This window comes from Myxococcus guangdongensis, from assembly GCF_024198255.1.
Taxonomy (GTDB): domain Bacteria; phylum Myxococcota; class Myxococcia; order Myxococcales; family Myxococcaceae; genus Myxococcus; species Myxococcus guangdongensis.
This window is the reverse complement of the sequence record NZ_JAJVKW010000010.1, coordinates 286,750-401,815: the sequence shown is the minus strand read 5'-3', so window position 1 is coordinate 401,815 and position 115,066 is coordinate 286,750. Positions and strand designations below refer to the sequence as shown.

Annotated in this window: 99 protein-coding genes (2 of these 99 running past the window's edge); 44 read left to right on the top strand and 55 right to left on the bottom strand. The window is 70.4% G+C overall.

Going from position 1 to position 115,066, the window contains the following annotated elements; genetic code table 11:
- Together LXT21_RS29340 and LXT21_RS29335 are read left to right on the top strand one after the other, a co-directional pair.
- Positions 1–1,229, top strand: partial view of an RCC1 domain-containing protein gene (locus LXT21_RS29340; protein WP_254041503.1) — the 3' portion only. It extends 1,015 nt beyond the left edge of the window; only the last 1,229 of its 2,244 coding nucleotides appear in the window; its start codon lies beyond the left edge, outside the window; it ends in the stop codon at positions 1,227–1,229.
- A gap of 42 nt (positions 1,230–1,271) precedes the next feature.
- Positions 1,272–1,943: a hypothetical protein gene (locus tag LXT21_RS29335; protein ID WP_254041502.1), complete on the top strand. Its 672-nt coding sequence runs from the start codon at positions 1,272–1,274 to the stop codon at positions 1,941–1,943.
- Positions 1,944–1,945: 2 nt separating this feature from the next.
- Here LXT21_RS29335 and LXT21_RS29330 read toward each other — a convergent pair whose 3' ends face one another.
- The gene (locus LXT21_RS29330; protein ID WP_254041501.1) at positions 1,946–3,382 is read right to left on the bottom strand and encodes an aminotransferase-like domain-containing protein; all 1,437 of its coding nucleotides are present in this window, start codon (positions 3,380–3,382) and stop codon (positions 1,946–1,948) included.
- Positions 3,383–3,582: 200 nt separating this feature from the next.
- Between LXT21_RS29330 and LXT21_RS29325 the strand changes: the two genes are divergently transcribed.
- Positions 3,583–3,939 carry a DUF2917 domain-containing protein gene (locus LXT21_RS29325; RefSeq protein WP_254041500.1) on the top strand — a complete coding sequence of 119 codons (357 nt, stop codon included), beginning with the start codon at positions 3,583–3,585 and terminating at the stop codon, positions 3,937–3,939.
- On the opposite strand, the gene LXT21_RS29320 is transcribed toward LXT21_RS29325, so the two are convergent.
- The 3 genes from LXT21_RS29320 to LXT21_RS29310 all read right to left on the bottom strand — a co-directional run bounded on the left by LXT21_RS29320 (position 3,917) and on the right by LXT21_RS29310 (position 5,714).
- Positions 3,917–4,327 carry a hypothetical protein gene (locus tag LXT21_RS29320; RefSeq protein ID WP_254041499.1) on the bottom strand — a complete coding sequence of 137 codons (411 nt, stop codon included), beginning with the start codon at positions 4,325–4,327 and terminating at the stop codon, positions 3,917–3,919. The genes LXT21_RS29325 and LXT21_RS29320 overlap by 23 nt on opposite strands.
- Positions 4,328–4,500: 173 nt before the next feature.
- The gene (gene map / locus LXT21_RS29315; RefSeq protein ID WP_254041498.1) at positions 4,501–5,496 is read right to left on the bottom strand and encodes a type I methionyl aminopeptidase; all 996 of its coding nucleotides are present in this window, start codon (positions 5,494–5,496) and stop codon (positions 4,501–4,503) included.
- The gene (locus LXT21_RS29310) at positions 5,496–5,714 is read right to left on the bottom strand and encodes a hypothetical protein (protein WP_254041497.1); all 219 of its coding nucleotides are present in this window, start codon (positions 5,712–5,714) and stop codon (positions 5,496–5,498) included. The genes map and LXT21_RS29310 overlap by 1 nt, the downstream gene beginning before the upstream one ends.
- Positions 5,715–6,020: 306 nt before the next feature.
- Here LXT21_RS29310 and LXT21_RS29305 point away from each other — a divergent pair, with 306 nt between their 5' ends.
- The 4 genes from LXT21_RS29305 to LXT21_RS29290 all read left to right on the top strand — a co-directional run bounded on the left by LXT21_RS29305 (position 6,021) and on the right by LXT21_RS29290 (position 9,859).
- A complete protein-coding gene (locus tag LXT21_RS29305; protein ID WP_254041496.1) occupies positions 6,021–6,401 on the top strand; it encodes a hypothetical protein in 381 nt (126 codons plus the stop codon).
- 174 nt (positions 6,402–6,575) lie between these two features.
- The gene (locus tag LXT21_RS29300; RefSeq protein WP_254041495.1) at positions 6,576–7,388 is read left to right on the top strand and encodes a GNAT family N-acetyltransferase; all 813 of its coding nucleotides are present in this window, start codon (positions 6,576–6,578) and stop codon (positions 7,386–7,388) included.
- A gap of 127 nt (positions 7,389–7,515) precedes the next feature.
- Positions 7,516–9,279 (top strand): serine/threonine protein kinase, encoded by a 1,764-nt coding sequence (locus tag LXT21_RS29295; protein WP_254041494.1) that lies wholly within the window; start codon positions 7,516–7,518, stop codon positions 9,277–9,279.
- Positions 9,280–9,313: 34 nt separating this feature from the next.
- Positions 9,314–9,859: a DUF2381 family protein gene (locus LXT21_RS29290; protein ID WP_254041493.1), complete on the top strand. Its 546-nt coding sequence runs from the start codon at positions 9,314–9,316 to the stop codon at positions 9,857–9,859.
- 10 nt (positions 9,860–9,869) lie between these two features.
- Here the strand turns inward: LXT21_RS29290 and LXT21_RS29285 are convergent, their stop codons facing one another.
- The 3 genes from LXT21_RS29285 to LXT21_RS29275 form a co-directional block, all read right to left on the bottom strand.
- The gene (locus tag LXT21_RS29285; RefSeq protein ID WP_254041492.1) at positions 9,870–10,067 is read right to left on the bottom strand and encodes a TraR/DksA family transcriptional regulator; all 198 of its coding nucleotides are present in this window, start codon (positions 10,065–10,067) and stop codon (positions 9,870–9,872) included.
- Between the two features lie 314 nt (positions 10,068–10,381).
- Positions 10,382–10,624 (bottom strand): hypothetical protein, encoded by a 243-nt coding sequence (locus LXT21_RS29280; protein WP_254041491.1) that lies wholly within the window; start codon positions 10,622–10,624, stop codon positions 10,382–10,384.
- Positions 10,621–11,244 (bottom strand): hypothetical protein, encoded by a 624-nt coding sequence (locus tag LXT21_RS29275; RefSeq protein WP_254041490.1) that lies wholly within the window; start codon positions 11,242–11,244, stop codon positions 10,621–10,623. Before LXT21_RS29275 ends, LXT21_RS29280 begins: the two co-directional genes overlap by 4 nt.
- A 201-nt stretch (positions 11,245–11,445) precedes the next feature.
- Between LXT21_RS29275 and LXT21_RS29270 the strand changes: the two genes are divergently transcribed.
- The 3 genes from LXT21_RS29270 to LXT21_RS29260 all read left to right on the top strand — a co-directional run bounded on the left by LXT21_RS29270 (position 11,446) and on the right by LXT21_RS29260 (position 14,063).
- Complete coding sequence (locus tag LXT21_RS29270) at positions 11,446–12,945, top strand: HAD-IG family 5'-nucleotidase (protein ID WP_254041489.1); 1,500 nt, start codon at positions 11,446–11,448, stop codon at positions 12,943–12,945.
- Between the two features lie 161 nt (positions 12,946–13,106).
- Positions 13,107–13,565: a hypothetical protein gene (locus tag LXT21_RS29265; RefSeq protein WP_223751222.1), complete on the top strand. Its 459-nt coding sequence runs from the start codon at positions 13,107–13,109 to the stop codon at positions 13,563–13,565.
- A 198-nt stretch (positions 13,566–13,763) separates the two neighbouring features.
- Positions 13,764–14,063: a hypothetical protein gene (locus LXT21_RS29260; RefSeq protein WP_254041488.1), complete on the top strand. Its 300-nt coding sequence runs from the start codon at positions 13,764–13,766 to the stop codon at positions 14,061–14,063.
- Between the two features lie 76 nt (positions 14,064–14,139).
- Here the strand turns inward: LXT21_RS29260 and LXT21_RS29255 are convergent, their stop codons facing one another.
- Entirely contained in the window at positions 14,140–14,820 is a 681-nt protein-coding gene (locus LXT21_RS29255; protein WP_254041487.1) for a DUF1361 domain-containing protein, read from the bottom strand.
- Between the two features lie 217 nt (positions 14,821–15,037).
- On the opposite strand from LXT21_RS29255, the gene LXT21_RS29250 reads away from it, so the two are divergent.
- Entirely contained in the window at positions 15,038–15,340 is a 303-nt protein-coding gene (locus tag LXT21_RS29250) for a hypothetical protein (protein ID WP_254041486.1), read from the top strand.
- A gap of 240 nt (positions 15,341–15,580) precedes the next feature.
- Here LXT21_RS29250 and LXT21_RS29245 read toward each other — a convergent pair whose 3' ends face one another.
- The 11 genes from LXT21_RS29245 to LXT21_RS29195 form a co-directional block, all read right to left on the bottom strand.
- On the bottom strand, positions 15,581–16,165 hold the full coding sequence (locus LXT21_RS29245) for a TopoII/MutL transducer domain-containing protein (RefSeq protein ID WP_254041485.1): 585 nt from the start codon (positions 16,163–16,165) through the stop codon (positions 15,581–15,583).
- Positions 16,158–16,613: a hypothetical protein gene (locus LXT21_RS29240; RefSeq protein WP_254041484.1), complete on the bottom strand. Its 456-nt coding sequence runs from the start codon at positions 16,611–16,613 to the stop codon at positions 16,158–16,160. The genes LXT21_RS29245 and LXT21_RS29240 overlap by 8 nt, the downstream gene beginning before the upstream one ends.
- On the bottom strand, positions 16,610–17,725 hold the full coding sequence (locus LXT21_RS29235; RefSeq protein WP_254041483.1) for a DNA topoisomerase subunit B: 1,116 nt from the start codon (positions 17,723–17,725) through the stop codon (positions 16,610–16,612). Before LXT21_RS29235 ends, LXT21_RS29240 begins: the two co-directional genes overlap by 4 nt.
- Positions 17,726–17,842: 117 nt before the next feature.
- Positions 17,843–18,919, bottom strand: coding sequence for a DNA topoisomerase subunit B (locus LXT21_RS29230; protein WP_254041482.1), 1,077 nt, complete (start codon positions 18,917–18,919; stop codon positions 17,843–17,845).
- Positions 18,903–19,982, bottom strand: coding sequence for a DNA topoisomerase subunit B (locus LXT21_RS29225; protein WP_254041481.1), 1,080 nt, complete (start codon positions 19,980–19,982; stop codon positions 18,903–18,905). Before LXT21_RS29225 ends, LXT21_RS29230 begins: the two co-directional genes overlap by 17 nt.
- 190 nt (positions 19,983–20,172) lie before the next feature.
- On the bottom strand, positions 20,173–21,348 hold the full coding sequence (locus LXT21_RS29220; RefSeq protein ID WP_254041480.1) for a Fic family protein: 1,176 nt from the start codon (positions 21,346–21,348) through the stop codon (positions 20,173–20,175).
- Positions 21,349–21,457: 109 nt separating this feature from the next.
- Positions 21,458–22,606 carry a S1 family peptidase gene (locus LXT21_RS29215; RefSeq protein WP_254041479.1) on the bottom strand — a complete coding sequence of 383 codons (1,149 nt, stop codon included), beginning with the start codon at positions 22,604–22,606 and terminating at the stop codon, positions 21,458–21,460.
- 28 nt (positions 22,607–22,634) lie between these two features.
- The gene (locus LXT21_RS29210; protein ID WP_254041478.1) at positions 22,635–23,174 is read right to left on the bottom strand and encodes a hypothetical protein; all 540 of its coding nucleotides are present in this window, start codon (positions 23,172–23,174) and stop codon (positions 22,635–22,637) included.
- A 12-nt stretch (positions 23,175–23,186) separates the two neighbouring features.
- Positions 23,187–23,564 (bottom strand): type I phosphoribosyltransferase, encoded by a 378-nt coding sequence (locus LXT21_RS45245; RefSeq protein ID WP_267145426.1) that lies wholly within the window; start codon positions 23,562–23,564, stop codon positions 23,187–23,189.
- A 3-nt stretch (positions 23,565–23,567) separates the two neighbouring features.
- Positions 23,568–24,455, bottom strand: a complete 888-nt coding sequence (locus LXT21_RS29200) for a hypothetical protein (RefSeq protein WP_254041477.1) — start codon at positions 24,453–24,455, stop codon at positions 23,568–23,570.
- Positions 24,456–24,602: 147 nt separating this feature from the next.
- On the bottom strand, positions 24,603–25,409 hold the full coding sequence (locus LXT21_RS29195) for a CheR family methyltransferase (RefSeq protein WP_254041476.1): 807 nt from the start codon (positions 25,407–25,409) through the stop codon (positions 24,603–24,605).
- Between the two features lie 339 nt (positions 25,410–25,748).
- On the opposite strand from LXT21_RS29195, the gene LXT21_RS29190 reads away from it, so the two are divergent.
- Together LXT21_RS29190 and LXT21_RS29185 are read left to right on the top strand one after the other, a co-directional pair.
- Positions 25,749–27,830, top strand: coding sequence for a M3 family metallopeptidase (locus LXT21_RS29190; RefSeq protein ID WP_254041475.1), 2,082 nt, complete (start codon positions 25,749–25,751; stop codon positions 27,828–27,830).
- A gap of 184 nt (positions 27,831–28,014) precedes the next feature.
- Entirely contained in the window at positions 28,015–29,193 is a 1,179-nt protein-coding gene (locus LXT21_RS29185) for a serine hydrolase domain-containing protein (protein ID WP_254041474.1), read from the top strand.
- A gap of 4 nt (positions 29,194–29,197) precedes the next feature.
- Here the strand turns inward: LXT21_RS29185 and LXT21_RS29180 are convergent, their stop codons facing one another.
- The gene (locus LXT21_RS29180; RefSeq protein WP_256572065.1) at positions 29,198–30,979 is read right to left on the bottom strand and encodes a R3H domain-containing nucleic acid-binding protein; all 1,782 of its coding nucleotides are present in this window, start codon (positions 30,977–30,979) and stop codon (positions 29,198–29,200) included.
- A gap of 271 nt (positions 30,980–31,250) precedes the next feature.
- Here LXT21_RS29180 and LXT21_RS29175 point away from each other — a divergent pair, with 271 nt between their 5' ends.
- The 4 genes from LXT21_RS29175 to LXT21_RS29160 all read left to right on the top strand — a co-directional run bounded on the left by LXT21_RS29175 (position 31,251) and on the right by LXT21_RS29160 (position 35,722).
- Positions 31,251–32,933: a DUF1592 domain-containing protein gene (locus tag LXT21_RS29175; RefSeq protein ID WP_254041473.1), complete on the top strand. Its 1,683-nt coding sequence runs from the start codon at positions 31,251–31,253 to the stop codon at positions 32,931–32,933.
- On the top strand, positions 32,930–34,276 hold the full coding sequence (locus tag LXT21_RS29170) for a DUF1552 domain-containing protein (protein ID WP_254041472.1): 1,347 nt from the start codon (positions 32,930–32,932) through the stop codon (positions 34,274–34,276). Before LXT21_RS29175 ends, LXT21_RS29170 begins: the two co-directional genes overlap by 4 nt.
- Before the next feature lie 71 nt (positions 34,277–34,347).
- A complete protein-coding gene (locus LXT21_RS29165) occupies positions 34,348–34,986 on the top strand; it encodes a CAP domain-containing protein (RefSeq protein ID WP_254041471.1) in 639 nt (212 codons plus the stop codon).
- A gap of 76 nt (positions 34,987–35,062) precedes the next feature.
- Positions 35,063–35,722 carry a CAP domain-containing protein gene (locus tag LXT21_RS29160; RefSeq protein ID WP_254041470.1) on the top strand — a complete coding sequence of 220 codons (660 nt, stop codon included), beginning with the start codon at positions 35,063–35,065 and terminating at the stop codon, positions 35,720–35,722.
- On the opposite strand, the gene LXT21_RS29155 is transcribed toward LXT21_RS29160, so the two are convergent.
- The 4 genes from LXT21_RS29155 to LXT21_RS29140 all read right to left on the bottom strand — a co-directional run bounded on the left by LXT21_RS29155 (position 35,716) and on the right by LXT21_RS29140 (position 39,958).
- A complete protein-coding gene (locus LXT21_RS29155; protein ID WP_254041469.1) occupies positions 35,716–36,972 on the bottom strand; it encodes a dienelactone hydrolase family protein in 1,257 nt (418 codons plus the stop codon). The genes LXT21_RS29160 and LXT21_RS29155 overlap by 7 nt on opposite strands.
- Before the next feature lie 109 nt (positions 36,973–37,081).
- On the bottom strand, positions 37,082–37,912 hold the full coding sequence (locus tag LXT21_RS29150; RefSeq protein WP_254041468.1) for a dienelactone hydrolase family protein: 831 nt from the start codon (positions 37,910–37,912) through the stop codon (positions 37,082–37,084).
- Between the two features lie 168 nt (positions 37,913–38,080).
- Entirely contained in the window at positions 38,081–38,857 is a 777-nt protein-coding gene (locus tag LXT21_RS29145) for an FKBP-type peptidyl-prolyl cis-trans isomerase (RefSeq protein ID WP_254041467.1), read from the bottom strand.
- A gap of 210 nt (positions 38,858–39,067) precedes the next feature.
- Entirely contained in the window at positions 39,068–39,958 is an 891-nt protein-coding gene (locus tag LXT21_RS29140) for a heme-dependent oxidative N-demethylase family protein (protein WP_254041541.1), read from the bottom strand.
- Between the two features lie 248 nt (positions 39,959–40,206).
- Between LXT21_RS29140 and LXT21_RS29135 the strand changes: the two genes are divergently transcribed.
- Both LXT21_RS29135 and LXT21_RS29130 read left to right on the top strand, forming a co-directional pair.
- On the top strand, positions 40,207–41,718 hold the full coding sequence (locus LXT21_RS29135) for a parallel beta-helix domain-containing protein (RefSeq protein WP_254041466.1): 1,512 nt from the start codon (positions 40,207–40,209) through the stop codon (positions 41,716–41,718).
- Between the two features lie 28 nt (positions 41,719–41,746).
- Positions 41,747–43,006: an SO2930 family diheme c-type cytochrome gene (locus LXT21_RS29130; RefSeq protein ID WP_254041465.1), complete on the top strand. Its 1,260-nt coding sequence runs from the start codon at positions 41,747–41,749 to the stop codon at positions 43,004–43,006.
- Between the two features lie 84 nt (positions 43,007–43,090).
- On the opposite strand, the gene LXT21_RS29125 is transcribed toward LXT21_RS29130, so the two are convergent.
- The gene (locus LXT21_RS29125; protein ID WP_254041464.1) at positions 43,091–43,564 is read right to left on the bottom strand and encodes a MarR family winged helix-turn-helix transcriptional regulator; all 474 of its coding nucleotides are present in this window, start codon (positions 43,562–43,564) and stop codon (positions 43,091–43,093) included.
- A 162-nt stretch (positions 43,565–43,726) separates the two neighbouring features.
- Between LXT21_RS29125 and LXT21_RS29120 the strand changes: the two genes are divergently transcribed.
- The 5 genes from LXT21_RS29120 (at position 43,727) to LXT21_RS29100 (ending at position 48,445) form a co-directional block, all read left to right on the top strand.
- Complete coding sequence (locus LXT21_RS29120; RefSeq protein WP_254041463.1) at positions 43,727–44,773, top strand: ABC transporter substrate-binding protein; 1,047 nt, start codon at positions 43,727–43,729, stop codon at positions 44,771–44,773.
- Positions 44,770–46,434 (top strand): ABC transporter permease, encoded by a 1,665-nt coding sequence (locus tag LXT21_RS29115; protein ID WP_254041462.1) that lies wholly within the window; start codon positions 44,770–44,772, stop codon positions 46,432–46,434. Before LXT21_RS29120 ends, LXT21_RS29115 begins: the two co-directional genes overlap by 4 nt.
- Positions 46,434–47,468 carry an ABC transporter ATP-binding protein gene (locus LXT21_RS29110; protein WP_254041461.1) on the top strand — a complete coding sequence of 345 codons (1,035 nt, stop codon included), beginning with the start codon at positions 46,434–46,436 and terminating at the stop codon, positions 47,466–47,468. Before LXT21_RS29115 ends, LXT21_RS29110 begins: the two co-directional genes overlap by 1 nt.
- Before the next feature lie 98 nt (positions 47,469–47,566).
- The gene (locus tag LXT21_RS29105) at positions 47,567–47,980 is read left to right on the top strand and encodes a hypothetical protein (protein ID WP_254041460.1); all 414 of its coding nucleotides are present in this window, start codon (positions 47,567–47,569) and stop codon (positions 47,978–47,980) included.
- A gap of 45 nt (positions 47,981–48,025) precedes the next feature.
- On the top strand, positions 48,026–48,445 hold the full coding sequence (locus LXT21_RS29100) for a VOC family protein (RefSeq protein ID WP_254041459.1): 420 nt from the start codon (positions 48,026–48,028) through the stop codon (positions 48,443–48,445).
- A gap of 21 nt (positions 48,446–48,466) precedes the next feature.
- On the opposite strand, the gene LXT21_RS29095 is transcribed toward LXT21_RS29100, so the two are convergent.
- Positions 48,467–49,783: a metal-dependent hydrolase family protein gene (locus tag LXT21_RS29095; RefSeq protein WP_254041458.1), complete on the bottom strand. Its 1,317-nt coding sequence runs from the start codon at positions 49,781–49,783 to the stop codon at positions 48,467–48,469.
- Between the two features lie 66 nt (positions 49,784–49,849).
- Positions 49,850–51,268, bottom strand: coding sequence for an MATE family efflux transporter (locus LXT21_RS29090; protein ID WP_254041457.1), 1,419 nt, complete (start codon positions 51,266–51,268; stop codon positions 49,850–49,852).
- 288 nt (positions 51,269–51,556) lie between these two features.
- Here LXT21_RS29090 and LXT21_RS29085 point away from each other — a divergent pair, with 288 nt between their 5' ends.
- The gene (locus LXT21_RS29085) at positions 51,557–52,618 is read left to right on the top strand and encodes a gamma carbonic anhydrase family protein (protein ID WP_254041456.1); all 1,062 of its coding nucleotides are present in this window, start codon (positions 51,557–51,559) and stop codon (positions 52,616–52,618) included.
- Positions 52,619–52,779: 161 nt separating this feature from the next.
- The gene (locus LXT21_RS29080; RefSeq protein WP_256572064.1) at positions 52,780–58,485 is read left to right on the top strand and encodes an AAA family ATPase; all 5,706 of its coding nucleotides are present in this window, start codon (positions 52,780–52,782) and stop codon (positions 58,483–58,485) included.
- Here the strand turns inward: LXT21_RS29080 and LXT21_RS29075 are convergent.
- The 5 genes from LXT21_RS29075 to LXT21_RS29055 form a co-directional block, all read right to left on the bottom strand.
- A complete protein-coding gene (locus LXT21_RS29075; protein WP_254041454.1) occupies positions 58,452–58,865 on the bottom strand; it encodes a hypothetical protein in 414 nt (137 codons plus the stop codon). The two genes, LXT21_RS29080 and LXT21_RS29075, sit on opposite strands and share 34 nt — an antisense overlap.
- A gap of 102 nt (positions 58,866–58,967) precedes the next feature.
- Entirely contained in the window at positions 58,968–61,175 is a 2,208-nt protein-coding gene (locus tag LXT21_RS29070) for a M4 family metallopeptidase (RefSeq protein ID WP_254041453.1), read from the bottom strand.
- 304 nt (positions 61,176–61,479) lie between these two features.
- Positions 61,480–61,878 (bottom strand): STAS/SEC14 domain-containing protein, encoded by a 399-nt coding sequence (locus LXT21_RS29065; RefSeq protein WP_254041452.1) that lies wholly within the window; start codon positions 61,876–61,878, stop codon positions 61,480–61,482.
- Positions 61,879–61,980: 102 nt separating this feature from the next.
- The gene (locus LXT21_RS29060) at positions 61,981–62,502 is read right to left on the bottom strand and encodes a CinA family protein (protein ID WP_254041451.1); all 522 of its coding nucleotides are present in this window, start codon (positions 62,500–62,502) and stop codon (positions 61,981–61,983) included.
- Positions 62,503–62,533: 31 nt separating this feature from the next.
- Positions 62,534–63,637, bottom strand: coding sequence for a GRAS family protein (locus tag LXT21_RS29055; protein ID WP_254041450.1), 1,104 nt, complete (start codon positions 63,635–63,637; stop codon positions 62,534–62,536).
- 336 nt (positions 63,638–63,973) lie between these two features.
- On the opposite strand from LXT21_RS29055, the gene LXT21_RS29050 reads away from it, so the two are divergent.
- From LXT21_RS29050 to LXT21_RS29035, 4 genes are all read left to right on the top strand, one after another.
- Complete coding sequence (locus LXT21_RS29050; RefSeq protein WP_254041449.1) at positions 63,974–66,733, top strand: TonB-dependent receptor domain-containing protein; 2,760 nt, start codon at positions 63,974–63,976, stop codon at positions 66,731–66,733.
- Position 66,734: 1 nt separating this feature from the next.
- A complete protein-coding gene (locus tag LXT21_RS29045) occupies positions 66,735–68,018 on the top strand; it encodes a hypothetical protein (RefSeq protein ID WP_254041448.1) in 1,284 nt (427 codons plus the stop codon).
- Between the two features lie 90 nt (positions 68,019–68,108).
- Positions 68,109–68,795 (top strand): hypothetical protein, encoded by a 687-nt coding sequence (locus LXT21_RS29040; protein WP_254041447.1) that lies wholly within the window; start codon positions 68,109–68,111, stop codon positions 68,793–68,795.
- Positions 68,796–69,198: 403 nt separating this feature from the next.
- Entirely contained in the window at positions 69,199–71,442 is a 2,244-nt protein-coding gene (locus tag LXT21_RS29035) for a zinc-dependent metalloprotease (protein WP_254041446.1), read from the top strand.
- 82 nt (positions 71,443–71,524) lie between these two features.
- Here the strand turns inward: LXT21_RS29035 and LXT21_RS29030 are convergent, their stop codons facing one another.
- Positions 71,525–74,098, bottom strand: a complete 2,574-nt coding sequence (locus LXT21_RS29030) for a glycoside hydrolase family 15 protein (RefSeq protein WP_254041445.1) — start codon at positions 74,096–74,098, stop codon at positions 71,525–71,527.
- Positions 74,099–74,268: 170 nt separating this feature from the next.
- Here LXT21_RS29030 and LXT21_RS29025 point away from each other — a divergent pair, with 170 nt between their 5' ends.
- From LXT21_RS29025 to LXT21_RS29005, 5 genes are all read left to right on the top strand, one after another.
- Positions 74,269–75,207, top strand: a complete 939-nt coding sequence (locus LXT21_RS29025) for a restriction endonuclease (RefSeq protein WP_254041444.1) — start codon at positions 74,269–74,271, stop codon at positions 75,205–75,207.
- Positions 75,208–75,515: 308 nt separating this feature from the next.
- Positions 75,516–76,040, top strand: coding sequence for a hypothetical protein (locus tag LXT21_RS29020; RefSeq protein ID WP_254041443.1), 525 nt, complete (start codon positions 75,516–75,518; stop codon positions 76,038–76,040).
- 129 nt (positions 76,041–76,169) lie between these two features.
- Positions 76,170–76,445, top strand: coding sequence for a hypothetical protein (locus LXT21_RS29015; protein ID WP_254041442.1), 276 nt, complete (start codon positions 76,170–76,172; stop codon positions 76,443–76,445).
- A gap of 237 nt (positions 76,446–76,682) precedes the next feature.
- The gene (locus tag LXT21_RS29010) at positions 76,683–76,955 is read left to right on the top strand and encodes a hypothetical protein (RefSeq protein WP_254041441.1); all 273 of its coding nucleotides are present in this window, start codon (positions 76,683–76,685) and stop codon (positions 76,953–76,955) included.
- Positions 76,956–77,734: 779 nt separating this feature from the next.
- Positions 77,735–78,175 carry a VOC family protein gene (locus LXT21_RS29005; RefSeq protein WP_254041440.1) on the top strand — a complete coding sequence of 147 codons (441 nt, stop codon included), beginning with the start codon at positions 77,735–77,737 and terminating at the stop codon, positions 78,173–78,175.
- A 9-nt stretch (positions 78,176–78,184) separates the two neighbouring features.
- Here LXT21_RS29005 and LXT21_RS45240 read toward each other — a convergent pair whose 3' ends face one another.
- Genes LXT21_RS45240 through LXT21_RS28960 form a run of 7 tightly spaced genes read right to left on the bottom strand, consistent with a single transcriptional unit; the run spans position 78,185 to position 88,608 of the window.
- The gene (locus LXT21_RS45240; protein ID WP_323395094.1) at positions 78,185–79,543 is read right to left on the bottom strand and encodes a sensor histidine kinase; all 1,359 of its coding nucleotides are present in this window, start codon (positions 79,541–79,543) and stop codon (positions 78,185–78,187) included.
- Positions 79,544–80,986, bottom strand: coding sequence for a sigma-54-dependent transcriptional regulator (locus LXT21_RS28985; RefSeq protein ID WP_407667067.1), 1,443 nt, complete (start codon positions 80,984–80,986; stop codon positions 79,544–79,546).
- A gap of 42 nt (positions 80,987–81,028) precedes the next feature.
- Positions 81,029–83,431: an ABC transporter permease gene (locus LXT21_RS28980; RefSeq protein WP_254041438.1), complete on the bottom strand. Its 2,403-nt coding sequence runs from the start codon at positions 83,429–83,431 to the stop codon at positions 81,029–81,031.
- A gap of 19 nt (positions 83,432–83,450) precedes the next feature.
- Entirely contained in the window at positions 83,451–84,128 is a 678-nt protein-coding gene (locus LXT21_RS28975) for an ABC transporter ATP-binding protein (RefSeq protein WP_254041437.1), read from the bottom strand.
- 20 nt (positions 84,129–84,148) lie between these two features.
- Positions 84,149–86,566, bottom strand: coding sequence for an ABC transporter permease (locus LXT21_RS28970; RefSeq protein ID WP_254041436.1), 2,418 nt, complete (start codon positions 86,564–86,566; stop codon positions 84,149–84,151).
- Positions 86,567–86,599: 33 nt separating this feature from the next.
- On the bottom strand, positions 86,600–87,367 hold the full coding sequence (locus LXT21_RS28965; protein WP_254041435.1) for an ABC transporter ATP-binding protein: 768 nt from the start codon (positions 87,365–87,367) through the stop codon (positions 86,600–86,602).
- Complete coding sequence (locus tag LXT21_RS28960; RefSeq protein ID WP_254041434.1) at positions 87,364–88,608, bottom strand: efflux RND transporter periplasmic adaptor subunit; 1,245 nt, start codon at positions 88,606–88,608, stop codon at positions 87,364–87,366. The genes LXT21_RS28965 and LXT21_RS28960 overlap by 4 nt, the downstream gene beginning before the upstream one ends.
- A gap of 300 nt (positions 88,609–88,908) precedes the next feature.
- Between LXT21_RS28960 and LXT21_RS28955 the strand changes: the two genes are divergently transcribed.
- A complete protein-coding gene (locus LXT21_RS28955; RefSeq protein WP_254041433.1) occupies positions 88,909–90,453 on the top strand; it encodes an AMP-binding protein in 1,545 nt (514 codons plus the stop codon).
- A gap of 163 nt (positions 90,454–90,616) precedes the next feature.
- Positions 90,617–91,012 carry a response regulator gene (locus LXT21_RS28950; protein WP_254041432.1) on the top strand — a complete coding sequence of 132 codons (396 nt, stop codon included), beginning with the start codon at positions 90,617–90,619 and terminating at the stop codon, positions 91,010–91,012.
- Positions 91,013–91,034: 22 nt separating this feature from the next.
- On the opposite strand, the gene orn is transcribed toward LXT21_RS28950, so the two are convergent.
- The 3 genes from orn to LXT21_RS28935 form a co-directional block, all read right to left on the bottom strand.
- Entirely contained in the window at positions 91,035–91,586 is a 552-nt protein-coding gene (orn, locus tag LXT21_RS28945) for an oligoribonuclease (protein WP_046716931.1), read from the bottom strand.
- 120 nt (positions 91,587–91,706) lie between these two features.
- Positions 91,707–92,399, bottom strand: a complete 693-nt coding sequence (locus LXT21_RS28940) for a dienelactone hydrolase family protein (RefSeq protein WP_254041431.1) — start codon at positions 92,397–92,399, stop codon at positions 91,707–91,709.
- Positions 92,400–92,460: 61 nt separating this feature from the next.
- Complete coding sequence (locus LXT21_RS28935) at positions 92,461–93,147, bottom strand: phosphoribosyltransferase (protein ID WP_254041430.1); 687 nt, start codon at positions 93,145–93,147, stop codon at positions 92,461–92,463.
- A 136-nt stretch (positions 93,148–93,283) separates the two neighbouring features.
- On the opposite strand from LXT21_RS28935, the gene LXT21_RS28930 reads away from it, so the two are divergent.
- The gene (locus tag LXT21_RS28930) at positions 93,284–94,189 is read left to right on the top strand and encodes a ribose-phosphate diphosphokinase (protein WP_254041429.1); all 906 of its coding nucleotides are present in this window, start codon (positions 93,284–93,286) and stop codon (positions 94,187–94,189) included.
- A gap of 89 nt (positions 94,190–94,278) precedes the next feature.
- Entirely contained in the window at positions 94,279–95,031 is a 753-nt protein-coding gene (locus LXT21_RS28925) for an enoyl-CoA hydratase (RefSeq protein WP_254041428.1), read from the top strand.
- Positions 95,032–95,085: 54 nt separating this feature from the next.
- On the opposite strand, the gene LXT21_RS28920 is transcribed toward LXT21_RS28925, so the two are convergent.
- Positions 95,086–97,836 carry a M1 family metallopeptidase gene (locus LXT21_RS28920; protein WP_254041427.1) on the bottom strand — a complete coding sequence of 917 codons (2,751 nt, stop codon included), beginning with the start codon at positions 97,834–97,836 and terminating at the stop codon, positions 95,086–95,088.
- 92 nt (positions 97,837–97,928) lie between these two features.
- Between LXT21_RS28920 and LXT21_RS28915 the strand changes: the two genes are divergently transcribed.
- Positions 97,929–98,927 carry a lysophospholipid acyltransferase family protein gene (locus tag LXT21_RS28915; protein ID WP_254041426.1) on the top strand — a complete coding sequence of 333 codons (999 nt, stop codon included), beginning with the start codon at positions 97,929–97,931 and terminating at the stop codon, positions 98,925–98,927.
- 114 nt (positions 98,928–99,041) lie between these two features.
- Here LXT21_RS28915 and alr read toward each other — a convergent pair whose 3' ends face one another.
- Positions 99,042–100,247, bottom strand: a complete 1,206-nt coding sequence (gene alr / locus LXT21_RS28910; protein ID WP_254041425.1) for an alanine racemase — start codon at positions 100,245–100,247, stop codon at positions 99,042–99,044.
- A gap of 202 nt (positions 100,248–100,449) precedes the next feature.
- Between alr and LXT21_RS28905 the strand changes: the two genes are divergently transcribed.
- Together LXT21_RS28905 and LXT21_RS28900 are read left to right on the top strand one after the other, a co-directional pair.
- Positions 100,450–101,364, top strand: coding sequence for a transcriptional regulator (locus LXT21_RS28905; RefSeq protein ID WP_254041424.1), 915 nt, complete (start codon positions 100,450–100,452; stop codon positions 101,362–101,364).
- 3 nt (positions 101,365–101,367) lie between these two features.
- Positions 101,368–102,036: a metallophosphoesterase gene (locus LXT21_RS28900; protein ID WP_254041423.1), complete on the top strand. Its 669-nt coding sequence runs from the start codon at positions 101,368–101,370 to the stop codon at positions 102,034–102,036.
- Between the two features lie 13 nt (positions 102,037–102,049).
- On the opposite strand, the gene LXT21_RS28895 is transcribed toward LXT21_RS28900, so the two are convergent.
- The 6 genes from LXT21_RS28895 to LXT21_RS28870 all read right to left on the bottom strand — a co-directional run bounded on the left by LXT21_RS28895 (position 102,050) and on the right by LXT21_RS28870 (position 108,312).
- Positions 102,050–102,790: an SDR family oxidoreductase gene (locus tag LXT21_RS28895; protein WP_254041422.1), complete on the bottom strand. Its 741-nt coding sequence runs from the start codon at positions 102,788–102,790 to the stop codon at positions 102,050–102,052.
- 101 nt (positions 102,791–102,891) lie between these two features.
- A complete protein-coding gene (locus LXT21_RS28890; RefSeq protein ID WP_254041421.1) occupies positions 102,892–103,971 on the bottom strand; it encodes a brain acid soluble protein 1 in 1,080 nt (359 codons plus the stop codon).
- Between the two features lie 156 nt (positions 103,972–104,127).
- A complete protein-coding gene (locus tag LXT21_RS28885; protein WP_254041420.1) occupies positions 104,128–105,735 on the bottom strand; it encodes an LVIVD repeat-containing protein in 1,608 nt (535 codons plus the stop codon).
- A gap of 103 nt (positions 105,736–105,838) precedes the next feature.
- A complete protein-coding gene (locus LXT21_RS28880; RefSeq protein WP_254041419.1) occupies positions 105,839–106,471 on the bottom strand; it encodes a CHRD domain-containing protein in 633 nt (210 codons plus the stop codon).
- Between the two features lie 98 nt (positions 106,472–106,569).
- Positions 106,570–107,451 (bottom strand): LysR family transcriptional regulator, encoded by an 882-nt coding sequence (locus tag LXT21_RS28875; protein ID WP_254041418.1) that lies wholly within the window; start codon positions 107,449–107,451, stop codon positions 106,570–106,572.
- Positions 107,452–107,559: 108 nt separating this feature from the next.
- Positions 107,560–108,312 (bottom strand): hypothetical protein, encoded by a 753-nt coding sequence (locus LXT21_RS28870; RefSeq protein ID WP_254041417.1) that lies wholly within the window; start codon positions 108,310–108,312, stop codon positions 107,560–107,562.
- Positions 108,313–108,436: 124 nt separating this feature from the next.
- On the opposite strand from LXT21_RS28870, the gene LXT21_RS28865 reads away from it, so the two are divergent.
- Positions 108,437–109,498: a strictosidine synthase family protein gene (locus LXT21_RS28865; protein WP_254041416.1), complete on the top strand. Its 1,062-nt coding sequence runs from the start codon at positions 108,437–108,439 to the stop codon at positions 109,496–109,498.
- A 121-nt stretch (positions 109,499–109,619) separates the two neighbouring features.
- The gene (locus LXT21_RS28860; protein WP_254041415.1) at positions 109,620–110,282 is read left to right on the top strand and encodes a hypothetical protein; all 663 of its coding nucleotides are present in this window, start codon (positions 109,620–109,622) and stop codon (positions 110,280–110,282) included.
- 7 nt (positions 110,283–110,289) lie between these two features.
- Here LXT21_RS28860 and LXT21_RS28855 read toward each other — a convergent pair whose 3' ends face one another.
- From LXT21_RS28855 to LXT21_RS28840, 4 genes are all read right to left on the bottom strand, one after another.
- Positions 110,290–111,969 (bottom strand): ankyrin repeat domain-containing protein, encoded by a 1,680-nt coding sequence (locus LXT21_RS28855; RefSeq protein ID WP_254041414.1) that lies wholly within the window; start codon positions 111,967–111,969, stop codon positions 110,290–110,292.
- Positions 111,970–112,026: 57 nt separating this feature from the next.
- Entirely contained in the window at positions 112,027–112,614 is a 588-nt protein-coding gene (locus LXT21_RS28850) for a superoxide dismutase (RefSeq protein WP_254041413.1), read from the bottom strand.
- 192 nt (positions 112,615–112,806) lie between these two features.
- Complete coding sequence (locus LXT21_RS28845) at positions 112,807–114,096, bottom strand: universal stress protein (RefSeq protein WP_254041412.1); 1,290 nt, start codon at positions 114,094–114,096, stop codon at positions 112,807–112,809.
- Positions 114,097–114,132: 36 nt separating this feature from the next.
- Positions 114,133–115,066, bottom strand: the 3' portion of a protein-coding gene (locus LXT21_RS28840) for a 2-hydroxyacid dehydrogenase (protein ID WP_254041411.1). It continues 80 nt past the right edge of the window; the window shows 934 of its 1,014 coding nt (coding positions 81–1,014); the start codon falls outside the window, past its right edge; the stop codon is at positions 114,133–114,135.

The following is a 115,066-nucleotide window of genomic DNA, read 5'->3' as shown; positions in this document are numbered from 1 at the left end:
GCCTCACGCCCCTCCACGCGGGGATGATGGGCGGCGTCACGCTGGTCGCGGGCTACAAGCACTCCGTGGTGCTGTGCGCCGATGGCACGGTGTGGTCCTGGGGGGACAACCTCTTCGGCCAGCTGGGAGACACCACCTTCGAGGCCCGCATGGCGCCCGTGCAGGTGCGCGGGCTCTCGCTGGGAAACTCAGACCTGACGACGGGGCAATTGCATTCATTGTTCCTCGGCCCCTCCGGTCAGCTCTGGGCCTGGGGTGACAACGAGAACGGGCAGCTGGGCAATGGCAGTCAGCAGCCCAGCGGCACGCCCCTGCCAGTGAGCCTGTCGGGCGTGAGGGCCGTCTCCTCCGGGGCCCGGCACGTGGTGGCCCTCAAGTCGGATGGCACCGTGTGGGCGTGGGGCACCAACTTCGACGGACAGCTCGGCGACGGCACCACCACGGACCGCTCGACGCCCGTCCAGGTGTCGGGGCTCTCCTCCATCGTCGCCATCGCCGCGGGGAACGCCTACTCCTTCGCGCTGCGCTCGGATGGCACCGTGTGGGGCTGGGGCTTCAACCGCTACGGGCAGCTCGGTGACGGCACCACCACCGACCAACCGCTGCCGGTCCAGGTCTCCGGGCTGTCGCAGGTGGTGGCCATCGCCGCGGGAGGAGGACACACGCTCGCGCTGCGCTCGGACGGCACCGTGTGGTCCTGGGGCTACAACTTCGATGGGCAGATTGGCAATGGCACCCGGGCCTGGACGCTCCTCCCCGTCCAGGTGAGCGGGCTGGACAACGTCGTCTCCGTCTCGGCGGGGATGTTCTTCTCGCTCGCGCTGCGCGCCGACGGCACCGTGTGGGCCTGGGGCTACAACGCCTCGGGACAGCTCGGGAACGGCACGACGGGGCTGAGCGCGGTTCCGGTCCGCGTCGTCGGATTGAATGGCGTGAGCCGCATCGCCACCGGGAGCTACCACACGCTCGCGCTGCGCTCGGACGGCACGGTGTGGTCCTGGGGCTTCAACTACGACGGCCGGCTCGGCAATGGCACCCAGGACAACCGCCTGCTGCCCGGGCTGGTCATCGGCCTCACCGGAGCCACCGACATCGTCGCGGGGGACTATCACTCGTTCGCCACGCGCTCGGACGGCTCGCTCTGGGCGTGGGGTTACAACGGCCTGGGACAGCTGGGGGACGGCTCCACCGACAATGCCTTGGTGCCCGTGCGGGTGCAGGGGCTGTAGCCGGTGTGGGCCGAGGCCCGCGGGACGGTGTAGACAGGGGCGATGAGCACCCCTGTCTCCGTCTTCCTGATTCCCGCCGAAGGTCTCGCCGGTGTGCTGACGCCGGCCCGGCTCGCGTCCCTGCGCGCCGCGGTGGTGCGCGAGGACCCCGACGCGATGGAGGACGAGGAGGTGCTGCTCGCGCTCATGGACCACCTCTCCCAGCACGGCGGCGCCGCGCTGACGCGGTTGCCCGAGCCGCTCGGTGACGAGCTGCTGGAGCTGTTCGACGTGCTCGCCGAGGACCTGGTCCACGCCGACAAGGAGCCCCGGAGCGAGCGATTGGAGCTGGCCTCCTCGCAGCGCCCCGACGCCGACGACCTCCAGGCCGCCGAGGCCGTCATCCGCGCGGCCTGCCCAGACACCCTCCATCGACTCTGGCGCTACACCGTCTGGGGCCGCGTCCCTCCGCAGGAAGGCGCCGCCGAGGACCTCCAGCGCATCAACCCGAACCTCGGCTATTGGACGCACGCCGAGGTGCGCCAGCTGCGCGAGGGCCTGCGCGAGCACCTCGACGGCGCGCCGACCTATCAGCCCGTCAGCGGCTGGGCCCGCTTCACCTCCCGCCTCCGCCGCATCGGCCAGCGCGGAGACCCCGCGCGCGCGTTCGACGCCGTGACACAGGCCCTGGACAAGGCCTCACGCCAGGGCGCGGGCCTGCTCTTCGCGCGCTGAGCTCACATCAGCGTGCGCACCAGCCGGCCCACCGTGGCCATCGCGCCTTCGATGCGCGGCGTCCACGGCTGGCCACACGACAGGCGGATGAAGTTCCGGTACGAGTCCGGCCGGGGCGAGAAGATGGGCCCCGGCGCGATGCTCACGCCCGCCTCCAGCGCGCGCCCATGCAGCACCAGCGAGTCCACCGTGGACGGCAGCTCCACCCACAACAGCGAGCCCCCCGCCGGACGCGCCACGCGAGTGCCCTCCGGGAAGTGCTCGGCCACGCCCTCCGCCATGCGCGCCACCTGCTCCGTCAACCGGCGCCGCAGCGTGCGCAGGTGCCGGTCATACCCGCCCTCCTCCAGGAAGCGGGCAATCGCCAGCGGCAGCAGCGTGGGCGAGGCCACCGTGTGCGAGAACTTCAAGAGCTCCACCCGCTCCCGGAACCGACCCGGCGCCACGTAGCCCACGCGGAACCCCGGCGCGAGCGTCTTCGAGAACGAGCCACACAGCATCACGTTGCCCGTCTTGTCGAACGACTTGCACGTGCGCGGCCTGCGCTCGTCGAAGTGGAGGTCACCGTACAGGTCATCCTCGATGAGCGGCACCCCACGCTCCTCGAGCATGGACACCAGGCGCTGGCGGTTCGCCGTGGGCATGCAGCTGCCCACCGGGTTGCTGTAGCTGGGCACCACCAGCACCGCCGCCACGCGCCGCCGCTCCAGCGCCGCCTGGAGCGCATCCAGCTCCATGCCATGGCGCGGTGAGCACGGAATCTCCAACGCGCGCAGCCCGAGCGACTCGATGGCCTGGAGCGTGCCGTAGTACGCGGGCGACTCGATGGCGATGGTGTCCCCCGGCCGCGCCACGGCGAGCAGGCACAGGTGGATGGCCTCCGCCGCCCCCACGGTGATGATGAAGTCCTCGGGCGACAGCGCCGCGCCCCAGTCCAGCGAGCGCCGCGCCAGCTGTCGCCGCAGCTCCGGGCACCCCGGGGGCACGTCGTACAGCATCCCCGCATCGCCCATCTCGCGGGTGAGCGCGTTGAGCTCCCGATACAGCCGACGCGTGGGGAGCAGCTCCGTGGACGGCCACGCGCCGCCCATCTGCACGACGTTCGGGTCGCGCATCGACTGGTACACGCGCGACACCAGCGCGCTCACCGTGACGGGCGTGGCGCTCGTCGCGGGGCGGGACACCTGCGGCTCCGCGAGCCGGGGACGCTCGCGCCGGCGCACGTAGTGGCCCGACTGCGGCCGCGTCTCGATGAGGCCCACCGACTCCAGGTGCAGATACGCCTGGAGCACCGTGGAGATGCTCACCTGCTCGCGCAGGCTGAGCTGACGCACGGAGGGCAGCCTGTCTCCCGCGCGCAACGTGCCCGCGTTGATGGCGTCCTCCAGCCGCTCCGCCACCTGCTCGTACAACTTCGGTTTGTGTGCCAGCGCGCCCATACCACCCCCGCTACGAGGTCCGTCTCCCGCCAACCCGTATCGGTAACGGGCTCGGGCTCCGCTGCCCAGACACACCTGCCCACCGGACGGACCGGTACAGTTCCTTGGACTTCAACTGTACTGGTCACAATGTCGGATTTCTGCCTCTGTTCTGTTTCCCTGACGGAGCGCATGGTGAGACATGAGGAGGTCGTGGTGCCATGGAGTCGAAGCTCATGTCGTCGCGGCGAGGCTTCTGGAGCTCGCTGTGGAATCACCTGAAGCCCGAGGCTCGTCCCAGCGTGGAGCCGGGCGGCCAGGGGCTGCGCGAGGGCGCGCTCTGGAGCCAGCGCATCCAGGGGGACGAGGGCCTGCTGCTCACGTGTACCGAAGGCCAGCTCTGGCTCACCTTCGAGTCGGACCCTCGGGACTACGTGCTGGAGCGCGGCGGCAGCGTGCCCCTGGACCAGGGAGGCCAGGTGGTGGTGCAGGCGCTGAGGTCCGCGCGCTTCTGCCTGGGGACGACGCTCTCACCCTGTACCGGCGGGGGAGCGCTCACTCCGAGGGAGGCGTCGTGAGCGCGCTCCGGGTGGCGCGTCGCAGGTAGAGCGCGAACGGCACGTGGGTGATGGCCTCGTGGGTGAGGGGGACCTCCAGCGTGCCGTCGTAGCGCGCCTCGCGACGGCCGCGCACGGCGACCTCCGGCTGGATGGTGATGCACATCCCCACCTTGAGGAATGGGGAGCGGGAGCTCGCCTCGGGGCCCTTCAGCCCGAAGTAGACGTCCAGCTCGTAGCGCCGCGCGAGGGTGTTCGTCCGGAACGCCGCGCGCTCGACGAGGAGCTTCTCGTCCAGCTTCTTGAGGATGCCTGGGATGAAGTCGACCTGGAAGGAGTCCTCCAGCAGTTGGATGACGTCCTGGACGCTCTTGAGACGGTCGGCGTCGACGGCGATGTCGAGGGACACGGCGTACCTCTCGGGACCTCGGGCCTGGAACGCGTGGATAGCGTCAGACGCGCGCGGCGAGCCGAGCGGTTTCGAGGGGACGTCCTGCCTGTGACGCCCACCGTGGAGGACTGTCGCCCGTCACACGGTGGCTTCGCCCCACGGTCTCATCACCGTGGGGCGCTGACGCGACTTCAGGCCACCGTGAGGATGTCGGGGCCTTGCTCGGTGACGAGCAGCGTGTGCTCGAACTGCGCGCTGCGGCTGCCGTCGGCGGTGACGGCGGTCCACCCGTCGTCCCACGTGCGGTGGCCCCAGCCGCCCAGGTTGATCATCGGCTCGACGGTGAAGATCATGCCCGGCTCCATGAGGGTGTCGGCCTCGGGCTCGTAGTAGTGCGGAATCTGGAGGGACGTGTGGAACGTCTCGCCGATGCCGTGGCCGCAGTAGGCGCGCACCACGCTCACGCCGTTCTTGGTGGCGTGGTCTTCGATGGCGCGGCCGATGTCGCTGATGGGCCGGCCGGGCTTCACCGCGGCGATGCCCACGTCCATGCACTCGCGGGTGACGCGCACCAGTCGCTCGCTCTCCGGGTCCACCTTGCCCACGAAGTGCGTGGCCGAGCAGTCGCCGTGGACGCCATCCAGGTAGATGGTGATGTCCAGGTTGACGATGTCGCCGTCTTCCAGCGCGCGGTTGTCGGGGATGCCGTGGCAGATGACCTCGTTGACCGAGGTGCACAGGGACTTGGGGAAGCCGTGGTAGTTGAGCGTGCTCGGGTAGCCGCCCCGGCGGATGTAGGCCTCGTGGGTGATGGCATCCAGTTCGTCGGTGGTGATGCCCGGGCGCACGTGGGAGGCGACCTCCTGGAGCACCTCCGCGGCGGCCTTGCAGGCCCTGCGCATGCGCGCGATGACATCCGGCGAGCGGATTTCGGAGTCGCTCGGGCGGCGCTGGGGGCGGCCGGACACGGCGTAGTCGGGGCGGGGGATGTGCAGGGGGACGTCGCGGCGGGGGCTGATGATGCCCGGGCGGATGCCCTTGCGCGCGACGTCGGGGCCCTTCTTGCGCGCCTCGACGGCGTCGGCGCCACGGTGGCACTTCTTGTACTTGGTGCCGCTGCCGCACCAACAGGTGTCATTGGGGCCGGGCAGGACAGCGGGAGGGGTACGGGGAATGGCGGTGGTCATCACTCAACTCCGATGGAAGTCGTGTCGGACCTGCGGGCACGAAGCCAGCGCAGCACCTGGGGACGCAGCCACAAGCGTGGGCGTCCGGTGCCCAGGTCCAGGATGGGGCGGGGCATGTCCGGGTAGCGGCGCAGATAGGTGCTGACGCTGTTGGTGTGGCGCAGTTGCAGCAGGCCGGCCACTCCCTGGGCGTCGATGAGGTCTTCCGTCTTCACCATGGGACACATGAGGGGTTGTCTATACCCGTAGACATGCCTGGGTGCACGGGTTCTTTCCGCCCACCCGGCGGGTGGCCTGCCGGGCGGCCTCTGGACGACAGGGTGGGTGCGGGGTGCCACCAGGGGGGCTCTCGCTCGCCTGGGCCACGGCCGCGTCAGCGGATGACGACTCCGTGCGCGATGGGGTCGAAACCTGGGGGCCACTTCATCGGATGTCCGGTGAATCGCCCCGACGAAACAGGGCAGACTCCAGGGCGCCTCTCCTCCGTTGGCCGGTCGCCCCGAGGGGCTGATAACGGTGGTCCCATGAAGGGCGCCACCCTGCATGACCTTCCCGCAGTGAGGTGCATGATGGAACCGAAACAGGTCACGGTGCGACGCTGGTCCGAACTCTCCAGCAAACCCCTCTCGGAAGAGAGTGTGCGTGCGCTGCACGTGCCTGCGAAGAAGTATCGGGTGAGCGTTAATCGGTATTGGCCAGGGGCTGATATCGGTGGCGAAATGCGGGCCGGTACGGTCTACGTGTTGGCGGGGCACTGCCAGATGGAATTCGGCACGCAGGTCGCCCAGCTCGCCGCTGGGGATGTCGCAGAGTTTCCTGAAGGCAGCTTTCGCGTGGTGGCGGGGCGCGAAGCAGAGTGTGTGGTTGTTTTTGCCTGGGAGCTTCCTGCGGAGTTTGTGCGATAGGTGAAGGTCGAACTCTGCATTGCGGAGTCATTCCAACGACTGGCTTGTAGCCGTGGTGCGATTCCGAACGCAGGCCGTCCAGCAGAGGTGCCGGACTCGACGAATCGCACGAGCCCGATAGTCGGAGCAGGAACCTGATGGACGCCCTGGCGCGACGTGAGCAAGGGTGCCCCCATGTCCCTCCCCTCCTCTCGCCCCACCGTGGACGCCGCGCTGGTCCGCCGCGTGGAGCTGGCCCAGGCCGCGCAGAACCGAGCCGCCACGCCCACGCACGGCATCCTCGAGGTCGCGGGCGGCCTCGCGCTTTTCAACGGCGCCAACTCACCGCTCACCCAGGCACTCGCGCTCGGCCTCGCGGGCCCCGTCAGCGCCGAGTCCCTCGACCAGGTGGAAGCCCACCTGGGACAACAGGGCGGGCTCCTCCAGGTCGACCTGCCCCCCTTCGCCGACCCGTCGTTCGCCCAGGAGCTGGCTCGTCGCGGCTACCGCGTGGGTGAGTTCCAGCAGGTCTTCGTGCGCGCCCTGCCCGCGAGCCCTCTTCTCCCCACCGCGCCCGGCATCGAGCTTCGTCCGCTCCACCCCGGTGAGGCCCAGGTCTTCGCGCGCACCGTGGCCCAAGGCTTCATGGGACGTGACGAGGTCTCCGACGAGGAGTCCTCGCTCATGCTGGGCACGGCGACCATGCCCGGCACCACGTGCTTCCTCGCGCTCGTGGACGGTGAGCCCGCGGGAGGCGGCACCGTGTCCGTGCACGACGGCGTGGCGACCCTGTCCGGCACCGGCGTGCGCGAGCGCTTCCGGGGCCGAGGACTCCAGCAGGCCCTCATCTCCATCCGCCTCGATTGGGCCACCCGCCAGGGCTGCACCCTCGCGTCGAGCAGCACCCTGCCCGCGAGCCCCTCGCAGCGGAACATGGAGCGCATGGGGTTCTTCGTCGCCTACCCCAAGGTCGTGATGATGCGCGAGCTCACATCGAGCCCCCGCTGACACACGTCCCCCAGGAGCGCCCCGCGCCCGGCCCCCTGGGTGACCCGTGGGATGGCCAGGGCGGCAGGCCACCCGAGGGGTATTCAACCTGCTAGATTCGTCAGAGTCCAGGAGACCTCTGACGTCCATGAGCCCGCATCCATCGTCGATGCCCCCGGAAGCCCTGCCCCCGGGCTTCGTCCTGACGGGAGGCTGGCGCATCCTCGAGAGACTCGGCGTGGGCGGCTACGGCGTCGTCTACCGCGTGGAGCCGGTGGACTCGCCAGGCCGCTACTTCGCCCTCAAGCTCACTCGCCACACCACCGAGGGCCGCGCCCTGCGCGAGCTCACGCTCCTGTTGGACCGGGCGGTCCATCCCAATGTGGTCGCGGTCCACGCCTGTGGCCGCTGGCCGGACATCGTCACCGGTCACTTCTACTTCGTCATGGACTGGGTATCCGGGCCACCGCTCCACGTCTGGGCGGACCAGCACAACCCTTCCTTCCGACGGTTGGCGGAGACCTTCCGCCGAGTGGCCCTGGCACTGGACACCCTGCACGCCGGGGACGTGCTGCACCGGGACCTCAAGCCGGAGCACATCCTCCTGCGAGACACGGAGGGAGACCCGGTGCTCATCGACCTGGGCGCGAGCGCGTACACCGGAGCGCCCACGCTGACCACGGGGCCCCTGCCTCCGGGCACCCGACACCTGCGCAGCCCCGAGGCCATCCGCTTCCATCAGCGTCACTGGCGCCACCCGGACGCCCGCTACCAGTCCGTCGCCACCGATGACCTCTACGCCCTGGGCGTGTGCCTCTACCGCGCGGCCACGGGCCACTACCCGTTCCCTCCGGACTGGCCCGCCGACGTGCTGTGCGCCGCCATCACCTCGCAACCACCCGTCGCCCCATCGGAGCTGAACCCGCGCGTCCCGCCCGAGTTCGACGCCATCATCCTGCGGCTCCTCGAGAAGCTCCCGGAGCAACGCTTCCAGAGCGGCGCGGAGCTCGCCTCCACCCTCGCTCCGGGCCGCTTCACCTCCGAGCACTGGGACGCGCCACTCTTCGGCACGGACACACCCGCGCCTCCGCGCAAACCTCCGGCCCGGGCCCCGAACCCGGGGACCCGGCTCTCGCGCCCCTTGTTGCTCGCCGTGTCCACGGTGCTCCTGCTCCTGGCCGGCGGGGGGTTCTTCCAGACCTGGAGACAGACAACTCCACGAGTCACCCATCAAATCGACCCCCTGGAAGGTCATAAAATAGCCAGACACGCGAACTCGCATCACAGTGAGGCCGTCACGGATTCGCCCCGAGCGAATCCCATCCCCGTGACCGTCGCCCCCGTGGCGCCGCCACTCCAGGACCCCACTCCCGTGATGAAGCCCCCCGCTCCACCCGCGAAGCCTCGCGCGCCCTCACTCGCCCGTCTGTCCAAGGTGGCCCTGGCCTGCACCGGGCTCGCCTGCTCCAGCAGCACGCCCTACGTGCAGCATCGGCCCATTCCTCCCGAGACCCCGTGTCCCGCCGGCGCGAAGGAGACCGCCGAGCGCTTCGGGTTCGAGCAGGAGGACCAGTTCAAGGGCTCCATCGGCGAGAACTTCGGAACGCCCTACCGGAACATCACCATTCGCGAGGGACACCTGATGACGAACGTGCATCACACCATCGGGAAGGTCCCTCGCGGCTCACAACTCGTCACCGAAATCATCTTCACGAACGAGCGCGTCTACGGCCGCATCCGCGAGCTCCGCGTCAAAGACGAGGTGTATCCGGTGTGCATGGTGTTCCACACGTTCAGCGATGTCGGATTGAAGAAACTGCCTGGTGGAGATGAGGACCACGCGGTCATCTTCAATCTCATCGACGTGCGTGTCGTGGACCGCTTCCGGGAGATTCGTGGGCACGACTGGTAATGAGGCGTGGCGCCTCCCGGTCGCAGCCTGGCTCATGTGGGCTCACGTCTCCGACACCTCCGCGTTGGCCCATCCCTCGAACCCCACCGTGCACGAGGCCGGGATGCATGGACAGGTGGAGACCGCCTCCAGCACCCATGAGCCGCCCGCTCAGCCCCTCACCCCGTCCGGGGCATTCAGCAGGCTGTACGCCGTCGGCGCCATGAATGAGCGAGGGCTCTCCACACAGGTCCTCGGTCCCATCGTCGCGCCCGCCACGCCCGTGCTGTCGACCTTGACCTCCGCGCACGGACACCGCACGACCTCACGGGTCGCCCTGGTGCTGAAGCTCTTCTCGGCCGGAGGGCATCCTCCCTGGACCGCTCGCGAAGCCGTCCTGGTGACGCCCTCGGGGCGTCGTGTCCGACAGCTGCTCGTCTGGCAGTCACGTCCGCTCGGAGACAAGGACACAGAGGTGATGCTCGTCCTGGAGACCGAGGCCAAACCCCAGGAGCTCCGAGGCCACTACCTCCTCGAGTTGCGCGAGGACACCACCTCGCCTCCGTTGCACCTGGGCCCGGTGAGCTTCCCCCAGCTTTGACGGGGTGGGCTCACCGGTACAGGGCCGAGCACGTCATGCAGAAGCGGGCCTCCGGGATGGCGCGCAGGCGGTGGCGTCCCATGGCGCCTCCGCACTGCTCGCAGCGCCCGAACTGTCCCACCGCGATGCGGGTGAGCGCCGCCTCGATGTCGAGCAGTTCCTTCCGCTCCGCCTCGGACAGCGGCCCGTCCGCTTCCCTGACCGCCACGGGACGCGTCCGTGACCGAAGCCGCTCGCCGCGCTGCACCAGGGCGTCACGCGCCTCTCGAGCCAGACTGTCCATCTTCGCCTCCCGCGACTCCCCGCCAGGCGCAGCGGTCGCGCTCACCGCGACACACTCCCCAGTAGGAAGATTATGGGGAACGAATAGTTCAGGAACCATGCCACGGGGGCTCCACGCCCGACGCCTCGGATCCGCCGCAAGCCTTGCGCGTGCCCCGAAAGGCTCCGCAGCCCTTGCGGCGCACCCCACCTCGGAACGCCCGCACGCTCGGTCAGGAGGCTCGGGCCCACGTGTGCCGCTCACCCGCGCGCATCGTAAGCTCGCCCCCCGAACGAGGGCCGCGCCATGATGTCCCGGGCCAGCCTGTCACTGTACGAGGGGCCCTCACGGCCGAAGTCCTCCGCTTCCTCGGTCGTCAGGCGAACGCGCACCGCCGTCATCGAGACGCCACCCACGACGACCTCGATGACCAGCCCCCCGCCCTCCTCGCGCAGCACGCGGTAGAGCAAGGGGCTCTGGTGGAGGACGTGCTCCGTGCTCACGGAATCTCAGTCACCACGGCCTGGGATACCGGCGCGTTGATGATCATGACCTCCGGCAACCCGCCCGACGTGTAGCCCCCGAACTTGAAGCAGTCCTTGTCCTGCTCGGACTGGCACTTCCAGGCACCCGGGTCGCTGTCCATCGGCAGCCGCACGCACGGCGACGCCGCGCGCAAGTCCAACGTCATCATCCGCAGCGGCCCCTCGAAGTTCTTCGCCGGCAGCCCCAGCGCCTGCCCGAGCACCGCCGGGTCATGCGTCCCGCCCGACGTCGCCTTCTTCACCGCGTCACGGATGACCGAGGAGGGCGCCGCGAACAGGTAGCAGCCGCTGTCGTCACAGCGCCCGAAGTTCGTCGCCCCCGGCTGCACCACGTACTGCTGATACTGCGCATCCTTCATCAGCCACGACACCGAGCCCTCCGGGAAGTTCTTCTCCAGGTGCTGCTCGATGCCGTACGGCGAGGCCCGCTGGTCCGCCTCCCGCGAGAGCTCCGACTGCTTCTCGTCACAGCTCTGCGCCACCGGCGTCGACGGCTCCGTCGTGACGGACGGCGCCGCGTGCTGACAGCCCACCATGAACAGCGCGCTCACCAACAGACCGCGAATCGTCCAGGACATGCACGAACCTCGCTTCAGGGGGTTGAGGGGTCGCGCAAACTAGTCAAGGAAGTCACGCTTCATCCCTCGCACCCCGGGGCGAGTGCCGTGCACCCGACACGCCTGGGAATGGGGCCACCGCCCCCCGGTGGTGCGCGGCAGCGGACGAGCCCGCACAGAGGCATCGACTTTTGCCTCCGGACGGGGCAATCCAAGCCTCCTATGCGCTCGCAACCTGCTGGTCCCCCGCCCGAGCGGGGCCTGTTCTGCAACCGCACCCTCAACCTGCGCGCCATCAAGGCCGTGGGCTACGACATGGACTACACGCTCATCCACTACCGGGTGGAGGCGTGGGAGCGCCGCGCGTACGAGCACATCCGGGACAGGCTCGTCGCGCAGGGCTGGCCCGTGGGGGACCTCCAGTTCGACCCGGCGCTCGCCATCCGCGGCCTCATCATCGACACGGAGAAGGGCAACCTGCTCAAGGCCAACCGCTTCGGGTTCGTGAAGAAGGCGCTGCACGGCACGCGCACCCTGGACTTCATCACCCAGCGCGACGAGTACTCGCACGTCGTCATCGACCTGCACGAGCGCCGGTGGGTGTTCCTCAACACGCTCTTCTCCCTGTCGGAGGCGTGCCTCTACGCGCAGCTGGTGGACCGGCTGGACGCGGGGCAGCTGCCCGGCCCCATGGGCTACGCGGACCTCTACGAGCACGTGCGCAAGAACCTGGACGCCACGCACATGCAGGGCCGGCTCAAGGCGGAGATCATCGCGGACCCGGAGCGCTACGTCATCGACGACCCGGAGACGCCGCTGGCGCTGCTGGACCAGCGCAACGCGGGCAAGAAGCTGCTGCTCATCACCAACAGCGAGTGGGCCTACACCGAGCCCATGATGCACTTCGCCTTCGACAAGCACCTGCCCCCAGGCATGACGTGGCGGCAGCTGTTCGACGTGGTGATTGTGTCCGCGCGCAAGCCGGAGTTCTTCACCACGCGCTCGGCGCTGTTCGAGGTGGTGGAGACCAACGGCGAGGCGCTCCTGCGTCCGCACTCGGGGCCCTTCAAGGAGGGCAAGCCGTACTTCGGCGGCAGCGCCGTGGAGCTCGAGCGCCACCTGGGCATCAGCGGCGACGAGGTCCTCTACGTGGGCGACCACATGTTCGGCGACGTGCACGTGTCCAAGAGCGCGCTGCGCTGGCGCACGGCGCTCATCCTGCGCGAGCTGGAGGACGAGGTGCGCGCGATTGCGTCGTTCCGCCCCACCGAGGCCCGGCTCGCCGAGCGCATGGTCCTCAAGGAGCGGCTGGAGTGGGACAGCTGCCAGCTGAGGCTGGAGCTGCAGCGCCGCCGCGCCGACTACGGCCCGCGCACGGACTCGCCCACCGAGCAGGAGCTGGTGGCGAAGCTGGGCACGCTGCGCGAGGAGCTGGAGGCGCTGGACGCGGAGCTGGGCCCCATGGCCCGCGCCGCCACCGAGCTGTCCAACCCCATCTGGGGCCTGCTCACCCGCGCCGGCAACGACAAGAGCCACCTGGCCCGCCAGGTGGAGCGCTACGCGGACATCTACACGTCGCGCGTCTCCAACTTCCTGTTCGCCACGCCCTTCGTCTACCTGCGCAGCCCCCGAGGCAGCCTGCCGCACGACCCGAGCCTCCCCGGCGGCACCCCCGTCTTCCCCGCCACCGACAGCGGCGGGGGCATGGCCGACGCCGAGTAGCCCCGCGGCCCTCCAGGCCTCCCCGAGCTCGCCTGGCTGCTCTCGGGGAGGCCCAAGTGCGCGGACTCACTGGATTTTCGTTCAGTAGGGGTTACATGAAGGGCAGGCAGGCATCTCCCCTCTGAAAGGGCGTGTCAGACCCCTCCGCTATGAGTTGTCGGGTGAGCCGATCAACCCAGGACAGCTCTTCGTCGTCGCGTGTGCTCGAGCAGCGCAACCTGCTCGGGGGGATGGACCTCATGCCCGTACTCGGCCGGGGTGGGCGCAAGCGCGCCCGTCGTTTCCACGTCGCCTCCGAGAAGCGGTTGGGCTTCGCCGCGGCGCTGGCGCTGGTGGTGGAGCATGGCCGCCAGAAGGCCAAGGAGATTGGCGTCACGTCGCTGAGCCGCTGCCCGCGCTGCGACCACGTGGGCCCCACCGAGCAGGACTTCGGCTTCCGCGTGATGCGCGGCGAGCGCCGTCCCCAGTCCTGGTGCCGCGGCTGCCGGGGCCAGCACCTGGAGCCCAGCGAGTCGACCCAGACGAACACCGCCTCCCACAGTGAGGAGGGCTGGCTGTTCCCGCCCGAGACGACCACCAGCACGCGGCCTCCCCGGCGCGGCAAGCGCTCGTCGACGTAAGGGCGCATCGTCTTTTCGCCGAGGGCAGCGGGCCTCACGGCTCCGGGTCGACCCCGTGGCCGGGCCCACTCCCTCGGGGAAGCCCACACGGGCTGCCAGGCGGACGTTGAGCGTGGGGCGTCGAGCCCCTGGCTCCGCCCCTGGAGGGGTTGGACAAGCCATGGAGCCGTCCTTACCTCTCCAGGGAAGGAGGGCGACATGGCGGTCCGGACGAAAATGGCGGGAGTGAAGAACAAGCGGCGGGTGGCCTCGGCCGGCGAGGCGCAGCCCAGCGTGCAGGCCTCCAAGGGCCGCAAGACGTTGCCCCGGGACGAGGCGGCGGCGCTCAGGCGAACCAAGACGCTGGCGCGCGTGACGCTGGGCCCAGCGGCGGAGGAGCACGCACCCAAGAGCAACCGGCGGCGCACCTCGCTCAACGGACGCAAGAAGGCGCCCAGCGAGATGAACGTGAAGCACCGGGGTGGTCCGCGCAAACGCTCGCGCATCCACGGCGGCTGAGCGCCGCTTCCAAAGGCCCTCTCATCAACAACCCACCGTCCGCGCTCCTGTCCGGAGCGTGGGCGGTGTTCGTGCCTCAGGGGGTGGCGCGCTGGCGGCGCAGCCGGAGGACGAACGCCTCGAAGGCGACGTAGGACACGGGCAGCACCAGGGCGAAGAAGACGGTGAGGTGGGGCAGGTAGGGGAAGGCCCAGGGCTCGCGCAGGTGGGCGGCCATCGACGCGAACAGGCGCCAGGGGTCCGCGAGCACGTCCCAGCTGTTCCACCGCTCCACGCGGCCCAGGTAGATGCCGTAGCCACACAAGAGCGAGGTGACGCCGACGAAGGCCCACGCCGTGCGACGGCCGTGGCGCTCCTCCAGCCACTGCTTCCAGACCTCCAGGGACAACAAGCCCAGCATCCACCCGGTGGCGGCGAACAGGGCCAACAGGGCCGCGTCGAACCAGAGCGGGACGACGGGCCGCTGGTGCAGGTGGATGAAGTCGGTGAGGAGGTAGGGCGCGTTGGGGAACAGCGCGAGCCACCCCAGGGCGAGCGGCGCCAGCACCCAGCCACGGCCATGGCCTCGCACCATGAGCACCCGCGCGAGCAGGGCCAGGACATAGGGGACCCAGGCGAGGAACAGGTTCCAGGTGAGGAAGGCGAAGCTGGCGCGCTCGCTCCAGTCGAGGCGGAGGGCCAGGAGGGCCACGGCGAGGACGCTGCACAGCGTGGCGGGCAACAGGCCGTGGTGACGCGACACGGAGAACAGGGTCATGGCCGAGGACATGGGTGTGGCGCTGGGGCCACTCAGGCGTGGCCCGTGGACCACGCGAGGAGGGAGTCTGCGTGAGAGCCCCAAGTATAGAGCAAGGGGTGAGCCAGCTTCGCGTGTGGTTTTGGGTCCACACGGGTGGGGTTCGCAAGTCGGGGGGCCATGGGGTTGCACCAGAAGAGCGCGGGGGTGGCCCGTGCTCCTCATGCACGAGGTCCTGATGATGAAGCGCCTCTTCCTGTTGCCCGTGTTGATGCTGTGCGCCTGCGGTGCCGTGCGGAAGTCCAATGCTGCGCGCCCCTCGCCCACGAAGAGCCCGCACGAGTCCACCCTGTCCACCTGCAAGGGCGAGCCGGACGCGGCGCTGTGCATGCGGAGCTTCGGCTCCTGCGGACAAGTGATGGCCGTCGATTCGTGCGGCAAACACCGCTCGGTGTACTGCGGCACGTGCCCCTCGCCCAACAACTGCGCCGCCGTCTGCATCCCTCCGGAGACGTGTGGCCCCTCGGGTACCTGTGGGTGAGGGGTGGGCCGTCAGGGACGGTGAGGCATTACCGTCCCTCTGCTTCGAGCGCGCCCGTTCGAGAAGGTCCTACACGCTCCTCAAGACGGTTCAACTCCGTCCACCTCCACTCTCATGGGGGTGACGCCGCGGGTGCGGCACCTGACTCGTAATCAGAGATTCCGGCTTCCTCACTCGGGCGCGCTCATTCTTCTTCCTCGTGATGGTGGCTCCCCGGTTCTGCTCGAACCGGGTGCGAGCTCACTCGAGGTCGTGCGATTTGCTCCTGAGCAGGCCCAGCGTCGACAGCACCCGGTCCTCCATCGCGGAGTTGTCCGCGAGTGCCTTCTCCAACCAGCCGGCGACGAGCCACGCGACCTCTGACTTCGTCTCGGGGTTGGTGAGCTTCGTGCCGCTGGGCCCATGCCAGACAGGCTCCGACAGTCGCAGGTCGAGCACCACCGTGAGGTGTTGCTCCAGCTCCTCGTCGGAGGGGAGTGAGGCCTCCTGCTGAGGCGCTCGCGCATTGAGCCTCGCACGCAAGGCCTTGCGCAGCCCCAGTCGGAACCCTTGGAGGTGGGTGCCCCCTTCGGACGCCCAGCGCAGGTTCACCCAGGAGCGCATCACCTTGTGCTGATAGGAGCACCACTGGAGCGCGAGCCGGACCCGCGTCTGTCCTACCTGTCCCTCGAAGCTCCAGGGATGGGGAAGGAAGCCCCACTGCTTCGACAGCTCGTCACACAGGTCCGGGAGACCTCGGGGACGGCGCAACCGGGTCTCCGCGCCAGACACCTCGTCCCGCAGACACCACCCCCCTCCCGTCTCCAGGGCGGAGAGGTCACGCATCCGCTCCAGGATGAAGTGGGCAGGGAAACGAGCGAAGGCGCCCGGTCCGACCGCCACCCCAGGCGATGACCTCCAATGAGGAGCAGAGCGCGTTGACGAGGCCCAGGTCCACACCGGGGCCTTGCCGGAGGACTCCGAGAGGAACCTCCTGATTGGGGGGACGTGCCTGCCAATCATAACCGTCGAACGTGAGCCACCTCGAGAGGTCCTCGAAGGACTTCTCCCCGAACGGAGCGGACCAGGGCCAGCCCTCGAATGCGATTCGACAGGAGCCGTCCGCGCGCAGGTCCACGGACACGTCCTGAGCGCTGCCCTCACCGCGCCCCATGAATCCCAGCAACAGCCAGGGCTCCACGAGAGACTGAAGCCCCGAAGTGCCCACGCCGCCGATGCACATCGACGGTCGCAGGCGGATGCTCCGCCGCAGCTCTTCTCCATCGCTCTTCATGCCCCGTTCCCTCCAGCGGGTTCGCACCCCGCGAACTTGAACAACGTGGCCTCCAGCTCCGGGTCCTCAGTGAGCGCACGCGTCACCCAGTCCTCCGCGAGCCGCGCGACGGGGGCCTCGACCTCGGACGGGGCGAACACCCGCTTGTGGGGATTGCCCAGGATGTCCGGCGCGACGCGCAGGTCGAGCACACCCGTGAGGTGTTCGAGCAACGCTCCGTCCGAGAAGGTCTGCGCATCGCGCTCACGGCCCAGGCGCCGCAGGCGCGAGACGAACGCCCTGCGCATCCCCACGAGGAATCCCCGATGGTGCGGTCCACCCACCAGACAGCGCTGGAGATTCACCCAGGACGACAGACCTCGGCTCGGACGATGTCTCCAGCCGAGCGCGACCCGGAGCCACACTGCCTCCACCTGTCCCTCGAAGGTCCAGGGCTCTCGGATGAACGAGGTGTCCGCGAGCTCGGCGCACAGGTCCGCGAGTCCATGCTCACGGAGGAAGCGCGCCTCTGTGCCCGTGGACTCGTCCCGAAGAGTCCAGGACACGCCCGCGTGGAACGCCGACAGGGCTTGGACGCGCTCCTGGAGCCAGCGCCAGGAGAAGCGGCACGGTGACTCGAAGAGCGAGTCATCCGGAGTGGCCGTGATGCACAGCCCCGACTCCGAGATGTCGCTCACCGAGAGCGGGAGCACGTCCTCCTCGGCGCGGCCTTCCCGGTAGCGACGCCGCCACGTCTGCCCCTTCGACCACGCGACGACGTCGAACCGCGAGGAGAGGACGTTGATGGCGCCGAGGTACACCTCCGAGTCCCGACAATGGATGCCCGAGGGAATGCCCGGCGCAACAGGGACGAGGACCGACTTGGACGCGAACGCGTCGACCGTGAGCCACGGCTCGAGGCTCGCGAGGGGCGCGGTCCAGGGAGGCAGCGGCCACGGTGAGCCATCGAGGGAGAGGCGACATGCACCGTCCGCGAGCAGGTCCACGCAGACGTTGCGCACGCGTCCCAGCCTGCCCGCGTTGAACCCGAGCACCAGGAGGTGCTCCAGGAACATGCCTAGCCCGAACGCGTCCAGGCCTCCGACATACATCCCGGGGCGCCGACGAATCATGCGGTGCCAGTCTTCGACAGAGAACTCATGCTCCATACTAAGGTCCTCATTCCATCGAGGTCCTCGCTCCCTGGCTGTGGCCAGGTGAGGTGGGGGCCCCGAGGTCATGAATGGGTTTCAGCGGGCAGGAAGCCCCGCGAGCTTCAAGACGAACACTTCCAGCCGCGGGTCCGCTGCGAGCGCCTGCTCCACCCACTGCGCGACGAGCCGCGCGACCGTGGCCTGGACCTCCTCGCTGGCGACCCGCTCTCGGGTCAGCAGGTACCAGTCCGTCTTCTCCACCTGGATATCGAGCACGGCGGTGAGGTGCGCGAACAAGGCCGTGGCGTCGAAGCGCTGGGCTCGCGCTCCGGCACCTCGGCGCCTCAGGCACGCGGAGAGGGCCTCACGCATCCCCTGACGGAATCCGACGCGATGAGGCCCGGTATCGTTGCGCGAAAAGAGGTTCGCCCACGACATCAATCCCCGCCCCGGGCCCTCCGTCCAGACGAGCGCGAGCCGGAGCTTCGTCGTGCCCACCTCGGCCTCGAAGCTCAGGGGGTTCCAGGGGCCGAGCGGAGACGGCGAGAGGTCCCGACACAAATCCGCGAGCCCTTCTTCCCGAAGGAATCGCGCCTCGGTGCCAGTGGCCTCGTCCCGCAGCGTCCAGGTGACTCCTGGATGAAAGGCGGACAGCGCCTCAATGCGCTCTCGCAGGCGCGGCACGTCGAAGCAAGGGGGCGCTTCGAACAGGGAGGCATCCGGCGTGAAGGTGATGCACAGCCCGGACTTCGACGCTCGTGGAGTGGTGTCGTCCGCGAGGGTTTGCTCGACGAGTCCTTCGCGGTAGCGACGACACCAGGTGTCGTCCTCGGTCCAGGCGATGACGTCCAGCGGAGAGGAGAGCGCACAGAGCGTCCCCAGGTCCCCATCCATTTCCACGAAGGCCGCCGTCGGGGCGAGCCACGTCTCGAGCTGAGCGAAGGAGGCGCCACCAGAGAGCTTCCACGGCCAGAGCCCGACACAGAAGCGGCAGGAGCCATCCGTGCGCAGCGAGACGGAGATCTCCCGCGCACCGCCGTCCCTGGCCGCGACGAACCCCAGCATCAGGAGGAGTTCGACGAGCGAGCTCCGACCGAACATCCCGGTGTCGCCGACGTACATCCCCGGCCGTCGGCGAATCTGGCTGCCAATTGAGTCAGGGTCGGAGTGCATTCAAGGGGGCTCCCGACAGCGCCAGAATCTGGGCCTCCACCTCTGAGTCCTGGGCGAGCGCGGCCTCCAACCAGGTCGCGACCAGCTGGGCCACGTCCTCTTTCAATTCGGGATTGGCGATCTGGGTCCGGGTGGGGCCCTTCCAGACGGGCTCGGGCAAACCGATGCTGAGCACCGCCGTGAGGTGGGCAACCAGGGCCGCGTCGGGGAACGACAAGGCCCCCTGGCTGGAACCTCGCGCCTTCATCCTGGAGCGCAGCGCTTTGCGCAGGCCTTGATGGAGCCCCTGGTGGTGGGTTCCGCCCTCGTAACAGCGATGGATGTTCGCCCAGGACTGCACTCCGGCCCCCTTGGAGTCCCCCCACTGGAGAGCGAGGCCCACCTGGGTCGACCCCACTTGGCCCTCGAAGCTCCACGGCGGCGATAGAAGCCCGCGGGAGTCCACGCGCTCGTCGCATAGGTCCGCGAGGCCTCGCGTCCGGTGGAAGCAGCTCTCGCGGCCCACGAGGACATCTCGCAGGCGCCAGGTGACGCCTGGGTGCAGGGCCGAGAGGACCTGGAGCCGCTCCAGGATGTGCTGTGAGCGCATGCGAGCACCAGGCTCGAAGATGGAAGCATCCGGGGTGAACGTGATGCACAGCCCCTGCTCCGTGAGGCGTGGAGGGGACGCGTCCACCAAGCTCCTCGAGGACTCCGGCTCCGCGAGCCCTTCACGGTAACTGCGCCGCCAATGGTGGGCACCCTCCCACGCGATGACCTCCAGACGGGACGCGAGCGCATTGACCAGCCCCAGCTCCACGTAGGGAGGCAGCGAGATGACGCCTCGGGGCAAGCCCAGTGGAGGTGGCGCGCTCCAGTCGAAGCCCTCGAAAGACAACCAGCGCTCGAGGCTCGACCGGGCCGACTCCCTGGACCCGGAGGGCCAGGGCCAGTCGTCGAAGGTGACGCGACAGGCGCCATCCGCCAGCAGCTCCACGGAGATGTCCCGCACATCCCCATTCCGCGCGCCGAGGAACCCCAGCAACAGCAGGACCTCGACGAGCTGCCCCAGGCCGAATTCCATGGTGTCGCCGACGTACATTGCTGGCCGTCGGCGGATGGCCCGCCGCAATTCCTCTCCGCTGTTTTGCACCTCCAGACAATACCAGACACGCGGCTCGGGACCGAGCTTCTTCGCTCGAAAAATGGCCCTTCGGCCCAGTGAACTTCGAGAGAAAATCAGCGCCGCCGCTTGACTCCCGCGAGCAGCAGACTCACGACAAAGGCGTCGTCCCTTCGTTCAAGATCTCCAGATAGCCGCGGTACGCGAAGACGCGACCTCGCTTGCGCCCAGTGACCTCCTTCACGATGTCCAGGCGCTCCAAATCCACCAGGGCCGCATTCACCGTGGGGGAGGTCAGTCCCGTCCGCTCAACGAGCTGATTCGACGTCAGGTAGGGATGTTCCTGCAACAAGTCGTGCACCCGGAGCGCGGAGCCCACCCGCTCGCCGTGGGTCGTGATGCGCTCACGGTCGCGCTTGAACAGCTCGACGATGCGGGTGGCGGCATCGAACGCCTGGTTCGCGGTCTTCTCGATGCCATCGAGAAAGAACTCGAGCCATGCTTCCCAAGCCCCTCTCTCGCGAACCTCCTGGAGCAGTCGGTAGTAGTCCGCTCGATGCGTCTTCAAGTAGAGGCTCAGGTAGAGCAGCGGCTTGCGGAGCACTCCTCGCGCACACAGGTAGAGCGTCACGAGGAGCCGTCCTATCCGGCCGTTTCCATCGAGGAACGGATGGATGCTCTCGAACTGCACATGCAGCAGACCCGCCTTGATGAGCGCCGGCAACCTGGACTGCTCTTCATGCATGAAGAGTTCGAGCGAAGCCAGGCAGCCATCGAGCTCCGTGACAGGAGGCGGGACGTACAAGGCGTTTCCAGGTCGAGTCCCACCAATCCAGTTCTGCGAACGACGGAACTCCCCCGGGTCCTTCGTTCCTCCGCGTCCGCTCCGTAGCAACCGCTCGTGCAGCTCGCGGACAAGCCGGAGGGAGAGGGGCAATTTCTCGAGCCGCTCGAGCCCGTACATCATCGCGTCGACGTAGTTGGAGACCTCACGAACATCATCGATGGGTGCCCCCTCCTGAGCCCCCAGTTCGAACTGGAGCAGGTCGGAGAGCGTCGACTGGGTTCCCTCGATCTGCGAGGAGAGCACTGCCTCCTTGCGGACGTACATGTAGAGGAACAACTCCTGACGGGGCAGGAGTACGGTGATGCCATCGAGGCGACCCAACGAACGCTCGGCCAGGCTGAGCCGCTCCAACAATCCCAAGACGTCGATCGCCGGGCTTGGCGGCAAGGACGGTGGAACGAACGCGCGCACGTGCTCCCCAGCGACCGTCGTCTCCACGAACCGACCCAGGCGGGAAGCTCCTGCAGAGGTGTCGAACATGCGTTCAGTATCCAAGGCCCTTTATTTAAGTAAAGGGCCCTCTGTTTAAATAACGAGTCTCGGAATGAAAGCTCTCTAAAACAAGAGAACCTGTCGTGATTTCAGGCACTTAAACCGGAAACTCGGCCCGCCAAGGACGCCGCACGACCCCCGCGAGCAGCAGGATGCCGAGGAGTGCGAGCCCTGGTGCGGAGGAACAACCGCCTGCAGAAGGTGCTCCAGGTGGCTCAGGGTCCGGAGGTGGCGGAGTGCAGGGCGTGAAGCAACGGCAGGCGTCCGTTCCTTCCGGCTCCAGACGCGCACAGAGACCACCCACCCCACAGGCCACGTCCTCGGTGCAGGAGGCTCCGAAGTCACCCTCGCGAAGCGCAGGCAGCAGGCACCGGCCTATCCCCTCCGTGACCACGCACGCGAGCCCGGAAGGGCACTGGGCGTCGTTCTCACAGTCCTCCAGGCACAGAGCCTCCGGAGAGAGCGTCGAGCCCTGCGCAGGCGCTGGCAGCGCAAGGAAGGGCTCGATGAAGTCGCCCATCAACGCGTCCACGCGCACGTTGACCGCCTCCTCCCGACAGGCGACGTCACCACTCACCGTGATGCCCACGAGCACGTCTCGCCCCGCGTCGTCACGGGCGAACACCGGCCCGCCACTGTCTCCCACGCAGCTCATGCCGGGTGACGGTCCCGCCCGGAACAACGTGGGCTCGACGCCCGTCACGCTCAGCACTCCCTGGCGTCGTTGCCCCGCGGGCTCATCCACATCCTTCGTGTCGCCATAGCCCACCGCGCGCACCCGTTCGCCGGGCATCGGGACCACTGCCGAGGGCAGTTGCGCGGGAGCCACATTCACCGGGCTCGCGAGCCGCAGCAGCGCCACGTCGTACGCATGGGTCTTCGGCTCATAGCGCGGATGGATGACCGCGCGAGCCACCCGCACGAAGCGCCCCTCCTCACTCGGCCTCGGCATCAACTCCCGGCCGAGGAAGACCTCGTGCGCACCCTCGGGCCCGAAGAGGTCCAGGCAGTGCGCCGCCGTGAGCACGACGTCCGGCGCGATGAGGACACCCGAGCACAGCAACAACGGCGACGGCTCACTGCACCGCGTGCGCCGCGCGAGCAACGCCACCGTGGCCACATCCTCCGGGGCAGGAGTCCCCTCCACGACTCGCGACACCCCTTCGCCCCAGGTCGCTCGGTCCTCCGTGACAGGAGTACACGCAAGCCCCATCGCGAGCAGGAGGAGCCACGCTCCGCGCGTCATACCCTCCATCCTCGAGTCGCCGCGGGCGTCACTGCCGCGTGGCCTCCGCCGCGGCCTCCTTGCTCAGCGCCTGGATCTCCTCACCCAGGCTCACCAGCCGACCACGGTGACGCTGGATGAGGATCTCCGTCTGCCGCACCCGCTCCAGGTCCCCACGCGACTCCGCCAGCTCCCGCTCGCGCTCCAGCCGCTCCACGTCACGCCCCAACACCGCCGTGATGTGCTTCGTCTTCTCCAACTTCCACTGCGCCGTCTGCGGCTGCTCCGGAACAATCTCGTCGTTCTGCTGCGGCGGCGGGTTCGCCACCTCCGGCTCCGGCGCCACATCCCCGGGCCCCAACGCCACCACCGTCGCCGGAGGCGTCGCCTCCCCACCGGGCACCACCCGCTCGGGCCCAGCCCCCTCCACCGCGCGCGCCTCGGGCGACGACGGGATGGGCACCGGCACCAGCTCGGCCTGCTCGACACTGCGCGAAGCCGGGGGCGTCCCCTGCCCCATCAACCCCACCCCCACGGCCACGACGAGCACCACCGCCGCCGCCAGCATCAGTCGGTATCGAGTCTTCATCACCCGCCCTCGTCAGAATCGCACGCGCCAGCCACCGCCCTGCCGCTCCACCCGGAGCAGCCACGGCTCCTTGCCCACATTCCCATCCCTCGCCACCCGTGCCCGCACCAGCACCACGTCCGCATCCCGGCCGTCCAGCTTCGACTCCACAATACCCACCAGCATCAATCCGTGCGCATGCATCTCCGACACCGCCTCCTCGCACGGCCGCATGCTCCCTCCCGTGGCCAGCATCGGCCCCAGCACCGCGCAGTCCCCCGAGGGCAAGGCCTCGAAGAAGCGCGTCACCGTCGCCTCCGCCGCCTCCGTCTTCGAGGCGGATGACGTACACGCGAGCAGGGCCAACACGGCCCCGCCCACCCACATCCCCACGTCACGACTCACACGCATGGCTCAGTAGCAGTTCGAGGCGAACAGCTCGTCGTCCGCCGCCGACACGAACTGGTCATCACACCACGCGCTCGCCAACATGTGGCCGTTGCGCACGCAGCCATCGTGGTTCGTCGCGTCCAACGTGTACTGCGTGTCACCACCACAACTCCCACCACACCGGCCGAAGCAGTTGCCCATCACCTTCGGACGCGACCAGTGGTCCGGCTCGCCGCACAGCCACGTGCTCCCGCTCAGGTAGAACTCATCCCCGTTGCACGACGTGTGGTCGCCCAGCTGCGCGATCTGCTGGTTGCCCGCGAAGTCGAAGCCACCCTTGTTGCAGTCGTGCTTCGCGTACGAGTACCAGTTGTACACACCCCCGCAGCTCCCCGTGAACTTGCCGTTGCAGCGCGCATAGCTGCACAACATCGTGTAGCCGCGCCCCTGCTCGCCCATCACCGTGCGCTGGAGCTCCACCGTGGAGGGATGCTGCGCCCACAGGCCCACCGCGCGCCTCAGGTACATCGCCTCCGGCGCCGCCGCGTCACCCGCGGGCAGCTCGGCGTTCAGCGCCGCATAGAGCGCCTCGAGCAGCTCCCGGTCCGCGTCCGTCAGCTGCGTGTCCGCCGCGCCCTCGTCCGCGAAGCCATCCATCGTCGACACACCACTGGCCGGGTCCAACAACCCCGCGAGCGTCATCTCGCGCAGCCGCACCTCCAACCGGTAGACCCCCGGCTCCACCTCGAGCGCCACGAACGACACCGCGCCGCCGTCCTTCACGAACGTGCCTCGCGTGTCACCCGCCTCGGCGGCCAACGACAAGCCCTCCTGCTTCACCTGCGAGCTCCCGCTCGCGCCACCACAGGCCCACAGCATCAACGTCGCGACCGCACAGAGCGCCTTGCGCATACCGTTGCATCCCTCCGGCCAGGGGACTGACTTGGCCCCGAAAGTCTCGCGGTGGTACCGGGCGCCCTCTGCTCACTCAAGGCCGGGTGCGTCACATCTCACGGATGAAACATCACGCATGTCTCACGGGTGTGCACCGACCCGGCTTTACTGTTCAACACGACGGAAGATGGGCAGTGAGCCCGCAACGCGCACCACCCCAGCGCCACCTTCGGGGAGCACCTCATCCACTCCCGTGACGAGCAGCCCTCCCGGCGCGAGCCGCGCCACGAGCCCCGCGAGCACCTCTCGCTGAAGAGCCGGCGCGAAGTAGGTGAAGGCCACGTTGCGACACAGGACGAGGTGAAAGGGACCCTCCGGCATGCGGACTCGCAAGTCCTGCTGGACGAAGGTGAGCCCCTCGCGAAACGCAGGCGCGAGACAGGCCTCCGAATCGGTGCCCGGGAACGCCTCCTCGGCCCACGCGCGCGGCAGCTCCCGGAGCGAGCCGCGCGGATAGCAACCCCGACTCGCCCGCGCGAGCAGCGCCTTGTCGGCCTCCGTGGCGAGCACCTCCCACCGTGCCTCCGGGAAGCGCGGCGACAACCCGAGCTGCAAGAGCAGGCTCATCGTGTAGGGCTCCTCCCCCGAAGCGCAGCCCGCGCTCCACACGCGCAGCACGGAGGTGGACCCGAACTGCGCGGGGAGCAGCGTGTCCCGCAGCGCATCGAAGACCTCGGCATCTCGGTAGAAGCGCGAGACGGTGACCCGGCAGAGCCCGTCCAACACGTCCCACTCGCCCTCGTCGGACTCCAGCCGGGCGCGGTACTCGGCCACGCTCGTGAGCCCCAGCGCCGCGAGCCTGCGGCCGATGCGCTTGCACACCTGCCCTCGCACCCGACGGAAACCCTCGAGCCGCAGGCGAAGACGCGGGCCCGCCCAGCGCATCAGCTCGACGCAGTCCTCGTCCCTCACCGCGGCCTCCTGCACACCTGCCCTCGCACCCGACGGAAACCCTCGAGCCGCAGGCGAAGACGCGGGCCCGCCCAGCGCATCAGCTCGACGCAGTCCTCGTCCCTCACCGCGCCCTCCTGCACACCTGCCCTCGCCCCCGAATAAAGCCCTCGAGTCGCAGGCGAAGACATGGGCCCGCCCAGAGCATCAGCTCGACGCGGTCCTCGTCGCTCACCACGCGCCTCCTTGTGTCCGAAGTCGCCCCAGAATGTCAGCAGGCCTGGGCGACGGGCGAGCACGGCAGTCCGGGATGTGGCATGACGCTCGGGCGTTTGTGTTGGAATCCCGGAGGAATCTGCCTTGAAGAGACTGACTGCGCTCACCCTGTCGGCGGCCCTGGCGGCGGCTGGCTGCACGCATGGCACCGCGGCCACCGAGCCGACCACCCCGCCCGAGCAGGCCACCGCGCCCGCCGCGCCCGCGCCAGAGAAGACCCCGGCGCCGCTGCCCGCGCCCCGGACGTCGGACGTGCTCTCCGGCACCGCCGAGGCCTTCACCGCCGCCTGCACCGCCGACCTCGAGCGGGCCCAGGCGCAAATCACCGCGCTCAAGCAGCTGGACGCGAAGAAGGACGCCCAGGCCGTGCTGGCCGCGTATGACGAGGCGACGGGCTCGCTCATCGCCGCCGCGAACCGCTCCAGCCTCGCGCGCGAGGTCCACCCGCTGCCCGCCTTCCGCGACTCCGCCCGCGAGTGCGAGCAGCGCGTGGACGCGCTCAACGTGGAGATTTCGCAGGACCGCGGCGTCTATGACGCGCTGTCCGCGGTGGACCTGTCCCAGGCGGACGGGCCGACGAAGTACTGGATGGAGCGCACGCTGCTCGACTTCCGCCGCGCCGGCGTGGACCGCGATGACGCCACGCGCGCGAAGGTGAAGTCGCTCAACGAGGAGCTGCTCAAGCTGGGCCAGCAGTTCGGCAAGAACATCGCCGAGGGCGTTCGCCAGGTGTCCCTCTCGCCCAAGGAGCTGGCCGGGCTGCCCGAGGACTACGTGAAGTCCCACCCGGTCGGGAAGGACGGCAAGGTGGTCATCACCACCAACTACCCCGACTACTTCCCGTTCATGACGTACGCGAAGGACGGCAAGGCGCGCGAGAAGCTTTGGCGCACCTACCGCCAGCGCGCCTTCCCGGCGAACCAGGAGGTGCTCCAGCAGCTCATCGCCAAGCGCCACGAGCTGGCCACGCTCTTGGGCTATGAGTCCTGGGCCGCGTACACCACCGAGACGAAGATGACCCGCACGCAGAAGGCCGCGTCGGAGTTCATCGACCGGCTGGCGGACGCCACCCAGGCGCGCGCGAAGCAGGAGTTCGCGGACCTGCTGGCGCGCAAGAAGAAGGACGTCCCGAGCGCCAAGACGCTCGAGCCGTGGGACCAGGACTACTACGAGGACCGGCTGCGCGCGGAGCGCTTCGGGTTCGACTCACAGCAGGTGCGCCCGTATCTGGAGTACAGCCGGGTGAAGGCGGGCGTCATGGACATCACCTCGCGCATCTGGGGCATCACCTACCAGCGCGCGGCGGACGCCAAGGTGTGGCACTCCGAGGTGGAGGCCTACGACGTGCTCGACAACGGCACGCTCCTGGGCCGCATCTACCTGGACATGCACCCGCGTGACGACAAGTACAAGCACGCGGCCCAGTTCGACCTGGCGCAGGGCCAGGCCGGCAAGCGGCTCCCCGAGGGCACCCTGGTGTGCAACTTCGCGCGCCCCGGCGAGCTGATGACGCACGACGAGGTGGAGACGTTCTTCCACGAGTTCGGCCACCTGCTGCACGCGGTGTTCTCCGGCAAGCAGCAGTGGAGCGGCATCTCCGGCATCCGCACCGAGTGGGACTTCGTCGAGACGCCGTCGATGCTCCTGCAGCAGTGGGCGGGCAACCCGGAGGTGCTCAAGGAGTTCGCCAAGCACCACGAGACGGAGGCGGCGATTCCGGCGGAGATGGTCGAGAAGCTGCGCGCGTCGAAGGAGTTCGGCAAGGGCCTGTGGGCGCGGCGGCAGCTGTTCCTGTCCGCGGTGAGCCTGGACTACTACTCGCGCAAGCCGGGCTTCGATACGACGACGGCGCTGGTGGAGCAGCAGACGAAGCTCAGCCCGTTCAAGCACGAGCACCGCCCGGGCACGCACTTCGAGCTCGCGTTCGGCCACCTGGATGGGTACTCGGCCGCGTACTACACGTACCTGTGGTCCTCCGTCATCGCGAAGGACCTGGAGACCGAGTTCCAGAAGAAGGGCTTCCTGGACCGCGAGACGGCGATGAAGTACCGCCGCACCGTGCTGGAGCCCGGCGGCGCCAAGCCCGCCGCCGAGCTGGTGAAGGACTTCCTCGGCCGTGACTATGGCTTCGAGGCGTACCGCGCCTACGTCGACGCCGGGAAGTAACGCATGTCCCCCGGGGAGCCCGTGCCACCACGGGCTCCTCGGTGTGCCACATGCGGGGATGAGCCGCATGTCCCGGTAATCAGGTTACCGAAGTCTCCTCGGAACAATTGATGGAGCACGGTGGCGCCGGTAGATTGAGCCTCGACTTCGTGGGTGAAGAAGCCCCGGTCCGGAGCTCATCTCGATGAAACTGCTGCATGCGTGTGTCCTGGGTCTGTTCGTCACCAGCGGCTGTGCCACGACGTCCGCGTCGCGTCAGGCGCCCTCCCTTCCCGACACGGCCGCGCTGGATGCCGAGGTCGCTCGCGCCATGGCGGCGACGGGCGCCAAGGGCCTGGCCATCGCGGTGATTGATGACGGGCGCGTGGTGGCGACGCGGGCCTATGGCGCTCGCAACGCGCAGGGCGAGCCGCTCCAGACGGACACGGTGATGTATGGCGCCTCCATCACCAAGACGGTCTTCGCCTACACGGTGATGCAGCTGGTGGACGAGAAGAAGCTCGAGCTCGACACGCCCATCTCGCGGTATCTGGACAAGCCGCTCCCGGCGTATCCGGACGAGAAGCGGTACTCGACGTGGTCGCACCTGGCGGATGACGAGCGCTGGAAGCGCATCACCCCGCGCCACCCGCTCACCCACAGCATCGGCTTCGCCAACTTCGGCTTCCTCGAGCCCGACCAGCGGCTGCGCTTCCACTTCGACCCGGGCAGTCGGTATGCGTACTCGGGGGACGGGCTCATCCTGTTGCAGTTCGTGCTGGAGCGCGGGCTCGGGCTGGACCTGGGCGCGGAGATGCAGAAGCGCGTGTTCGACCGCTTCGGCATGGTCAACACCAGCATGGTGTGGCGACCGGACTTCGCGAAGAACCTCGCGGATGGGTGGACGATGGAGGGCGCGGTGGAGCCGCATGACGAGCGCAGCACCGTGCGCGCCGCGGGCTCCATGGACACGACCCTCGAGGACCTGGCGCGCTTCGCCGCCGCGCTGGTGCGGGGTGAGGGGTTGTCCGCGGAGTCATTCACCGCGCTGACCTCGCCGCAGCTCGCCATCACCACCAAGAGCCAGTTCCCTTCACTCCAGGAGGAGCTGCCCGTGGAGCAGCGCCGCAAGGACCTGGCCGCGGGGCTCGGCGTGGTGGTGTTCGAGGGGCCGCAGGGACGCGGCTTCTACAAGGGCGGACACAACGACAGCACCGGCAACACGCTCGTGTGTCTGCCCGGCTCGCGCCGCTGTGTGCTGATTCTCGCCAACGACGTGCGCGCCGAGAACGCCTTCCCTCAGCTGGTGCGCTTCGTGCTGGGTGAGACCGGCGTGCCCTTCGATTGGGAGTACGGCGACCGGGTGTTCTGGGACGGGCGCTGAGCGCTCACGCGCCACCTTCCGTCTCCTCCGCGAGCGCGGCGTCGATCTCCGCGCCCAGCGGGTAGATGACCAGATGCCTGGAGGGCTCACTGCCGTGGCTCACCGCCTCCAGCCGGTAGCGGCTCACCAGCCGATGCTGGAGCTTGCGCACGCGGGGCTGATGCGGTGAGAGCTCCACCAGGACGCCCTCACGCAGGACGCGCTGGACGGCGGCCTCGGCCTCGGCCACCGCCTCGCGGACCTCCTCCGCGTCCACGCCCTCGAGCACGTTGAAGAAGCCCTTCAACATCCGACGCAGCTCCGCGGAGCTGCTGCGCTTCACGGACTCCACCCGCGCGCCGGTCTTCGCCACGACCCGGCGCATCCTCGGGTCATTCGCGTTCGAGCGCAGCGTGACGACGAGGTCCGCCGACTCCAGCCGGCTGACCAGCCGCACCTCCGCCGGAATCTCGCGCAGCACCCGCTGCAGCAGCTCACGGCCCACGCCGTGCGGATAGATGCGCGTGGGGCCAGCTGCCGGTGCGGGGCCTTCCTCCAAGGGCTCGTCGACGAACCGCGAGGAGAACCGCGTCTGCTTGGGGGGCGGCTCGGCGCTCGCGGGCTCTGGCGTGCGCGGCTCCGGACTCGGTGCCGGCAGTTCGTCAGGTGGCTCAGGGAAGGGCACCACGCTCTCGGATGTCCCACCTGACGCAGAGACGCTCTCAGGTGCCTGTCCCGTGGGTTCCACTCCCGTGCTCGGCGCAGTCCGGCCCTCCGCAGCCACCGCGACCTGCCTCGCAGGCTCCACCTCCACGCGTCCCGACTCCGCGTCCTGTCTCCGTCGCTCGCCGCCGACGTCCTTCCCGGCCAGGAGCCGGTCCACCGCCGCCGCCGTGTCGCCGTGCACTCGCACCTCGTCACGACCCACCATCTCCACCACGATGTCGAACGTGGGCGGTGACTTGCGCTCGCTCACCGTCTTCTGCGTGCGCCTGCGCCGAGCCTCGTCGTCGCTCAGCGTCACCGTCTGCACCCCGCCCACCAGGTCCGACAGCGTCGGGTTCAACACCAGGTTCTCCAGCGTGTTGCCGTGCGCCGTCGCCACCAACTGCACCCCGCGCTCCGCAATCGTCCGCGCCGCCGACGCCTCCGCCGACGTCCCGATTTCATCCACGATGATGACCTCGGGCATGTGGTTCTCCACCGCCTCGATCATCACGTCGTGCTGCCGGTCCGGCCGCGACACCTGCATCCGCCGCGCCCCGCCTATCCCCGGGTGCGGCACGTCCCCGTCCCCACCAATCTCGTTGGACGTGTCCACCACCATCACCCGCTTGCCCAGGTCATCCGCGAGCACGCGCGCCACCTCGCGCAGCTTCGTCGTCTTCCCCACCCCGGGCCGCCCCAACAGCAACAGGTTGCGCCCCGAGCCGATGAGGTCCTTCACCATGTCGATGGTCCCGAACACCGCCCGCCCCACCCGCAGCGTCAGCCCCACCACCTGTCCACGCCGGTTCCGGATGGCCGACACCCGATGCAACGTCCGCTCGATGCCCGCCCGGTTGTCCTCCCCCGGCGTCCCCACCCGCGCCATCACCTGACGCAAGTCCTCCATCCCCACCGGCGCCTCGCGCAGCCTCACCACCCGGTCCACCAGCCGCGCCTCCGGCACCCGCCCCAAATCCAACACCACCTCCAACACCTCCGAGGGAGCAAGCGCGCCCACCACCGCCCGCAGCCCCTCCGGCAACACCTCCACCAGCAACAAGAAGTCCTCGGCGACGGCATCGACACGCGGTGGAGTCATGGCGCCTCTCCTCTACCGGAACGCCCGGGGCGGCATCCATGCCCCTCCACCTCAACCTGCTCCCTCCACCGCCCTCCCGCACTCCCACGGGTGGCACCCCGCTTCCCCTCCACCGCCCTCCACCTCGCCATGGCAGGGCACTCCCCACCCCCTCACCCTCCCCTCGGACGGGCCCCCGCGTTCACCGCCCACCGCCTCGCGCTGGAGAGGGATTTGCTTCGGCCCCCACCTGACTCCGCCTCGGGCGGTTCGGTGAAAGGGGGAAGGCGCAGTGACTTCCAGGTTTCACGAACGGAGGCGACGACCCTGGCTCGTCCGCGCGAGCGCGGGCCTCTTCCTGCTGCTCACCGCCTGCAAGGGGGACTCGCTGCCCAAGGCCCGCGTCCTCCCCGAGCCACCGCCGGCCCCCCACGCCGAGGGCTGCGAGAACACCTCCGCGGACCCGGGCCGCGTCACCCTGCATCGCCTCAACCGCGCCGAATACGACGCCACCGTGAGGGACTTGCTCGGCGACACCACCCGCCCCGCGCGCGACTTCCCCGCCGATGACCACGGCTACGGCTTCGACAACAACGCGGACGTCCTCAGCCTCTCCCCCCTGCTCCTGGAGAAGTACGCCAGCGCGGCGGAGAAGCTCGTGGAGACCGCCTGGGCCCAGGGCACCTTGCGCACCTGCGCCCTCGATGCCACCCACCCCGAGCCCTGCGCTCGCGACATCCTCTCGCGCTTCGCCCGCCGCGCCTGGCGCCGCCCCGTGACACCCGAGGAGGTGGACCGGCTGCTCGGCGCGCTCACGCTCGCGAAGCAACATGGCGACACACCCGAGGCCGGCGTGAAGCTCGCCCTGCGCACGGTGCTGGTGTCACCCCACTTCCTCTTCCGCGTGGAGAAGGACCCGCAGGCCTCGTCCCTCACGCCCCATCGACTCGACGGCTTCGAGCTGGCGAGCCGGCTGTCCTACTTCCTCTGGAGCAGCATGCCCGACGAGGCGCTCCTCCAGGCCGCGGAGCAGGGGCAGCTCGCCACGCCCGCGCAGCTGGAGGCCCAGGTGCGCCGCATGCTCGCGGACCCCAAGGCCCACGCCCTGGTCAGCAACTTCGCCGGACAGTGGCTCTTCACCCGCGCGCTCGACTCCGCCGAGCCGGACCCGATGCTCTACGGCACCTTCAACGACGACCTGCGCAAGGCCATGCGCCAGGAGACGGAGCTCGTCTTCCAGGAGTTCCTCACCGGCGAGCACAAGCTGCGCGACCTGCTCGACGCGCCCTTCACCTACGTCAACGACGCGCTCGCCGCGCACTACGGACTGCCGCTCCCCGGCAGCGCCACGCCCCAGCGCGTGGACCTGTCCGCGCACCCCGAGCGTCAGGGCATCTTCGGCCACGGCTCGCTGCTCACCGTCACCTCCAATCCGGACCGCACCTCACCCGTGCAGCGCGGGGTGTGGGTGCTCGAGCAGCTGCTGTGCTCCGCGCCGCCGCCTCCTCCTCCGAACGTCGAGGGCCTGCCGCCTCCGGTGAACCCGCTCATGACGATGAAGGAGCGCATGGCGCTGCACCGCAGCCTGCCGCAGTGTCAGGGCTGTCACCGGATGATGGACCCGCTGGGGCTCGCGCTGGAGAACTACGACCCCATCGGCCGCTGGCGGCTCCACGAGGTCAGCGGCGCGCCGGTGGACGCCACCGGGGACTTGCCCGACGGCGCCGTGCTCAACGGCGGCGCGGACATGCGGCGCTTCGTCAAGGCGGACCCGAAGCTGCCCGCGTGCATCACCGAGCACCTGCTCACGTACGCGCTCGGCCGAGGCACGTCCGAAGCCGACGCGTGCAGGGTGCGCGAAATCTCCGCCTCCGCGGAGGCCAGCGGCGGGCGGCTCGTCGACTACATCCTCGCCATCGTCCTCAGTGACTCGTTCACCTCCCGACGCGGCGACACGGAGGCCCAGACGCCATGAGCAGCACGAAGCGGCCACTCTCCCGTCGAACCTTCCTGCGCGGCGCGGGCGCGTTGATGGCGCTCCCGCTCCTCGAGCGCTGGGGCTCCACCGCCCACGCCGCCGAGGCGACCCTGGCGCCCCGCCGCCTGGCCGTCTTCTACGTGCCCAATGGCATCCACATGCAGAAGTGGATGCCCTCCGGCACCGGCCCCGCCTGGGAGCTGACGCCCACGCTCCAGCCCCTGGCGGCGGTGAAGAGCGATGTGCTGGTCATCAGCGGGCTCGCCAACGACGCGGGCAAGCCGGACGGCGACGGGCACCACGCCGCGGGCACCGCCGCGCTCCTGTCCTGCATGAAGGCCTTCAAGACGGAGGGCACCGACTTCCACGCGGGCATCTCCATGGACCAGGTCATCGCCCGACACCTGGCCCAGCAGAAGGCCACGCGCTTCGCCTCACTGGAATTGGGCAACGACGCGGGCCGCGGCATCGGCAACTGTGACTCCGGCTACGCGTGCCCCTACGCCAACAACATCTCCTGGGCCGGGCCTCGCACGCCCATGGCCAAGGAGGCGCGCCCCAAGGCCGTCTTCGACCGGCTCTTCGGCGGCCTGGACCCCGGCACCACCCAGGCCCAGGTGGAGAAGCGCCGCGCCTATGGCCTGAGCATCATCGACTTCGTGCGCGAGGACGCCACGTCGCTGCAGAAGCAGCTCGGCGCGACGGACCGGCGCAAGCTCGACGAATACTTCACCAGCGTGCGGGACCTGGAGAAGCAGCTGGAGGCCCTGGGGCAAGAGGGGCCCGCGTGCGGCGTCCCGGTGTCGCCCGACGACAGCGAGGACCCGCGCGCCAAGACGAAGGCGATGATGGACCTCATCGTCCTCGCCTTCCAATGCGACCTCACCCGCGTGGCGACCTTCATGCTCGCCAACGCGCGCAGCAACAAGGTGTACGGCTTCCTCGGACTCAGCGGCGGACACCACGCGTACTCGCATCACCAGTTCGTCCCGTCCAACTTCGACGCGCTCTCGCGCATCGACCGGTGGGAGGTGGAGCAGTACGCCTACCTGGTGCGGCGGCTGAAGGAGAGCCGGGATGCCCACGGCGCGTCGCTGCTCGACACCTCGATGATCTACTTCACCAGCGAAATCGAGGACGGCAACGGGCACATCCATCGCAACCTGCCCGTGCTCATCGCCGGCCGGTGCGGCGGCGCGGTGGGGACTGACAGGCACCTGCGCGCGACCGGCGTCCCCATCGCCAACCTCTACATCTCCATGATGCGGGCCATGGGCGTGCCCGGCATCACCACTTTCGGCTCGGACGGGACGGGGGAATTGCCGGGATTCGGGGGGTAGCCCTCGACCTCGCAGCATGGACGGAAAACGTCACCATGCATGGACGGACGTCCTGACGCATCATCCTCGGCATGCGTCCGTCTTCCGTGCTCCGCGCGTTCGTGCTGCTGCTGCTCGTGTTTCCTCCCGGCTGCGCGTTGGCCTCGAAGTCCAGCGCGCGCAAGGCCGCGCCGGCCCCGCGGGCGTCCGCCAGCGCTTCGCGCGGACAGCAGGCCCGGAGCACCCCGCAGCCCCGCCCCGCGCCGCCCACGGCGAAGGACTTCGCGCGCGACATGGTGGAGGCGCACAACCAGGCGCGAGCGCAGGCCCGGCCCACGCCGAAGCCCGCGCTGCCGCCGCTCGCCTGGTCCGACGAGGCCGCTCGCCAGGCCGCCTCCTGGGCCAAGGCCTGCAAGTTCGACCACAACCCGGAGCGGGGTGAGTTCGGCGAGAACCTGGCCGCCGCCACGCCGGACACGTGGACCACGCAGCAGGTGGTGAAGAGCTGGGCGGACGAGGTCTCCGACTACGACCCCGCGCGCAACACGTGCAAGAAGGGCAAGGTGTGCGGGCACTACACGCAGGTGGTGTGGCGCAAGACGACGGCCGTGGGCTGCGCCACCGTGACGTGCAAGAAGAACTCGCCCTTCGGCGCGGACTTCCCCACGTGGCAGCTGTGGGTCTGCAACTACGCGCCGCCCGGAAATTTCGTGGGACAGCGGCCCTACTGAGACGCGGTGTCGTCGTGGGAGGGTACGTGGGTGCGTACACCTTCCGGACGCTCGTGGCGCCGTCGATAATCGCGGGATGAACCGCTCCTCCGTCCGACGTCTGCTGGCCCTCGGTCTGCTCGTGCCCTGCCTCGCCACCGGCTGCGGCTCCGATGACGACAACGATGACGTCACGCCATCGGGTGATGCCGGGACTCCGGATGGAGGGAGCTCGGGCAACCCGGACTCCGGGACTCCGGACTCGGGCTCGGGGACTCCCGATTCGGGCTCGGGTTCGCTGTCACAGTTCGCGCAGGACATGCTGACGGGACACAACGCGACGCGTGCTTCCGCGCAGCCCACGCCGAGCCCCGCGCTGGAGCCGCTCGGCTGGGACACGGGCGCGGAGGCCGTGGCGAAGGCGTGGGCGGCGAAGTGCCAGTGGGGGCACAACCCCGACCGAGGCCCCCATGGTGAGAACATCACCGCGGCCACGCCCAACTCCATGTCCACGCTGGATGTGGTGAAGGGTTGGAGCAGCGAGGTCTCCGACTACAACTACGCCAACAACGCGTGTGCGTCGGGCAAGCAGTGCGGCCACTACACGCAGGTGGTGTGGCGGAACACGAAGCGCGTGGGCTGCGCCACCGTGACGTGCACGGAGAACTCGCCCTTCGGGAGTCGATTCCCGACGTGGCAGTACTGGGTCTGCAACTACGCGCCGCCGGGGAACTACACCGGCCAGAAGCCCTACTGAGCCTCCAGGGCGCGCAGCCATGAGGAGAGGGTGTCCAGCGCCTGGCGGGACATCGTCTCCACGGCGGGTGACTCACGCGTGGCCACGGCGAGCGCGTGGTCCGCGCCCTCGATGACCTTCACCTGGGTGCGGTTGTCCTCTCCGGCGCGCTTCGACAGGCCCTGGTTGAGCGCCCGCGCCGTGAGCGCGGCGGGGGTCGTCTCGTCACGCTCGCCCAGCAGCGCGAGCACGGGGCCTCGCACGCGAGGCAGGTCCTCGGCCGCGTCGTAGGACAGCACGTCACGCCAGAGTGGACGCTGGTGCACCAGGAAGCGCTCCACCGTCACGTCTCCGAGTGACGACAGCGGCGTCACCGCGAGCCAGCGCTTGCGCTTCGCGCGCTGGAAGTGGAAGTCGAGCGTCTTGCGCGCGCGGGCCTCGCCGCCCTCCGCGTACAGGCGCGCGTCGTGGAGCACGTCGAGGAACTCGTTCAGGTCCACCAGTTCCGGCCCGGTGAGTCCACGCTTGCGCCCCTCGTTGCGCATGCGGTGTTGCTCCTGCTTCCACACCGCGCCAGCTCCGCCCGAGATGAGGACGAGGAAGCCCACCTCCTCCGGTGCGCGCGCCGCCGCTGCCACGGCCGCCCACGCGCCCTGCCCGAAGCCCATCAGTCCCACGCGAACCGAGGGGCCCAGCCGCTTCCGCAGCAGCTTCACCGCCGCCAGGCCATCATCGCCCTGCGCCTTCAATCCCGCACCACGCGCGTCGTAGGTGAGCACCGCCAGCCCGTGCTCCACCAGGAGCGTCGGATAGGGCTCCAGCGCCTCACGCGAGCCCTGCCCCACGTCGTGCAACAACACCACCGCGGTCCTGGGCTTCCCCGTCGGCGGCAGCCACAGGGTCGCCGGCAGCGCCGTGTCCTCCCCGGGCACCGTCACCGCCTCGGTGCGCACCGGCACCACCTCGAGCACCATCGGCTCCGCGCCCAACCCAGCGAGCACCAGCTTTGGCGGTCGCCACGTGACACGCGCCTCCGGGCGGCTGCCCCCGAGCACCCACACCCCGGGCTCCTTCGGCTCCAACCGCCAGCGCCGCCGCGAGGCGAAGTCCATCAGGAACGGGGCCGAGTCCTCCCCCGCCACCCGCACCAGCCCCCCATCCGGACGACGCCAGACCCCCTCGAAGAGAACCGCCGTCCCGGCTGCCCGGGCCCCGCTCCCGACGAGCACCAGCCCCAGGACCACCGCCACGCTCACACCCAGCCTCGACACGCCACGCCTCCGATGATTTGACGCGCGCGCGTTCAAGCCGACCCGGGGCCCCGGACGCAACACCGTGTCGCGTCCAGGCTCGCTCGTGTGGACCGCTGGACACTCCCGCTCAGCGCTTGAGGTGGTGCTCCAGGAACATCGACGTCTCCGCCCACGCCATGGCGGCCGACTGCTCGTTGTAGCGCGCCCCCGAGGGGTTCGCGAAGGCGTGCTCCCCATCCAGCTCGACGATGCGGTGGGGCACCCCCGCCTGGTCCAGCGCCGCGCGGAACTCCGCCACCTTCTCCAGCGGAATGGACGCGTCCCGCGTGCCGAAGATGCCCAGCACCGGTGCCTTGATGGTCGACAGCTCGTTCACGTCCGTCACCGGGCTGCCGTAATAAATCACCGCCGCGTCCAGCTCCGGCACCAGCATGGCCGTGCGCAGGGACATGCTCCCCCCGAAGCACCACCCCAGGCTGCCCGTGCGCGTGGCCTTCACCCGCGAATCGTCCTGGAGGAACTTGTACGCCGTCACCAGCGTCTGCCCCGCGCGCGCCGGGTCCACCGACTTCACCAACGCCAGCGCCTCGTCGGACGTGGTGGCCACCTTGCCGCCATACAGGTCCACCGCCAGCGCCGCGTAGCCGTTGGCCGCCAGCCGGTCCGCCCAGTGCTTGATGTGCGGGTTGAGCCCCCACCACTCGTGGATGACCAGCACCGCGGGCAGCGGGCCCTTCGCGCCCTCGGGCAGGCTCAGGTACATCTTCGTCCCGGCCACCTCCACCTCCTGCCCCTTCAGCTCGGGCGGCGCGTCCTCGCGCAGGGTGTGCATGGCCTTGAACTCCGCCTCGGAGACCGCGCCCGTGGGAGAGGGCTCGCGCCGCACCTCCATGGGCTTGCCTCGCGTGCAGCCTCCCACCAGCAACAACACACCCAACAGCAGCAGGTGACGGTGCATGAACTCTCCTCTTCGCCGTGAGGCCCGCGAGAATCCTCCGACTCCAGGCCCCCGCGCCAAGGTTCTTTCCACCGGGCCCCCCCGCGCGAAAAACGAAGAGGGCCGGCAGGGAAAGCTCCCCCACCAGCCCTCCGAGTGCTCACGCTCCATCAGGTGGAGCGCGCGGAGCTACTTCTTCTGCTCGGCCGACGGAGGCGTCGCGGGAGCGCCCGGCGCGCCAGCGGGAGCCTCGGGCTGCTTGACGATCTCCAGCAGCTCCACCTCGAACACCAGGGCCGAACCGCCCGGGATGTTCGGGGGCGCGCCGCGGTCGCCGTAGGCGATGTCGGACGGGCACACCAGCTTGGCCTTGCCGCCGACCTTCATCTTCTGCACGCCCTCCGTCCAGCACTTGATGACGCCCTGGAGCGGGAACTGCGTGGGCTCGCCGCGCTTGTAGGAGCTGTCGAACTCGGTGCCGTTGGGCAGCGTGCCCTTGTAGTGCACCTTCACGATGTCCGTGGCCTTCGGGGACTCACCGGTGCCGGGGGTGATGTCCTTGAACACCAGGCCGGACTCCGTCTTGGTGGCGCCGGACTCCTTGGCGGCCTCGTCCAGGAACTTCTTGGAGTTCTCCTTCTCCTTCTCCGCCTTGGCGGTGGTGCGCGCGCGCGCCAGCTCCTGGAGCTTCGGCCCGTACGTCTCCAGCTCCACCGCGGGCTTGTCGCCCTTCACCTGGGCGTTGAGGCCCGCCTTGACGTACTCCAGCTCCTCCGGAGTCATGTCGAACACGCTGATGCTCTTGCCGATGGACAGACCGAGCGCGTACAGCGTCTTCTGGTCCTCGGTCTGCGGGTTGGCCGCCGCGCCCGCCGTCGCCGTGGCGGTGGCGCTTCCGTCCTTCGCACCCTGCGGCTGGCACGCCGTCAGGCTCAGCATCATCGCAACCAGACACATCTTCCGCATGTGTTTGCCCTTCCTTCGCTTGTGGCCGCGGCGGCGAAAGCGCGCCGCCAATCTCTCGTTCCGGAGGGGCGACTTACTACAGAAACGCTCCCTCTTCCTCTTGGCGCCGCACCGTGACGCCCATCCGCCGCCGTCGTTTCATCCGGGTAGGATATTTCTCCACCCACCATCCGAGGCCCTACGAGCGCGAAGGGACTCCGGGCGCGAGCGTCAACAAGCCTCCGGGCGGGTCAGGTACGCCAGGAGCGGCTCGCGCAGGGGGCCCAGGCGCTTGTAGCCGCTCAGGTCCTCCGGGACGGTGCCGAGCACGCGGGCCAGCCTCCGACGGCGCTCGGGCGTGGGCACCTCGCCGGCCACCGGGGCCACGTAGGTGTGGAGGGTGAAGAGGATGGCGCCGGTCTCCGGGAGGCGGCTCAAGGTCTGCCGCTCCAGGCGCAGGAAGCAGCGCTCCCCGGCGTTGTCGGGCGTGAGGCCCTCGAAGAGGTGGCGCCACTCGGAGAAGTAGCGCGGCTCCATGCACAGCCTGTCGGTGACGGTGACGGCCCAGTTGCAGCGGGTGACGGGGCGGCCCGGCTTGAGGCCCTCCAGCAGCTTCAGCGTGCCGCGCCCCATCTGCTCGGCGAAGCCCGGCACCGGCGCGTGCACCGCGAGCAGGGACTTGCCCAGCTTCTCGCCCAGGCTCCAGCCGGAGGGGAAGCACAGCTGTCCGGCGATGAGCGGGTAGCCCTCGCGCGTGCCGTCCAGCACCAGCAGGTCCTCCTGCACCTGTCGGCCCACCCAATCCAGCGGCGCCCACGGCAGGTCGTCCCCCTGCCCCGGCGTGAAGGTGGCCGACGCGTCCGTGAGCCGGTTGTGCCAATGCCAGCGCCCATCCTCCCCGGCCCGCAGCGTGAACGACTCCGGCGTCTCCTCCGCCATGCGCGACAGCAACAGCCGCAACACCTCCCATTGCTGGGGCTCGGTGCCCGGCTGGGCCTGGAAGCGCGCGGACGGGTCCTCTCGTAGCAGTGAGGCTTTCAACGCCAGCTCAGCACGATAATGCGCTGCGTCTATCTCGATGAGTGTTTCACCGGGACGCAAGGCGCGCACTCCAAGTGCCATGGCATAGGCGTCCTGCTCGAAGGGGAAGTAGGGCAGCACGTGGACGGAGCTCCAGGCCCGAGAAAAATACAGCCAGCCATTCCTTGCACATCGCAGCGCGTCACGAAACCCAGGCGCGAAGGAATTCCTCACCTCACCCTTGAGGTCGGGCGCCGCCGGGATGAGGATTCGCGCCATCCCTTGGCCCCGCCCCGCTCCGCTCCCCGTCGAGACACGAGGGGGCATGGCCAAATCCTGGAGGAAGCCTGATGAACCGTCTGTCACGTGCCGTGCTCGTCGCCGCGCTGAGTCTGCTGGCCCTTCCCGCCTGCTCGGACGACGACGAGGACCGTCAGTTCGCGAACCCCAACCCGAGCCCGGGGCAGCCCGCGACGGACGCTGGCACGCCTGACTCCGGCACGCCGGACTCCGGCTCAGGCAACGTGTGGCCGGCCGAGTTCTCGTGTACCGACGCGCAGCGCAAGACGCTGACCTTCAATCCGGGTCAGGAGCAGGACCTGCAGAACGCCGTCAATGACTTGCAGCCGTGCACCACGGTGCAGCTGGGCGCGGGCACGTTCAAGTTCGACAACGCGGTGACCATCCGCCAGGACGGCATCACCATCGTCGGCGCGGGTCGGGGCGCGCAGGGCGAGGGCACCGGCGGCGCCGCCAGCACCGTGCTGGACTTCACCAACGCGGCCGCCAACACCAACGGCCTGGACGTGGTGGGCAAGCTGTTCACGGTGAAGGACGTGGCGCTGTGGAACGCGAAGAAGGACGCGCTGCGGGTGGAGAACTCGTCCAACGTGTTCATCCAGCGCATCCGCACCGAGTGGGCGGTGGAGAACGACGAGAACAACGGCAAGTACGGCATCTACCCGGTGAAGTCGCGCTACGTGCTCATCGAGGACTGCGAGGCGTACAACGCCGCGGACGCGGGCATCTACGTGGGCCAGACGCGCTACACCATCGTCCGGCGCAACATCGCGAAGAAGAACGTGGCGGGCATCGAAATCGAGAACACGCGCTTCGCCTACGTGGAGGGCAACACGGCCATCGACAACACCACGGGCCTGGTGGTGTTCGATTTGCCGGGCAACCCCATCAAGGGCACCGACATCCTCATCACCAAGAACACCATCACCGGCAACAACCGGCCCAACTTCGCGTCGGTGACGGCCAGCAGCAGCACGGTGTCGCAGGTGCCGGCGGGCACGGGCACGTTCATCCTGGCGTCGCGCCGGGTGGAGTTCGTGGGCAACACGTGGGGTGACAACGGCTCCGTGGACATCGCGGTGCTCAGCGGTCTGGCCATCGAGCCCAACCCCCTGCTGTGGTCGGCGGGCTTCTTCAACTTCAACACCGGCGACGTGTCCATCCACGACAACACGTTCCTGGGTGGCAGCGGCGCGAACGTGGACAACGGCCAGCCGGACCTGCAGCGCCGCCCGCTGGGCGCGCTGATGTTCAACCTGTACGCGTACGGCAAGGCGGTGCACGGCGTGGAGCGCGTGGAGCACGTGCTGTGGGACGGCATCGACCCGGCGCCGCGCGAGGAGGGCCGCGAGCCCAACGCGCTGAACCTGTGCTTCTACAACAACACGGTGCCGGCCACGACGAAGCAGGCGGTGGTGGACCTGGACCTGCAGTCGGTGCAGACGTACCTGACGGCGCAGCCGGCCAACGCCCCGGCGGCGTGGGCCGCGACGGCGCGCTACGACCAGGGCGCCGAGCCGTTCAACTGCCGCGGCTTCGCGCCCGCGCTGGCGCTCCCCTGAAGTGAGCGGACCGAGGACACCCGTCGCCATGCGCGCGCCGTACACGAAACACCTGGGCCTCGCCGCGGTGCTGCTCGCCGCGGCGGTGGCCGCCTGCTCCGGTGACGAGGACCCACCGGGCAACGTGCCCACGCCGGACGCGGGCAATCCCTCGCAAGAGGATGCCGGCACGCCGGACGCGGGGGTGCCTGACGCGGGTCCTCCCGACGCCGGGCCCCCCGACGCGGGACCGCCGGACGCGGGGCCTCCCGACGCCGGCACGCCCGACGCCGGGCCTCCGGGCACGGTGGTCATCCCGAACAAGCTGTCGGACCTGAAGCTCTTCACGGGCACCCCGGCGACGGGGGACTTCCAGCCCGTGGCGGGCAACCTCCCGTACGAGCTGACCACGCCGCTGTTCTCCGACTACTCGCTGAAGTCCCGCACGCTGTATGTGCCGGACGGCAAGAAGGCGCTGTATTCGCAGAACGACGTGCTGGACTTGCCGGTGGGGACCATCATCACCAAGACGTTCGCGTACCCGGCGGACTTCCGGGAGCCGGACAAGAACGTGCGCCCGCTGGAGACGCGCATCCTGGTGCGTCAGCCGAGCGGCTGGGAGGCGTATCCCTACGTCTGGAATGACGCGCTCACGGAGGCGGACAAGGCCGTGGGTGGCAAGGTGTTCAAGAACTTCGAGTTCATCGACGCCGAGGGCGTGAAGAAGACGTTCGACTACCTGGTGCCCCAGCGCAACCAGTGCCAGAAGTGCCACCACGAGGTGGACGCGCAGGACAACCAGTACCTGGTGCCCATCGGCGTCAAGGCGCGCTACCTGAACCGGGAGCACGTCTACGACGGTCAGCCGGTCAACCAGCTCCAGCACCTGGCGGCGCTGGGGAAGCTGGGCGGGCTGCCGGCCACGGGCGTGCCTCGCGCGCCGAACGCGTTCGACGCCACGGAGGCCACGGTGGCCGAGCGGGCGCGCACGTACCTGGACATCAACTGCGCGCATTGCCACAACCCGAAGGCGCAGCCGGGCATCACCAGCCGGCTGTTCCTGGACATCAAGACGACGGACGAGTTCAGCCTGGGCTACTGCAAGCGCCCGGGCTCCGCGGGCAGCGGCGTGGGCGGTGAGTTCGACATCGTCCCCGGAGACCACTCGACGTCCATCCTCTGGTACCGGATGAACACCGAGGAGTCGGGGAAGATGATGCCGGAGATTGGCCGCGCCCTGCGCCACGACGTGGGCTCGCAGCTCATCGCGGATTGGATTGACGCCATGCCGCCGCAGTCCTGCAAGTAGCGGCACGACATCGTCCTGAGTGTTGGTGAGGCCCTTCGCCGATGCCCCTCGAGGCGCGGCGGAGGGCCTTCGCCTTTCAGCGCCTCAACGAGGCTGGCGCACCCGGCGGCGGCGCACCGCGTCCTCGCCGCCCAGCGACACGAGCATGCCCGCGAGCAGCGTCCGGGCCTCCTCCACCGGGCCCGCGCCGTGCTGGCGCTCGAAGCGCTTCTGGAGCGCGGAGCGCAGCGCCCGGGACTTCTCCACCGACGCGAGCCCTCGCGCCGACAGGGCCACCTGACGCACGCGCGCGTCCCCGGCCTCCGTCTTCTCCACGTAGCCCAGCGACTCCAGCTCCGCGACGGACTTGGACGCCGCCTGCTGCGTCACGCCCAACAGCTTCGCCAGCTCGCTGATGGTGCGCGCGCCCCCCAACAGGTGCTGGAAGACATAGCCATGCGAATGACGCAGGCCGGTGAAGCCCGCGGCGTGGAGCTCCTCCAGCACCTGGTCGTTCATCCGCTGCCCCACGAAGAGGGCCAGGTACCCCAGGTCCAGCGAGTCGAGGCGCACGTCCACGTCTTCCATCCGGCGTGACATGCGGCACTGTGTCGCATTCACATCCAAGGTTGTGCAATGCGGGTCCTCCGGGGACCTGGCCCTGTCTTCGTGGACCCATGGGTCCTTTCGTGACATCGCCCCCCAGGACTTTCGGCGTTCGTGTCGCATAATCGCAGACCCATGTCCCTTCCCCACCTCGCCCGGGCCGTGGGCCTGTCCGCCGCGCTGGCGGTGCTCGCCGCGTGCCGCATCGAGTCCGCCGCGCCCGCCTCCGGCGCCACCGCCACGCACGCGGGCGCTCCGTCGGGGGAGGTCTGGGTCTACACGTCCATGTATCAGCACGTGCTGGACGCGATGGAGCCGCTCCTGAAGAAGAAGCTCCCGGGCGTCACGGTGCGCTGGTACCAGGCCGGCAGCGAGAAGGTGGCCAGCCGACTGGAGGCCGAGCGCTCCGCGGGCGCCGTGCGCGCGGACATCCTCTCCGCGTCGGACCCGTTCCTCGTCGAGCGGCTCGCGCGCGAGGGGGCCTTCCTGCCGTATGCGTCCGTGCACGTGCTGCGCGCCCCACGCGCGTTGGTGGACCTGGATGCGCGCTACGCCGCCATCCGCGTGTCCACCATGGTGCTGGTGCATCGCGAGGGCTCGCCGCCTGCGCCCACCTCGTTCGCGGCGCTGGTGGATGGGAGCTGGAAGGGGCGCGTGGCCATCGGCGACCCGCTCACGTCGGGCACCGCCTTCACGTGGGCGGTGTTCTGTCATTCCAAGTACGGCGAGGCGTACTTCACCGGCCTGCGCGCGCAGGGCGCGCTCGTGGCCGGAGGCAACGCGGCGGTGCTCCAGAAGGTCGAGAGCGGCGAGGCCGACGCGGGCGTGCTGCTGCTGGAGAACGCGCTGACGGCCCAGGCACGCGGCAGCAAGCTCCACGTCGTCTGGCCCACCGACGGCGCCGTCACCATCCCCGGCCCCGTGGCCATCCTCGCCGGAACGCCCAACCCCGTGGCCGCTCGCGCCGTGGTGGATGTGCTGCTGTCCCCCGAGGGCCAGCGCCTCATCGTCGAGAAGGGAGACATGCACGCGGTGGACCCCCGGCTGCGGGGCCCTCGCGAGGAGCCGGGCGTGGACGCGCTGCTGCGACGCACGCAGCCGTGGACGCCGCCCCTCCTGGAGCAGGGGCTCACGCGGGGGAGCGCCATCAAGGAAGCCTTCAGCCGGGCGTTCGCGCGATGAGGTTTTCCTCGCGGTGGCTGGGGCTCGTCGCGTGGCTGGTGCCGCTGCTCGCCTTCGCGGTGGGCCCGGTGGTGGCGCTGCTCGCGCGCGGGCTCGGCGCGGAGTCGGGCGACTCGGGGATGGGCGGCCTGGGCGCGGAGACCGGCGCGCTGTTCAACACGCTGGCCATCTCGGCAGGCGCGGCGTTGCTCGCGCTGGTGCTGGGCACGCCGCTGTCGCTGCTGCTGTTCCGCACGGACCTGCCGCTGCGCGGCGCCTTCACCGTGCTCTTCACCCTGCCCTCCGCCATCCCCGCCTTCATCTGGGGCATGGGCTGGTTGTCATTGGCCAGCCCCCGCGCGGGCTATCTCAATCGCATGCTGGGACAGGGCACGCTCGACATCCACGGCCCGGTGGGCATCGCCTTCGTCGAAGGGGTGTCCGGCCTCCCGCTGGTGCTGCTCGCGGGCGCCGCGGCGCTCAGGCGCGTGGACCCCGCGCTGGAGGAGGCCGCGCGCGTGTGCGGCGCCTCGCCCCTGCGCGCGGTGTTGACGACGACGGCGCCGCTGGTGCTGCCGTCGCTGCTGTCCGGCGCGGTGATGGTGTTCCTCATGGCCGCGTCGTCGTTCGGCGTGCCGTACCTGCTGGGCGTGTCCGCGACGCCGCCCACCCGCGTGCTCACCACGCGCATCTATGAACTGGTGCTGCTGGGCGACGAGGGCCTGGGGCGCGCCAGCACGCTCGCGCTCGTGTTGCTCCTGCTCACGCCGCTGTCGCTGCTCGCCACGTGGGCGCTCGGGCGCTCGGGGCGCGTGCGGCTGAGCTCGGGGAAGGGGTTGTCCCCACGTCCCCTGTCCCTGGGCCGCGCGCGGGGGCTCTGCGCCGGGGGCGTGGCGGGGGCCTGCGCGCTGCTGGTGCTGCTGCCCCTGGGCGCCATCCTCCTCACCTCGCTGCAGCGGGGCTTCGGGGCGCGGCTCGCGTGGGAGGAGTTGACGCTGTCGCACTGGTCCGGCGTGCTGTTCGAGCCGCGCACGCTGCGCGCCACGGGCTTGAGCCTGCTGCTCGCGACGGGCGCGGGCGCGCTGGTGTGTGGCCTGGGGCTCGCGGCGGCGCTGCTCCAGCGGGCCTTGCGTCGCCTGGGAGCGGGCGTGGAGGCGCTCGCCGTCTGGCCCTACGCGGTGCCCGGCACGGTGCTGGCGTTGGCGCTGCTCGTCGCCTTCTCGCGCGACTGGCGCTTCATCCTCGTGGACCGCGTGGCCTTCGTGCTGGCGCTGGCGCACACGCCGTGGCTGCTGCTCGTCGCGTACGCGGGGAAGTACCTGGCGCTGGGCACCCGCAACGCGTCGGAGGCGCTCGCGCAGCTGGACCCCTCGCTGACGGAGGCGGCGCGCGTGTCGGGCGCGGGCTTGCTGCGCGCGTTCCTCGACGTGCCGCTGCCGCTGCTGCGGCCCGCGTTGACGGTGGCCTTCATCCTGACCTTCCTGGCGTGCGCGACGGAGATCACCATGTCCGTGCTGCTGGTGCCCGCGGGCTCGGAGGTGTTGGGCAAGCTGCTGTTCGACTTGCAGAGCTACGCGGACCCGGCGGCGGCGGCGGTGCTCGCGTGCGCCTTCGTGGCGCTGGTGGTGTCGGGACACGCGGTGCTCGCGCTGGTGTCGCGGCGCGCGACGGAGACGCGGTGATGGCGGCGATTGCGTTGCAGTCCGTGTTCAAGTCCTACGGCGCCACGCCCGTGGTGCGAGGCCTGAGCCTGGACGTCCACGAGGGCGAGCTGGTGTCGCTGCTGGGTCCCTCCGGCTGCGGGAAGACGACGACGCTGCGCATGCTCGCGGGCCTGGAGCATCCGGACTCGGGCGTCATCCGCATCGGCGAGGAGACGGTGGCCGGCCCCGGCGTGCGCGTGCCGCCCGAGCGGCGCGGGCTGGGCATGGTGTTCCAGGGCTATGCCGTCTGGCCCCACCGCTCCGTCGAGGAGAACGTGGCCTATCCGCTGGCGCTGCGCCGCGTGCCGAAAGCGGAGCTCGCCCCCCGCGTGCGCGAGGCGTTGAGACAGGTCCGCCTGGAGCACCTGGCCACGCGCAGGCCCCATGAGCTGTCGGGCGGACAGCTGCAGCGCGTGGCGCTCGCGCGCGCCCTGGTGGCGAGCCCCCGCGTGCTGCTGCTCGACGAGCCCCTCTCCAACCTGGACGCGGCGCTGCGCGAGCAGATGCGCGCGGAGATCGCCACCCTGCGCGCGCGGCTGGGCACCACGCTCGTCTTCGTCACGCATGACCAGGCAGAGGCGCTCGCGCTGTCGGACCGCATCGCGGTGATGAACCAGGGCGTGCTCGAACAGGTGGACACGCCGCAGACGCTCTATCGCGAGCCCGCCACCCCGTTCGTCGCGGGCTTCGTCGGCGGCGCCAACGTGCTCACGGGCGAGGTGCGCGAGGGCCACTTCCACCCCACCCCCGGAGGCACGGTGTTCGCGCTGCCGCCCGAGACTCCCGCCCCCCCGGGCCCCACCACGCTGGTGGTCCGCCCCGAGGACGTGGAGCTCGGCGAGCACGGCACGCCCCTGCCCCTGTCCGCGCGCCTGTTCCTCGGCCACGCCGCCGAGTACCGCTTCCCCGTCGGCAGCACCCTCCTGCGCGCGGTGGCCCCTCCACTCGAGGTGCGCGCGGGCCAGACACTCCACGTCCGCCTGCGCAAGGTCCGCCTCTTCGCCCCACGGTGAGACGTGGGCGTCGAAGTGCCTGGATGTTCCCGGACTCATTGCCCGGGGCGAACCGCTCCGGGGAGACTCTCCGCGTCACCCCGGCTCCTGGAGTCTCCGTGTTTCGCCCCATCGCCCTGCTCGCGCTCCTCGTGTCGTGCCTCGGACTCACCGCCTGCTTCGAGGACGATGTCTGCACCGAGCTCTCCACCTGTGGAAGCTGCGCCAGCGAGTACGTCGCCAGCGCCTGCAAGTGGTGTCCGTCCGACCGCACGTGCTCCGCGTATGGCGAGCGCAGCGCCTGTGACTCCTCGGAGCTGAAGGACGACGTGGACGCGTGCGGCGGCACGTCGGGCGCGTGCAACACCCCGTACTCGGGCCCCTCCGCGGACGCGCAGTCCTCCGCCTTCTGCCAGGCCGCGTACCACTACGGCTGCCAGGGCCAGACGTCACGGCGCGATGACAACTGCCGGGTGTATGCCCAGTTCGAGACGGACAACCCGGGCCTCGCGACCTGCCCCTACTGCCCCTGAGCGATTCGGCGCGCGCGCGGGCCCAGGCCGGGTTAAAGCCGGCGCATGAGCGACTCGAACCCGAGCATCCTCTCCCACGTCTCCCTCGGCACGAACGACTTCGCGAAGGCCGTGGCCTTCTACGACGCCGTGCTGGGCACCCTCGGCTGCAAGCGGGTGCTCGACTTCCCCAACGCCGTGGCCTACGGCAAGCAGTTCCCCGAGTTCTGGGTGCAGTCCCCCCTCGACGGGCAGCGCGCCAACGTCGGCAATGGCACGCACTTCGGCTTCATCGCCTCATCGAAGGAGGCCGTGCAGGCCTTCCACCGGGCCGCGCTCGCGGCGGGCGCCACCGACGACGGCGCCCCCGGTCCCCGCCCGCTGTACGGCGCGCCCTACTACGGCTGCTTCGTGAAGGACCCGGACGGCCACAAGATTGAAGCGTCCTTCTGGGACGAGTCCGCGGGCGGCGCGCACGGCGCCTGACGTGGTGACAAGGCCCCCGCTTCAGCGCGGGGCCGACGAGGCCGCGGTGTCATCGCGGTGGATGACCCCCTCCTTCATCACGAAGAACACGGCCTGCGTCTTCCGGATGTCCTCGAGCGGATTGCCCGGCACCGCCACCACGTCCGCGAGCTTGCCGGGCTCCAGCGCGCCCAGCGTGGCGGACACGCCCAGCAGCTCCGCGGCGTGCACCGTCGCCGCGCGCAGGGACTCGGCCGGCGACATGCCCGCCTGCACCAGCAGCGCGAACTCGCCCGCGTTCCGCCCGTGCGCATAGACCCCCGCGTCCGTGCCGAAGGCGATGCGCACCCCGCGCGAGATGGCCTTGCGCAGCACCTGCTCGCGCGACACCTCCACCGTGCGCACCTTGCGCACGTTCTCCTCGGGGAGGCCCCCCTTGTCCGCCAGCGCCTTCACGCCCTGGAAGGCCATGGCGGTGGGCACGAACCAGGTGCCCTTCTTCTTCATCAGCTCCAACGCCTCGTCATCCAGCATCGAGCCGTGCTCGATGGAGTCCACGCCCGCGCGGATGGCCCGCTTCGCCCCCTCCGCGCCGTGGGCATGGGCGGCCACCTTGCGCCCGCGCGCATGCGCCTCGTCGACAACCGCGTCCAGCTCCGCCTGCGTCAGCTGCGGCGAGCCCACGTCCGCGTTGAGGCTCAGCACCCCGCCCGTGGCGCACACCTTGATGAGGTCCGCGCCGTACTTCACCGCCTCGCGCACCTTCACGCGCAGCGCCTCCGGCCCGTCCGCCACGCCCGCGCCCGTCTCGTCCGCCAGCGCGCCCTTGCGCCAGGAGTTGCCACCATCACAGTGGCCACCCGTCGTCCCCAGGCCCGCCGTGGCCGTCAGCACGCGCGGCCCCACCACCGTGCCCCGGCGGATGGAGTTGCGCAGGCCCACGTCGATGAAGTCCGCCGCGCCCAGGTTGCGCACCGTGGTGAAGCCCGCCATCAGCGTCACCTTCGCGCGCGGCAGCGCCTCCAGCGTCTGCTCCGGCACCGTGCGCTGCAGGGAGTCGATGACGTCCTGGCGCCAGTCCTCCCCCGCCTCGCCCGTCAGGTGCGTGTGCGCGTCCATGAAGCCCGGCAGCAGCGTCGCGTCCCCCAGCTCCACCACGCGCGCGCCCTCGGGCGTCTTCGCCGCCGCGCCCACCGCCGACACCTTGCCGTCGACCACCACCACCACGCCCGGCGTGACGAGCTTGCCCGTCCTCGCGTCGAACAGACGCGCGGCCTTGAGCACGTAGGACTTCGGGGGCGGTGCGGCGGAAGCAGACAATCCGGACAACAGACAGGCCACGAGGAGCGCGCGTCGCATGGGCCCATTGCCCTCCGCGCACCCCACCCGAGTCAAGCGCCGCGCGGTGACATCACGGCGTGACGCCTACACCTGGCGCAGCTTCCAGTGCCCCCGCCGGAAGAGGATGGCGGCGAGGACGGCCAGCACGGAGAAGGCCACCGTGAGGGAGAGGAACACGCCCGAGGGCCCCATCTTCAAGGGCCCCGACAGCGCCCACGCCAGGGGCAGCTCCAGTATCCAGAAGCAGAACACGTTGATGAGCGTGGGCGTCATCGTGTCCCCCGCGCCGTTGAACGACTGCGTCAGCACCATGCCGAAGGCATAGAACAGGAAGCCCCCGCTGATGATGCGCAGCGCGTGCGAGCCATGGTCCACCACCACCGGGTCCATGGAGAAGCCGCTCACCAGCGGCCGGGCGAAGGCGACGAACAACACGCCCAACGAGCCCAGGAACACGGCGTTGATGCGCCCCGCCGTCCACACCGCGTGCTCGCCGCGCTCCGGCTGACGCGCGCCCAGGCTCTGTCCCACCATCGTCGCCGCCGCGTTGGCCAGCCCCCACGAGGGCAGCAGCGCGAAGAGCACGATGCGCATCGCGATGGTGTAGCCCGCCACCGCCTGGCTGCCGAAGGAGGAGACGATGCGCGCCAGCACCACCCAGCTCGTGGTGTTCACCAGCGACTGCGCCGTGCCCGCGCCGGACAGCCGCAGCATGGAGAGCATGGTGCCCAACTCCAGACGCACGTGCTCCCAGCGCACGTGCAGCCGTCCGCCGCCCCGGGCCAACCGGTAGATTTGATACACCACGCCGCAGCCTCGGCCGATGGTCGTGGCCACCGCCGCGCCCATCACGCCCAGCTCCGGGAAGGGGCCCACGCCGAAGATGAGCAACGGCGCCAGGACGATGTTGATGGCGTTGGCCAGCCACAGCACCCGCATGGCGATGGCCGCGTCCCCCGCGCCCCGGAAGATGGCGTTGATGAGGAACAGCAGCAGCACCGTGCCCATGCCGCCGAGCATCACCTGCGTGTAGCGCACGCCGTGCTCGAGCACCCAGGGCGCGCCGCCCATCAGCTCCAGCAGGGAGCGGGAGAACACCACGCCGCCCACCGCCAGGGGGATGGCCAGGAACACACCCAGGCCCATCGCCTGCACCGCCGTGCGCGCGGCCTGCTCCGGGTTCTTCTCACCAATGCGCCGCGACACCAGCGCGGTGGCGCCGATGCTCAGGCCCGCGGCCGCCGCGTAGATGATGGTGAGCAGCGACTCCGTCAGCCCCACCGTGGCCACCGCATCCGCGCCCAGCCGCCCGACGAAGAAGACGTCCACCACCGCGAAGATGGACTCCATCACCATCTCCAGCACCATGGGGACCGCGAGCAGGAAGATGGCGCGCTTCACGGGCAGCCCCGTGAGGTCCTTCTGCGTGCCGTGCATGGCCTCCTTCAGCGACGCCCAGAAGCCCTCTTCCGGCGCGGCTTCCCGCACCTCCACCTGCGACATGTGTGCTGCCTCCTGGACCGCCCCCGCGACCTGCGGCCCTTCTGGCAGGAAGGGGCGACGGCGTCCAGGGACGCCAAGGTGCGCGACCGGCTGACCCGCACAGCGCCATGGGAGCGGCGGACGGGCGAGCACGGCCTTGTCCTCTCCGCCCGGGGGAGCGTGGGTGGACGTCACGAACCCTGGACCGTGGGCGGGGTTCCGCGCTGTTGGGCGTTTCACCTCCGACACCACCCCTGCGCCGCCGGGCGGTCCTTCATCGCCAAGGCGAGGTGTAGCTTGCGCCCACTCATGATGACGAGCTTCTCGCGTACGCCGTTCCCGTCAGAACCCAGCCCGGGCACCGCGCACTTCCGTCTGGCCAGCAGTGCGCGCGTGCTGGGGCGCGTGCACCTGGGACCCGGAGTCCACCTCGCACAAGGCGCGGTGGTCTGCTCTCCGGAGGGCGCGGTTCAACTCGGTGCGGGCTCCGTCCTGCGGGAGAACACCACCGTCGTCGGCACCGCGCGTCATCCCGTGGTGGTGGGAGAGAAGACGACGTTGGGCCCGCGCAGCATGGTGCTCGGCGCGTCGGTGGGCCACCTGTGCGACGTGGGCGCGGGGGCCATCCTCCAACCGGACGCCCGACTGGGCGACCGCTGCCTCGTGGCCGACGGGGCGCTGGTGCCCTCCGGCATGTGGGTGCCCTCGGATTCCGTCGTCGTCGGCCGACCCGCGCGCGTCGTGCGGCGCGTGGACACCGGAGACCTCGAGCGGCTGCGCGCCACGCGCGGCGGCTCGCTCACCCTTCCCCAACAGCCCCTCACCCCTTTCTTCGCCCGAGACCGCGCCGAGGATGCACCCATGGGACAGCTCTATTCCCTCCGAGACAAGCACCCGCTCGTCCACCCCACCGCCACCCTGTTCTCCTCCGCCGAAGTGACGGGCGACGTGCTCATCGGCCCCGGCGCCATCATCGGCGCCGGCGTGCGCATCATCGGCGAGTCCCACGCGCCGCTGCGCATCGGCGCGGGCGTGCGCATCCACGCCAACACGGTGGTGCAGCTGCAACCGGGTGGCACGCTGGTGGTGGAGGACGGGGCCATCATCGGACCGGGCTGCCTGGTGCACGGCTGCTTCGTGGGCGCGAGCACCGTCGTGGAGGCGGGCGCCATCCTCTGCGACCGCAGCCGGCTGGGGCGCGGCTGCCTGGTCGGCGCCGGCAGCATGGTGCGCCCCGGCTCGCTCTTCCCGGACGCGGCCCAGGTGGATGGCTTCCCCGCGGTGCAGACGGGCTTCCTGTCCACGCTGCCGGCGACGCCGCCCTGGGCGCTCAAGCCGGAGGACCTGCCGGAGCTGCGCCGCGTGAGCTGAGGCTGCTCGCAGACCGGGCACCCCGCGAGGCCCCACCCCGCCGCCCGTCGCCTGTGGGCGACTTCGTCCAAATCCTGAAGGAGACGGGCCCGCCCGCGCCTGGAAGCGTCCAAGCGCCTGGGGGCCGGACGGAGGAGCTCGCCTCGCGGCGGGGACGGACGATGTGGCAGGCGCCGGGGACCGAAGGCCTACAGGAAATCCACCGAGGACGCCGGTACGTCGTGTTCCGCACCTGGGCACACGATGGCCGGCCCCTCGTCATCAAGCAGGTCCGCCAGGGGCCGCTCGCCGCTGGCAGCGCGCCCATGCTGCGCCACGAGCACGCGCTGCTCACCGAGCTGCGCGACGCCGTGCCCGACCTCGCGCGGGCCGTCTGGCTGGAGGACGCGCCCTCGCACCCGCCCGCGCTGGTGCTGGAGGACGCGGGGCCGCACACCCTCCAGGCGTGGCTGCGCCGCAAGCCCGTGGACCTGGAGCGCTTCATGGAGCTGGCCCTCCAGCTCACCGGCATCCTCACCCGCCTGCACGAGCAGCACGTCATCCACCGCGACCTCAACCCCACCAACCTGGTGATGAGCGCCAGCGGCACGCACCTGACGCTCATCGACTTCGACCTGGCCACGCGCGTCTCGGGCATCGCCCCCACGCGTGATTTGCCCGGCGAGCTCCAGTGGGCCCTGCCGTACGTCGCCCCCGAGCAGACGGGGCGGATGAACCGGCCCATCGACCACCGCGCGGACCTGTACTCGCTGGGCGCCACCTTCTACGAGCTGCTCACGGGGCTGCCACCCTTCACCTCCCCGGACCCGGTGGAGCTGGTGCACGCGCACCTGGCCCGCGCGCCCGTGCCGCCCGCCTTCGTCAACCCCGCGGTGCCGCGCATCGTCTCGGACATCGTCCTCAAGCTGCTCGCGAAGATGCCGGAGGAGCGCTACCAGGGCGCCGACTCGCTCCTGTCGGACCTGCTCGAGGCCGGGCGGCGCCAGCACGACGGGGACTTCACGCTGGGGCGGCTGGACCTGGCCCACCAGCTGTCGCTCCCGGAGCGGCTGTACGGCCGCGAGCCGGAGCAGGAGGAGCTGCGCGAGGCCCGCGAGCGCGTGCGCCGGGGTGGCAGCGAGCTGGTGCTGCTGTCGGGCGCGGCGGGCATCGGCAAGTCCGCGTTGGTGCACGAGCTGGCGCGCGACGCGCTCCCCGGAGACCGGCTGCTCACCGGCAAGTTCAACCAGCTGCAGGGCAACGTGCCCTATGCCGCCTTCGTCCAGGCGTTCCAGGGGCTGATGCGCGAGCTGTTGGAGGAGTCCCCCCCGTCGCGTGACTTCTGGCGGGAGCGGCTGTTGGGCGCGCTGGGGCCGCACGCGCGCGTCATCACCGACGTGGTGCCCGCGCTGGAGGTGCTGCTCGGGCCGCAGCCGCTGCCGCCGGCGCTGGGGCCGGTGGAGTCCGCCGCGCGCTTCCACCTGCTCTTCCAGTCCTTCGTGCAGTCGCTGGCCACGCCCCGGCACGCGCTGCTGCTGTTCCTGGATGACTTGCAGTGGGCGGACCCCGGCTCGCTCCAGCTGCTGGAGAGCCTGTGCACGGACCCGGGCTCGCGCCACGTGCTCTTCGTCGGCGCGTGGCGGCCGCAGGAGGTGGGCCCGGGACACCCGCTGTCGCGCCTGCTCGATGTGCTCGTGGAGCAGGACACGCTGCCCGTCCAGGACTTCGAGCTGGAGCCGCTGGACGTCGGCGCCACCACCGCGCTGTGCGCGGACACCTTCCAGCTGGAGCCCGCGCGGGTGGCGCCCCTGGCCCGGCTGCTCACGAGCAAGACGGCGGGCAACCCGCTCTTCCTCACGCGGCTGTTGCGCCTGCTGCACGCGTCCGGGCTCCTGCGCTTCGACTGGGAGCACGGCACGTGGACCTGGGAGCTGGAGCGACTGTCCCGCGTGGAGGTGACGGAGAACGTGGTGGAGCTGCTGCTCGCCGCCATCCGCCGCCTGCCGGAGCGCACCCAGCACGTGCTGGAGGTGGCCTCGTGCCTGGGGGACCAGGTGGAGCTGGGCCTGCTGTCATCGCTCGTCGACGAGAGCGAGCAGGACGCGGCCTCCGCGCTGTGGAGCCTCTTGCGAGAAGGGCTGCTCGTCCCCGAGAGCGAGCCCGCGCGCGCGGCGACGGACGGCGCGCGGCGCGAGGCCACCTACCGCTTCGCGCACGACCGCGTCCGGCAGGCGGCGTACTCGCTGCTCACCGAGGACCAACGCCAGACGCTGCACCTGGCCGTGGGGCGGAAGCTGTGGCACGGCGCGAAGGGCGACGCGCTGGAGGAGCGCCTCTTCGCGGTGGTGGACCACCTCCACCGGGGCCTCGGCAAGCTGAGCGACGGCGAGGAGCGCACGCAGCTGGCGGAGCTGTTCTTCCGCGCGGGCTTCAAGGCCAAGGGGGCCTCCGCCTTCGGCGCGGCGCTGGTGTACTTCACCCGGGGCCTGTCGCTGCTCCCCGCGGGCGGGGAGGCCCGGCGACAGGAGCGGCTCTTCCAGGTGCACCGGGAGGCCGCGGAGTGCGCGTACCTCTCCGGCAACGGGAAGCTGGCGGAGCAGCTGCTGTGCACCGCGCACGCGCACGCCGCGTCCGCGACCCAGAAGGCGGACCTGTACGTCCTCCAGGTGCTCGCGAACCTCATGACCGGGCGCTACGCGGAGGCGCTCGCCGCGGGCCGCGAGGGGCTGCGCTTGTTCGGCGTGGAGTTCCCCGAGCACGGCTACCAGGAGGCGCTCGCCGAGGGACAGGCGCGCGTGCGCCAGCACCTGGACGGGCGCCGGGTGGAGGCGCTGCTGGACGCGCCGATGATGACCGACAGCCGGCACCTGGCCTGCGTGCAGCTGTTGTCCGAGCTCGTCACGCCCGCCTTCTTCGTGGACCCGGACCTGTTCGCGTGGCTCAACACGCTGGCGCTGGCGCTCACGCTGGAACACGGCAACTCGCGCTGGGCCCCCGCCGTCCACGCCTCGCAGGGCATGCTGCTCGCGAGCCGGGGCGAGGTGGAAGAAGCCCAGGCCCATGGACACCTGGGCGTGGCGCTCGCGCGCAAGCTGGGCGACGCCAGGCAGGAGTGCCGGGCGCTCATCAGCCTCACGCTCAACGTCAATCACTGGCGCGCGCCCCTGCGCACCAGCCTGTCGCTGCTGCGCCGGGCGGTGACGACAGGGCTGGCCAGTGGTGATTTGCAGTTCACCAGCTACGCGCTCACCACCGTCGTCTCCACGGAGATGGCCATGGGCACCGAGCTGGTGCGCATCCTCGGCTCCATCGACACCGCCCTCTCCTACTCCCGACGCGTCAACGTGCGGGGCATGGTGGACGTGTCCATCCTCTACCGGCAGGCCATCCGCGCGCTCCAGGGCCGCACGCGCACGCCCGCGCGCCTGGACGACGACGACTTCGATGAGAGCGCGTACCTCGCGTCGGACCGGGCGGAGCAGACCAACCTCTACCTGCTCGCGATGATGAAGCTGCTCGTCGCCTACGTGATGGGCGACATCGACGAGGCGCTGCGGATGTCGCGCGAGGCCCTGCCCTACGTGCACTACACGCAGGGCTTCTTCCGCAACGTGGACTTCAACGTGCTCACGTCGCTGACGCTGCTGGCGCGAGCGTCCCGGGTGCCCGCGGAGAAGGCGTCCCTGCTGGTCGTCGTGGCCGACAACCAGCGGCGACTGGAGGCGTGGGCCCGGACGTGTCCGGAGAACTTCCGCCACAAGCACCAGCTGGTGGCGGCGGAGGTGGCGCGGCTGGAGGACCGGGCGCTGGAGGCGATGCGGCTGTACGACAGCGCCATCGACGGCGCGCACACCGAGGGCTTCCTCCAGGACGAGGCCCTGGCCCACGAGCTGGCGGGGCGGTTCCACCAGCAGCAGGGCCACCGGCGCCTGGTGCCGCTGTACCTGCGCGCGGCGCTGGACGGCTACATGCGCTGGGGCGCGCAGGCCAAGGTGACGCAGCTGGAGGAGGAGTTCCCGGAGCTGGCGACGCGGGTGGACCGGCCCTGGGTGGAGCTCGGCGCCACCGCGACGGGGCCCACGCCGCCGGGGGCCTCGCTGGACCTGCTCACCCTGCTCAAGGCCTCCGAGACGCTGGTGGGCGAGGTGGTGCTGGACCGGCTGCTCGAGAAGCTGATGGCGGTGTGCTTCGAGGCCGCGGGGGCCACGCGCGGCGCGCTCGTCCTGGACGAGGGCGGCAGCCCGCAGGTCTGCGCCGTGGGCGCCAGCTCCGAGCCCGTCAGCCTGGAGCGCACCCCGCTGGAGGCGAGCCACCAGGTGCCGGTGACGTTGGTGGAGCACGCCTTCGGCACCGGCGAGACGCTGGTGCTGGCCGACGCCGCGCACCAGGGCCGCTTCGTAGGGGACGCCTACGTGGTCCGCCGCGCGGTGAAGTCCGCGCTCGTCGTCCCCATCCAGCGCCATGGCAACACGGTGGGCGTGCTCTACCTGGAGAACGATTTGGCCACGCGCGCCTTCACCCCGGAGCGCGTGGGGGTGCTGCGCACGCTGTCGTCGCAGATCGCCATCTCGCTGGAGAACAGCCGCCTGTTCGAGCAGCTCCACGTGGAGGTGAAGGAGCGCCGCCGCGCGGAGCGGGCCGTGCGCTTCCTGGCGGACACGGGGCTGGCGCTGGCCGAGTCGCTGGACGTGGAGGTGATGCTGGGCAACGCCATGCGGCGGGTGGTGCCCTTCCTGGCGGACTGGTGCATCGTCACCGTCGTCGAGCGCGGCGAGCACCTGCGGGTGCTGTCGGCGGCGCACGTGGACGCGCGCAAGGAGGCGCGCCTGAAGCAGATGCTGGAGAAGTACCCGGTGGACTGGACGTCCCCGCCCGCCCTGGTCCACGCGCTGCGTACCGGCAAGCCCTTCCTGCGCACGGACGTCCCCGACTTCATCCTGCGCGAGCATGGCCACGGCCAGGAGTACATCGACCTGCTGCGCGACATCGGCTCACGCGCCGCCATGCACGTGCCGCTCATCGCCGGAGGCAAGACGCTGGGCGTGGCCACCTTCGTCTCCGGCGCGCCCGGCAGGCGCTACACGGAGGCGGACCTGGGGCTCGCCCAGGAGCTGTCGCGCCGCGTGGCCGTCTGCCTGGACAACGCCCGGCTGTACCGCGAGGCCCAGGACGCCGTGCGCCTGCGCGACGAGTTCCTCAGCGTGGCCTCCCACGAGCTGAACACGCCGCTCACCTCGCTGCGCCTCATGGTGCAGACGCTCTTGCGCCACACGCCGCCCGGGCTGCCGCCCCACGCCGTGCGCGCGCTGCGCACGCTGGACGCCCAGACGCTGAAGCTGGCCACGCTGGTGGAGGAGATGCTCGACATCTCCCGCCTCCAGGCCGGGCGGATGGACCTGCGCCTGTCTCGCGTGGACCTGGCGGACCTCATCCACCACGCGGCGGGCCAGCTCGCCGAGCCCCTGGAGCGCGCCGGCTGCGCGCTGGAGCTCCAGGTCGCGGGCCCGCTGTGGGGGCACTGGGATGGCTCGCGGCTGGGGCAGGTGCTGACGCACCTGGTGTCCAACGCCCTGAAGTTCGGCCCGGGCAAGCCCATCACCCTGCGCGCGTGGGAGGACGACGGGCGGGTGCGCGTGAGCGTGACGGACCGGGGCATCGGCATCGCGGAGGACCGGCTGGCCGACATCTTCGAGCGCTTCGAGCGCGCCGTCTCCGTGCGCGCCTACGGCGGCCTGGGCCTGGGGCTGCACCTGGTGCGCGAAATCCTCACCGCGCTCGGGGGCTCCATCCACGTGGAGAGCACCCCCGGCGAGGGCAGCACCTTCACCGTCGAGCTGCCCACCGGGCCCGAGGCTCAGAAGTCCTCGTACTCCATCGAGATGACATAGGGCTTCGTGGAGCTCACCCGGCCCGCGTCGTCCGTGTGCAGCTCGCAGCCCAGCATCTGGCTCACCGGCGCGTCGAAGCGGATGATGCGCAGCCGCTTCGCGACGGAGCCCTCCAACCGGACGGGGTAGCCCAGGGAGCGCGAGCGCTCCAGCGCGTCCTCCGGCAGCTCCCCTGCCTTCACCTCGCCGCAGAACCCCGCGATGCGCGCTTGCACCTGCCGCTCCCTGCGCGGCACCACGACGCTCGCGTTCAGCCAGGAGAAGAACAGAATCAACCCCGGCACGAACACGAACACCATCAGCAGCACGCCGCACCCGTACCAGCGCCACGATTTGCCGCCAGGGTTTGCCCGCGCCTTCGCCGCGCTGTCTGACGCCATCCGCGTCCTCCTTTGCGTCCCCCGGAAAAAAGCAACACCCGGGAGGCCCATGATGGCCCCCCGGGTGTCACCGTCCAACCCCGAACCTCGAAACTTCTGGAGCTAGTAGGAGCCCTTCAGCGTCACGCCCGTGAAGGCCGAGTAGGCGCGCACCATCACGTAGTACTTGCCGGCCGTGGTCTTCGTCAGCTGGCAGGACTCCGCGTTGCCACCCAGGTACGGGCGGCAGTCGTAGGTGCCGGAGGTCGTGCCGGGGGCCGAGCCGAAGCGGACGTACAGGTCCGCGTCACCCGTGCCGCCGCTGGTGGCGAACGTCACGCGGGTGTTGGCCGGCACGTCCATGGTGTAGTTCACGCTGGCGCTGGTCGCGGCGGACAGGCCCGTCACCGGCACGTTGTTCTGCAGCACGTTGCCCACGGTGGCGCTCGCCGTGCCCGTCAGCGTCACGTTGGAGTAGGCCGAGTACGCGTAGAGCAGGACGTGGTAGGTGCCCGCCGTCGGGTTGTTGATGGTGCACGTCTCCACGCTGTTGGTGCCCGTGGAGCTGCACACGTAGCTGGACGTGGTCGGCTGGGTGCCGCGGCCCACGTACAGGTCCAGGTCACCCGAGCCGCCGCCCGTGGTGGTGAACACCAGCTTGGTCATCCCCGCGGGGACCACCAGCGAGTAGTACTTCTCGTTGCCCAGCGTGCCGGAGATGCCCGTCACGGCCGTGCCGTTGGTCAGCGGGATGGAGACCGGCGGCGTCCACAGGCCGTTGACACCCACCGCCTCCCAGGCCGCCTTCACCGCGTCCTGGATGGCCTGGCTGTAGTTGAGGTCCGCCGCGGCCTGGATGGTCCACGTCTTCGCCTGGAGGAACGTGGTGCCCTCCGTGAAGATGTCCGTGTTGGCCTTGTACCAGATGCGCGCGGCCGTCTCGACGCCGATGGCCGGCACGGTGATGGTGGTGCGGCCGCGCGGGTGCGTGCCGCCCTTGGCGAGCAGCGCGAAGGCCAGGTTGGGGATGCCCGAGCTGTAGTGCACGTCGGTGCTGGACGTGTAGTCGCTGAGGTGGTCCAGCGACGCCCCATCCTTCTTCGGGTCATCCATGTAACGCAGGGCGTCGTTCTGCGTGTTCGGCGTCCACACCTGCTCGCCAATCATCCAGATGGCGGGCGTGGTGCTCCAGGTGCCGGACGCCCAGCTCTGGCAGATGGCGGCGAAGGTGTCCGACAGCGCCTCGTTCAGACCGCCGGACTGGCCGGAGTAGATGAGGTTGGACTCGCGCTCCGTCACCGCGTGCGTCAGCTCGTGCACGGTGACGTCCGGGTCCTTGCCCAGCTCGATGGAGTTCACGCCGTCGCCGTCGCCGTACACCATCTGGGTGCCGTTCCAGAAGGCGTTCACATAGCCGCTGTCGTAGTGGACGGTGCTGCGCAGCTCCGCGCCCGCGTTGTCGAACGAGTCGCGACCGAACAGCGTCTGATAGCAGTCGTACGTGTAACCCAGCTGCGTGTGGTTCTGGTCCACGTGCGCGTCGTTGGTGACCGCGCCCAGCTCGCTGCGGCGCAGGGTGCCCGGCAGCGAGAGGCCGTTGTTGGCCGTGTACACCGCGCGGTTGCGGGCGGTGTGGATGAGCGGGTGGCGCGCCACGACGCCCGTCTGGCCGAGCGCGTCGACATAGACGTTGTCCACCAGGGGGATGCCGGAGGGCTGGGTGCCCGTCACGCGCACGTGCCAGGCGAGGAACAGCGTGCCCGCGTCGTCACGCACGTAGACGAGCCGGGGCTCGCCCTCGGAGGCGATGCCAGTGCCGGCGGTGGCACGGGCCGCGGTGCGCGCCGCCACGGAGGCGTCCACGCGGGGGGTCGCGGGCAGGTCCACGCCGTCACGGGCGGAGCTGTTGGCCGCGTACACGTTGCCGTCGGGGCGCACGTGCAGCATCAGCTCACCCCCCACCACCTCCAGGCCGTTCTTCGTCTGGCGATAGCGCAGGTGCTGGTTGCCCTGGTTGTCCGTGCGCGCGCGCTGCAGGAACAAATCATCCGCGCGCAGGCGGAACACCGGCGCGATGTCCGTCAGCGCCGGAGCCGCCGCGAAGGCCGCCTGGCCCACGCCCAGCGCCGACAGCGTGCGCTCCACCTTGCCCAGCTCACCCACCAGCGTGTCCGGCACGCCATCCGTGTGCGCGCCGGCCACGCCCGCGCTCGGCAGCTTCTTGAGCGACTGCTGGATGTCCGCTCCCGCCTTCGCCTCGGGCGCCTTCGCCTCTCCCGGCGCGGGCTCCGTGGTGCCGCACGCGGTGAGCGCAACACCCAAACAAGCCACGCCAAACGTCTTCAAGACTCGATGAGCCAAACGCAAGACCTCCGGTAAAAGGCCATTTATTCGTGACACACCTGGAATCACGATTTCAAACGCAAAAGCCATTATTCATGTTTCGATATATTACCAACCCAAACACGTAAACGGGCTTTACGTGAGACTCCTCGCGCGACAAGAAATGGCCAACGCGCGGGTGGGACAATGGCTCGAAAGAGCGTGTCTGGCGGTAGAAGTCGAGCCCGCCTGAAAACACGTCTTTCGACGCCTGGAATTCAAACGGAGTTGAGAGACATTGACTTCGGGCGGCTCAAGGGCGGGGCTGGGGCGGCTCGGGCGCGTCCCCCTGGATGAGCCAGCGGCGCGCGGCGGACTCCTCCCAGAAGCGGCGCAGGATGCGGTCCGTGCGGCTGTTCTCCGCCACGCGGTTGAGCTGGAGCGCGACGATTTCGCTCTCCACCAGCTCCGCCACGCGCACCACGCCGGAGCGCAGGCCGTACTCCTGCACGCGGCGAATCATGTTGGCGGCCTCGGGTGAGGCGGGACGGAAGGCGCGCAGGTCCGCCAGGATTTTGATGTCCTGGCCGGCGAGTGAGTCGGTGGCCCGCTCCAGCTCCACCACGAAGGCCTCCATCTCCGGGACCCGGATGTAGCCCTCCAGGACGAAGCCCACGATGGCGTGCGCATTGTCGACGTCGATTCGGAACACCCGAGCTCCTTCGCCACCAGGACGCGCCGCGCGCGCCCCCACAGCGTAGGAGCCCGCTGGTGGAGAGCCCAGACACCCGGGAGTGCGGGGTGGATGTCCGGTTCAGGATTCGACGCTCAGCCGCTCCAGCAACAGCGCGAAGGCGCGCCGGGCCACCGCGTCGCGCACCTGGCCGCGGGCCCCGGCGAAGACATGGCGCTCCACCGTCACCTCACCGCCCCGCCGCATCACCGCGATGAAGGCCAGGCCCACGGGCTTGTTCGGCGTGCCCCCGCCAGGGCCCGCGATGCCCGTCTCCGCGATGGCCCAGTTCGCGCGCGAGTGCTCCAACGCCCCCTGCGCCAGGGCCTGGGCCGCCTGCGCGCTCACGGAGCCATGCGCCTGGAGCAGCTCGAGCGGGACGCCGAGCTGTTCGACCTTGGACTCGTAGGAGTACGGCACGAAGCCGCGCTCCACCACCGCCGAGGCCCCGGGCACCTCCGTCAGCCGCCCGCACAAGAGCCCGCCGGCGCACGCCTCCACCAGCACCAGCCGCACCCCCGCGCGCTGGCAGCGCTCCAGCACGCGCTCCTCCAGCGTCCGCTCCCCGCGCGCGTCGTCCTGCCCGTCGTTTCCCGGCGTCACCGCGCCATCCTCGCGCACCTCCCGCCGGGCCTCAACCGCGGGTCGGCACGGGCCGCGCGGCCAGCACCGCCACCAGCACCTCGTCCCGCCAGCGCAGGCCCACCACGCCCGGCGCGCGCTCGAGCGTCAGCGCCGGGTGCACGCCGTCGGGGCGCAGGTGCTCGAGCAGCGCCAGGGGCTCGAAGCCCGCGCGCGTGAGCCGCGCCATCCACATGCGCGCCGTCTCGTGGCGCTCGCAGCGGGCGGACTCGTCCACCGTGCCCACCACGTCCTCCACCTCGCGCCCGAAGAAGCGCTTGATGGCGGCGCGCTCGTCGCCCGGCACGCCCAGGGAGTCCAGCAGCTGGAAGACATGGGTGAAGTGCCGCCACGCGTGGCCGAAGCGCTCCAGGGGCGCCGCCTGGAAGTGGTCCGTGTTCGGCTCGCACATCACCAGGCCCGTGGGCTCCAGCGCGCGCAGCTGGCGCAGCACCGCGTCGCGGGCCGGCCCCTGGCTGCCCGGCGCCTCCGCCACGTGGTGCAGCGCGAACGCGGCGTTCACCACCCGGGGGCCCGGCAGCGCGCGCAGCGTCGACCACGTCGCCTCGCTCATCGCCTCCACCGGGGACTCCACGCCGATGAAGCGCACGCTCGCGCCCACCTCGCGCGCCACGCGCTCCGTCGCCGCACGCGCCTGCGCGAGGCTCGCCCCGCTCGGGTCCACGCCCACCAGCGTCAGCCGCCCGGGCACGGCGCCACGGCGCGACAGGGATTGCAACAGCCGCACGGCCTGGCGCCCCTGGCCGATGCCCACGTCCACCAGCGTGGCCTCTTGCCGTCCACCGAGCAGCGACTCCAGCACCGCGTTCGCCAGCGCGTCGGCCGTGGACGCCAGCGGCATGTGGGCCATCAGCGAGCGGAACAAGTCAATCTGCCGCTCGCTCGCGTCGGGGTGCAGATAGGGATTGCGGCTCCCCGCGCCCGCCAGGCGGTGCCGCACGGCCGTGGCGAAGAGCTGGTAGCCCAAATCCTCCGGCACCACGTCCACGTCCAGCATCGACTCCAGCGCCCCCAGCGCCGCCGTGGCCTCGTCGCACCGTCCCGACAGGCCCTGCTCCATCGCCTGGAAGAGCAGCTGCTCCTTCTGCGCGCGCATCGCCCCGACTCCTTCCCCACGAGAAGCCCCGCGTGGACTCAACGGTAATGGTGCCCTCCCGGGCCCTCCACCCGGGCCCCACGCCCGTGCCCTTCCTCCGTGAGTTGCCACACACGCGGACGCACGAACGTGCGCCCCTGACGTCCTCGGGATGACGGCGGACTCGTACCCGCCGACCCGGACCCGCGGTGAGGGACACACCGCACGCGCGATGCATGACTTTCCGCGTAATCGAACAAAACCCTCGATGTTCCCCAGGGACGCGGCGAGGCTGCGCCCACCTGGAGACTCGCCGGGGTGACAGTTCCGCGGCTGACGGGTGTTGAAGGGGGCCTCATGGGTTCCAGACGCGGTGCCGTCCTCCCGCTGCTCGCCGTCACCACGCTGTCCGTCCTCGCGCACGCGCAGGGCATCCCGACGCCCGCGTCGGACCCGCGCGCCGTCGAGGTCGAGCTCCAGGACGTCGACGGCTGCCTCGTGCTCTCCGCCGAGGACTCCGCGCGACTGGGGGTCCTCACCGTGGGCCAGGACGCCCGGCTCCAGCCACCTGTGCTGGAGGCCCCCTCCCCCGCCGAGTGGCCCGAGGGGCTCGAGGGCACACCGGGCGAGGTGTCGCTGGAGCTCTTGGTGGACGTCCAGGGGGTGGTGGTGGAGACGAAGGTCACCGCGGCGCCCCTGGAGCCCCGGCTCATCGAGTCGGCCATGCGGGCCGCGAAAGGGCTGCGCTTCAAGCCCGCGACGCTCGCCGGCGCGCCGGTGGCGGTGCGGTTGCCCTTCGTCTATCGCTTCGAGCCACCCGCCCCCGTGCCCCGCTCCACCGCGAGCCTCGCCGGAGAGGTGCGGGCCCGAGGCACGCGCCGTCCCCTCACGGACGCCACGCTCTTCGTCGACGGCGCCACCGAGCCCTCGGGCACCGTGGACATGGAGGGGCGCTTCACGTTGGCGCTGCCGCCCGGCGCCCACCGCGTGGAGGTGCGCGCGCCGGGGCATCAGACGGGCGCGTTCGAGGAGACGCTGTCGGAGGGACAGTCGCTCCAGGTCATCTACCGGCTGCAGCCCGGCCGGGTGAATCCCTACGAGACGGTGGTGCGCGACGAGCGCCCGCGCACGGAGGTGACGCGAATCACGCTGCACGAGCAGGAGCTGCGTGAGGTCCCAGGGACGTTGGGCGACCCGTTCCGCGTGGTGATGTTGATGCCGGGCGTGGGCAGCCTCGCCTCGGGCATCAGCTACCCGGTGGTGCGCGGCAGCCAGCCCGCGGCCACGGGCTTCTTCCTCGACGGCGTGCGCATCCCCATGCTGTACCACCTGATGCTCGGGCCGGCGGTGCTCCACCCGGACTTCATCGACACCGTGGACTTCTTCCCGGGCACGCCGCCGGTGCAGTACGGCCGGCTCCTGGGAGGCGCGGTGGATGGACGACTGAGCCGTCCACGCGAGGACCGGCTGCACGTCACCGCCTCGGTGGACCCCATCAACGCCGGCGGCTTCATCGAGTACCCGTTCGAGAGCACCGGCACCTCCGTCAGCGTCGCGGGGCGCATCAGCTACTCGGCGCTGTTGATAACGCTCGGCTCCAAGCTGCTCAGCTCGGCGGAGACGGAGAAGCTCCACGCCGACTTCTGGGACTATCAGGCGCGCGTCGAACAGAAGGTGGGCCAGGGGCGGCTGCGGCTGTTCGCGCTGGGCAGCTCGGACGACGTGGGCTCCTCGCCGTCGCTCGACTGGGTGGACATGACGGGCGGCCGCATCGTGTCGAGCTTCCACCGCGTGGATTTGCGCGGCACGCACCCGCTCGCGGGCGGCGACGCGGAGGTGGGCGTCACCTTCGGCACGGATGCGCTGGGCTTCACCGGCCAGGAGTCCTTCCGCGCGGCGAGCGGCGCCATCGACTACCAGGACGTCGGTGAGTACGCGCTCCGACAGCTCACCTTCGCGGCGCGCGCGGGGTGGAAGCGGCGGATGAGCGACACGCTGGAGCTCGCCGTCGGCGGAGACATCGAACACCGGCGCGCGGCCACGGACATCCGGGGCACCGCCATCCCCCCTGGCAGCCGGCCCGGCGAGACGACGGACCCGCTCAAGAGCCCGTCCTCGCTGGCGATGTTCTCCGGCGCGTATCTGTCCGCGACGTGGCTGCCCGTGCCCGGGTGGCTGGTGCAGCCCGGCGTGCGCGTGGACAACTACCACCTGTCCCCTGGCATCAATCACACGGTGGCGGAGCCGAGGCTCACCGTGCGGCACCAGCTCTCGGACGCGCTCGTGCTCAAGGGCGGCGCGGGCGTCTTCCACCAGACGCCCACGGTGCTGGTGCACCTTCCCGCGGTGGACACGTCGAGCCTGCGCCACGGACTCCAGGAGGGGCTGCAGTTCGACGTGGGCGCCGAGTGGAAGGCGATGGAGGGCCTGGAGCTGAGCGGCGACGTCTTCTACAACCCGCTCACGCGCACGGTGGAGCTGGACCTGCAGCAGGTGGTGGAGAACCGTCGGCGTCGAGGGCTCGACACGCCGGACCCGTCCGCCAGTGGCTATGCGTACGGCATCGACCTGATGGCGCGGCATCCGTTGGGGAGGGATTGGTTCGGCTGGGTCTCCTACAGCTTCCTGCAGAGCAAGCGGCGCGTGCGCTTCGAGCGCTACGGGGATGATGACCGCGTGGTGGAGTCGGTGGAGGGCACGCTGCCCTTCGCCTTCGAGCAGGCGCACGTGCTCAACGCGGCGCTGAGCTACAAGTTCGGCAACAACTGGACGGTGGGCACGGTGGTGCACTTCAACACCGGCCGCCCCGAGTCCGGCGAAATCACCACGCTGACGCAGCGACTGGTGACTCGCGCGGACGGCGCCCAGGATTGGGTGCGACAGGACCGCGACAAGGCGGAGCGCCTGGATGCGTTCTTCCGCGTGGACCTGCGCGTGGCGAAGTCGTGGGCGATGGAGGACTTCACGCTCGACGCGTACCTGGACATCCTCAACGTGTCCGCGCGGCAGGAGGTGTTCGCGTACGACTACGGCTTCGACAGGGCCCAGCAGCCCGAACGCAAGCCCCTGCGCCTTCCCATCATCCTGCCGCTGCTCGGCGCGAAGGGGACCTACTGACATGCTGAGACTGCTGCGTCCCCTGCCCCTGTTCGCGCTGCTCGCCGTGGGCTGTGACCGCAGGCCGGATGACCCCATCTTCGTCTACGGCCTGTTGCAACACCTGGATGGCTCACCGCGCCCGGACGTCGCGCTGACGTTGGAGCGCACACGCCAGCCGAGCTACGAGCGTCCGGAGTACGTGGGCTTCAAGCCCTACACGGAGACCTTGAGCGAGGGCGCGGGGAACGTCACGCTGGAGGTGCTCCACGGGGACGCCGTGGAGGAGCGGGAGTTCGAGCTCATCCAGTACCGCTTCCGCCTGGCCGCGCCGCTCGAGGAGGGCCATGGCGTGTACACGTCCTTCGTCTTCGACGACGACGTGGAGGTCCCGCCCCTTCGCCCGTGGGCGCCGAACCTGACGGTGGGGCGGGACGCGGAGGGGCTCGCGCTGTCGTTCGGCGGGGCGCCACCGGTGCCGCCGCTTCCACCCTCGGGGCGATTGCTGCAATGGGAGACGGGCATGAGTCCGGACCCGGTTCGTATCGAGCCGTGGGTGCCGGTCCCCGTGGTCCAGTTGCATGGCCCGGGAGGGCGGCTGTGGGAGGTCCAGGACGCGGCGGCGCCCTGGCGTCCCAATCCCTATCAACTGGAGGACTTCGCCGGGGTGGAGGCACAGGTTCGCGCGGTCAGCCTGGGCACCTGGGTCTTCCGTCCGCTGGCCTCCAATGACAGCAGCGTGTCGTTCCGCGTGGAGTGGCGAGGCCCCCGTGTCCCCGTGCCCCAGGGCACCTTGCATCCGGTGAGCCGAGGGGCCTCGTGCACGCCAGCACCCGAGGGCGAGCCGTGTCCGTACACGGATGGTTCGCTGAGCAAGGTGCGCACCACGCAGGGCGAGACGGACACCGGCGTGGACGAGGTGGTGCTCCAGTGGGAGGCGCCCATCCGTCCCCGACATGCCGTCATCCGGGAGGTGGAGCTGTATTCGGGGGGGCCACCCAAGCTCCTCTTCCAGGTGGAGGGCAGCCTGGATGGAGGGAGCTGGGCGACGCTGGGGAGCACGCCCTTCGAGAACTACGACGACGTCGAGATTCGAGAGCCTCGCTTCTCCATGGCGCTCGACCACACGGAGGAGGACAGCCCCTATGGGGATGGGCCGCTGGACGTGAAGCGCCCGGCGCGCTTCGTCGAGGTGGCGCTGACGGGGGAGGTGCCGGTGCGCTTCGTGCGCCTGCGGGTGTTCTCGGACGGAGGCTCGTGGACGCTTCCCATCTCGGCGCTCTCGGAGGTGTCGGTGTTCGAGTAGGGGCCATCGCCCCGGAGAGCAGGTTGCTGCCCGGGGCACACGTGTCGACGTTGCGCGAGGTAGTCCACATTGCCTCGAAGGAGCAGGCCCTTGCGTACGACGCCCGAGAAGAAGATGTCCCTGCTGACGGAGAACGAAGCCCAGCTCGTGCTCGCCAGCGCGCCCCGAAACCTGATGGAGCTGTCCCGCCGCGAGGTGCAAGGTCGCATCCAGCGCGCGCGGCGGCTGATGGACAAGTATGACGGCCTGGCGACGCGGCAGCGGCGCGAAGCTCTGGGCAAGCGCACGCCCACGCGCTCCAAGCGCGCCGAGGGCAACGCGAACACGCGGCGCAAGGCGACCTACTTCCGTCAGGCGCTGATGCGCTTCGAGAAGCGCCTGGCGATGATGGACCGCCAGGAGGCGATGATGGCCAAGCGGGCCCGGGTCGCGAAGAAGGCGACGGGTGCGCGGAAGACCCCGAGGGCCGCGGGCGGGAGCACGCGGAGGACTCGGACGGGCACGGCGACGCGGACCACCGGAGGGGTGCGCAGGACGCGCGCGGGCGCGACGACGCGGACTCGAACGGGCGCGGCGACGCGAGCCGTGGGTGGACGCAAGCCTGTGCGCCGCATGAGCGCCGCGGGTCGCACCGCGACGGGCTCTGTGCGCCAGGTGAAGGCCCAGCGTCGCAAGGGCGGGGCGCGCAAGCAGCAGGGCTTCGGCTCGATGCGCCGCGCGTCACATGTCCGCGGTCGCAACCGGCGCACCCAGGCGCGCAAGGACTCGCGCGGCTGAGGGCCTGAAGTCGCGAACGGTGCGCTCCGACAAAGAGGCGTCGGCGCCATGCGCCGCGCGTCACACGTCCTGGGTCACAACCGGCGCACCCAGGCGCGCAAGGATTCGAGCCGCCGACCACCCGCATCGCGAAGGATGTCCGCCCAGACGAAGAGGTGCCGGTGCCATGCGCCGCGCGTCCCACGCCTGATGTCGCAACCGTTGCACCCAGGCGCAAGGACTCGCGTCGTTCGAGCCATTGGACGCGTGCGGCAGCGTCCAGGCTCCCTCACACCCGCCCTATCGGATACCCATCACGGTGATGGGTATTCCCACCGCACCCGAACCTCGTGAGGGACTCGCCCGCACTGTCTCGTTGCTCCAGCACCGGAGGGAATCCCTCCCCCGGAACCTGGAGTCCGACATGTCCCCTGGGAGTCTCCCCAAGCGACGCAGGTGGTGGAGTGCCCTCTGTCTGGCGGTGAGCCTCGGCACGGGCTGTGGTGAGCCAGCATCGCGCCCCTCCACCGAGGCCGAACTCCACGTCGAGCTGGGAGCGCCCCTGCTGGCCATCCCCCGCGAAGTGGACGACGCGCGGCGACAGGAGCTCGTTCAACGACTCTCGAGCGCCGTGGACCCGACGCGAGGCAGCTTCTATCTGGCCATCCACCGCGCCGAGCTGGGCGCGAAGTGGTTCCTCTCCGCGTACTCCAAGCAGCGCCATCCGGGCGGCGTCATCGGCGGCGCGGGGGCCAGCCTGGGCACACGGGTGGTCAGCTTCGAGGTGCAGAACGACAAGCTGTTCGTGTTCGACGTCGACCGGCGCAAGGTGATGAGCGACGTGTTCTCCCCCGAGGTCCTCGTCGAGGCCTATCCCATCATCAAGAACCACGGGCCGTTCAACCGTCTGCCCGGCTCCAGCCAGTACGTGCTCATCGACCCGACCGCGGGGCTCAATCGCTTCGGCGTCGTGGGCGAGAACCGCGGCGCCAGCGGCGCCCACTTCCAGGTCGAGTTGAGCTTCGCGCAGCACTTCCGCCGCATCGCGGACGGCATCACCTTCGAGCAGGTATACACCGGCTACGCGGACCTGCCGGACGACCTGGCCGGCGATTACCTGGAGCCCAACGTCTTCCGCGCCTCGGGCACGCTGGGCATCGCGCTGCGGCGTTACTCGGAGGGCATGGGCTATGTCCCCACGCCCATGCCGTCGAGGCAGTACTACCTGAGCGGCGAACCCCGGCTGATTCCGAACACGACAGGTGCGACGGAGGTCGTGGCGAGGAAGTGGAACATCCACCCGGGGATGACGCCCATCCGGTGGCACATCTCGCCCACGGTGCTCGCGCTGCAGCAGGACCCGCGCTTCCAGGATGTGGACCTGGTGGGCGCGGTGAAGGCCGGCATCGAGGGATGGAACTCCGTGTTCGGCTTCACCGCGCTGGAGGCGGTCGTCGCGGATGACTCGGTGAGCTTCGCCGACGATGACCGGAACGTGTTCATCTTCGACACGGACGAGGTGATGCCCTTCGTCTTCGCGGACTCGCGCATCAACCCCGACACCGGCGAGATTCGCGGGGCCAGCATCTACTTCGCGGCCAGCATGGTGCTGTTCGCCCAGAGCGTCTTCACCGATGACGAGGCGGCGCTCCCCCCGCCCGTGGCGCGCCCCACGCTCCAGATGACGTGGTCGGGGATGCGGAGCGAACCCCTGTGCCACCTGGACGCGGCCTCTCGCCCCCTGGAGGCATCCGGGGATGCACGGCTCGTGGGACTCACCCAGCAGGAGAAGGTGGAGCGCTTCCTCACGCACAACGTGTTGCATGAGATTGGCCACACGCTCGGCCTGCGTCACAACTTCGCGGGCTCACTCGCTCAGGATGGGAGCCCTGGCGCTCCCGTCACCCACTCGGTGATGGAGTATGTCGATACGGAGGACTCGGTCCATGCGGTGGACCCGGGGCCCTACGACATCCAGGCGATTCGCTACCTCTATGGCCTGTCGTCCCAGCTCCCCACGGCCGCGTTCTGCCAGGCCACCGAGACGAGCACGGACCCCTACTGCAACATGTACGACCGCTTCGACGACCCGCTCACGAAGTGGTACGGCCCCAGGCTCCAGGACGGACAGGTGTTCATGTTGAACAGCACGTCCCCATTCGAGCGGCTGACGTCGTACTTCAACGGGCGCACCAACTCCGTGCTCCAGTTCGTCCGCGCGGCGGCCCCGAACGCCCAGGTCACCGCGTACAACCTGGCGATGCAGAAGGTCCGTCCGCCGCTGGTGATTCCCGCGGGCGCCCGAGCGGATTACCCGGCGCGCGCGGATGAGCTCGCGCGGCGGGTGCTCTCCCGGCTGTACCTGGACCCGGCGACGAGCCGTGGCTCCTTCACCGCGACCCCACCGACGACGCCCGCGCTGATGGCGCTGGTGCACGCGGACCTCCGCGCCATCCTGCTCGACACGGATGGGGCCCGAGGTTACGCGGCCCGCCGCACCATGGTGGACATCCTCGCGGCCCTGCAGTCCCCGGCGGCCCACGCCATCCTGGACGAGGCCCAGACCCTGCTGACCGCGAGCCTCCCCACGCTGCCACCGGAGGAGCGCCTCCAGACGAAGGACCTGCTCGCCCGCATCTCCGAGGCCCTGTCACCGTACTACCGCTGACCTGGACTCCGGGCCCGGAGGAGGAACAGCACCTCCGGGCTCGAAGCGGCTTCGGTATGTGGCGCGAAAGGCGTGCGTCAGCTCACGCCCGCCGACGGCGCGTGAGCGCGGTGAGACCCGCGAGCGAGAGCATCAGCCACAGCGCCATCGCGCCCGGGCCCGTGGCGCTGCAACCACCGCCCGTCACCTGGGGCTCCACGGGCGAACCCGAGTCCGGCTGACCGGGGGTGCCGGAATCCGGCGTCCCCGGCCCCGCGTCGGGAGTACCGGGCCCCGCGTCGGGCGTCTTGGTGAGGGTGCTCTCGTCCAGGTACGCGCCGCACGCCGGGTCGGCCGTGCCCTCCGCGCGGTGCGCCAGGGCGAGCGCATACGCCCCCGCGCCGAAGCCCACCATGGGGGAGTTGAACTTGTAGGTGCCGTTGAGCTCGTCATACGTCTCGGACACCGCGAGGTAGTTCTTGAGGGACTGGTCCGTCACCCACTTGAGCACTCGCTCCGCGCGCTCGGGGTCTCCGGCCATCCGCTTCGCCATGGCGCCGCGCAGGCTCACGATGACCCACTCCGCGCTGTCGTACTCGCCGCCCCACGGGCTCAGGTCCGCGCCGCCCGTGTGGTCGTACCGGTCATCGTTGCGCGACCAGCCCGCGCCCGCCGGAGAGGACAGCCGCAGGTCCAACCCGCGCATCGTCTCGCGAGCAATCTTCCCCGCCGGGTCGAACAGCTCGAACGCGAACGCGTCCAGCACCGCCGAGTCCCAGTAGCCACGACCCGAGCGCACCTCCTCCAGGTTGGAGCCGAGCGCGAAGTTGGGGTCCGTCAGCTTCTCCGCCATCGCGCGGCGGATGGACTCGCCCGCGTTGCGGTAGCGCGTGGCGCGCTCGGCGTCACCGACGCGCTCGGCGAGCACCGCCGCGTCACACAGACCGCGCGCCGCGGTGAGGCTCGTGTACGTCCACGAGCGCTGCCGCCCGTTCCAGTGCGTCTCCCAGATGGACGAGTCCGCGCGGATGAGCCCCGTCTGCGGGTCGATGAGCGCCACCAGCGCGTCGCCCACCTTCGTGGACACGGTGGGCCACGTCTGGTCGACGAGCGTGAGGTCTCCGGTGGTGCGCTCGTAGTGGCGCAGCGCCCAGAGGAACAGACCGAAGCCGTCGAACTCGATGTTCGGCCCCGCTTCGTTGAAGTCCGTCTCCTCCACGCCGAAGCCGTGGTAGCGCGTGAGCGTGATGATGTACGGCGGCATGGAGTACGGCTGCAGCTCGCGCCAGTTCTGGAACCGGCCGCTGTCCGCGTTGAGGTAGTAGGACAGGCCCTCGCGCGCGTCCGCGTTCATGCCCAGCGTGGCCATGGCGGCGACCGCGTAGGCGCCGTCGCGAATCCAGGCGTAGGTCCACTGTCCGGGCGGGAGGCTCGCGAGCACCGCGCCCTTGCCCGCGTGCTTCACGAAGCCGGGCAGCGTGGCCGGTGAGCCATTGGGGGCCTTGAAGCGCGTGGCGCGGGGCTCGCCGTCGCGGGAGAGGAACTCACGCAGCCAGGTCTCGCTCGAGCGGACCTGGGCCATGTGCATCACGACGGCGGAGTGGCGCAGCAGGGTCTCCTCGTTGTCGGACAGGCCGGAGGGGACCTTCACGGTGTCGTTCTGGAAGGAGGCCCAGCGGGCGACCTCGGCGTCGACCAGGGCCTTGGCGTCGGAGGTGCCCACGTAGTCGGACAGCCACTGGCGCGCGGTGGCGGTGCCCTCGGGGTTGCCGAAGTGCACGAAGGCGACGCCGGCCCACTTCTCGGCGCCGGCGGCGATGTCACCCAGGTTGAACTGGTAGGCGGTGGCCCAGCCCTTGGCGGCCGAGGGCTGCGCGGTGAAGTCCTGCAGGTCCTGGCCGCCGCCGCTCTGCACCACGTTGTAGCCGTTGGCGGCGCCCGTCGCGCCGGAGACCCACGCGGACTTGCGAGCCACGGTGCCCAGGGGGCGGCCCACGACGACGCCGGCGAAGCCCTTCTCGACGAAGTCGTTGCCGCTCAGCTCCACCGTCTCGCCGTTCTCGTCGATTTCGGACATGACGCCGGGGCGGCCGTAGCCCAGGTGGAAGTTCTGGAGGGAGAAGACGCTGACGCCGGTGGAGGGCGCGGTGCCGGTGTTGCGCACGCGCAGGGCCATGACGAAGGCGGCGTGGGGGACGGACTGGGGGGCGAAGACGTAGGTCGTCACCTCGAGGGTGCCCACGCGCTGGACCATGCGCGCGAGGCCGGTGCCGCCGTTCTCACCGGAGGCCCAGGGGGCGTAGCCGCTGGCGTCCAGGTCGACGTCCTGGGCGCTCAGCCAGCGCTGGGAGCCGCCGGAGCGCACGCCGAAGAACGCGTCGAAGAGGACATCGCGCGCGTGGACGACCTGGGGCTGGCCGCGGACGAAGACGTCGTTGCCCACGCCGTCGATGACGGGCTCCTCGGTGGCGAAGAGGTGCTCACGGAAGTGGGAGACCTTCTTCTGCTCCAGGTCGAGCATCACGGCGCCGTGGCCGTTGGAGGAGGCGAGCTTGGTGAAGGTGCGCCGGACCGCGACCTCGGCGCGAGCCTCCAGGGCGAGGCCACACAGCAAGGCAGGCAGGCAGAGGGCCAGGGCCCGCGCGGGGGCACGACACAGGTGGGGGAGACGCTTCATGCCGCCGATTCTGAAGCGCTTCCCGCCCCAGGCCAACCAGGGACGTCGCTTCCCTGTGTCACGGGTGCCCGTGGACCCGTGAAGGGAGCCGGTGGACGCTGGAGCTCGCCGTCAATGAATCGGCAGACCTTGTTACATGCCGCTGCGGCCTGGTTCAGCTTCGCCGCAAGATGTTCTCGGGTAACTTCCGGGCCATGGCCATCCCCGACTATCAGGCCCTGATGCTGCCCGTGCTCGACCGGCTCGAGGACGGACAGCCGCATGAGCTGCGCGTCCTGCGCGAGGAAATCGCCGTCGCGCTGAAGCTGAGCGAGGAGGACCGCGCAGAGCTTCTTCCCAGCGGAGCACAGTCCGTGTTCGACAACCGCGTCGGTTGGGCGAAGACCTATTTGGAGAAGGCCGGGTTGTTGAAGTCCCTCAAGCGCGGCGTCTTTCAGATCACGGAGCGGGGACGCAAGGTGCTGGCCTCCAAGCCCGCCGCCATCAACAACGCATTGCTCGTGGAGTACGCCGAGTTCCGTGAGTTCACCCAGCGCCCTGTAGGGGATGAGACATCCACCCCAACCTCCGAACAGCGCCCCTCCGGTGACATCACCCCGGAAGAAGCCCTCGAACGGGCCTACCAGGATCTGCGTAAGAAGACCGAAGCCGAGCTCCTCAACGCCGTCCTCCAGGCCTCGCCCCGGTTCTTCGAGCGGCTCGTCGTCGAGCTTCTCGTCAAGATGGGCTACGGCGGCTCCCTCGAGGACGCGGGCAAGGCGCTCGGCCGCAGTCATGACGGCGGCATCGACGGACTCATCAAGGAAGACCCGCTCGGGCTCGACGTCATCTACGTGCAGGCCAAACGCTGGCAGAACACCGTGGGCCGGCCCGACATCCAGGCGTTCGCGGGCTCCCTCGAAGGTGAACGCGCCAGGAAGGGCGTCTTCATCACCGCCTCCAACTTCTCCAGGGAGGCCAAGGAGTACGTCACCCGCATCGAGAAGAAGATCGTCCTCATTGACGGCGCCCGGCTGTCCGCCTTGATGTTCGACTTCGGCATCGGCGTGAACGCCGTCAGCGCGTACCAAGTGAAGCGCGTCGACTCGGACTTCTTCTCCGAGGAGTAATCTTCCGGACACTCGGACGCGCAGGGGCAGCATGTCTGGCCGTGACGTCGAGTCTGTTGCGACAGACGTCGTGGTCCCTGAGGCACGGCGCCTTGTCCCATCGAGACACCGTAAGCCCCTGCGTCTCCTCGGGATTCACTCGCGTGTGACACAGGGCGCGCCGTGCACCGCGCCCTCCGCGCGCAACGGCGTGGCGTCAGGAGACAACTGGTTGTCGCCCACGTCCGTCTCAAGGCATGCGACTTCTTGCGTTCTGTGAAGTGCACAGCCCTCGGTCGCCCAGGCCGAGACACGGGGGGGACAAAGGCATGATTTCGTTCGACGGGTCCACGGTGAGGCTCTGGAAGACGCTGAGCTGCTTCCTCAGGGTCCTCATGACGCAGGTGCTCTACGTGGCACCGTTGTTCTGGTTCATGGAGCTGTCCCAGAACATGGCCTGGCGGTGGATGAATGGTGACTGGGGCTGGCACTACCCCGAGTCGCCGTACCACTGGTTCTCCTTCGGCAGCATGATTCTGTGGGCCGGGTGCGTGGGCCTCTTGTGGACCCTGCACTACTTCTGGTTCTACCCGCGCCGCATCAAGGTCTGGACGCGCGTGGGCATCGGCGCCGTGGTCTGCTTCATGGGCGAGTGGTTCGGCGGCTACATGGCCGCCAACATGTTCGACCACCCCCTCCAGGTGTGGCCGGGCTCGCCGCTCATCTACGTGCACTACGCGGCCATGTTCTTCTGGGTGAGCAACGTCATCGTCTACCACCTCGTCACCGTGAACGTGGTCGACCTCACCCCCAACTACGACGCCCCGCCCGACACCGGCGTCCAGGTGGCCTGAGTCTCCGGGCACCCGGCCCTCCAGGGCAGGGGCTCCGTATCGGAGTCCACGCAATGTCCGTGGCGCGTGGGCCCTCGGGGCTCACGTGGGGCAGAACATGGGTGATTTCACACAACCAGGAGCAGCCCCATGCTGAGCAAGGTGTTCATGTCCGCGGTGGTGATGATGGCGAGCCTGACAGGTGTCGTCGCCGCGAGCGGAGCCGATACGGCGGACTTCGAAGCCGGCGAGCAGGTCTGTATCGCCATGAGCACCGAGCAGGAGAGGGTGCCTCCGGGCCCCACGGCCGCGTGTCCCTCCTCCTGTCTTGGGAACCAGAGAGCCTGCATGTTCGAGTGTCAAAGCAACGCCGCATGCCGCAGCCGGTGTGTGCAAGAGTTCATCGCATGCTGCGGTGGTGCCTGAGCAACGCGGCGCTGGAACTCGGATCAGAGCCGTCCCTCATCCACCGATGCGCGCTTCGGGTCTAAACCCGGCGCGCGCAGTCGCACGGAGACGGCGCCCAGGTGGCCTGAGTCTCTGGACACCCGTCCCTCCAGGGCAGTGCTCTGTGCTGGAATGCACGCAATGCCTGTCTCGTGAGTTCTTCGGACTCGCGCGAGGCAGCGCAGGCGCGGTTCCACGCAACCTGGAGGAAGCCCCATGCTGAACAAGGTGTTCATGTCCGCGGTGGTGATGCTGGTGGGCCTGATGGGCGTCGTCGCCACGAGCGGAGCCGAGGTGACGAGCCTCGAGGCCGGCGAGCAGGTCTGTGCCGCCGCGCACACCGCGCAGGAGATGGTGCCTCCGGGCCCCACGGCCGCGTGTCCCTCGTACTGCGGCCCGGCCCGGGTCGCCTGTGTCGCTGGCTGCAACGGCGACGCCGCTTGCCGCACCATGTGCCAGGACCAGTACATCACCTGCTGCGGTTTCTGAGCGTCGTGACGCGGCACCTTGGATGAGCTGCGCACCCTCTGCTCTCGGTCGGCGGACTCGGGCGCGTGCACCCCAGGCTCGCCGTGCGAACTCACGCGCGGCGAGCCTGCGACCGAGGCTCCACGCCTCACGCGAGTCCGGGCGGACGGCCTACCCCTCGCCCGGGCCACACCACCAGAGGGATGTCTTGCACTCGCAAACCTGGGGGGTCCCAGCGGGAGTGCAACAATCCTCCAGTCGGCCCGGCACGGTGCAGCGCTTCTTGTGCAAGCTGGAGCAAGCCACCGCGTCGCAGGCCGGAGGCGGCGTCGAAGGACACGGGATGGCCACTCCGTTGCACGAAACACCCTGATAGTCGTTCGAGACGCAGTTGGCGGTCCCGACAGGACAACTGACTGAGCCCGTGGCGCAGAGCGCAGTACACCCCGCGAGCTCTTGCGAGACCACCTGTGCCTCCTCGCCAACGTCAGCAACCTCCACGGACGAGCCTCCGCACCCCATCACCCAGCTGATTGCGCAGGCCAACACCCACCCCTTCAGACGACTCATGGCAGACCTCCTATGTCGTGAGGATGTGCGAGCGAGAGATGTCCGAGCCGGGCTCATCTTCCGCAATTCGTATTGCAGCTGCAATCAACACAGCAAATGACATTCAGCTCCGAGCAGTGCGGAGACCTCGGCCGATCGACCGGGCAACGGCGCACACGCATCTTCTTGCCGCACACCGGGCCGCCCTGAGCGATGCTGCCCGCGACCCCCATCACCCCAGGGACGAGCACATGACCGTCAAACGCTTGGACAACATCGGCATCGTCGTCGAGGACCTCCCGGCGGCCATCGCCTTCTTCACCGAGCTCGGACTGCAACTCGAAGGCGAGATGCCCGTGGAAGGTGATTGGGTCGACCGCTGCGTCGGGCTCGAGAACGTCCGGGTCGACATCGCGATGATGCGGACCCCGAATGGCCCCACTCGCCTCGAGCTGACGAAGTTCCATCACCCGACGGCAATCCACGGCGAGCCCAGGGACACACCCGCCAACATCATGGGCCTGCGGCGCATCATGTTCGCCGTCGACGACATCCACGACGTCATCAGCCGCCTGCGCAAGCACGGCGCCGAGCTCGTCGGAGAGGTCGCCCGCTACCAGGACCTCTACCTGCTCTGCTACCTCCGCGGCCCCTCGGGCATCATCGTCGCCCTGGCCGAGGAGCTCCGCTGAAGCACCCGCTCACCCCACCATCGCCGCGCGCCCCTCCAGCGGGAGCCGCAGCCGCGCACGGCACCCACGCCCCTCCGGACGGTTCTCCAGGCGCAACGTCCCACCGTGCGCCTCGGCAATCTGCTGACTCAGCGCCAGGCCGATGCCGCTGCCCTGCGGTTTCGTCGTGAAGAACGGCACGAACAGGTTCCCCGTGTCCGCCAGCCCCGGGCCCTCATCCTCCACCCAGACCTCCACCGTCCCCGGCGACAACACCGCCCACGACACCCAGACGTCGCCACCGCGAGGCTCCGCCAGCACCGCGTCCACCGCGTTGCGCACCAGGTTGATGAGCAGCTGCTCCAGCTGGTCAGAATCCCCTCGCACCACCAGCGACGGCCCCGTCCGCACCGCCACCGACCTCCGGTGCTCCAGCGCCGCCACGCGCCGCACCCACCCATCCACCTCCACGCCTCGCAACACTGGCGGCGGCAGCCTCGCCAGCCGCGCATACGCGGACATGAACCGCGCCAGCGCCTCCGAGCGCCTCGCCACGATTCCCAGCCCGCTCTTCGCGTCGTCCTCCCAGTCCGAGGGGCGCGGCTCCATCACCAGCGTGTCCCGCAGCGCCTCCGCGATGGACTGGATGGGCGCCAGCGAGTTGTTGATTTCATGGCTCAACACGCGCACCAGCCGGCGCCACGCCTCGCGCTCCTGCTCGCGCAACGCCAGCCGCAAATCGGCGACCACCACCAGGTGATGCGGCAGGCCCCCCTGACGGAACGCCCCGCGCCGCAGCTCGTACGGGCCGCCTTCCTCCGCGAAGGTGCGCGACAGCCTGCGCGGCGCCGGGCCCTCCAGCAGGTCCGCCAGCCCCACCGAGCCCGCGCCCTTCCCCATCAGCTGTGAGCGCGACTGGCCCAGCAGCCTCTCACCCGCCCGGTTCACCAACCGCAGCGTCCCCGCCACGTCGAAGGCCAGCACCGTGACGTCGATCTCCTCCATCACCTGCTCGAGCAGCGCCCCCGCCTCCAGCGCCCCCAGCCGCTGCTCGCGCAAGGTGTCACCCAGCGCGTTCACCTCCAGCAGCACCTCGCCCAGCGCGTCGCCCGCCCGAGCCCCACGCCCGCGCGTCGAGTAGTCCCCCTCGCGCAGCGCGGCCAGGAGATTCGCCACCGCGTGCAGCGGCCGCATCACCCGCTCGCGCACCAGCAGCCCCACGCCCAGGAACATGCCCACCACCAGCGTGGTGAGCGTCCAGCGGACCTTCGACGAGAAGTCTCCCGTCCACACCAGCGCGAGCGACGCCACCCCGCCCGGCAGTCCCGCCAGCCACGTCAGGGCCAGCACCTGCAGGTCATGTGGCCAGGGCCTGCGCTCGCGCCTCACTCACCTTGCTCCCTTGATGCCGTAGTACTGGAGCCGACGGTACAGCGCGCTGCGCGACAGGCCCAGCCCCTTCGCCGCCTCGCTCACGTTGCCCTCGTGCCGCGCCAGCGCCCGCTCGATGAGGTAGCGCTCCACCTCCTCCAGCGTCATCTCCTCCAGCCGCGACAGCCCCTCACGCCCCGCCCGGCGCAACAGCAAATCCTCCGCCGTCACCTCGTTGCCCACCGCCATCAGCAGCGAGCGTTCCACCGCGTGCTCCAGCTCACGCACGTTGCCCGGCCACGGATAGGACAAGAGCGCCTCCAGCGCCCCCGCCGACATCCGCACGTCATGACGCCCGTAGCGCTTGCCGTGCTCCCCCAGGAAGTGCGTCGCGAGCAGCGGGATGTCCTCGCGCCGCTCACGCAGCGCCGGCAGCGGCACCTCCACCGTGTTGAGGCGGTACAGCAAGTCCTCGCGGAAGCGCCCTTCGGCCACCGCCTTGGGCAGGTCCACGTTCGTCGCGCTCACCACGCGCACGTCCACCCGCCGCGTCTTCGACGAGCCCACCGGGTGCAACTCGCCCGTCTGCAGCACGCGCAACAGCTTCGCCTGCTGCGACAACGGCATGTTCCCGATTTCATCCAGGAACAACGTGCCGCCATCCGCCAGCTCGAAGCAGCCGATGCGGTCCGTCTTCGCGTCCGTGAAGGCGCCCTTCACGTGGCCGAACAGCTCGCTCTCGAAGACGCCCTCCGACAGGCCGCCGGAGTTCACCGCCACGAAGGCCCGGTCCGCGCGCGTGGAGGACGCGTGCAGCAGCCGCGCCACCACCTCCTTGCCCGTGCCGTGCTCGCCCGTCACCAGCACGTTGGCGGCCGACGGCGCCACGCGCTCAATCATCCGGCGCACCGGCATCATCGCGCGTGACTCGGAGACCAGGTTCGGCAGCCCGCCCTGTCCCCGGCGCAGGTGCTGGTTCTCATCCTCCAGCCGGCGGCTGCGCTTGAGCGCGCGGCTCAACTCCAGCTGCGTGCGCAGCGTGGCGAGCAGCCGCGTGTTGTCCCACGGCTTCTGCACGTAGTCGCGCGCGCCGCCGCGCATGGCCTCCACCGCGCCCTCCACGCTGCTCCACGCCGTCATCACCACCACCGGCAGGGACGCGTCCTGCGCGCGGATGCGACCGAGCAGGTCCATGCCCTCCTTGCCGGACGTCGTGTCGCGCGCGTAGTTCAGGTCCATCAGGACCAGGTCCACGTCCTCGGCCTCCAGCGTGGCGAGCGCTCCCGCGGGCGACTGCGCGGTGACGACGGTGTGTCCGTCACGCTTGAGCAGCAGGCGCAGGGCCTCCAGCACGTCGGCCTGGTCGTCGGCGATCAGGATGCGCGAGGGACGCGCGGTGGCCACCGGGGCCGGTGACGGCGGGACGGGGGTGGGAACGGAGACAGAGAGTGATTCGGACACGGAGGTCATCCAGGAGAAAGAGAGTGCCAGAAAGGAAGGGACTCAGCCGCGACGAAGCACCGACGCGGGGTCCACGTTCGCCGCCCTGCGAGCCGGAAGCCAGCTCGCCAGCCAGGCGGTACCCAGGAGCAACAGCGCGACGCCCGCCAACACCGGAACATCCAGCGCGCCCATGCCATACAGCAGCCCTTCCATGATGCGATGGGCCGCCAGCGCGCCCAGCAGGCCCAGGCCCAACCCCAGCCCCACCCGCCGCAGCGCCTGCCCCACCACCAGCAACAACACATCCGAGCCCCGCGCGCCCAGCGCCAGCCGCACGCTCATCTCGTGCGTGCGCTGCGCCACCGAGTACGACATCACGCCGTAGATGCCCACCGCCGCGAGCACCAACGCGAGCACCCCGAAGGCCCCCAGCAACACGGCCCGGAAGCGCGGCTGCCCCAAGTCCAGCGACAGCCGCTCCTCCAGCGTGCTCACGTGCGCGAGCGCCACCATGGAGTCCACCGCGCGCAGCTCCTCGCGCACCACCGACTCCAGCGCCTTGGGGTCCAGGCCCGGCGCCGCGCGCACCGCGAGCTGCCCGTCCGTCGTCGGCTCCTGCGCCATGGGGCGGTACACGGTGGGCTCGTGGCCCTCCTCCACGCCCGCGTACGCCACGTCCGCCACCACGCCCACCACCGTGGTCCACAGCGTGTTGCCCTGCGCGTCCTCGTCACCGAAGGAGACGCGGCGGCCCAGCGGGTCCTCTCCCGGGAAGACAGCGCGCGCGAAGTGCTCGCTGACCACCATGACCAGGGGCGCGTCCGCCTTGTCCGTCTCCGCCAGCCGCCGACCCGCGAGCAGCGGCACGCGCAGCGCCTCCAGGAAGCCCGGCGTGGAGGCGTTGACCAGCGCGTTGGGGCGCACCGGGGGCTCCTCGACGCCCTCCTTCCAGTAGCCCGAGCGCGAGATGGAGCCCCCTTGCGGGAGCGCGTCTCCCACGCCCACCGCGGCGACCTCAGGGCGCGCGGCCAGCCGCGTCGTCAGCTCGCGATGGAAGGCCGTCACCCGCTCCGACTCGGAGTAGCGGTCCTTGGGCAGGGACAGCCGGGCCACGAAGACGCCCACCGGGTCCACGCCCGGGTCCGCCTGGTACATCCGCCAGAAGCTCTTGAGCATCAGCCCCGCGCCCGAGACGAGCATCAGCGCCAGCGCCACCTCCGCCACCACCAGCACCGCGTGCGTGCGGCCGCGTGACTTCTCCGTCGCCCCGCGCCCCAGCACCGCCGCCGGCGACAGCTGCGAGCGCTGCAGCGCCGGCACCAACCCCACGCCCACGCCCGTCGTCAGCGTCACCGCCAGCGCGAACAACAGCACGCGCCCCTGCACCACCACCTCCCCCGCGCGAGGCAGCTTGCTGGCCCCCAGCAGCATCAACAAATCCGTGGCCCACAGCGCCAGCAGCACACCGCCCACGCCGCCCAGCAGCGCCAGCAGCACGCTCTCCGTCAAGAGCTGCCGCACCAACCGGCCGCGCCCAGCGCCCAGCGCCACGCGGATGCCCAGCTCCTGCTGCCGCGCCGCCGCCCTCGCCAGCTGCAGGTGGGCCACGTTGGCCGCCGCCAGCATCAACACCAGCGCCACCGCGCCCAGCAGCACCCACAACAGCTGGCTCACGCCCTGGGTGAGGTAGTCCGAGTAGCGCATCACGTTGAGCACCAGCGCGGAGTCCGCGGCGAGCAGCTCGGGGGCCATGCCCTGGAGCTCCTGTCGGGCCGACTCGAGCGTCGCGCCGGGGGACAGCCGCGCCGAGACGGAGAAGCCGCGGAAGCCGCGCTGCGTGCGCTCCTCCGACGTGGCCGCGCCCGGCTGGCTGTCGAAGGGCAGCCAGATTTCGGTGGTGCGCGAGGGCACGTCGAAGGCCGCCGGCATCACCCCAATCACCGTGTAGGGCTGACCGCCCACCGTCATCGAGCGCCCGAGGATGTCCTGACCGCCGCCCTCCTTCTGCCATCGCGCGTGCGAGATGACGGCCAGCCGCGCGTCGCGCTCGTCCACCGCGAAGGTCCGACCCAGCAGCGGCTTCATGCCGAAGGCGCCGAAGAAGTCGCCCACCACCATCGCGCCGCGCAGCTGCTCGGCGTCGCCGTGGCCGGTGCGGTTCATCATCTGACCGGTGTACGCCGTCATGGCGTGCATCTGCGTGGAGCGCCGCGCGATGTCCTCGTAGGAGAGCAGGCTGTAGCGCGCCGACATCCGCTCGGGCTTCGCGGTGGCCAGCATCAGCAGCCGCTCCGGCTCCGGGAATGGCAGGGGGCGCAGCAGCACCGCGTCCACGACGCTGAACAACGCCGTCGTCACGCCGATGCCCAGCATCAACACCAGCACCGCCGCCACCGTGAAGACGGGCGACTGGCGCATCGTCCGCAGGGCGTACTTCACGTCCATCGACACGTCGCTCAGCATGGGGTTCCTCGCGAAAGTCTCAGGGCTTCTGGAGCCAGCCGTCGGCGAGCTGGATGATCCGGTGGCCGTAGGCCGCGTTGGCCTCCGAGTGCGTCACCTGGATGATGGTGGTGCCCTGTTTGTTGAGCGTCTGGAACACCTCCATGATGTGCTTGGCCTGCGCCGAGTGGAGGTTGCCCGTGGGCTCGTCGGCCAACAGAATCTTGGGCGTGGCGATGAGCGCGCGGGCGATGCCCACCAGCTGCTGCTGCCCACCGGAGAGCTGCGAGGGGAACAGGTCCTTCTTCCCCACCAGCTGGAAGCGGTCCAGCATGTCGCCCACCAGCGCCTCGCGCTCGCCGCGCTTGAGGTTGCGGTAGGACAGCGGCACCTCCAGGTTCTCGGCCACCGTGAGGTTGTCGAGCAGGTGGTACTGCTGGAACACGAAGCCGATGGTGCGCCGCGACAGCTCGCCGCGCTCCTTGGGCTTCATCGCGTGCACGGCCTGACCGTCCAGGACGTACTCGCCCTTCCACTCGGCGTCGAGCAGGCCCAGCACGGACAACAGCGTGGACTTGCCCGCGCCAGAGGGGCCCATCAGCGTGACGAACTCGCCGGCCTGGATGTCCAGGTCGATGTTGCGCAGCACCCAGGTGCGGCCGCCCGCCAGGGGATAGGACTTCTCGACCTGGCGCAGGGAGATGAGGGGAGAGGACATGGTGCGTGCTTCTTTCGTGCTCACTCGGAGCGCAAGGAGATGATGGGGTCCACGCGCGTGGCCCGGCGCGCCGGCAGCCACGTGGCCAGGAGCGCGACGCCACCCAGCAACGCCGCGACGCCCACGAAAGTCCCGGGGTCATACGCCGTCACGCCATGGAGCAGCGCGCCCAGGAATCGCGCCAGCCCCAGCGACATCACCCCGCCCACCACCACGCCCAGCCCGGTGAGCCTCAGGCCCTGACGCAGCACCAGCCACAGCACGTCCGAGCGCGCCGCGCCCAGCGCCATGCGGATGCCCATCTCCCGCGTGCGCTGCGCCACCGAGTAGCCGATGACTCCCGCCAGGCCGAGCGCCGCCAGGAGCAGCGCGGTGCCTCCGAACAGGCCCATGAGCAGCGCCGACAGTCGCCGCGCGCCGATGGACTCATCCACCAGGCGCGTCAGCGGCGCCACGCCGAACAGCGGCACGTCCGCGTCCACCTGGCGCAGCTCGGCGGCGATGCCCGCGCGCAGCGCCTCCGGGGCCCCGGCCTTCGTCCGCACGGCCAGCGCCAGGTGCGAGCCGCCCAATTGCGGCAGCGAGTAATACGCCATGGGCACCACCGGCTTGTCCAAGGCCCACTCGCGCGCGTCCTCGACGATGCCCACCACCGTGGTCCACTCGGCCTTCGGGTACCGCAACTTCAGTCGCTGCCCCAGCGCGTTGCCCTGGGGCCAGTACGCATCCGCGAAGGTCTTGTTGATGACCACCGCCCACGCCGTGCCCGGGACGTCCGTCGCCTCGAGCAGCCGCCCCTCGCGAAGCCGCATGCCCAACGTGGAGAGATAGTCCGCGCTCACGGTGCGCAGCTGCACGGCGGGCCACACCTCGTCGGGGCCCTTGGTGCGTCCGTCGATGTCGAAGCCGAACGTCACCGAGCGGCCCAGGGGCAACAGGTTGGTGAGCCCCGCGGACTCCACGCCGGGCAATGCCTGGAGGCGCCCCAACAGCTCGTGCTGGAAGGCGCCCTGCTGCTCCGTCGTCGCGTAGCGGTTCTCCGGCAGCGTCAGCCTCGCGGTGAGCACGCCCTCGGGCCGGAAGCCCGGGTCCACGGACAGGAGCGCCAGCAGGCTCCGGCCGAAGAGGCCCGCGCCCACCAGCAGCACCAGCGCGAAGGCCACCTGCCCCACCACCAACCCGGAGCGCAGCTTCCCGGAGCGGCCGCCCGCCGTGCCACGCGAGCCCTCGCGCATCGCCGCGTTCAGGTCCGCGCGGCTCGCCTGCAGCGCCGGCACCAGCCCGAACACCAGCCCCGACACGAGGCTCACCCCACCGGTGAACAGCACCGAGCGCATGTCCAACCGCACCTCGGCCGCGCGCGGCAACGCATCCCCCACGAACGCCAGGAGCACGTCCGTGCCCCACAGCGCGAAGAGCAAGCCCAACGCCCCGCCCACCAGCGACAGCAGCAGGCTCTCGGTGAGGAACTGCGCCACCAGTCGCCCACGGCTCGCGCCCAGCGCCGCGCGGATGGACACCTCGCGCTCGCGCGCCGCCGCCCGGGCCAGCAGCAGATTCGCCACGCTGCCGCACGCCACCAGCAGCACGAAGCCCACCGCGCCAAGCAGCAGCCACAACGTCCCACGCACCTCGCCCACCACCTCGTCCTCCAGCGACTTCAGGGCGATGGTGCGCTGACTCTGCGCGTACTTCGGATACGTCTGGGCGAGCTGCTGGGACACGCGCTCCAAATCCTTGCGCGCCGCCTCCAGCGTCACCCCGGGCTTCAGGCGGGCCATGACCTCCAGGAACCGCGTGTCACGCTTGTCCTCGGAGGCCAGCTCCGCCGAGGGCGCGAAGGGCTTGTACAGCTCCGAGCCCGCCGGGAACGCCACCCCGCGCGGCAGCACGCCGATGACGGTGTGCGGCTCGCCGTTCAGCTGGAGCGTGCGCCCCAGGACGTTCGGGTCCTCGGAGAAGTGCGCGCGCCACGTCTGGTGCGTGAGCACCACCACCCTGTCGTGGCCCTTCGTCTCCTCCGCCTCGGTGAAGTTGCGGCCCAGCATGGGCGCCACGCCGAGCGTGGGCAGCAAGGAGGCGGTGGCCTCCACCATCACCAGCGACTGCGGCGTGTCCACGCCCGTCAGCGTCACGCTGTCGTCCGTGTACGCCGCCACCGAGGTGAAGACGGAAGGAAGGCTCGCGTAGTCCTGGTACTCCATCACCGAGGACGTCAGCCCCCTGCGCCCCGCGCGGGCGAAGTCGTTCGACACGTCCATCAGCCGGTCCGGCTCCGCGAACGGCGGAGGCACCAGCAGCACGCCGTTCACCACGCTGAAGACCGCGCTGTTCGCGCCGATGCCCAGCGCCAGCGCCAGCACCGCCACCAGCGCGAAGCCGGGGCTCTTGCGCAGCGAACGCAGCGCGTAGCGGACATCCTGAAGGAGCTTTTCCATGGGTGGGGGCGTGGCGAAGGGGACGACGGACGCTCAGCGGCGCTGCTCGTCCTGCACGATGCGACCGTCGAAGAGGCTCACCGTGCGCGTGGCGGTGCGCGCGTGCGCGGGGTCGTGCGTCACCATGCAGATGGTGGCGCCCGCCTTGTGCAGCTCGGAGAGCAGCTGCATCACCGCCTCGCCGTTCTTCGAGTCGAGGTTACCGGTGGGCTCGTCGGCCAGGAGGATGAGCGGGTCTCCCGCCACCGCGCGCGCCACGGCGACGCGCTGCTGCTGACCACCGGAGAGCTGCCCCGGCATGTGCCGCGCGCGGTGCGCCATGCCCACCTTCTCCAGCGCGCGCTCCACCCGCTGCTTGCGCTCGGCGGCGGGCATGCCCCGGTACGTCAGGGGCAGCTCCACGTTCTCGAACACCGTCAAATCGCCGATGAGGTTGAAGCTCTGGAAGATGAAGCCGATGTGCCGGTTGCGCACCAGCGCCCGGTCCGTGGCGGACAGGTCCAACACGCTCTTGCCGTCGAGCAGGTACGTGCCGCGCGTCGTCGTGTCGAGCAACCCCAGCACCGCCAGCAGCGTCGACTTGCCGGAGCCCGACGGGCCGACGATGGCCACCCACTCACCCTGGCGGATGTTGAGGTGGATGTTGGAGAGCGCGTGCGTCTCCACCTCCTCCGTCTCGAACACCTTCGTCAGGCCCTCCAGCGTGATGAGGGCCTTGTTCGGGTCCGCCTTGGTCCCACCCGAAAGCACCGCCGCGTCCTCGGAAGCGGGCGTCTCCACACTGCTCGTCGTCGTCGTCATCGCAATCTCACCCGCTCGACCGCGTCCCACGCGGCCATGTCCGAAAGCACCACCTGGTCACCTTCCGTGAGGCCCTGGAGCACCTCCACGGCATTCACCGAGCCCCGGCCCAGCTGCACCGGCACTCGCACGGCTTCGTCACTTCCCGGCATCAAACGGAAGAGCGACATCGTCCCGTTGGGCTGCGCGCCCGCCGGCCGCCCCACCGACAGCACGTTGGCCAGCCGCTCGAGCTCCACGGTGCCCTCCACCGTGAGGTCCGGCCGCGCGCCCCGGGGCAGCTCCGCCGGCAAGGACACCTCCACCCGCACCGTGCCCTGGCTGGCCGCCGGCGCCACGCGCGCCACCGTGCCCTCGACGATGCCGTTGCGCGTGTCCACCAGCGCCTTCTGGCCCTGGACGATGTCGCGCGCCTGCGTCTCGGCGATTCTCAGCTCCGCCTTGAGCCGCTCGGGCTTCACCACCTTCGCCAGCAGCACGCCCGGCGTCACCCACTGGCCCAGCTCCAACGGCAGCTCCTGCAACACGCCATCCTCCCCGGCGACCACCTTCATCGAGTCCACCTGGGTACGTCGGAAGCGCGCGACCGCTTTCAACCGCTCCACCTGTCCGGCCTGCGCGGCCAGCTGGTCCTTCATGCTCGCGGCGACCACGGTCAGCTTCTTGCGCTCCAACTCCAGCCGGCGCGTCAGCTCCCCCGCCTTCTCACCCTGCTGCCGGGCCTCGAGCACGGGGATGAGGTCCTTCTCTGCCAGGGCGGTGTTCGCCGACGCCCGGCGCGCGGCGTCCGAGGACTCCACGGTGAGCGTCTCCACCGAAGCCTCCTGCGCCAGCCGCTGCGTCTCCAGCGTCATCCGCATCTGGATGTACTCGGCCTCCGCGCTCGCCAGCTGCCGCTCGGCCTCCAGCATCTGCAGCTGCACGTCCGGGTTGGACAGCTCCATCAAGAGCGTGTCCGCCTTCACCTGCGCGCCGGGCCGCACGTGGATGCGCTCCACGCGCCCCGCCGTGTCCGCCGTCAGCCAGCGGATGTACTCGGGCACCAACGTGCCCGCGCCCTTCACCTGGCGCACCATCGGGCCGCGTTTCACCGTGTCCAACCACACCGAGGCACGGTCCACCGACGGCGCCGCGGGGCGCAGCCGGCCCAGGCCCACCGTGACGAGGATGAGAGCGAGCGCGCCTCCGATGGCGAAGACCCAGGGCTTGCGGCGAGGCTTCTTGGCTTTGGGAATGTCCACGGCCAGGCCCTAGAGCGAGCCGCGTGCCAACGCCTCCTTCCGCACCAACCCCAGGGAATCGTTGGAGTCAGGGCCCCTCTCGCCCCAGGCCGTGCCCGCTTCCGCGAAGTGATGTCCCAGAAGCGAACAACCGCGCGCCCCGGATGCGCGTGGCGTCCGGCTGGAGAAACACTCCGGGTCGCGTGGGCGAGGTCAGCGTCGACTAGATTTACAGACTATGCAGTTAATACCATTCTAGAGCGTCAAAATTGACTCACAGCTTGTTCCCAGACGAAGCCACGGCAGTAGTCTGCGGTGCGAATGACTTCGTCCCTGCTCGAGGCCTTCCTGGACCACGCCCACGGCGCGCCAGCACGGCCGCTGCTCACGTTCGAGCGTGAGTCGACCTCCTACGGAGAGCTGGCCGCGCGCGTCGCGGCCCTCGCCCGGGGCCTGCGCCAGCGAGGCCTGCAGCCGGGCGAGCGCGTGGCGCTCTTCCTGGAGAACAGCCCGAGCTTCATCGTCGCCTACCTGGGGGTGCAGTACGCGGGGGGCGTGGTGGTGCTGGTGAACACGGCGTATCGCCAGGTGGAGCTGGCCCACATCCTGGCGGACGCGGAGGTGCACACGTGTGTCACCGGCGCGTCGGGCGTGGCGGAGCTGGTGCCGCTGCGTGAGCAGCTGCCCACGCTGCAGTGGCTGGTGACGGTGGAGGCGCCCACGGTGACGGCGCCCGCGTCGCTGGAGGTCATCGACTTCGACACGCTCATCACCGAGGGCACCCGGTCCACCGTGGCGCTGGGGCTGCCGCGTCCGGAGGACCTGGCGGTGCTGGGCTACACGTCCGGCACCACGGGGCGCTCCAAGGGCGCCATGCTGCTGCACCGCAACCTCCTGGCCAACGTCAAGGCCGTCACCGAGGCGTGGCGGTGGACGGCGGCGGACCGGCTGCTGCACACGCTGCCGCTGTTCCACACGCACGGCTTGATGGTGGGCCTGCACGGCACGCTGTACACCGGAGGGAGCCTGGAGCTGCACCGGCGCTTCGTGGCGACGGACGCACTGGCGACGTTGCGCGATGACACCTCGCTGACGATGTTCTTTGGTGTGCCCACCATGTATGGACGATTGCTGGAGGAGTCACGACGCACGGGGGTGAAGCCCCGCGAGCTGAGGCTGTGGGTCTCCGGCTCCGCGCCCCTGAGCCCCCAGCTGTTCCACGACATCGAGCACGACTTCGGCGCGCGCATCCTCGAGCGCTACGGCATGACCGAGACCATCATGAACACCACCAACCCGTACGACGGCGAGCGCCGCCCCGGCACGGTGGGCTTCCCCTTCCCCGGTCAGCAGGCGCGCGTGGTGGACGTGCGCACCCGGGGCCCGCTGCCCCAGGGCGAGACGGGGGAAATCGAGGTCCGCGGGCCCCACGTCTTCGCCGGCTACTGGCGGCGTCCGGACGCGACGAGCGAATCGTTCGACTCGGAGGGGTGGTTCCGCACGGGGGACTTGGGCGAGGTGGACCCGGACGGCTACCTGCGCATCACCGGGCGGGCGCGCGAGCTCATCATCAGCGGGGGCTTCAACGTGTACCCGCGCGAGGTGGAGGAGGTGCTCGCCACCCACCCGGGCGTGGCCGAGGTGGCGGTGCTGGGCCTGCCGGACGCGGACTACGGCGAGCAGGTGGTCGCCGTGGTGGTGCCGCCGCCGGGGGTCCACGCCCCGGAGGCCCAGGCGCTGGTGGAGTGGTGCAGGGACCGGCTGGCCAGCTTCAAGAAGCCCCGCCGCGTCGTCTTCATGGACTCCCTGCCGCGAAACGCGCTGGGCAAGGTGCAGAAACACCTGCTGCGAGCGCGACTGCGGTGAGCCTCCTCGAGCGCAACATTCCGAACACACCTCACGCAAATGCGTGGCTTGCGCCGGAGTTTCCCCTAGCGTTGCGCCCAGGGGCGCGAGGGCGGCATCACGTCTGGCGGGATGCGGCCCATGAGCGCGCCGAGGGCGCCTGGCGAAGGGAGGAAGGGCTTCGATGAAGCGGCTGCTCATCGTCGATGACGAGCTGGCCATCGTCGAGGCGCTCCAGGACATCCTCTCCGTGGAGGGCTACGGCATCCTCACCGCCTTCAACGGCGCGGAGGGGCTCCAGCGGATGGCGGACATCAAGCCGGACCTGGTCCTGCTGGACCTGATGATGCCGGTGATGGATGGACGGGAGATGCTGCGCCGCATGCGCGACGACCCCGCCCTGAAGGGCATCCCGGTGGTCGTCATGAGCGCCGGGCGCATCTCCGAGGAGGAGCGGCGCTCCAGCGCGAGGTTCCTGGCCAAGCCCTTCGAGCTGGACCTGCTGCTGGACACCATCAGCGAGCTCTTGGGCGGCCCCAACGGGCCGGTGCCCGGGAGCGGCGAGGGCTCCCAGGGCTGAGCCTTCCAGGCGGGACGCCGCTTCAGCCCGGCGTCGCGCGGAAGAGGGTGTCCCGGTAGTACTGCAGCTCGTTGATGCTCGAGCGCAGGTCCGCGAGCGCGGTGTGCCCGGAGGGCGGCTTGCGGGGCTCGACGAGGTTCGGGTACCAGGCGCGCGTGAGCACCTTGAGGCTCGTCACGTCCACCATGCGGTAGTGCAGGTAGCGCTCCAGCAGCGGCATGTACTGGAACAGGAAGCGGCGGTCGGTGTGGATGGAGTTGCCGGCCAGCACGCCCTCGCCCAGCGGGCAGTGCTCGGCCACCAGCGCCGTCACCTCGCGCTCCGCGACGCGCAGCGAGGTGGAGGAGGCGCGCACCTTCTCCAAGAGGCCGTTGCGCGTGTGCATCTCCCGCACGACGGGCTCCATGCGCAGGAGCACCTCTTCGGGCTGCCAGATGACCCGCTCGATTTCCGCGAGCGGGCGCAGGTCGGGGCCGGTGATGATGACGCCAATCTCGATGATGGCGCAGGACTCGGGGTCCAACCCGGTCATCTCCAGGTCCAACCAGACGAAGCGTGGTTCACGCGAGGGCATGCACCTGCCTATAGCAGCCCGCGCGTCCGGGCGGTGGGCCAAAGCTTTTGCTCCGGCGGAGGGCGCCCACGGTCCACGGCCCGTCCTCGTGCCTTCGCACCGCGAGTCCCCTGGACGTCCTCACTCGCGCGCGGCGAACTCGGGGGAATCCAGGTGGCGGGAGAACCAGTCCGCCGCGCGGCGCGCCACGGCCCCCAGCGCGCCGGGCTCCTCGAACAGGTGCGTGGCGCCGGGGATGACGACCAGGGACTTGGCGCAGAGCAGCTCGTCGAACGCCTCCTGGTTCACCTCGAGCACGTCCACGTCCTGGCCCCCCACCAGGAGCAGCGAGGGCGCGCGCACCCTCGCGAGCGCGGGCCCGGCCAGCTCGGGCCTGCCTCCGCGCGACACCACCGCCTGGACGTAGCCGGGGTGCAGCGCCGCCGCCATCAGCGCCGCCGCCGAGCCCGTGCTGGCGCCGAAGTAGCCCAGGTTCAGCCCCGCGAGCTCCGGCTGCGCGCGCGCCCAGCGCGTCACCGCGATGAGCCGCCGCGCGAGGAACGGGATGTCGAAGCGCAGCTCGCCGGTGCCCAGGTCCATCGCCTCCTCGTCCTCGGCGAGCAAGTCGAACAGCAGCGTGCCCAGCCCCGCCTCACGCAGGCCGCGCGCGACGGCGATGTTGCGCGGGCTGAACCGGCTGCTGCCGCTGCCATGCGCGAAGACCACCAGCCCGCGCGCGCCGGGAGGCACGCCCAGGCTGCCTCCCAGCTCCGCGTGACCGGAGCGGACCTTCACCTCGCGAACGTCCACGTCCAGGCTGACCTCGGTCGTCATGACGGCAGACCTCTTTGTTTTCGGGGGACGCGGGAGCGCGTCACGTCGCTCGACTCACGGCTCACATCCAGGAGCCGCCCGGGTCCGCGGACTCCAGCACCGAGCGCGAGCGCCACGGCGGCTGGCGCGAGCGCTCCACCAGGCTCTGCAGCTCCACGTCCGGGAACGCGCGGAAGTCGTCGTACGCCTCGGCCACCGTGCGCAGGCCCGGCTCCGTCCACACGCACGACACCTGGTCCGCCTCCGCGCCCACCACCTCCAGCCCGCGCGGCGACGCCACGGGCGTGGCCATCACCAACCGGGCCGGGTGCAGCTCACGCAAGGCGACGAGCGCCGCGGCGGCCGTGGCGCCCGTCAGCACGCCGTCATCCACCAGCACCACCGTGCAGCCCCCCAGCTCCGGCTGGGCCCGCCCCCGCAGCCGCTGCACCTGCGCCTCCACCTCGGCGGCCTCTTCGGACACCAGCGCGTCCACCTCCGCGCGGGGCAGCGGCGCCAGGCGCACGGAGTCCGACAGCAGGAACCGGGCGCCGTTCTCGGAGACCGCGCCCAGGGTCATCACCCTGCCGGGGACGCTCAACCGGCGCGAGACCCAGATGTCCAGGGGGACCTCCAACGCGCGGGCCACCTCGTACGCCACCCGGACCCCGCCGCGGGCCAGCCCCAACACGCGCACGTTCGAACCCCGGTAGGGCAGCAGCGTGGCCGCCAGCCTGCGTCCGGCGTCGGCCCTGTCGCGAAAGCGCATTCGTCATCCTCCTTGCCCCCAAGGAAAAGCACGGTGGGGTCCGCTTGCGCCGGAGGGGCGACCCACGGCCCGCCTGGAGGCATGTGCCCGAGGCGGCCGACGGGCGTCCGCGCTCCGGGGCACCGGGCGCGCTAGGGTGCGGCCCATGGACCCCATCCTCCTCACCGGCACCGCCAGTCCGCACCTCGGACGGGAGCTCGCCCTGGCCCTGGGCGTGCCCCTCTCCGACTGTCACTTCGAGCGCTTCCCGGATGGAGAGATGCACCTGGAGGTGCCCGCCACGGTGCGGGGCCGCACGGTGGTGCTGGTGCAGTCGCTGACGCCGCCCGCCGGGGAGCACCTGCTGGAGCTGCTGCTGATGGCGGACGCGTGCTGGCGGGCCGGCGCGGCGCGGCTGGAGGCGGTGGTGCCCTACCTCGGCTACGCGCGGCAGGACCGGCGCGCCCGGCCAGGCGAGCCCCTGGGTGGCCGGCTGGTGGCGGACATGCTGTCCCAGGGCCGCTTCGCGCGGGTGCTGGTGGTGGACCTGCACAGCCCGGCGCTGGAGGGGTGCTTCGACTCGCCCCTGGAGCATCTCACCGCGCTGCCCCTGCTCGCGGACGCGCTGCGGCCCAAGGTGAGCGACACGTCCGTGGTGGTGGCCCCGGACCTGGGCGCGGTGAAGCGCGCGGAGGCGCTGGCGCGGCTGCTCGGCCGGCCGTGGGCGGTGATTCACAAGGTGCGGCTGAGCGGGGACCAGGTGCACGCCAGCGGCCTGATGGGCGAGGTGCGCGGCAAGCGCCCCATCCTCGTCGACGACATGGTGTCCACCGGCGGCACGCTGGTGGCGGCGGCGGGCACGCTGCGCGAGGCGGGCTGCGCGGACGACTTCACCGTGGTGACGACACACGCGCTGCTCGTGGGCCCGGCGGTGGAGCGCCTGCGCACGCTGCCCCTGGGCCAGCTGGTCTCCACCGACAGCGTGGAGCCGCGCGCGGGGCTGCCCATCGAGCACAAGGTCGTGACGCTCGCGCCCCTGGTGGCCCGCGCGCTGCGGCCCTGAGCCGCGTCGCGTAGGGAGACGGAGCACACGCGGGGTGGGCCGCAAGTTCCGCCCGCGCCCCGGGGCGAGTCGGTCTAGGCTCCGCCGCCATGTCCGACACGTTGCTGACGAAGCGGGAAGCGGGGGTCCTCACCCTCACCTTCAACCGACCCGAGAAGAAGAACGCCTTCACGCATGCGATGTACGAGGCGGCCACCGCCGCGCTCCAGCAGGCGGCGACGGACGACGAGGTCCGCGCGGTGCTGCTCATCGGCGCCGGCACCGTCTTCACCGCGGGCAACGACATCGGCGACTTCATGGAGCACCCGCCCGCGGGCGAGGACAGCGCCGTGTTCCTCTTCCTCAAGGCGCTGGTGGACGCGCCCAAGCCCGTGCTCGCGGCGGTGGACGGCCCCGCGGTGGGCATCGGCACCACCATGCTGCTGCACTGTGACTACGTCATCGCCACCGAGCGCGCCCGCTTCCACATGCCCTTCGTGCAGCTGGGCCTGTGCGCCGAGGGCGCCAGCAGCCTGCTGTTGCCGCGCATGGCCGGCTACGCGCTGGCCAGCGAGCTGCTCCTGTTCGGCGAGCCCTTCGACGCGGCCACCGCCCTGCGCGCCGGAATCATCAACAAGGTCGTCCCCGACGCGAGCCTCCAGGAGGTCGCCGCCGAGCGCGCCCGCACCCTGGCCTCCCGCCCCGCGGAGGCCGTGCGCGTGACGAAGGAGCTGATTCGCGGCCCGCTGCGCGAGCAGACCCACGCCACGCTCGCGCGCGAGGGCGCGAAGTTCATCGAGCGCCTGGGCTCCACGGAGGCCCAGGAGGCCTTCATGGCGTTCATGTCGCGCGGCCGGAAGTAACCCACGGCCCGCCCGGAGAGCCACCCAGGCCCTCCGGGCTCCATGACACCCGCTTCAGCGCGTCTTCTGCAGCTTCGGCTGGTTGTGCATGACGCGCCCGTCGAGGAACGACTCGACGCTCTGGGCCTGCGCGGCCTTCAGCGCCACGCACTGGTCCACCGACTCCAGGACCTGCGCCAGCGTGCGCGGGCCTCCCGGGGCCTTCTCGGCGCGCGGCGTGAAGAAGTCCGCCAGCGCCTTGCGCTGCTGCTCACCGCAGAACGAGCGGCCCACGAAGGACAGCCGCCCCGCCGCGTCCTGCGGCAGGAGCGCGTCCGGCGAGTCGCCCACGAGCTTGTCGTAGTTCTTCGTCACGAAGTCGAACGCCACGCCCTGCGTCTTCACGTGCTGCGAGGCCGCGAACGCCATCCACACCGTCTCGCGCGGGTCCATCCCCTTCTCGAAGACGAGCCCCAGGTTCTGCTTCACCAGCTCCGGGTCCGTGAAGCCGCTCAGCGCGAAGATCATCTCCCCGCGCCGCGAGCGGTCCTTCTCCGCGCGCACCGCCGTCAGCAGCTTCTGCTGGAAGGCCGCGTCCCCGTGCGCCGCGGCGATGGCGAGCACCGCGTCCACCATCTCTGGGTCCACCGCCGCGGGATTGACGAGCCACTTGTCCGCGAGCCCCTTCGCCTCCGCCACCAGCTTCGGGTCCGCGCCGTCACGGCCCGCGAGGCGAATCACGCGGGGACGAAGCAGCCGCGTGTCCTCGCTCTCGCCCTTGCGCGGCGTGAAGCCCAGCTCCCGGGCCCGGGGGCCGTACGTCTCACGCAGGAAGCGCGCCCGGTCCGCATGCCGGCTCTCCGGCAACAGCCGCGTGCTCACCAGGTCCAGCACCTCCATGGTGCTCTCGACGATGGCCCGGTCCGGGTCGTGCGCCGAGCGCTCCGCCAGGGCCAGCGCCTCCGAGGCCGGCAGCGCCCCGGCCAGCGCCAGCGCCCGCACGTCGCCCAGCAGCGCCACCCGCTCCGCGCGCGACAGCTTCGCCATGCCCGTCTTCGTCAGCTTCTTGGCCGCCTCGCCCGCCAGCTGGATGCGGAAGAAGCCCGCGCCCTCCGCGTTGGGGAACACCCAGGCCGGGCACGTCTTCGCCTCCGTCAGCGCCACCTCGGCGCGCTCGCCCTCCAGCACCGTGCACGCCTTCGCGTCCTTGTTGCCCACCGCGTACTTCACGCACACGGGCACCTTCCACGTCTGCGGCTGGGGCGCCTTGGAGCCCAGGCGCAGGTAGCGCTGCTGGGTGAGCACCACCTTCGGCTGGCCCGCGCCACACTCGAGCGTCGCCGTCACCAGCGGCGCGCCGCCCTGGTCCAGGAACGTGCTCAACACGCCCGCCACGTCCTGCCCGGCCTCCGCCGACAGCGCGTCCAGGAAGTCCTTCGCCGTGGCGTTGCCGTGCGCGTGCTTCTTCATGTAGCGCTGGATGCCCTTGCGGAACACCTCGCGCCCCAGCCACTCCTCCGTCATGGACAGCACCGCGGAGCCCTTGCCGTAGGTGATGCCGTCGAAGGCGTTGTGGATGTCATTGGCGCTGTCGATGGGCTGACGGATGCGGCGCGCGGACAGCAGGCTGTCGGAGTCCAGCGAGCGGCTGCGGTCCTGCACGCGCTCCACCGGCGCGTCCCACGTCGGCTGCCAGGACTCGATGATGCGCGGGGTCACCCAGGACGCGAAGGACTCGTTGAGCCACAGGTCGTCCCACCACGCCAGCGTGACGAGGTTGCCGAACCACTGGTGCCCCAGCTCGTGCACCTGCGTGTCCGAGAAGGCGCGCTGGCGGCTGATGGAGTCCTCCTCCGGCTTGGACAGGATGAGCCGCGAGTTGAAGGTCACCAGGCCCGGGTGCTCCATGGCGCCGCCGAGCAGCGGCACCGCGATGACGTCCAGCTTCTCGTACGCGTAGGGGATGCCGAAGTAGTCCTCCAGCGCGGCGAGGATTTCGGGCGTCACCTTGGCGGCGTACGTGCCCTCCACGGTGCGGCCGCGCGGGGTGATGATGCGCGTCTTCACCTTGTTCTTCCCGGAGTCGGCCGCCTCCAGGAAGTCGAACGGGCCCACGCCGAAGGCGATGAGGTAGCTGGGCAAGGGCTGCGTGCGGCCGAAGCGGTAGGTGCGGCCGCCGTCGGGACGGGCCTCCTCGCCGAGCTGCGGCGTGTTGGTGACGGCCACGTTGCCCGCCGGCACGTGGAAGGTGAACTGCCAGGGCACCTTGAACTCGGGCTCGTCGAAGCACGGGAAGACGCGGCGCGCCTCGATGGGCTCGAACTGGGTGAAGACATACCAGTCACCGCCCTCGTTGACGCGGAAGGCGCCGTCCGTCTCCTTCTCGGAGGCGATGCCCTCGTAGACGATGCGCAGCTTCGCGGTGCCCAGCGTCAGCGGCTCCGCCACCGAGAAGCCCAGGAAGTCTCCCGCCTCGCTCCGGTGCACGGTCGCCTCGCGCGACGTGCCTCCTTGCATCAGCGTGGCCTGCTTCACGGTGAGGTTCTTCCCGTGCAGCCACACGACGGAGGTGGGCTTCGACACGTCGAGGCCGATTTCCGCGACGCCCTGGAAGGTGGAGGCCTTCGGGTCCAGGGTAAGCTCCACGGCGTAGCCCTTGGGACGCGCGTCCTTGGGCAGACGCAGCGTGGGAGGCGTGGGCGCCACGGTGGCGGGAGCCGCGGCGGAGGTCGCCACGGGCTCGGTGGCCGGCGGAGTCTGCCGGGCACCGCATGCGGACAACAGGGCAACGGTGGCCAGCGCCACCGGACGGAGCAGGTTGGGCATGGCGCGCAGTGTGTCTTATGCCGAGCAGCCAGGGTAGCGCGGAGCGCGAGTGTGTCCTTGCCGGAAACTTCACTTCGGGGTGGAGTGCCCGCGTGTCCGCCTCCGCTCCCATTTCCGACCACGTCGTCCCGGTAACGAACGTCCAGAAGCAGCCCGCGGAGCACCTGCGCCGCATCGTCGGCACGCCGCCTGGCGCGCTGGTGAAGCTCCTGACGCGGCCCGTCTTCGCGTTCATCACCTGGCTGTCGCCCGAGTCGCGTGACGCACTCGCCCGCTTCGTGGGCAATCTGGCGTACACGCTGGGCATCCGTCGCCGCGTGGTGATGGACAACCTGGCGCGCGGGCTGCCGGAGAAGAGCGACGCGGAGCGGCGCGACATCGCGCGGGGCGCGTACATCAACATGTCGCGCGTGGTGCTGGAGTCGATTCCCGATGGAGACCGGCTGCCCTCAGACTGGGGCGAGCAGGGTGTCGTGGGCCAGGAGGCCTGGGACTCGCTGCGGGCGCGGATCTCCACGGGCAAGGGCGCGCTGCTGGTGACGGCGCACTTCGGCAACTGGGAGCTGCTCGGCGACATGTTCATTCGCTGGGGCGTGGGCATCGACGCGCTGGTGCGTCCGCTCAAGGGCGCGCTCAACACGCGCATCGCCGAGAACCGGCTGGGCTGCGGCGCGGGGCTCATCTATCCGCGCGGCGCCATCCAGGAGATTTCGGAGGCGGTGGAGCGCGGCGAGTCGCCCTACATGCTGCTGGACCAGGCGCTGCCTGCGAAGGCGGCGGTGTTCGTGCCGTTCTTCGGGAGGCTCGCGTCCACCACGCCCGCGTGCGCGGTGGCGGCGCAGCGCACGGGCGCGCCGGTGTACGTGGTGATGGGCGTGCGCAGCGGCAAGGGCGCCGCCCGCTTCCGGCTGGAGGTGGAGGGCCCCATCCCGCCGCCCGCGCCCGGTGAGAGCGCGGACCCGGTGACGGAGCACACCGCGCGCATCACCGCGGCGCTGGAGCGCTGCATCCGCAAGTACCCGGACCAGTGGATGTGGCTGCACCGCCGCTGGAAGGTGCAGCCGCCCGCGGCGACGGATGCGAAGAGCTGAAGCTCGCGCGCACAGCCGCATACGAATGAAGCCTTGGCGGGAGGCCGAGGCGTAGCACCCACCCCTGCGCCGCACACCAATGAAGCCGTGGCGCGAGCGCCGAGGCGTGGCGCCCTACTCCACCACCACGCGCCGCAGGTGCGCGCCCAGGCGCGTGACGACCTCGTAGTGGATGGTCTGCGCCCAGCCCGCGAGCGCCTCGGCGGTGATGGACTCCTCTCCATCGCGCCCCATCAGCGTCGCCGTCACGGGGCGCTCATCCGGCGTCGCCCGCGTCACGTCCACGATGAGGTGGTTCATCATCACGCGGCCCAGCACCGCGCACCGCCGCCCGTTCACCAGCACGTGCGCCTTGCCCGACGCCAGCCTCGGGTAGCCGTCGTAGTACCCCACCGGCAAGACAGCGATGCGCGTGGGCTCCGACGTCCGGTACGTGCAGCCATAGCCCACGTACGCATTCGCCGGCAGCCACTTCACCACCTGGCTCTTGCACCGCCACGACAACACCGGCCGCAGCGACGGCACCTCGCCCAACACCAGCCGCGCCGACAGCCGCGTCTCCGCCGACGGCCACAGCCCGTACAGCGAAATCCCCACCCGCCGCGCCTCGTAGCGCGCCCGGGGCAACACCAACGTCGCGGCGCTCGCGGCGATGTGCCGCTGCAACACCCGCTCGGTCCCCAGCTGCGCCGACAACAACCCCAGCCCCGTCTCGAACGCGTCCACCTGCGCCAGCGCGTACCCCTGCTCCGTCACGTCCTCCGTGTTGGCGAAGTGGCTCAACCCGCCCACCACCTCCAGCACGTCGCGCGCGTCGACGAGGAACCGCGTCTCACCGGGCAGCTGCTCCAACGTGAAGCCCTCGCGCCCCAGCCCCGTGTCGATGTGGACGTGGACCCGCAGCGGCCGAGCCAGCCCCGCCGCGCGCAGCACCGGCACCGCGGCCTCCCAGCCACGGTCGGCCACCACCACCTCCACGCCCTCCCGCGCCAGCACCACCGCCTCCTCCGGCGCCACCGCCCCCAACACCACCACCTGTCGGGGAGCAAGGCCCTGGGCCCGCTCGTGCTCCCGCACCCGCAGCGCGTCCTGCGGCGCGATGAAATACAGGATGTCCACCAACCCGTGGACCACCGGCAGCACCTGCGACAGCCCGTGCCCGTAGGCGTTGCCCTTGAGCACCACCCCCAGTGCCCCCGAGGGCCCCTTGCCCCCGTCCAGCGCCCGGAACACCTCCACGTTGTGCCTCAGCGCACCCGCGCTCAGCTCCAACCACGAGGTATGAGCCGCGTCCCCAGGCCCGCCACCAATGGACTCCACGTGTACCTCCGCGACGTCGACTCCCGTCCCATACCAGCAATGGACGGGCCATGGAGCGCGCGGTCCAGGGGCCACGGGCGCCCGCATCCGGGACAGGCGAGCCCCTTGTCACACAAGGCATCCAGCCGTCCCACTTCCGCCACGAGACGCGGCAAACAAGCGTTCACTTCGGAAATGGTCGAATCTGGATTACGGGAGGGGGGTGCTATCGTCCCACGGCGTGTCCTCCCCGGACGTTTCCCTGGCCCAGGCCTTCATCGCGGCGCGAGCTTCCCCCTGCGCGCCGGAGTCGCTGCCCCCGCTTCAGGCGTTGCTCGCGCGCGCGCTGGAGACAGCCCGCGCGGCGTGGCCCGGGGTGGAGCTGGACGGCGCGCGCTTCGTCGTCCACCTGGCGCGGCTGCTGCCCGCGCAGGCGCCCTCCGAGGACGTGGAGAAGTTCCACCTCCCGGACGTCTACCTGGCGCGCGCGGCGGCGGACCAGCTCCCCTCCGCGCTGAGCGCCTTCGAGGCGAGCTTCATGCCCGAGGTGAACGCCGCCGTGGCGCGGCTGAAGCTTCCACCCTCGGGGCTCGACGAGGTCCGCCAGCTGCTCCGCCAGCGCATGCTGGTGGGCAGCCAGGATGCTCCCGCCCGACTGGCCGCCTACCCCGGCACGGGCCCCCTGAGTGGCTGGGTGCGCGCCGCGGCGCTGTGGCTCGCGCTCGACTGGCAGCGCCAGCGCGGCGGACATCCCCAGGCGGATGACGGGGACTTGTCGCTGCTGGTGGCGCCCGGGGACGACCCGGAGCTCATGTATCTGAAGAACACGTACCGCGCGGAGTTCAGCGCGTCGTTTACCTCCGCGCTCGGCATGCTGGAGGCGCGTCAGCGCAACTTCCTGCGCATGAAGTACCTGGACGGGCTGAGCATCGACCAGCTGGGCGCGCTGTACGGCGTGCACCGCTCCACGGCGGCGCGCTGGGTGGTGGCCGCGCAGGAGTCGCTCCTCCAGGAGACGCGGCGGCTGCTCACCGAGAAGCTGCGCCTCACCGGCTCACAGCTCGACAGCGTGCTGCGCCTCATCTCCAGCCAGCTCGACGTCAACCTGAGCCGCCTCCTGCGCTCGAAGGTGGAGTGAGCGATGCGGACGCTCTTCATCGGCGACGTGCATGGCTGCGCGCGGGAGCTGGACGCGCTGTTGACCGCGTGCGGCTGGTGCCCCGACGACCGCGTGGTGCTGGTGGGAGACCTGGTCGCGAAGGGGCCGGACTCGGCGGGCGTGGTGCGGCGGGCGCGCGAGCTGGGGATGCTCGCGGTGCGAGGCAACCACGACGCGCACGTGCTGCGCTGGCATTCGGGCCGAGGGCCCGAGGGCAAGAAGCTGGGCAAGGAGCACCGCCAGGTCCTCGACACGCTGTGCGACGAGGACTGGGCGTACCTGGAGGCGCAGCCGCTGTATCGCCGCTTCCCGGAGCTGAACGTGCTCGCGGTGCATGGCGGGCTGGTGCCGGGGGTTCCCCTGGAGGCGCAGCGCGCGGACGAGCTGCTCAACCTGCGCAGCATCGCCCCGGATGGGACGCCGTCGAAGCGGGTGGACGGCGGCGTGCCCTGGGCGAGCTGCTGGAAGGGGCCGGAGCTGGTCATCTTCGGCCACGACGCCATGCGCGGCGTGCAGCGGCATCCGCACGCGGTGGGGCTCGACTCGGGCTGCGTGTACGGCGGGCGGCTGACCGCGTACGTGATGCCGGAGGGCCGGCTCGTGTCCGTGCCGGCCCAGCGCGCCTATGTCGACGTGAACGGCTCGCCGTGAAGGGGCGCCCGCGTCAGATGATGCCGCCGTTGGCGCGCAGCACCTGACCGTTGACCCACGCGCCGTCGGGGCCCGCGAGGAAGGAGACCACCGACGCGATGTCCACCGGCTGCCCCAGCCGCTCCAGCGGGGCCAGCTTCGCCAGCCGGTCCACGACCTCTTTCGGCTTGCCGTCGAGGAACAGGTCCGTGGCGGTGGGGCCGGGGGCCACGGCGTTGACGGTGATGTCGCGGCCGCGCAGCTCCTTGGCCAGCACGCTCGTCATCGCCTCCACGCCCGCCTTGGTGGCTGCGTAGACGGCGTAGGTGGGTTGCAAGAGGCCCACCACGCTGGAGGAGAAGTTGATGATGCGCCCGCCCTTGCGCAGCCGGCGCGCGGCCTCGCGCAGGGTGTTGAAGGTGCCCTGGAGGTTGACGGCGATGAGCCGCTCGAAGGCCGCGTCCTCCATGTCCGCCACGGGCGACAACGTCATGATGCCCGCGTTGTTGACCAGCACGTCCACGCCGCCGAAGGCCTTCTCGGCCGCGTCGAACATGCTCCGCACCTCCGCGCTCTTGCGGATGTCCGCCTTCACGGCCAGCGCCTTGCCGCCGGCCCGCTCGACGTCACGCACGAGCGCCTCCGCGGGCCCGGGGGACTGTGAGTAGTTCACGATGACGGCGAAGCCATCCCGCGCGAGCCGCTCCGCGACCGCCGCGCCGATGCCTCGCGATGCCCCGGTGACGAGGGCGACCTTCGAACTCTGGATGCTCATGTGCTTCCTCCCGGCCGGACTTCCGTGACGGCACCGGGAGGAACCATGTCTTGCGCGCCGCGGGAAGCAGGGAGTGACTCGAGGTCCGGCGTCACTGTCCGCTAGAAGTCGCGGGCCTGCTTGCGCAGCTCGACGGCGAGCCGTCCCTCCATCTCCTCGCGGACCTCCTCGCCGTAGGCGTCGCTCTCGTACAGCAGCGTCAGCAGACGGTCTCTCGCCACCTGGTAGCCCAGGAGCCGGACCGCCGTCTCCGGGGCCTTCCAGCGGGCGACGACGACATAGCCGTTCCGTGACGCGCGAATCTCCGGCTCCGGCGAGGAGGGCTCCTCCTCTTCGGTGTCGTCGTACGCGTCGGGCCGGTCGTCATCGTCCACCTGGGCCTCCACGAGCGGCGGAGGTGCCTCGTCCACCGCGTCCTGCTCGCCAGCGACGTCCGCGCGCGGAGCCTCGACCGCCACGAGCGGCGGCGCGCCCATCGGTGTCTCGCCCTCCCGAGCCCCTTCGCGCGATGAGGCCATCGCATCGTCCGCCGGAGCTCCGCTTGCCTGCGCCCGCGCGGGTGCCGCGCTCCCCGCCTGTCCACCTGTCGCGGGAGCCTCCACGGGAGGCGACACCGTCGCCCTCCCCGACGCCTCCACGAGCGGCGGCGAGGACATCTCTTCCGCCGGTGTCTCGTTCACTGCGGGCACAGGGTCGCGCCGCGCGGGCTCCCACGTGGACGTGGGCGGCGACGTCTTCGTGAGCAGCCACGCCAGGTCGATGGACTCGCGGTACTTCAACACGCGGCGCGACGAGCCTCGCTTCCGGGGGCGCCCGTACTTCGCCGTCAGCACCTCCACCATCTGCTGGTGCTCGTCACGCAGGACCTCGGGCGTCGCGAAGCGCACGAACACCGAGCCCAGCTTGTCGCCCGCGAAGAGGAAGAACACCCGGGCCGGACGCTCCCCGAGCGTCGTCGACACCACCAGGTCCTCCCGCGCCGTCACCGCCGCCTCGGGGTACAGCGCCCGCACCTCCGCGCGCGTCATGCCCCAGTGCGTGGCCTGGAAGCCCTCGCCTCCATACTTCCGCTCATGGTCGGCGCGAATCGCCGCCCGGCGCTCGTGCACCGTCGGCCCGTGATGACGCGAGCCACAGCCGCCCGCCAGCAGCAACACCACCATCCACCCGTAACGCTTCATCGAGCCCATCTCTCCGGCTCCCGACTGCGAATGACCCGGCACCCCGCGCGAGCGTAGGCCAGGAGGCCCGCGCGAGACCATGCCAGTCATCCCGGAGGAGGGCCCCACCGCCGGAGGCGAACACGCGCGCCCACCTCCGGCGTGGCGACACGTCCGCTACTCCACTTCCTCGAAGATGAGCAGGCCCCGCGAGGTGTCGATGACATACACGTAGCCGTCATCCGGGACGCGGACGCCGATGGCACCGTCGTAGAACATCAACCCCCGCGCCCGGTCCGTCTCCCGCCAGGTGTTGTAGTAGGCAATCTCCTTCATCTCCGAGGGCCGCGACACGTCCAGCACCCGCACGCCGTGCTGGTAGTGGGACAGGTAGAGCCGATTCGCCTTCAGCTCCATGTTGTGCACGGAGACGCCCGGGGAGAGCCGGTACTCGCCGACGAGGATGGGGTCCTTCGGGTCCGTCATGTCGATGGCCCGCACGTGCGCGCCCCAGTCCTCGCCACCCTCGAAGACGATGAGGCGGTTGTTCACGTGGTGCCAGCGGTTCGTGTGGCTGGTGGCGCGCGGATAGACATACTCCCCCACCTTCACCACGTTCGCCGGGTCGCTCACGTCGAGCACCAGCAGGCCCGCGCGCCAGTGACTCACATACAGCCGGTTGCCCCACGCCGTGGCGTCATGCGGGAACGAAGCCACCATGGGATTCACGCTCGGGTCCACGTAGCGGCCGAGCAGCACCGGCTCCCGCGCGTTCTTCACGTCGAAGATGAGCGTCATCGGCGCCGGTGAGGCGGACATCGCATACAGCCGGTCCATCGCCACGAAGACGGTGTGCACATCGACGCCAGCCCCGCTCGGCAGCGCGCTCACCAGGACCGGGTTCGCCGGGTCCGAGATGTCGAAGACGAGCAGCCCCCGCGCCGCGCTGGCGACATAGAGCGCGTCATCCTTGGCCCACACGCCGTTCCAGTAGCTGTCCCCCGGGAAGAACACGTTCTTCACCAGCCGGGGCGCCTTGCGGTCCTTCAGGTCGAACACGTAGAGCCCGCCGGGCCCCTTGAACGCATCCTCCAGCGACACCACGTAGGCGTGGCCCTTGGCGACGAACACGTCGGCGACCGTGCCCTGCGGCACCACGCCCTCGCCCACGAGCTCCAGGTTGGAGCCCTCCGACTCCCCCTCGCGCCGGCGGACCTTCTCCAGCTCGAAGGTGCCCTGGAACGACGGCGTGCCCCCCAGGCAGTTCACGAAGCAGCCCGTCATCCGCGTCGGGCCCTCCGCCTTGCACCCCACCATCGACGTCCGGTACGCCCGCCCGTCCTGGAGCGTGCCGCTGCGCGAGGCGAAGAAGGTGGTCGCATCCACCCGAACCTCCGGGAAGAGCCTCCCATCCTGGAGCACACGCCCATCCTCGAGGATGCGCAGCGCGCTGGTGGCCTGGCTGTTGTCGTTCGTCAGGATGTCATTGCCGATGACATGCAGGTTGAAGATGCCCTCGCCCCGCACGGCCCCCAGGCTGTCGCGAGCGCAGGCCGACAGGTCGAAGGACTCCAGCGTGCCGCACGCGGCAGTCGTGCTCCCGGCGGGGAGCAGCGGGCAGGCGGCGAGCGGCTCGGCGGACCAATCCCCGAGGTCCTCCAGCCTGTGCGAGGGCCCCTGCTCCACGGGCACCCCCACCACGTCATCCAGCTCGCGGGAACAAGCGCTCCCCATCCCCGCGCAGAGCAGGACCCAGAGCACGCCACCTTTCCACCGGTTCGTCATGAAGCTCCTCGTTCATGTGTTCCGGCCCCTGGAACCCAAACGCCGGGGGCGCTCCCGCATATCGAACGAAAAGCCAGACGATTGCGCCGGCGGTGCGCAAGCCTCAGGGCTGCGCGGCGTAGAGCTGTCCGCGCATCTCGCCGTAATAAGTATGCGCCTTGGTGTGCAGGTTGAAGTAGAGCACCCCCTTGCGCGCCAGGGATTCCAGGCTGGCCAGCGTCCGTGTCTGGGAAAGGAATCCCAGCTCCGCGGGGCAGCTCTCCGGCAGCCCGGGCTTGATGCCCTTCATCTCCTTGATGAAGGTGACGTTGGCGTTGGTGAGCTCCACGGACCAGCGCCCGTTGGAGAGCGTCTTCGACAGGTTGCCCAGCTCCCCGAAGTCCACCACCACCGGCCCGAGCACGCCGGGCGGCCCGCAGTGGATGTGGAACATGAGGATGTCCGCGGGGTTGACGCCCGTCATCTCCACCTCCACGTAGGCCCGGGTCAAATCCTTGCTGAAGCGCAGCACGCCGTGCCCCCGGGACTTGCGCGCCTCGCGCGGCGTGGAGGGCGCGGTGGCGCCCAGGCTCTTCTCCAACGGCTTGGGCACCTCCGACTCCTCGCCCGGCTCCTGCGCGGGGCTGAGGAAGGCCTCGTACACTGTGAAGGTGCTCGCGCCGAGCGCGGGGTCCTTGGCGTGGGCCGACGACACGAGGACACAGGTCGACACGAGCGACATCAGCAACGGACGCATGGCGGGCTCCAGGGCGTGGATGGGACGCTCCTGGCGTAGCGTGGATGTGAGGGCGCGCGCGATGGCCGAAGATGGCCACCCGATGGCCGCCCCACGCGTCACAGCGGCTCGAGGAACTGGCGGATGTGCGTGAGCACCTGTCGCACCTTGGGAATCTCGCTCAGGGCCTCCGGCACGCTCAGCCGCAAGGGGCGCACCCGGCCCACCTCGTCCGGGAGCACCGCCACCAGCGATTCCCCGCCCTCCGGGTCCGGCAGCTCCACGCTGGGAATCAGGCCGATGCCCTGCCCCGCGAGACAACACACACGGACGAAGTGGATGTCGGTGGAGATGAGCGCGGGCGCCACCGGGAATGGGGCGCCGGTGAGCCGGGGCCACACACTCGCGTCGTCGCCGGGCGCCTGCCAGCAGAACAGCTCGTGCGCCTTCAGGTCCTCCACGGAGGCGGGCACGCCGCGCTGGCGCAGGTAGGCCTCGCTGGCCCACAGCCCCTCGCGCACGCGCAGCACCACCTGCGACAGCCACGGCCCGCGCGGCAGCGCGTCGCCGAAGTGCGCCGCCAGGTCCACGTCCTCCAGCGGCTCCGACAGGGGGTGCTCGCTGAAGCGCGCGTGCACGCGCAGCTGGGGATAGGTGGTCCGCAGCAAACCGAAGAGCGGCGCGAGCAGGTGCGGCGGCATCCCCACCGGCAGCACCACCCGCAGCGTGCCGGAGGGCGTGTGCCCCACCTCGCGCAGCGACGCCACCAGCGCGCTCGTCTCCTGCATCATCAAGCGGCCCCGGCGCGCGAGCAGCGCCCCCGCCTCCGTCAGGACGATGCCCGTCCGGGTGCTCGTGAGCAGCGGCACGCCCGCGCGGGCCTCCAGCGCCTCCACGCGCCTGCGCAGCGTGGTGCGCGACACCGCCAGCGCCTCCGCCGCCTCCAGGTACGAGCCCGTCTCCGCCACGCCCACGAAGGCCCGCAACTCTTCCAGGTCCATGCCGTCCTCGCGCCGGTGGGGACCACCCCTTCCCTTGCCCGCGCGCCTCCGTACCCGACGCGCATCTTCCCCGAAGCCCGCCCGCGCACACGAGCCCCACCCCGCGACTCAGTCCTCGCGGCTCCGCTGGACCAGGCCCGCGCGCAGGTACTCGTTCCCCTTGAACACGAGCCGTCCCGTCGTGGGCTCCACGTAGCCCACACGCGGCCCCGTCTCGCCGCCCCCGCGCGCCTCGACGAGGTTCCATCCGTCGCAGTCCACCTGGGCGGAGCTGGTGGCGAGGTCCCCCGGAGACCTCGCGGGGAACTCGAGCACAACGGCACCCTCCGGAGGGACGACCACGGTCTCGAAGCGCGCACCCGCCAGGTACTCACAAGCGGTGCGCGGCGGCCCTGTCCGCGCGGCCTCCTTGCGCTCCGCACGCGGAAAGCGCCGCGCGGGCTTCTCGGACGACGAAGGCAAGGGCAGCGCCCAGGGCAACACGGCATCGGCACCTGAAGGCGCCGCTGGGTGGTCCGGCAACACCGCCGTCACTGTCCGGAACAGCCCTGGCTCGACGCGAACCGAGGTCGAGCGGCCATCCTCCGCGACCACCGTCAGGGACTCCGCGCCAGGGAGCGCCACCTGGAATACCCCCCGGGTGAACGCCACCCGCCCCTTGCTCCGAGTCTCGTTGCCACACCAGCCGACCCGAGGAAGCGAGAACGAGACGAAACCCCGGTCCACGGGCCTGCCTCGCGCGTCGAGCACCTGCACCATCACGTCAATCCCCTTCGCGAAGGAGCGGGGCGGAGGCAGGGGCCCGTCGAGCCGGGAGACGGGCAGGTACACCGTCGGCGGCGAGAGGGCGCCCCAAATCATCCCACACGCCTGGCTTGCCAACAGCAGGGAGCCCGCCGCCGCCAGGACCGGGCGCCAGGGCCCCAGCCGCCTCCACCACGCCATGATAGCCTGCGGGGTTCCTCCGCCCGGATTCCCAATCCCCATGAAGAAACTCCTGATGGTTGTGGGTGTGCTGTGCGTACTACTCGCGGGTTTCGCACTCAAGACCATGAGAGACGCGGGACAGTTCCGTACGATTGCCCCCCACGCGCCCGGCAAGTGCAAGCCGGTGCCGGGCATGCCCGGCGCGGAGGACATCACCTTCCATCCGAGCGGCGAGTACGCCTATGTGTCCTCGCATGACCGCCGCGCGGCGATGGCGGCCGGCACCGCGGTCCGGGGCGACCTCTACCGCTACACATTGAACGGCGACACGCCGCCCGTGCTGCTCACCGGGAGCTTCCAGGGCACGTTCCAGCCCCACGGCATCAGCCTGTACGTGGACCCCACCACCGGCGCGCAGACGCTCTTCGTCGTGAACCACCTCCCGGGCCACCGCAACACCATCGAGCGCTTCGAGGTGGGCCCCGATGGCCTGCTCGTCCACCGCGCCACCCGGGAGGGCGCCGAGCTCGTCTCGCCCAACGACGTCGTCGCCGTGGACGCCGAGCGCTTCTACGTGACGAACGACCACGGCAACCCGCCGGGCATCTGGCAGACGCTCGAGGACTACCTCCAGCTGGGCCAGGGCAACGTCCTCTACTTCGACGGCCGGGGCTTCAAGAAGGTCATCGAGGGCACGACGTACGCCAATGGCATCAATCGCTCGCACGACGGGGCCACGGTGTATCTGGCGCAGGCCGTGGGCCGCACGCTGAACAGCTACTCACGCGACGTGGAGACGGGTGCGCTGACGCTGCGCCACTCGCTCGCGCTGGACACCGGCCCGGACAACATCGAGCTCGACGCCGCGGGCAACCTCTGGGTCGCCGCCCATCCGAAGCTGCTCGACTTCGCCGCCTATGCGGGCGACACCACCGGCAAGGCCCGCGCGCCCGCACAGGTGCTGCGCCTGTCCGGCACCGACGCGGACATGAAGGTGACGGAGGTCTTCCTCGACGACGGCCAGCAGACCTCCGGGACCGCCACCGCCGCCATCTCCGGCAAGCGGATGCTGCTGGGCCCTGTCTTCGAGAAGGACTTCCTCGACTGCGAGCTGCCCTGAGGCCCACCAGAACCCGACGCGCCCCTTGTCCCCCAGTCCCAGCCGGCTTGTCCCGACTTGAGGGGCTCCCCACCCTCCGGCGTGTCGAGGTAGGGCGAAGTGTCACGAGGGGGATGACAGCATGGGGAGTCGGCTGGGTTGGCGAGGCATGGTGGGGCTGGGCGGGCTGCTCGCGTCGTTCGCGCCCTGGAGCGCGCAGGCCACCGAGCAGGCGGGCGAGGACTGGCGCCCCAGCTCCGGGTACTCGCTCAAGAAGGACAAGAAGCACCGCCGTCACCGCGAGGAGTCCCGTGGGACGGGCGGCTCCGGCATGGCGGCCATGTATCCGCGGCTGGGTGGCCACGTGGGCTTCGCGCTGCCGGTGCTCAGCATCACCGACGAGGACACCACGGTCATCGGTGGGGACTTCTTCTCCCTGGGCCTGACGCCCGGCATCTCGCTGAAGCTCACCGAGCAGTGGACGCTGGACTTCGAGTTCATCGCCTTCAGCCGCTGGGACTTCGAGAAGGACGGCGAGCCGGCGCGGGTGGGCACCAGCTTCGTGGTGGACCCGGGCCTGCTCTACAACTTCGGCGGCTTCACCGCCGGCGTGCGCCTGGCCATGCAGGTGGGCGCGGGCCAGCCGTTCAACCTGGGCGTCGTGCCCATCGTCGTGAAGCCCTTCCCCATCACCGAGCACCTCAAGTGGTTCCTCGAGCTGGACCTGCCCCTGTTCTTCACGGGCGCGCCGGGCGACAGCGGCGTCAGCTTCGGGCCGCAAATCCAGACGGGCATCGCCTTCTGAGCGGACCTCACGGCGCGTCGGAAGACGTGGCGTTGTTCCTCGCCGAAGGCGCCTTGGAGGGGGCGAAGTTGAGCAGGTGCTTCTCGTGCACCGGCTTGGGGGGAACGGGCGCGAGCACGAGCCCCGCCTGACGCAACACCGCCGCGAAGGGCGGATGGAGGACCGCTTCGCGCCAGCGCGCATCGTGGCGCTCCGCATCCCGCGCGCTCAGGGTGACACCCGCCGCGAGCAGGGCCTGGAGCACCTCCAGCTTCGAGGTGTCCGGACAGTCGCGGGCGTCCAGGGCCGACAGGTACAGGAACGCGCCCTGGGTCTCCTTGTCCCAGCCAGCCCCATGGCGCAGCACCAGGGGAACCATGCCCGGACGACAGGCGCCCGTCGCCGCGTACAGCAGGGCGCCTGGCTTCCCCGCCGTGCCGGGGTTCGCGTTCGCCTCCAGCAACCGCCGCACGATGTCCTCATCCGCGGGAGCGCTCCCCGGGCGGTTCAACGCAGCGGCCAGGGGCATCACATCCCCCCGGCTCGGCAGGTTCGCGTCGGCGCCCTTCTCGAGCAGCACGGCGACAATCTCGCTGCTCCCCGACTGCACCGCCGACACGAGCGGCGTGGGCAGCCGGGGCAGTTGGGCATTCGGGTCCGCCCCCGCGTCGAGCGAGCGCCGCACCAGGTCCTCATGTCCCAGCCGGGCCAGCTCCGCGAGCGGCGGCCACCGCGCCCCGGCCTCCACCAGGACCTCCACGCTCTGCAGGTCCCGGTTGAGCAGCGCCCGGTAGGCGGGCCAGCGCTCGAAGCTGGCGTCCTCTCCACTGGGCGGAACCCAACCCGCGCCCACCGCCGCGCGCATCAACAAGGCGCTGCGGTGCTTGAGGGAGAGCTCCGCGGCCCGCGCGAGCACCCGGACCTGCAGGCTCCCGCGCAGCTCGCGGCTCAGCGAGAGGGCCCGCGTGGAGTCCCGGCTCCGGAACGCCGACAGGAGGTCCGCCTCCCGCAGGCACCGCTCCTCCTCCGCGGCGCGCTGGCCCGCGAGCCCCTGCTCCACCGCGTCCGCGTCCTGGAAACGAGCGAAGCACCGCGCGGTCCATCCCAGAGGAGGCCAGGCCTCCGCGTGCCGGGGCACCCGCAGCGAGGGGTCCGCCCCCACCAAGAGCAACAGCCGGGTGATGGCCACATCGCCCTTCTCGGCCGCCGCCATCAGCGGCGAGAGGTTCCGCGTGGCCTTGGACCCGCCCGGCAGGTTGACGGAGCGCCCGGAGGCGACGAGTTCATCCAGCCGGAACCCGTCCGAGCGGAGCACCGCGTCCATCACCGGGTCCTCCGCCATCACCGTGGACGGGGTCGCCCCGGCAACCCCTCCCTGAAGGTCCTGGGGACGCTCGCCGACCGCCTCGCAGAGTTCGCCCGGGGGCCGCGCCGTCACCGTCTTGCAGAACTTCACGCCATCGCAGTAGGCCGAGACGCGGCAGTCGAGCGGATGCTGCCCGCAGCGCTCCACCGGCAAACCCTCACACCACACGATGGGGGACCGCGCGGTGGCCGGGTCGGAGCCCTCGCCAAACGACCCGCGTTGCTTCAGCACGAACACCCCGCCCGCGGCGCCCATCACCAGACAGAGCGCCACGAGCACCAGGGCTTTCGTCACGCCCCGGCTGTGGCGGCGGGACGACCAACGGGGGGCGACAAGGGCCATGGCTGTCATTCAACCCAATGACAGCCCGCCTTGGAAAGCCACCCCCCGGTGGAAACCTCAGCCCTTCTTGAGGAGGTTGTCCGCCACGAAGTCCCAGTTGACCAGGTGCGTGAGGAAGGTCTCGATGAACTTGGGCCGCGCGTTGCGGAAGTCGATGTAGTACGCGTGCTCCCACACATCGATGGTGAGCAGCGCCTTCTGGCCGTGCTTCATCGGCAGGTCCGCGTTGCTCGTCTTGGTGATGGCCAGCTTGTTCTTGTCCAGCACCAGCCACGCCCAGCCGGAGCCGAACTGCGTGGCGGCCGCGGTGGAGAACTCCTCCTTGAACTTGTCGAAGGAGCCGAAGTCGCGCTCGATGGCCGCCAGCAGCTCACCCGTGGGCAGCCCGCCGCCCTTGGGCTTCATGCAGTTCCAGAAGAAGGTGTGGTTCCAGACCTGGGCCGCGTTGTTGAACACGCCGCCGTCGCTGCTGAGGATGATCTCCTCCAGGGACTTGTTGGCCTCGGCCTTGCCGTCCAGCAGCTTGTTGAGGTTGGTCACGTACGCCGCGTGGTGCTTGTCGTGGTGGTACTCCAACGTCTCCTTGCTCATGTGCGGAGCGAGGGCGTCATGGGCGTAGGGAAGAGGGGGCAGCGTGACGGCCATGGTCAGGTCCTTTCCAGGGTAAAGGGACGAGGACACCTACCACCATCCCACCCAGGAAGAGGGCCTGACTCCAATGCATTGGCGTGCCGCCAACCTGCTGGAGCCACCCGGCCATCCTCGGGTCAACACTTCGACGCGTCGTACGAGGGCCCGCCCTCCGGGTGAGCGGGCCCGCGCGGGGAGCGTCCGCTTTCACACGGTGGGCGGCCGCACCAGCAACACCGGCCGCGAGGTGCGCGACAGCACCGCCTGCGTCGTGGAGCCGAGCAGCGCGCGCTTGAGCCCCGTGCGCCCGTGGGTCCCCATCACCACCGCGTCCACGCCCAGCCGCTCCGCCGTCTGCACCAGCGCGGTGACCACGTCCTGGGCGTCCATGATGACCTCCGCCTGCGCGCGCCGTCCGGTGGCCTCCGCCTCGCGCGGCACCAGCGCCATCAGCCGGCCGCGCTCGGTGTCCACCTGCGAGCCCAGCTCCGCCACCGACACCAGGTAGACCTTGCCCCCCGGAGGCACCAGGCCGAAGGCGTGCGCCACCGCGTGGTTGCCCGTCTCGGAGAAGTCCGTGGCCACCATGACCTCGCGGAACGACGGCAGGGGCGCGTCCACTCCCGGCGCCATCGCCTGCGAGGGGATGCAGGCCACCGACACCCGCGCCAGCCTCAGCGCGTTGTGGGACACGCTCCACATCCGCCCCAGCGCCCGGCGGTGGTGCGTGCCCACCACCAGCAGGTCCGCCTGCTCGCGCGCGGCCAGCTCCACCAGGTGGTCCGCGACGCGGCCCAGGGACGGCTCCAGCACCGTGCGCACCTTCACGCCCTGCGCCCCCAGCGGCGTCACCAGGACCTGCGTCTCCTTGTCCAGCACCGCGCGCAGCTCCGGCGTCACCTCGGCCAGCTCCATCGGCCGCGGCAAGCCCAGCCGCCGGTACTCCTCATCCGGCCACACCACGCGCGCGCCCACCACCTCCAGCGGTCCCCACACGCCCAGGGCGCGCACCCACTCGCGCGCGGCCTCGTACGGCAGCGAGCGGTCCACGCCCAGCACCACCTTGAGCGGCCGCTGCCCCTGCGCCCACGCCTCCATGGCGCTCGCGTCCTGCACGGCGAGCAGCGGCACCTCCAGCGACTGCGCCAGCCGGTCCACCGTCCCGCCGACGCCCAGGAACGGGGCCTCCTTGCTGGGCGAGGCGGCCACCACGAGCGTGGCCAGGCGCTGACGGGCCACGTCGGCGACCTCGGCGGAGGGCTCGCCGGTGCGCATCTCCTGCTCCACGCGCGCGCCCTTCTGGGACAGCCGCTTCGCCTCGTCGCCCAGCGCCGCCTCGGCCGCCTGGAGCAGCGCGGGACCGAAGGCCCGCGCGGAGTTGGGGTTGAGCACGTGCACCAGGAACAGCGGCACGTTCGCCTTCCGGGCCAGCTCGGCGGCGACATCACATGCGCGGCGCGCGGCATCGGAGAAGTTGGTGGCGCAGACGATGGACATGGATGACTCCTCCTCGAGTCGGCTACGGGATGGGGTTCACGCGGGCCGCACCTGCTCCACGCGCACCTCGTTGACCAGGGGCTCGCCGCGCTCGAAGGCCCGGACGCTCGCGAGCGTGGTGTGGGCGATTCTGCCCAGCGCCTCGCGCGTGAGGAAGGCTTGATGCGAGGTGACCAGCACATTCGGGAAGGTGAGCAGCCGCGCCAGCACGTCGTCCTGGAGCACCTGGCCGGAGAGGTCCTGGAAGAAGACGCCCTCCTCCTCCTCGTACACGTCCAGTCCCGCCGCGCCGATGTGGCCCGACTTGAGCGCGTCGATGAGCGCGCGGCTGTCGATGAGCGCGCCCCGGCCCGTGTTCACCAGCACCACGCCCCGCTTCATCCGCGACAGCGCCTTGGCGTCCACCATGTGGTGGGTGCCCGGCGTCAGCGGCACGTGCAGCGAGATGACGTCGCTGACGGAGTAGAGCTCCTCCAGCGTCACGTAGCGGGCGCCCACCTCGCGCGCGAAGGCCACGTCGGGCGCCGCGTCGAAGCAGACGACGTCGCAGCCGAAGCCCCGGAAGATGCGCGCCGCGACGCGGCCGATGCGGCCCGTGCCGGCGATGCCCACCGTCTTGCCCGCGAGGTCGAAGCCCACCAGCCCGTCGAGCGAGAAGTTCCAGTCGCGCACGCGCGCGAAGGCGCGGGGGATGTGGCGGTTGAGGCAGAGCACCAGCGTCACCGCGTGCTCGGCCACCGCGTGCGGTGAGTACTCCGGCACGCGCGTCACCCGCACGTCCAGCCGCCGCGCGGCCTCCAGGTCGACGTGGTTGTAGCCCGCGGAGCGCGTGGCCACGAGCCGCACGCCGCACGTGCGCAAAAGCTCCAGCGTGGCCGCGTCCACGCGGTCATTCACGAACGAGCACACCGCGTGGAAGCCCTCCGCCAGCCGCGCGGTCTGCGCCGTGAGGCGGGGCTCCAGGAAGGTC

Coding starts and splice junctions, on each gene's coding strand:
- LXT21_RS29335 (WP_254041502.1), top strand. CDS start 1,272: ATGAGCACCCCTGTCTCCGTCTTCCTGATTCCCGCCGAAGGTCTCGCC.
- LXT21_RS29330 (WP_254041501.1), bottom strand. CDS start 3,382: ATGGGCGCGCTGGCACACAAACCGAAGTTGTACGAGCAGGTGGCGGAG.
- LXT21_RS29325 (WP_254041500.1), top strand. CDS start 3,583: ATGGAGTCGAAGCTCATGTCGTCGCGGCGAGGCTTCTGGAGCTCGCTG.
- map (WP_254041498.1), bottom strand. CDS start 5,496: ATGACCACCGCCATTCCCCGTACCCCTCCCGCTGTCCTGCCCGGCCCC.
- LXT21_RS29310 (WP_254041497.1), bottom strand. CDS start 5,714: ATGGTGAAGACGGAAGACCTCATCGACGCCCAGGGAGTGGCCGGCCTG.
- LXT21_RS29305 (WP_254041496.1), top strand. CDS start 6,021: ATGAAGGGCGCCACCCTGCATGACCTTCCCGCAGTGAGGTGCATGATG.
- LXT21_RS29300 (WP_254041495.1), top strand. CDS start 6,576: ATGTCCCTCCCCTCCTCTCGCCCCACCGTGGACGCCGCGCTGGTCCGC.
- LXT21_RS29295 (WP_254041494.1), top strand. CDS start 7,516: ATGAGCCCGCATCCATCGTCGATGCCCCCGGAAGCCCTGCCCCCGGGC.
- LXT21_RS29290 (WP_254041493.1), top strand. CDS start 9,314: ATGTGGGCTCACGTCTCCGACACCTCCGCGTTGGCCCATCCCTCGAAC.
- LXT21_RS29275 (WP_254041490.1), bottom strand. CDS start 11,244: ATGTCCTGGACGATTCGCGGTCTGTTGGTGAGCGCGCTGTTCATGGTG.
- LXT21_RS29270 (WP_254041489.1), top strand. CDS start 11,446: ATGCGCTCGCAACCTGCTGGTCCCCCGCCCGAGCGGGGCCTGTTCTGC.
- LXT21_RS29260 (WP_254041488.1), top strand. CDS start 13,764: ATGGCGGTCCGGACGAAAATGGCGGGAGTGAAGAACAAGCGGCGGGTG.
- LXT21_RS29255 (WP_254041487.1), bottom strand. CDS start 14,820: ATGACCCTGTTCTCCGTGTCGCGTCACCACGGCCTGTTGCCCGCCACG.
- LXT21_RS29250 (WP_254041486.1), top strand. CDS start 15,038: ATGATGAAGCGCCTCTTCCTGTTGCCCGTGTTGATGCTGTGCGCCTGC.
- LXT21_RS29245 (WP_254041485.1), bottom strand. CDS start 16,165: ATGCGTGACCTCTCCGCCCTGGAGACGGGAGGGGGGTGGTGTCTGCGG.
- LXT21_RS29240 (WP_254041484.1), bottom strand. CDS start 16,613: ATGAAGAGCGATGGAGAAGAGCTGCGGCGGAGCATCCGCCTGCGACCG.
- LXT21_RS29235 (WP_254041483.1), bottom strand. CDS start 17,725: ATGATTCGTCGGCGCCCCGGGATGTATGTCGGAGGCCTGGACGCGTTC.
- LXT21_RS29230 (WP_254041482.1), bottom strand. CDS start 18,919: ATGCACTCCGACCCTGACTCAATTGGCAGCCAGATTCGCCGACGGCCG.
- LXT21_RS29225 (WP_254041481.1), bottom strand. CDS start 19,982: ATGGAATTCGGCCTGGGGCAGCTCGTCGAGGTCCTGCTGTTGCTGGGG.
- LXT21_RS29220 (WP_254041480.1), bottom strand. CDS start 21,348: ATGTTCGACACCTCTGCAGGAGCTTCCCGCCTGGGTCGGTTCGTGGAG.
- LXT21_RS29215 (WP_254041479.1), bottom strand. CDS start 22,606: ATGACGCGCGGAGCGTGGCTCCTCCTGCTCGCGATGGGGCTTGCGTGT.
- LXT21_RS29210 (WP_254041478.1), bottom strand. CDS start 23,174: ATGAAGACTCGATACCGACTGATGCTGGCGGCGGCGGTGGTGCTCGTC.
- LXT21_RS45245 (WP_267145426.1), bottom strand. CDS start 23,564: ATGCGTGTGAGTCGTGACGTGGGGATGTGGGTGGGCGGGGCCGTGTTG.
- LXT21_RS29200 (WP_254041477.1), bottom strand. CDS start 24,455: ATGCGCAAGGCGCTCTGTGCGGTCGCGACGTTGATGCTGTGGGCCTGT.
- LXT21_RS29185 (WP_254041474.1), top strand. CDS start 28,015: ATGAAACTGCTGCATGCGTGTGTCCTGGGTCTGTTCGTCACCAGCGGC.
- LXT21_RS29180 (WP_256572065.1), bottom strand. CDS start 30,979: ATGACTCCACCGCGTGTCGATGCCGTCGCCGAGGACTTCTTGTTGCTG.
- LXT21_RS29170 (WP_254041472.1), top strand. CDS start 32,930: ATGAGCAGCACGAAGCGGCCACTCTCCCGTCGAACCTTCCTGCGCGGC.
- LXT21_RS29165 (WP_254041471.1), top strand. CDS start 34,348: ATGCGTCCGTCTTCCGTGCTCCGCGCGTTCGTGCTGCTGCTGCTCGTG.
- LXT21_RS29160 (WP_254041470.1), top strand. CDS start 35,063: ATGAACCGCTCCTCCGTCCGACGTCTGCTGGCCCTCGGTCTGCTCGTG.
- LXT21_RS29150 (WP_254041468.1), bottom strand. CDS start 37,912: ATGCACCGTCACCTGCTGCTGTTGGGTGTGTTGTTGCTGGTGGGAGGC.
- LXT21_RS29145 (WP_254041467.1), bottom strand. CDS start 38,857: ATGCGGAAGATGTGTCTGGTTGCGATGATGCTGAGCCTGACGGCGTGC.
- LXT21_RS29140 (WP_254041541.1), bottom strand. CDS start 39,958: ATGGCACTTGGAGTGCGCGCCTTGCGTCCCGGTGAAACACTCATCGAG.
- LXT21_RS29135 (WP_254041466.1), top strand. CDS start 40,207: ATGAACCGTCTGTCACGTGCCGTGCTCGTCGCCGCGCTGAGTCTGCTG.
- LXT21_RS29130 (WP_254041465.1), top strand. CDS start 41,747: ATGCGCGCGCCGTACACGAAACACCTGGGCCTCGCCGCGGTGCTGCTC.
- LXT21_RS29120 (WP_254041463.1), top strand. CDS start 43,727: ATGTCCCTTCCCCACCTCGCCCGGGCCGTGGGCCTGTCCGCCGCGCTG.
- LXT21_RS29115 (WP_254041462.1), top strand. CDS start 44,770: ATGAGGTTTTCCTCGCGGTGGCTGGGGCTCGTCGCGTGGCTGGTGCCG.
- LXT21_RS29110 (WP_254041461.1), top strand. CDS start 46,434: ATGGCGGCGATTGCGTTGCAGTCCGTGTTCAAGTCCTACGGCGCCACG.
- LXT21_RS29100 (WP_254041459.1), top strand. CDS start 48,026: ATGAGCGACTCGAACCCGAGCATCCTCTCCCACGTCTCCCTCGGCACG.
- LXT21_RS29095 (WP_254041458.1), bottom strand. CDS start 49,783: ATGCGACGCGCGCTCCTCGTGGCCTGTCTGTTGTCCGGATTGTCTGCT.
- LXT21_RS29090 (WP_254041457.1), bottom strand. CDS start 51,268: ATGTCGCAGGTGGAGGTGCGGGAAGCCGCGCCGGAAGAGGGCTTCTGG.
- LXT21_RS29085 (WP_254041456.1), top strand. CDS start 51,557: ATGATGACGAGCTTCTCGCGTACGCCGTTCCCGTCAGAACCCAGCCCG.
- LXT21_RS29080 (WP_256572064.1), top strand. CDS start 52,780: ATGTGGCAGGCGCCGGGGACCGAAGGCCTACAGGAAATCCACCGAGGA.
- LXT21_RS29075 (WP_254041454.1), bottom strand. CDS start 58,865: ATGGCGTCAGACAGCGCGGCGAAGGCGCGGGCAAACCCTGGCGGCAAA.
- LXT21_RS29055 (WP_254041450.1), bottom strand. CDS start 63,637: ATGCGCGCGCAGAAGGAGCAGCTGCTCTTCCAGGCGATGGAGCAGGGC.
- LXT21_RS29050 (WP_254041449.1), top strand. CDS start 63,974: ATGGGTTCCAGACGCGGTGCCGTCCTCCCGCTGCTCGCCGTCACCACG.
- LXT21_RS29045 (WP_254041448.1), top strand. CDS start 66,735: ATGCTGAGACTGCTGCGTCCCCTGCCCCTGTTCGCGCTGCTCGCCGTG.
- LXT21_RS29035 (WP_254041446.1), top strand. CDS start 69,199: ATGTCCCCTGGGAGTCTCCCCAAGCGACGCAGGTGGTGGAGTGCCCTC.
- LXT21_RS29030 (WP_254041445.1), bottom strand. CDS start 74,098: ATGAAGCGTCTCCCCCACCTGTGTCGTGCCCCCGCGCGGGCCCTGGCC.
- LXT21_RS29025 (WP_254041444.1), top strand. CDS start 74,269: ATGTTCTCGGGTAACTTCCGGGCCATGGCCATCCCCGACTATCAGGCC.
- LXT21_RS29020 (WP_254041443.1), top strand. CDS start 75,516: ATGATTTCGTTCGACGGGTCCACGGTGAGGCTCTGGAAGACGCTGAGC.
- LXT21_RS29015 (WP_254041442.1), top strand. CDS start 76,170: ATGCTGAGCAAGGTGTTCATGTCCGCGGTGGTGATGATGGCGAGCCTG.
- LXT21_RS29010 (WP_254041441.1), top strand. CDS start 76,683: ATGCTGAACAAGGTGTTCATGTCCGCGGTGGTGATGCTGGTGGGCCTG.
- LXT21_RS29005 (WP_254041440.1), top strand. CDS start 77,735: ATGACCGTCAAACGCTTGGACAACATCGGCATCGTCGTCGAGGACCTC.
- LXT21_RS28980 (WP_254041438.1), bottom strand. CDS start 83,431: ATGCTGAGCGACGTGTCGATGGACGTGAAGTACGCCCTGCGGACGATG.
- LXT21_RS28975 (WP_254041437.1), bottom strand. CDS start 84,128: ATGTCCTCTCCCCTCATCTCCCTGCGCCAGGTCGAGAAGTCCTATCCC.
- LXT21_RS28970 (WP_254041436.1), bottom strand. CDS start 86,566: ATGGAAAAGCTCCTTCAGGATGTCCGCTACGCGCTGCGTTCGCTGCGC.
- LXT21_RS28965 (WP_254041435.1), bottom strand. CDS start 87,367: ATGACGACGACGACGAGCAGTGTGGAGACGCCCGCTTCCGAGGACGCG.
- LXT21_RS28955 (WP_254041433.1), top strand. CDS start 88,909: ATGACTTCGTCCCTGCTCGAGGCCTTCCTGGACCACGCCCACGGCGCG.
- LXT21_RS28950 (WP_254041432.1), top strand. CDS start 90,617: ATGAAGCGGCTGCTCATCGTCGATGACGAGCTGGCCATCGTCGAGGCG.
- orn (WP_046716931.1), bottom strand. CDS start 91,586: ATGCCCTCGCGTGAACCACGCTTCGTCTGGTTGGACCTGGAGATGACC.
- LXT21_RS28940 (WP_254041431.1), bottom strand. CDS start 92,399: ATGACGACCGAGGTCAGCCTGGACGTGGACGTTCGCGAGGTGAAGGTC.
- LXT21_RS28935 (WP_254041430.1), bottom strand. CDS start 93,147: ATGCGCTTTCGCGACAGGGCCGACGCCGGACGCAGGCTGGCGGCCACG.
- LXT21_RS28925 (WP_254041428.1), top strand. CDS start 94,279: ATGTCCGACACGTTGCTGACGAAGCGGGAAGCGGGGGTCCTCACCCTC.
- LXT21_RS28920 (WP_254041427.1), bottom strand. CDS start 97,836: ATGCCCAACCTGCTCCGTCCGGTGGCGCTGGCCACCGTTGCCCTGTTG.
- LXT21_RS28900 (WP_254041423.1), top strand. CDS start 101,368: ATGCGGACGCTCTTCATCGGCGACGTGCATGGCTGCGCGCGGGAGCTG.
- LXT21_RS28895 (WP_254041422.1), bottom strand. CDS start 102,790: ATGAGCATCCAGAGTTCGAAGGTCGCCCTCGTCACCGGGGCATCGCGA.
- LXT21_RS28890 (WP_254041421.1), bottom strand. CDS start 103,971: ATGAAGCGTTACGGGTGGATGGTGGTGTTGCTGCTGGCGGGCGGCTGT.
- LXT21_RS28885 (WP_254041420.1), bottom strand. CDS start 105,735: ATGACGAACCGGTGGAAAGGTGGCGTGCTCTGGGTCCTGCTCTGCGCG.
- LXT21_RS28880 (WP_254041419.1), bottom strand. CDS start 106,471: ATGCGTCCGTTGCTGATGTCGCTCGTGTCGACCTGTGTCCTCGTGTCG.
- LXT21_RS28875 (WP_254041418.1), bottom strand. CDS start 107,451: ATGGACCTGGAAGAGTTGCGGGCCTTCGTGGGCGTGGCGGAGACGGGC.
- LXT21_RS28870 (WP_254041417.1), bottom strand. CDS start 108,312: ATGATTTGGGGCGCCCTCTCGCCGCCGACGGTGTACCTGCCCGTCTCC.
- LXT21_RS28865 (WP_254041416.1), top strand. CDS start 108,437: ATGAAGAAACTCCTGATGGTTGTGGGTGTGCTGTGCGTACTACTCGCG.
- LXT21_RS28860 (WP_254041415.1), top strand. CDS start 109,620: ATGGGGAGTCGGCTGGGTTGGCGAGGCATGGTGGGGCTGGGCGGGCTG.
- LXT21_RS28855 (WP_254041414.1), bottom strand. CDS start 111,969: ATGGCCCTTGTCGCCCCCCGTTGGTCGTCCCGCCGCCACAGCCGGGGC.
- LXT21_RS28850 (WP_254041413.1), bottom strand. CDS start 112,614: ATGGCCGTCACGCTGCCCCCTCTTCCCTACGCCCATGACGCCCTCGCT.
- LXT21_RS28845 (WP_254041412.1), bottom strand. CDS start 114,096: ATGTCCATCGTCTGCGCCACCAACTTCTCCGATGCCGCGCGCCGCGCA.